Source organism: Pseudomonas sp. SORGH_AS_0199 (assembly GCF_031453735.1).
Taxonomy (GTDB): domain Bacteria; phylum Pseudomonadota; class Gammaproteobacteria; order Pseudomonadales; family Pseudomonadaceae; genus Chryseomonas; species Chryseomonas aestiva.
Map to the genome: position 1 here is coordinate 2834655 of NZ_JAVJAE010000001.1, position 113030 is coordinate 2947684.

Consider the following 113030-nt stretch of genomic DNA (forward strand, 5'->3'; position numbering starts at 1 on the left):
CCGATGTCACAGGCGGGCATGGCGGCACGGGCGGCGATGCGGCCGACCATCTGCACACGGTCCTTGATCGCGGCCATCACCTGACGGTAGCCGGGGATCAGCACCCGGACGTCATGGGAGGCGGCGAGGGCGCGCGGCAGGGCGCCCGAAACCTCGCCCAGGCCACCGGCCTTGACGAAGTCGGAAATTTCCGGGGTCACGAAGAGGATACGTTTGCGGCTTTCGACGACGGAGCTCAGCGTCAGCTGAGGCTCATCCGTGCGCTTGCGAGGAGAGCTGGATCTGGTGGAAAGAGTGGCAGTTTCAACGGGCTCCAGAGCCCCAAATTTCCCCACGACGGCATTTGCCATGGTGCGCTCCCAATGCAGCAAGTTCGAGACTGAGGTTTACCTGATTGCTTCTTCCTGAAGCTCGATGCTCCTGGTTCAAAAACGCCTACAGCCGAGCTGCTACAGCCTTTTTGCCGGTCATCTCTTCTGAGATGTCTGGATTTGGGCGAGAACTGCTTCGCGGAATTCCAGATTGCTCTCGCACTGACTCTCGGACAACGTCACAAGTTTCCTGCTCGAATGTTGCGGTCCTGCTTCGTATTGCCAAATACATGCCCGAAAGCTGGCGCTCACTCTTGGTGCGCTAAGAAATAAGCTGCAGGTGAACCGCTTAAAGGCTGCCTGATCGAGACAATTAGCCGATAAATCAGACTTCTGGCTGGCGTACGACCGGTTCGTGCCTTTCGTCGGATTGTGGTGTGGGAAGCACATCGCGACGTCCCAGTTCGGTTCGCAGCTTGGGCAGGCAGAGGGGGAACTCACGATTGATGTAGGTGATCAGCCGTTCCCGCACGAAGCAGCGCAGGTCCCAGTTCTTCGAGGAATCGCCGGAGCTCACCAGCACCCGGATCTGGATCGAATCATGGGACGCATCGGTCACCTGCAGCACACAGACACGCTCGTCCCATAAATGGGGCACCTCGGCACAGGCGCGTTCCAATTCGGTGCGGATCGGCGCCAGGGGCAGGGAATAGTCAACCCATATGAAGACTGATCCGATCAGGCTGGACGAGGAGCGCGTCCAGTTCTGGAAGGGGGTCTCGATGAAGTACTGCAGGGGAACCACCAGGCGACGGTCGTCCCAGATGCGGACCACCACATAGGTGCCGGTGATCTCTTCCACCCGGCCCCATTCCCCTTCGACGATGACCACGTCGTCGAGCCGGATCGGCTGCGTCACGGCGATCTGCAGACCGGCGATGAGATTGCCCAGTACCGGGCGCGCGGCGATACCCGCGACCAGGCCGGCGACACCAGCGGAGGCGAGCAGGCTCGCGCCCACCTGGCGAACCGCGGGAAAAGTCATCAGCATCAGGGCGATACCTACCAGCAGCACGACGAAGCTGAGGCTGCGTACCAGCACCCGATTCTGCGTCTGGATTCGCCGTGCTCGCAGGTTGTCCACCACATCCACGGGATTGCGCAGGGCGATGGTGGCTCCGACGGCCTTGACCGCCCTGAGACCCAGCCAGGTGAAGGCAGCGATGCTCAGCAGGCCGGTGAGATGCTGTACCGCACGCAACAGCGGCAGGGCATCGGGTGCGGAATTCCAGACACCTTGCAACACCACCAGAGGGACCGCCAGCCGCGCCGGCTTCTCGGCGTGCTTCACCAGGTTGCGCGCCAGCAAAAAGGGATTGGCCAGCCGGCGGATGGCCGCAAACGCCACTATCAGGAGGATGCTGCTGATCAGCAGGGCGACCCCCGCCGCGATCAGCGTGGTGATCCAGGGGGCGTTGAGCCAACCTGTCCAGTCGATGGCCGTCATACGCATTTCCTCAGGCAGACGGCTTCCCGGGATCCTGAAAAGCTGACGCGGCGGAATCGCGGGAAGCCTTTCGAGATACCTGTTTTCCGACTGAGGGGCTTCGCCACGGTTCCCCGAGGAAGCGGCAAAATACTCTGCCAATTAATACCACCCCTGCAGGAAAAAACCTGTTCGGCTCCCGGCAGGCTTTTCTGTCGATCAGTGGGGCAGGATGTCGCACCTCGCGTCTAAGCTTAGAGGAGAGTGCGCAGCGGACGCAGGATAGGAGTAGAATTCGCGCCCCAACGAGATACGTCCAGTCAGATGGCGGACCTGCGGAGATCGAGACGGATTTATGAAGCCAGTGGTAGTGGTTGTCGAAGACGAGAACATGTTGCTCGGGCTGATGGAAGAGGTGCTCGAAGGCGAAGGCTTTCAGGTGCACACCTTCGGTACCGCGGACCAAGCCTGGGAATACCTGTCGAGTGCGCGTCCGACGCCGGATCTGCTGATCACCGATGTCCGCATGCCGGGTGCCATCGACGGTCTGGAGCTGGCGCGTCGCGTCAAGCAGCAGCTGCCGGGTCTGCCCATCATCGTCTCCTCGGGTTATTTCGAAGAACTCCAGCCTGAACGCGCACCGGATATCTACTATCTGCCCAAGCCGTGGCGCTTCGATGATCTGCTGGCCGGCTGCTTCCGCTTCCTCAATCAGCGCAAAGGCTGATTGCTGTCCTCCGCGGCCTGGTTCCAGGCCGCTTTTCGCGCTTTTTGCAGTTCATACCTTCACCTGGCTTCCCGGCTCGCCAACCTGGCGCAAGGCCTCTGGCCTGGGAAAAGCATCCAGGTAATAGCCCCCACGGGCCGCGCCCTGCGCTGTGATGGCCCATCCCGTGGCAGGGATAGGCCAGCGTCTCAGCGTGGCGATCAGTTGCCCAGGACGTCGACCAGCCCCAGGACGAAGAACAGCACGATGCACACCGCCGCCACGGCAACGGGGATGAAGCGCGGATCCTTGATAGCCTTCCATACGGCCTGACGATTGCTGCGCGACCTTTCCATGACACCGCTCCAGGAGGAAAGCCGGCGAGCTTAAAGCATCGCCGGGGGCGGCGAACAGCGGGGCAGGGCGGCTCTCGTCGGCATTTCCGGCGGCTTCGGCCCCTAGGCGACGCCGATCTTCCACTGCGGTGGGGGCGGCGTGCCGTTGACCGCGAAGTCGCCGACGATGCGATCCTTGTAGATGCGCGGATTATGGGAGGCGAGGGTACGGGCATTGCGCCAGAAGCGATCCAGTCCCTGCGGTCTAAGCGTGGCCGAGGCGCCCAGAGCGTCGAAGAGGCGTCCGGAGGCATCGATGATCAGGTCCGTAACCACATTGAGCGACTGGCAGACCTCCAGTTCGGCCAGTTCCACCGCGCGATCCTCGGCCGCCTGGTCATCCGCCTGCCTGAGGTCATGCACGCGCTGCAGCGCTTCGGCATTCTTCAGGGCGATCACCCCGGCGCAGTAGGCGGCGCTGCGCACCTGGCCTACCACTGCCAATACCTGTGGATCCTGGCTGACCCGGTCGGCATTACCAATGGTGAAGGTGCGGGTGCGAGCGGCGACCGCAGCCGCCACCTCGCTGCTCATGGCCCGCCCCATGCCCGCCAGGTTGGCGAGGTGGAAGACTTGGAAGAAGCCCGGCGAATAGCGGAAGCGCTCGCCTACCGTGACCACGTCCCCAGGCGCTACCCGCACGTTGGTAAAGGTGGCCGTGCCGCTGGCGGTCAGCGTCTGGCCGAAGCCATTCCAGTCATCCACCACCGCTACGCCGGGAGCGTCGCGGCGGATGGTCGCCATGACGCGATTGCCGGCGTCATCGGTGGCGCCCACGTCGATCCAGTCCGCATAGAGCGAACCCGTGGTATAGAACTTGGTGCCCGAAAGCAGCAGGGCGTCACCCTCCCGACGCACGCGGGTACTGAATTCGGCCCGCCGGGCATCGCCGACCTCGCTGGAGGCCGGACCCAGGGTTTCACCCGCGGCGATACGGGCGAACCAGCGGCTGCGGCGTGCCTGGTCATCGCTGTTGAGCAAGCCCTCGACAAAGCCCATGTGACCGCGCAACGCCTGCACCAGATTGGAATCGGCCTCGCCCAGTTCGATGAGCAGGGCAAACAATTCCGGCAGGGTGACGCCTGCACCGCCATGCTCGACCGGCAACCGCAAGGCGGTGAAACCGGCCGCCTTCAGCCAGGCCAATTCTTCGACCGGCAGTCGCCGCTGCACCTCGCGTTCTATGGCGCCCGCGCGAATACGCTGGAACAGCGGCAGAAAGCGGGCCGAGAGTTCGGCGTGACGCGCGGAAGGGCCGGCGCCCCAGCCTGCGGAAATGATGCTCATGGAAAAGAAAATCCTTCTGGTCGTGTCAGCAGAGAGTGGGGAAGCGCGAGCCCAAGACGAGCCAGCTCGGTATGGGCGGCTCGGGTGCAGCCGATCAGCACCATCGCCGCTACCAGTCGACGGCCGAGGGTGCCGACGAGGGATACCCGCGCTGTCGCACGGTATCGGATGCGCGTTGCCGCTTCGGCTCGATTCAGGGTCGGCAGCCGAGGCAGCGGAGGGGGGCTGGACACGTCGCAGGCTGCCAGCTCGGCAACGAAATCCACCCTTGCAGTTCGCGCAGGCGCAGCAGGTAGAAGAGTTTTATCAGACAGCGGCATGGCAAACTTTGAAGTTCGTGAAAGTTGGCGGAAGTCTAGATGGGCGTTCAAGAGCGCCGCCAATCTTCAAAGCTGCTAAGGATATGTCTTTAACTGATTTTTAAATGCAGGTGTTGCTCACGCAACAGTTGAGCTGCCTGATCGGTTTTTGCTTATAAGCTTATGATTTTTTGAGCATTATGCTATGTAAGGTAAGACGTAAGAGATTGCTTAAACAAGGCGTTCAATCAAGCGAAGTTACAAGCAGCGAGGTGGTCGAATAACGTCTTTTCATGAGGTAATGCCTTAACGATATTTGGCTTCCCTCTTGTTTTTCCTTAGGGTCAGCGTTGATTTCTCGTTATCAGGACCCTGCGGTGACTGTCTATCTCGATGCGCGGCACCGCCGCCTGATCAAGCTGCTCCTGCATACCGCCACCGGTCGAAGTGAATGGCCAACCTGGGGGCTGATCGTCGGTGTCTACGCCGGCTGGCTGACGCTGGTCTGGGCGTGGCCGCTACTGGGTTTCTGGATCCTGCCGCCGCTGACGATCCTGGTGGTGCTGCATCAGTCCCTGCAACACGAGTTGATTCATGGACATCCAACTCGCTGGCCTGGGGTGAATGCCTTGCTCGCCTATCCGCCCCTCGGCCTCTGGTTTCCCTTTCCGCTCTATCGTGACAGCCACCTGGCGCACCATCGGCGCGAGAACCTCACCGATCCGACCCTCGATCCCGAGAGCCGTTATGTCGATGGCGAACTCTGGGAGCGGCGAGGGCAGGTCGGGCGTGCGTTGCTCTGGATGGACAAGACCCTGATCGGTCGGCTCCTGGTTGGCCCGATCCTGGCGCTGCACGGCATGCTCGATCTCGAAGTACGCCGCGGGTGGCGCGGGGAGCGGGGCGTGCTGCGCGTCTGGCTGATTCATCTGGCGCTGTGTGCAGGCTTGCTCCTGGCGATTCACTTGCTATCTGGCATTCCCCTGGAGGTCTATGTGCTGGGGGTAGCCTGGCCGGCGCTGGCCGTAACGCTGATCCGATCTTTCTACGAGCATCGTCCGGCGCTGGACCCTGCGCAAAGATGCGTACTCAACGAAAGCGTTGGGGCGCTGCGCTGGCTATTTCTCAACAACACCCTGCACCTGGTTCACCACGATCTGCCGGGCTTGCCCTGGTATTTCATTCCGCGGGTCTATCGAGCCAGGCGCCGTGCCTACCAGGTTCGCAGTGGTGGTTTCCTGTTTTCCGGCTATCGCGACTTGGGCTGGCGTTTCGCCTGGCGACCCGTGGATGCGCCACTGCATCCTCAAGCGCAAGCAGCGGGTACGCCGGCTGGCAGACGGCCATTTGCCATAGTTCTTATCACTAAATAATACCACCCCTGTAAAGAGCTGATCAGTCTCCTTCGACTCCTCTGCTGCAGCACTCAACGGCGAAGGGACCAGCCACGATCGAGACGCCATGGTCGTCATGATCGAACCGAATACCGGCGTTGGACTGCAGACGAAGTGATGCGCAAATTGGGAGCGCTCCGGTTTCACTAGACAGGGGTGTAGTCGAAAGGATGACTTCCGGGATCGCCTCGTCAGGCGTGTTCCCGGTTTACTTCGCCTTTGGCTGATTGCTGCAACAGCCTGACCAAGGCACGGACGCTTTCCGGCAGCGCCTCCAGATCCCTGACCAGGATATTTCGCTCGCGCAGGGCCCAGGGCTCTTCGAGCCGTACCGTCTTGATGGCCATGCTTTTGCCGTGATGCTGGGCGGCGGATTCGGGCAGGATTCCGATGCCCACCTTGGCTTCGACCATGCGGCACACGGCCTCGAAACTGGAAAGCTGGATACGCAGATTCAGGGTGGCACCGAGACGCTCCACCTGATCCCGCAGGAAATTCAGCAGGCTGGTGCCCTCGCGCAGACAGATGTGCTGGTAGTCCAGGGTTTCACGCAAGGTGACCTGGGGCTCGCTCGCCAAGGCATGATCGGTCGGTACTACCAGCGTCAGGCGGTCCATGCTGTAGGGCAGGATCTGCAGATTGCTGGCCTCGATCAGCCCGGCGGTGATGCCCAGATCCGCTGCCCCGTCGATGACCCCCCTGACAATGTCACGATTGAGGCGCTCCTGCAGATCCACCGTCACGCCGGGGCGATCGGCGAGATAGCCGGCCAGCAGCCCCGGGAGGAACTCTGTAACCGCTGTGGTGTTGGCGAAGATACGGATATGCCCGCTGGCATCGCTGCGGTACTCGGTGAATTCACCTTTGAGAAAGTCGACTTGGCGCATAACCAGGCGGGCATGTTGCAGTAGACGCTGACCCGCTGGCGTGAGCTCTACGCCGCGGCTGTCACGGTATAGCAAGCGGATGCCGAATTGGCTTTCGAGGGCCTTTATCCGGGCGCTGGCAGCTGCCGGAGAGAGTGCGGCCCGGCGTGCGCCCTGGGTCAGGCTGGGCGATTCGGCGATATGGATGAAAAGCCGCAGGTCAGGCAGGTCGAAATGCATGCTCTTGTACTCGGTACGTCTTTCGGCGTTCAGCCTAGCCGAATGCCGGCTTACGCAAATGTAAATTCACAGAACGAAACAACTCCCCTCAAGCTGGTTGAGAGCCTAATGACGGGAGCCAGACATGAACACTACGCCGGCCGAAGCCTGGGTGGGGCGAACGCTCGAAACCCACGAGTTCCTGGGTCAACGCCAAGTCGCGCGTATCGCCCATACCTTCGACGAATCGCCGTTGGCTGCAGGCGAGGCGCTGCCGCCGCTCTGGCACTGGGCCTTCTTCGATAATCCCGTGGCAGGTGCCCAGCTCGGGCCCGATGGTCACGCGGCGCGGGGCACCTTCCTGCCGCCGGCGGAAGGGCGTAATCGCATGTGGGCAGGCGGACGCCTGGAGTTTCTCGGCGAACTGCGCGTTGACGAGCAGGCTCGTTGCCTTTCGACCCTGCTACGCGTCGAGGAGAAGGCGGGCCGCAGCGGCAGCCTGCTGTTCGTGACCGTCGAGCATCGCTATTTCCAGCGCGACGAACTGGTACTGCGCGAAGAGCAGGACCTGGTCTATCGCGAGCCCGGAGCGCCCAAGGCCGGCAGCGGCGAAGCCATCGCTCTCGGTGGCTGGGCGGAGTCGGTGGTGCCCGAGCCTACGTTGCTGTTTCGCTATTCGGCGGTGACCTTCAACGGTCATCGCATCCACTACGACTGGCCCTACGCGACCCAACAGGAAGGCTATGCCGGTCTGGTCGTCCATGGCCCGCTCATCGCGACCCTGTTGCTGCGCAGCTTTCGTCGCGCCCATCCCACCGCGCGGATACGGCAATTCAGTTATCGCGGCGTTCGTCCGCTGATCGCACCCGCTCCCTTCACGCTCAGTGGTCAGGTCATCGCGCCCGGCGAGGCGGAGCTGTGGGCCGGAAATGGCGACGGTGTCGCCCAGATGGCTCAGTTGCATTTCGAGTGACAGCGGTGCCCCTATAACGACAAGAGAGAACCCCCCATGCTGGACGAACGACAAGAAGAATTCGCCGCCATTCGCGATGGCGTCCGTGGCCTCTGCGCGGGCTTTCCGGCCGAATACTGGCGCCGAATCGATGAGCAGAAGGGTTTTCCCCAGGACTTCGTCCAGGCGATGACCGAGGCAGGCTGGCTGTCCGCGATGATTCCGGAAGCCTATGGTGGCTCGGGGCTGGGCCTGGCCGAGGCGTCCATCATCCTGGAGGAGGTGAACCGCTGCGGGGGCAACTCCGGCACCATCCATGGGCAGATGTACAACATGTTCACCCTGCTGCGGAATGGCAGCGAAGAGCAGAAGAACAGCTATCTGCCACGGCTGGCCAGCGGCGAGCTGCGGCTGCAGTCCATGGGCGTCACCGAGCCTACCACCGGCACCGACACCACCAAGATCAAGACCACGGCGGTGCGCAAGGGCGATCGCTATGTGATCAATGGGCAGAAGGTGTGGATCTCCCGGGTGCAGCATTCCGATCTGATGATCCTGCTGGCGCGGACCACACCCCTGGAGGCCGTCCAGCGCAAATCCGAAGGTATGTCGATCTTTCTGGTGGATCTGCGTGAGGCCATTGGCAAGGGGCTCACGGTTCGGCCCATCCCCAACATGGTCAATCACGAGACCAACGAGCTGTTCTTCGACGAGCTGGAAATTCCCGCCAGCAACCTCATCGGGGAGGAGGGCAAGGGTTTCCGCTACATCCTCGATGGGCTCAATGCCGAACGCACCCTGATCGCCGCGGAATGCATTGGCGACGGCCGCTGGTTCGTCGAGAAGGCCAGTCACTATGCCCGCGACCGGGTGGTATTCGGTCGCCCCATCGGGCAGAACCAGGGCGTGCAGTTTCCCATCGCCGAGGCCCATATCGAGATCGAGGCCGCCGATCTGATGCGCTGGCACGCCTGCGATCTGTACGACCGCGGCGAAAACGCCGGCGCGGCGGCCAACATGGCCAAGTACCTGGCGGCCAAGGCCAGCTGGGAGGCGGCCAACGCCTGTCTGCAGACGCACGGTGGCTTTGGCTTTGCCACCGAGTACGACGTCGAGCGCAAGTTTCGCGAGACGCGCCTGTACCAGGTGGCGCCCATCTCCACCAACCTCATTCTTTCCTACGTGGCCGAGCACCTGCTCGAATTGCCGCGCTCGTTCTAGGGTGACTGCCATGACCCATACCGAACGTCTGGCGGCCTATCTTGGCGAGCTGGCCTATGCGGACCTGCCAGCCAGCGTCGTCTCTCGGACCGAAGAGCTGTTTCTCGACTGGCTGGGCTCCGCACTGGCCAGCGATGGCAGCCATCCCACACCGCTGTTCCATGCCTATGCGCAGACCATGGGCCCGCGCGAGGGGCGGGCCCGGGTACTCGTCGCGCCCTACGGCACCTCGCCCTACTTTGCCGCGCTGGTCAATGGCGCCGCCTCTCATCTGGTGGAGCAGGATGATCTGCACAACAGCTCGGTGCTGCATCCGGCGACGGTGGTCTTTTCCGCCGCACTGGCCGCCGCCCAGGACCTGGGAAAGAGCGGACAGGAGCTGATCGTCGCCGCGGTCGCCGGCTATGAGGCAGGCATCCGCATCGGTGAATTTCTCGGGCGCTCGCACTATCGGATCTTCCACACCACGGCCACCGCTGGCACCCTGGCCGCGGCGGTGGCGGTGGGCAAGTTGCTGGGCTTCGACCGGGAGCAGTTCATCCAGGTGCTTGGCAACGCGGGCACCCAGGCGGCGGGGCTCTGGGAGTTCCTGCGTGACGCGGCGGATTCCAAGCAGCTGCATACCGCCAAGGCAGCGGGGGATGGACTGCTCGCAGCCTATCTCACGGCGCAAGGGCTGACCGGTGCGCGCAACATCCTGGAAGGCGAGCAGGGGATGGCTGCCGGCCTTTCCAGTGACGCCGACGCCCGCCGCCTGAGCGATCGCCTGGGGCAGCGCTGGGCCTTGCTGGAAACCTCCTTCAAGTTCCATGCGTCCTGTCGGCATACCCATCCTGCTGCCGATGCCCTGTTGGACCTGATGCAGCGCGAGTGCCTGGCGCCCGACGACATTGCCCGGGTAACAGCACGAGTTCACCAGGGCGCCCTGGACGTGCTCGGGCGCGTGGACGTGCCGCGGACCGTGCATCAGGCGAAGTTTTCCATGGGCACGGTGCTGGGTCTGATCGCCGTCCATGGCAAGGCGCAACTGGGCGAATTTGCGAATTCCGCGCTGAACGATCCCGCGGTCGCGGCCTTCCGCGCGCGCGTCGGCATGCGGCTGGACCCCGAGGTCGATGCCGCCTATCCCCAGCGTTGGCTGGGAAGGGTCGAGGTGACAACCCGCCAGGGCGCCGTTCTGCAGGGACGTATCGACGAGCCCAAGGGTGATCCCGGCAATACCCTCGACAGGGCCGAATTGGAAGACAAGTTCCGCCGGCTGGTCGCCTTCGCCGGCAAACGCCCACCCGCCGAGGCCGAGGCCCTGATCGCCCAGGCCTGGCGGCTGCACGAGTGCGTGGATCTCTATTGCTTCACCTGACCCGGAGTGAACCAAGATGGCTGTCGAAAAACCTCGTCCTCTGGATGGCATCACGGTCGTGAGTCTCGAACACGCGATCGCGGCCCCGTTCTGCTCCCGGCAGCTGGCCGACCTGGGCGCCCGGGTGATCAAGATCGAGCGGCCAGGCAGTGGCGATTTCGCTCGGGGCTACGACGAACGTGTCGCCGGACTCGCCTCCCACTTCGTCTGGACCAATCGTTCCAAGGAGAGCGTGGCTCTGGATCTCAAGCAGGATGATGCCCTGGCCGTGCTGGACAAGCTGCTCGCCGGGGCGGACGTCCTGTTGCAGAACCTGGCGCCGGGCGCGGCGAGTCGTCTGGGGCTGGGCTTCGAGGCGCTGCACGAGCGCTTTCCCCGGCTGATCGTCTGCGATGTGTCCGGCTATGGCGCAGGAGGTAGCTACGAGCGCAAGAAGGCCTATGATCTGCTGATTCAGAGCGAGGCGGGTTTTCTCTCGGTGACGGGTGGACCAGACGATGACCAGCTGGCCAAGGCGGGCTGCTCGATCGCTGATATCGCCGCGGGGATGTATGCCTACAGTGGCATCCTGTCGGCGCTGCTGTTGCGGGAGCGGACCGGGGAGGGCAGTCGCGTTGAGGTCAGCATGCTGGAGAGCCTTGTGGAGTGGATGGGCTATCCGCTGTATTACGCCTACGCCGGCATGCCGGCCCCCGCGCGTGCCGGCGCCGCCCACTCCACCATCTACCCCTACGGACCCTTTCCCGCAGGCGATGGCGGCACGGTGATGCTGGGCCTGCAGAATGAGCGGGAGTGGCAGCTCTTCTGTGAGCAGGTGCTGTTGCAGCCGGAACTGGTTACCGATCCGCGATTTTCCGCCAACTTCAAACGTTCGGCGAATCGCGGCGTGCTGCGCGACCTGATCGTCGAGGCGTTCGCCGAGCTCAAGACCGAAGAGGTCATCGCCCGCTTGGAGCGGGCGCAGATCGCCAATGCCCAGGTGAATGACATGGCGGCCGTCTGGGCGCATCCCCAGTTACGCGAGCGTGATCGCTGGCGTGAGGTCGGCAGTCCGGCCGGTCCCTTGCCCGCCTTGTTGCCACCGGCGAGCAACAGTGCCTTCGAGCCGCGGATGGATCCGGTCCCGGCGCTGGGCGAGCACACCGAAGCGGTATTGCAGGAGTTGGGCTATGACCACGCCGCGCTGGAGGCGCTGCGCCAGCGAGGTGCGCTATGACCCCTACCGCCAGCAGGATGGCTGCTGATCCTCGCTCGGCCCTGTTCGTCCCGGCGACTCGTCTGGAGCGAATCGCCAAGGCCGTGGCCAGCGGTGCCGATGTGGTGATCGTGGACCTGGAGGATGCGGTCGCTGAAGCCGCCAAGACCGCAGCACGCGGCGCCCTCGAACAGGCGTTGCTCGCCGCGCCTGCCTTACGGGTCTGGATACGGATCAACGCCGCCGCTCACTCGGCGCACGGCGACGACCTGGCGCTGTGCCAACGCCTGGGGCAGGTGCTCGGGGTCGTCCTGCCCAAGGCGGAAAGCGCCGCCCAGGTCGAGCGCGTCCATGCCGAGACGGGCAAGCCCGTCTGGCCGATCATCGAGAGCGCCCGGGGGCTGGATCGACTCAAGGAGGTCGCCGGGGCTGCCGGGGTGGAGCGCCTGGTGCTCGGTGGTCTGGATCTGGGCCTGGATCTCGGTCTGGAAAGCGGTACGGCGGCAGCCGAACGGCTGCTGGATCAGGCTCGCTTTCTACTCCTGCTGGAAGGCCGACTGGCCGGGCTGCCCGCACCGCTGGACAGCGTCTTTCCAGCCATCGATGACCTGGCCGGTCTGGCGACAGCCACCGCCAGTGCGCGTGACCAGGGCTTCGGCGGCCTGTTGTGCATCCATCCCCGCCAGGTCGCCGTGGTGCACGACAGCCTGCGGCCGACGCCAGCGGAAATCGATTGGGCACGGCAGGTGATCGCGGCGAGTCAGGGCGACGTGGGGGTCTTCGTCGTCGACGGGAAAATGATCGATGCACCGGTCATCGGGCGGGCCCAACGACTGCTGAGGCGTCTGCAAACAGGTGCTCCAGTGTTAGGCAGAGCTGAAGGCCCTGTTGGGCAATGATGAATTCCACCCCACGGAGGGGGCGCGTTTAATAAACCCGACCTGATTACAAAAACAAGATGAGGTGTCGCCATGCCCACGTTGACTATCAAGACGCTGTTCTGTGCCGCCGTGTTTTCCTTCGTCGGTTCGCTTTACGCGGCAGATGAAGCTCCCATCACCATCAAGTTTGCCCATGTGGTCGCCGAGCACACGCCCAAAGGGCAGGGCGCGGTGCTGTTCAAGAAGCTGGCGGAAGAGCGCCTGCCCGGCCGGGTGAAGGTCGAGGTCTATCCCAACTCGTCGTTGTTTGGCGATGGCAAGGAGATGGAGGCTCTCTTGTTGGGCGATGTCCAGATGCTGGCGCCCTCGCTGGCCAAGTTCGAGCACTACGCCAAGGCGGTGCAGGTCTTCGATCTGCCCTTCCTGTTCGACAACATGGCCGCGGTCGATCGCTTCCAGGCCGGCCCCCAGGGCAAGGCGTTGCTGGCCAGCATGGAAGGCAAGGGCATCACCGGGCTGGCCTACTGGCACAACGGGCTCAAGGTGCTGTCGGCGAACAAGCCGCTGCGTGAACCCAAGGATGCCCGCGGCCTGAAATTCCGCGTCCAGGCCTCGGCGGTCCTCGATGAGCAATTCAAGGCACTGCGTGCCGTGCCGCGCAAGATGAGCTTCGCCGAGGTGTATCAGGGCTTGCAGACCGGGGTCGTCAACGGTACCGAGAACACCTGGTCCAACTACTACAGCCAGAAGGTCTATGAGGTTCAGCCTTACTTCACCGAGACCAACCACGGCCTGATCGACTACATGGTGATCACCAATACCAAGTTCTGGCAGGGGCTGCCGGAGGATGTTCGCAGCGAGCTGAGCAAGGTGATGGCCGAGGTCTCTGTCGAGGTGAACCGCCAGGCTCAGGCCCTCAACGACGAGGCGCGTAGCGCCATCGCCAAGGCCGGTACCAGCGAAATCATCGAGCTGACTCCCGCGCAACGCGAAGACTGGCGCAAGGCCATGCAGCCGGTATGGAAGCAGTTCGAGGGAGAGATTGGCAGCGAGGTGATCAAAGCGGCCGTCGACGCCAACAGGGCTAGCTAAAAAAGCCACGAGCGCTTCTTTCCTTCGCCCCCTGTCAGCTGTTGTCGGAGGTTCTTATGCCCGCCGTGACTCGTCTCTGGTGCTGGCTGGAGGAGGCGCTCGTCGCCTTCCTGCTGGCGGTCATGACCCTGATCACCTTCTTCTACGTGGTGGTCAACAACGTTTACGCCGTTTTCTATTATTTCGCCGATCTCCTTCCCTTTCTGGAAAAACCCCTCTTCGCCATCGGCGATGGCATTCTCTTCGTCTCCCAGGAAATGACCTGGAGCGTTGCCCTGGCCAAGGCCGTATTCGGCTGGCTGATCTTCATCGGTCTGGCCTGGGGCGTGCGCCTCGGCGCTCACCTGGGGGTCGATCTGCTGGTCAAGACCTTTCCGCCCGCGCTGCGCAGGTCGGTTGCCTTGCTGGCGGTCGGTATCTGTATTTTCTATTGCGGACTGATGACCTATTCCAGTCAGCAATGGGTAGCGGCGCTTATGAACGCTAACATCGGTGCCGAGGATCTCGACCGCTTCGGTCTGCGTCAGTGGCATATCGTCATGATCGTGCCAATCGGCTTCGGTCTCATGCTTATCCGCTTCGTCGAGGTGTTCCTGCGCATCCTGCGCAACGAGCAGAGCGGGTTCGGTGGACACAGTGAAGCCAAGGATGCTCTCAAGCTCGTCGATGGACACCAGGGCACGGAGCGCCAGCCATGACTATCACCTTTCTGTTCCTGGCGCTTTTCGTCCTGATGTTCATCGGCGTTCCGGTTGCCATTTCCCTGGGGCTTTCCGGCGCGCTCACCATCCTGCTGTTCAGCAACGACTCGGTGCGCTCGCTGGCCATCAAGCTGTTCGAGACCAGCGAGCACTACACCCTGATGGCCATTCCGTTCTTTCTGCTGGCCGGAGCCTTCATGACCACGGGTGGGGTGGCTCATCGGCTGATCGAGTTCGCCAACGCCTGCGTCGGCCATATCAGGGGTGGATTGGCCATCGCGGCGATCCTGGCCTGCATGCTGTTCGCCGCCCTCTGCGGATCGTCGCCAGCCACCGTTGCCGCGGTAGGCTCCATCGTCATCGCCGGCATGGTCCGCTCGGGCTACAAGCGCGAATTCGCGGCCGGCATCGTCTGCAATGCCGGCACCCTGGGCATCCTGATTCCGCCCTCCATCGTCATGGTGGTCTATGCGACGGCCACCGAATCCTCGGTGGGCAAGCTGTTCATGGCGGGGGTGGTACCGGGGTTGCTGCTGGGGCTGGTGCTGATGGTGACCATCTACGTCATCGCCCGGATCAAGAATATCCCGGCACTGCCACGCGCGTCCTTCAAGGAGGTGTTGCGCACCGGTCGCCGTGCCATCTGGGGCCTCATGCTCATCGTGATCATCCTCGGCGGCATCTACTCGGGCATGTTCACCCCCACGGAAGCGGCGGCAGTATCGGCGATCTATGCAGCCATCGTCGCGGTCTTCGTGCACAAGGACATGAAGCTGAGAGAGTGCCACCGCGTGCTGATCGATGCGGGCAAGTTGACCGTGGTGCTGATGTTCATCATCGCCAACGCCATGCTGTTCGCTCATGTACTGACCACCGAGCAGATTCCCCAGTCGATCACGGGTTGGGTCGTGGCCCAGGGGTTCTCGCCGGTGGAGTTCCTGATCGTGGTGAACATCGTGTTGCTGATCGCGGGCACCTTCATGGAGCCTTCGGCGATCATCCTGATTCTTGCACCTATCCTCTTCCCAATCGCCGTGCAGCTCGGGATAGATCCGATTCATCTGGGGATCATCATGGTGGTCAACATGGAGATCGGACTGATCACACCGCCGACAGGACTCAATCTGTTCGTCACTTCAGCAGTCACCGGGATGCCGCTGACCACCACCATCAAGGCCGTTTCCCCCTGGCTGCTGGTGATGCTCGCCTTCCTCATCCTGGTGACCTACGTGCCTTATCTGTCCCTGGCCTTGCCGAATTGGTTGGGCATGACCTGAGGCAGAGGAGGGTGACTGGGTGAAGCGTCCAACGACTTGCGATCGGACTCTTCACCCAGTGGTTGAGGCGGCGCCATGTACGGAGCGATCGGCCAAGACCGTCGTTGTCGCTATGTGGCCCCTGAATTGAACCCCGTTTAATACCACCCCTGTAAAAACCGAGCTGCCACCCTTCGATTCCTCTTGCACGAACATGTCATGGAGACGAAAACCGCCCATCTCTGACTCCGCGCTTGGTCCTGGGCCGCTCGTTTTGCTAGCGTTCGCTGCTCAATAGGCGAAGAAGGCAGGGAGGTAAGATGACCAACGCAACTCATGACGTCATTGTCCTGGGCCTGGGCGCCATGGGCGCGGCCACGCTTTACCAACTGGCCAGGCGTGGCGTGAAGGTCGCAGGCATCGATCGCTATGCACCGCCCCATGAGCTGGGCTCCAGCCACGGCGCGACGCGCATTACTCGCCAGGCGGTGGGCGAGGGCGCAGCCTACGTGCCCTTGGCGATCCGCTCGCAGCAACTCTGGCGCGAGCTGGAGGCGGAGCAGGGTGTCAGCCTGTTCGAACAGTGCGGCGTGCTGATCATGACGGCCACCGCGACGGCAACCTCTCATCACGGTCGCCCGGATTTCACCCAGGCCACCCTGGAGCTGGCGCGCCAGTACGGGATCCCTCATGAGGCCTGGGATGGCGCCGCCATTCGCCAGCGGTTTCCGCAATTTCAGGTAGCGGAAGACGCGCTGGGCTATTTCGAACCAGGTGGGGGTTACCTCTATCCGGAAGCCTGTATCCAGGCGCAACTGGACGGGGCCCGCGAGCGGGGTGCCCAGATCCATACCGATACCGTCATCGAACGCCTGGAGACGGACGAGCAGGGCGTACTGCTGCATTCGGCACAGGGCCGCTGGCGGGCAAAGCGGGTGATCGTCGCCGCCGGCATGTGGAGCGCTGGACTGCTGGGCGCACCGTTCGACCGGCTGCTGCGCGTCTGCCGTCAGAGCCTGCACTGGTTCGAAGTCGCCAGGCCCGAATTGTTTCCGGCGGATTCACCGAGCTTCATCCTCGCCCATGGCCGTGGCGACAGCGATCTCTTCTACGGCTTTCCACCTCTGCCTGGGGAAAATGCGATAAAGGTCGCCACGGAGCAATACCAGGATAATACCACCCCTATAGGAATTGAGAGATCCATTCTCCCTGAAGAATCAAGCAGACTGTTCAGTCATCAAGTGGGGAGGTGGATTGACGGTCTTTCAGGCCGGGCGGTGCATAGCGCGGTCTGCGCTTACACCGTGACACCGGACTTCGGCTTTATCGTTGACGAGCATCCGACGCTGCCGGGTGTGACCGTGGTGAGTGCCTGTTCGGGACATGGCTTCAAGCATTCGGCCGCGCTGGGCGAGGCGCTCGCCCAGCGCGTGACCACCGGGCGCAGCGACATCGATCTCGGCAGCTTCAGCCTGGCGCGATTCGGCTAGCGGCTGCGCACCGTCAGGGTGACCAGCCGGGTCACCACCAGGGCGATGTACATGACACCGGAGAACTGGCCGAGCATGACCAGCGAGCGCGCCATCGGCTTGATCGGGTAGATATCGCTCAGGCCGACGCCGGAGAGGATGGCGAAGCTGACATAGAGCAGCTCGGTCCAGGTGCGTGCGGCCAGGGGATCGTTGGCGGCGGTGAAGCTGTTGGGCTGCAGGATCTGACAGGCCGAGTAGGCATGGGCGAAGGCCCAGGCCAGCAGGGTGAAGGTCGCGCCGACGGCGAAGAGTTCATCGGTGGTCGCCCGCTGGTCTTCCATCATGTAGGCGATGAGACTGCCCGCGGCATAGAAGTAGAAGACCGCATCGAGGATGGCCAGGGATACCACCAGCTGGCGATTGCCCTGCCACTCCACCAGTACCGTGAGCACCAGGATGCAGCCGGCGAGAATGAACCCCAGCCACTGGATGGTCGGGCTCCGGCGCACCATGCGCAGGGCGGTGGCGAGGACGATGATGCCGAAGGCCCCGATGATGGCGCGCCCATGTTCTTCCTGCTCCACGAAGGGGTAGAGCAGCAGCCCGAGCAACTGGATGAACAGCAGGTTGGCGGAGGGGTAACGGACCAGGTAGTGCAGCGGACTCTTCATCGCGACTCGGCGAAAGGCTCAGGGGCGGCCAGCGTAGCGGGTGGCGAGGCGCTTCGCCACGGGAGCCTTGTGCTCCCGTGGCGCGGACCTCAGGCCGCCTTGCGGCGAGTGGAGGGCAGCAGGATGGTCAGGACGCCCAGCAGCGGCATGTAGGAGCACAGCTGGTAGACGTATTCGATGCCGCGATGATCAGCGAGATTGCCCAGTCCCGCGGCGGCGATGGCACTGACGCCGAACATCAGGCCGAAGAAGATCCCGGCGATCATGCCCACGTTGCCTGGTACCAGCTCCTGGGCATAGACCACGATGGCCGAGAAGGCCGAGGCCAGGATGAAGCCGATGATGACGCTGAGCACACTGGTCCAGAACAGGTCGACATAGGGCAGGGCGAGGGTGAAGGGCGCCGCGCCAAGGATCGAGAACCAGATGACCGCCTTGCGGCCGATGCGATCGCCGATGGGGCCACCGAAGAAGGTGCCGGCCGCGACCGCACCCAGGAAGAGAAAGAGGTGCAGCTGGGAGCTGGCCACCGAGAGGCCGAAACGCTCGATGAGATAGAAGGTGAAGTAGCTGGTGATGCTGGCCATGTAGATGTACTTGGAGAACACCAGCAGCGCCAGCACGATCAACGCGAAGGTCACCTGGCCGCGCGACAGGCCGTGGCTGACCGCGGCGGCCTTGCGCCCCTTGGCGCTACGCAGGTGATTGCGATACCAGCGCGACAGCCCGTATTGCACGCCGATGGCGAACAGCGCGAAGAGCGCGAACCAGGCGACATGAGTCTGACCATAGGGAATGACGATGGCTGCCGCCAGCAGGGGGCCGATGGCGGTGCCGGCATTGCCGCCGACCTGGAAGGTGGATTGCGCCAGGCCGAAGCGTCCCCCCGACGCCAGGCGGGCCACCCGCGAGGTTTCCGGGTGAAAGGTCGAGGAACCGACGCCGATCAGCGCCGAAGCGGCCAGGATCGCGGGAAAACTGCCGACAAAGGCGAGCAGCAGTACGCCAATCAGGGTACAGACCATGCCGGCGGGCAGCAGATAGGGTTTAGGATGGCGGTCGGTATGGAAGCCGATCCAGGGTTGCAAGAGCGAGGCGGTGATCTGGAAGGCCAGGGTGATCAGGCCGATCTGGGTAAAAGTCAGACCATAGCTGTCCTTGAGCATCGGATAGATCGAGGGCAGGACGGACTGGATCAGGTCGTTGATGAGGTGGGCCAGCGCACAGGAGGCCAGGATTCCCGCCACCATCGGCGAGGCGCCGGCCAGGGCGGCGGGGGGATTTTCGCCAGGAACGGCTGGCGTGGCAGAGGAAACGGCCATGCAGGTATTACCCTTATTATTTATGTCCAGCCGCTCACTGTGGCATCCTGTGGTATCGGAATCCAGTGCCAGTTACCGGATGTTTCCGGCAACCGACCCCACGTCACCCGGGTGCTTGACCTGGCTGGGGATAGCTCGCACCTTCCACTCTTTTCACGCTTTTTGTAATGGCAGATCCCATGACAGCCAAAGATCCACTGCTCCTCGACCAGCAACTCTGCTTTTCCCTGTACTCGGCTTCGCTGGCGATGACGCAACTCTACAAGCCCCTGCTGGAGAGCATGGGCCTGACCTTCCCGCAGTACCTGATCATGCTGGTGCTCTGGGAGCATGACGGCCTCACGCTCAAGGAATTGTCCAATCGGCTGCGGCAGGATTCCGGTGCCCTGACCCCCGTGGTCAAGCGCCTCGAGGCCGCCGGGCTGGTCACGCGCCGTCGCAGTGCCGAAGACGAGCGCAACCTGTCGATAGAACTGACGACCGCGGGTCGCGCGCTGCGCGATCAGGCCAATGGGGTCAACAGCCGGGTGCGGCAGGTCTGCGCCCTGGGCGATGCGGGCCTGGATGATCTGCGCGAGACCCTGGTCATGCTGCGCACCCGTCTGGACGAGGAAGGCAACCCGACGTCCTGAACCAACCGGGTACGAGCGGTTCCCATGGCTACAGTCGCCGGGGAATTCGCATGACCTTCAAGTACCAGCCTGACCAGGATTATCTGCTCGTGGATCTCACCAGCGGGCGCACTGCGGGCAAGCTGCTGCAGGGCGAATTGCATATCGCCGAAAGCTGCCAGGGGGAAGATCCCCGGACCTATGCCCAGTTGCTCGACGAAAAAACGCTGCGCAGCACCCTGGGCGACGAGGTCGGGCAGCGTGAGGGCGATATCCTTACCCTGCGTCGCACCGGCATCAGGTTGCGCCTGGTACCCCTGGAAATTGCCTGCGACTAGGCGTCGCGACGGCTGAGGATCGCCCTGAACAACCAGGCGACCAGTGCCACGTTGATAAGCGCCAGCAGGCAGAGCAGACCCAGCACCGCCTGGGGGCCATGGTGTTCCAGGACATAGCCACAGAGCAGGGGCGTGGCGGCCTGGCCGAGCAATGCCGGGCGCGCCATGCGGCCGAGGATGGTGGCGTATTCCGCCGGACTCCAGAGCGCCAGCGGCAGGGCGCCACGAATGATGGCCCTCAGGCCATTGCCCGCGCCGAAGATCACCAGACCCACGACCGTCACCCAGACCAGGCCGGGCCCCAGGGTGACCAGCAGCAGGCCGGCGGCCGTGCAGACCACCGAGGCCAGGGCCGTCCACAGCGGATGGCCGTTGCGGTTGAGCAGGTCGATGATCCGCGAGGCGACCTGACTTGGCCCCAGGCAGGCGCTCAGCGCCACGGCGCTGGCCAGGCTGTAGCCGATCCCCTGCAGCAGGGTGATCAGCTGGATGGAGATGGCTGTCATCAGCACCGCGCCCAGGGTGAAGAGGGCCATGAGTACGATGTACAGGGCGCGATCAACCGGTACTGCCGGTGCCGTCTGGTTGGGCCGCGGCGCCCGGGTGGCGAGGACCGGCGCGGGCAGGGCGCGTCGATACAGGGGCCAGATCGTCAGCAACAGGACGGCCGCATAGACCAGGCAGGCACCGCGCCAGCCCAGATGACTCACCATGAAGGCGGCGACGGGCCAGGTAATGGCGGTGCAGAAGCCGGAGACCAGGGTGATGCCGCTGATCGCCGAGCGGGCCTGGGTGCCGTAGCAGGTGCCCAGGGTCGCGAACAATGCATCGTACAGACCCGCGGCCATGCCGATTCCCATCACCACCCAGGCGAGCAGGAACAGCGGCAGATGCTGGGCGCTGGCCATCAGGGTCAGCCCGGCGGCCACCCCCAGACCGCTCAGCGACAGCAGCGTGCGGCCGCCCTGGCGGGCGATCAGGCGGCCACACGCCGGTGCGAGCAGGCCGGAGACCAGGACGCCGAGCGAAAGACCGCCATAGACCCATTGCCGGGGCCAGCCGGTCTCCTGTACCACCGGATCGGCCAGCACCGCGAGAATGAAAAAGGAGCCGCCCCAGACGAGGATCTGGGCGATGCCGAGCAGCAGGATCTGTAAAGGCGAAGCCTTGGCGACAGGGGTAGTCATGACAGCGTCGAGCAGGATGGCAAACGGAGGGGACGGACCTTAGCCCCAGTTTCCTTTCGCCGCAATCGTCTGATTTTTTCGGGCAATGGCATTTTGTAATCAGCTCGACATCTGGCTTGCCTAGGCTGCTGTGCTTGACCGTCTTCCTGCAGTGACGCCTCCATGCTTCGGATCCTCGCGCCCCTTCGCCGCCTTTCCCGCCGTTCCTGGTTGAGAGCTCTCAAGACCGGCCCGCGGATGCTGTTCTCCTTTACCTTCGCCGCCGTGCTGCTCGCCGGATTGGGCAGTTTTTCGCTATGGGAGATGCAGCAGCTGCGCCGTCAGGCCCTGAGCATGGAGCAGGACTGGTTACCCAGTATCGCCATCGCCGATTCCCTGGCGATCAACCTCGGCAAGTTGCGCAACCAGGCCTCGGTGGTGCTGCTCAATGCCGAGGATCCAGGCGCCGTGGCCATGAGCCGGGTCACCCTGGAGCAACTGGTCAACGAAACCGATCAGCTGTTCCGGGACTATGCGCCGGTCGTCACCGATGCGACCGAAGGGGATTCGATCAAGGCCCTGCACGAAGCCTATCTGCCTTTCGTGGAAGGCCTGCGCGAAGAGGTGCGCCTGATCGAGCAGCAGCAGATCCCGGCCGCGCGGATGCAACTGGATACCGTGGTGGGCCTCAAGGGCGATCTGATGGACATGCAAGTGCAACTGCTGCGCGAATTGAACAAGCAGGGCGCGGCCCAGGCCAAGGAGGTGGCGAACGTCCAGTTCCTGCAGGCCCGCGCCATCGTCTGGTCGGTCATTGGCGGCGCCATTCTGCTGCTGCTGCTCCTGGCCTGGCGACTGACCCGTAGCGTGGTGCAGCCGCTGCGCCAGGCGCTGGACATCTCCGGCGGCATCGCCGCGGGTGATCTGCGGCAGAACATCCAGCCCCAGGGGCGCGACGAGGCAGCCATGCTGCTGCTGGCGCTGGAGCGTATGCAGGGCAATCTGCGCGAGGTGCTGGCCCATACCGGCAATGCCTCGGAGCAACTGGCCTCGGCCTCGACCCAGGTGAGTGCCGTGATGGATGAAAGCTGCCGCAATCTGGAGCAGCAGACGACCGATATCCAGCATGCGGCCAATGCCGTCACCCAGCTCAATCAGGCGGTCCAGGCGGTATGCGAGCACGCGACTTCCACCTCCGCCGAATCGCAGCGCTGCGTCGATCAGGCCAAGCAGGGGCAGACGCAGGTCCGCCAGACGCTGGCCGCCATCACCCAGCTGGTGGGCAACGTGGACGAGGCGGCCAACCAGGCTGGCCAGCTGGCCGAGCAATCCAAGGGCATCGGCAAGATGCTCGATGTCATCCGCAACGTCGCCGAGCAGACCAACCTGCTGGCGCTCAACGCCGCCATCGAGGCAGCCCGTGCCGGGGATGCCGGACGCGGCTTCGCCGTGGTGGCCGACGAGGTGCGGGGCCTGGCCCGCCGCACGGGCGACTCCACCCGTGAGATCGAAGGCCTGATCGATGGCATGCAGCAGGTCAGCGAGAAGACGGTGACTGCCCTGGATCAGAGTCGACTCCAGGCCAGCCATACCCGCGACCAAGCCCAGGCGACCTGGCAGGTGCTGGAAGGCATCACCCAGGCCATCACCGCCATCGGCCAGCGCAACGACGCCATCGCCGCGGCCACCGAAGAGCAGACGGCCACCACGGCGGCGGTCGATCGCAACCTGACGCTGATCCGCGACGCGGCGACCCAGACCGCCGCCGGCGCCCAGCAGACCAGTGCCAGCAGCCAGCAGCTTTCCGCCCTGGCCGCCGATCTGCACGGCGCCCTGCAGCGCTTCGTGGTCTAGGACGGGCGGGATCTCAGGCCGCCAGCATCACCCGATCGCGACCTTCCTGCTTGCCACGGTAGAGCGCCTGGTCGGCGCGCTCCAAGGCGCTGGCGAAGGCTTCGCAATCGCGAATCTCGCACACCGCCAGGGTCGCCGTGACCCGCGCGGGACCACGTTCGAGGGACTGGGTGACATCGGTCAGGCGCTGGCGGATGCGTTCCGCCACGCCCCAGGCCACTTCGGTCCGCGCCTGGGGCAGCAGCACCAGGAATTCCTCGCCGCCCCAGCGCGCCGCCAGATCCGAATGGCGCACCTCGCGGCGGATGACGTCGGCGATGCCCTGCAGCACCAGATCGCCGCAATCGTGGCCGAAGCGATCGTTGATATGCTTGAAGTGATCCACGTCGAAGAGGATGAGGCTGCCGGTCACGCCACTGTGCTGGTCGGCCTGGTCGAGAATCCGCCGGCGGTTGTAGAGGTTGGTGAGGCTGTCGTGGCTGGCGGAATGCAGCAGGTCCAGCTGCATCTTGGTGCTGTGGTGGAAGGAGGCGCCGGTGCCGTAGAGCAGCAACCCCAGGGCGCTGATGATATTGATCGTGCCGAACAGCTTCATCGCCAGGGGCGCGAGGGTAGCGGGTGGGTGCAACAGATAGCCGCCCGCCAGGGTCACCAGGATGCCGGTGACCAGCACCAGATGACGGATCGGCGCGGTGCGGTAGTTGTAGATGACGATCGGCAGGATGCACAGCACGTAGTAGTGGAAGTTGCTGTCCCAACCGAGTTGCCAGGTGGCGATCCAGGCGTGGGCGACGATCTCGCAACTCATGGTCAGGCTGGCGATGCGATAACGGCGCTGGCGCAGGGCGGCCAGGCAGCCCACGTAGGCCGCGATGCTGAGCACGTTGGCCCAGGCCATCAGGATCTGGTCGAGCAGGACGAAAATGACCAGCAGCGCCACATGAATGGCCATGGCCGCCTGAACCACGGGTTTGGCGACTTGCCAGAATTTGCCCAGGGAGTCGTTGAGAGCCTGGTTGCGATCACGATAGGAAAGAGCAGTCATGAAGAGGTCACCAGAAAGCAGTGCGCCAATGATAAACGCGCTAACAGTAAGCTTAATGGCAAACGGCCAGTCCGGGTGATCCTTTAGCCGAATGGAGGCTGGAACGGATCGAGTGGAGCGCTGCCGCGACCATCGGCGCTCCCGACTGCGGTGCTGTGCCCGGATTCGTCCGCGCTATCCGCCCAGCCGCCTGCTGATGGCCTGGGCGGCGGCGTGCAGACGGCTCGCCGCGGCGCCTCCGACCTCGGCCTGGAAGCCTGGCGCGGCGCCGACCAGGGTCAGCACCCCGGCCAGCCGACCACCGGCTCCAAACAGCGGTGCGGACAGCGCATTGACGCCGGCCATCAACAAGCCATGCACCGGTTGGATATGGGTCTCCCGCAGCTGGCGTGCACCTTCCGCCAGCTCCGCCACGCTGGGCGCGTCCGGCCGGTGCAATTCTTCCGCGCGCAATGCCGCCGTCTCGACCTCCGGCAGGAAGGTATTGAACACCAGGCCCGTGGACGAGCCCAGCAGCGGCAGCACCGAGCCGACCTGGGTCACCAGGGTGACAGCGCGCAGCGCCTGTTCCACCAGCACCACCGTCGGCCCCTTGTTGCCCCAGACCGCCAGGAAGCTGGTTTCGCCGACCTCGTCGCGCAGATCGGCCAGCACCGGCGCCGCCAGCTTCACCACGTCCAGCCGACCCAGGGCCGCCAGGCCAACGAAGAGGGCGGCCTGACCGAGTCCGTAGTGATTGGTCCGCGGATCCTGCTCGGCGAATCCGCTGGCGATCAGTGCCTGCAGGTAGCGGTGCACCTTGCTGGCGGGCATGTCCAGGTGGCTGGCCAGGCGCGACAAGGACGTCGACGGCGCCAGCTCGGCGAGGGCCTTGAGAATGTCGGTGCCGACCTCGGCCGCCTGCACCTTCTGGCGTCGTGGGGGTGCTGCTTCGGGGGTGTTCGTCATCGCTTCGATCGCGTGGGTAAAGGCAGCGTTATAGCTTGACGCTCTCCTGGGTTCAATTTACTTTTTGCGTAAACCTATTACGCATAATGGGTGGCCCAGGTGGACAGACAAGAACAAGCAACAACGCCAGTGACCTACCAATCCGGCTTTGGCAATCACTTCAGCGCCGAGGCCCTGCCGGGTGCCCTGCCGATCGGGCAGAACTCGCCGCAACGCGCGCCCTTCGGCCTCTATGCCGAGCAACTCTCCGGGACGGCCTTTACCGTCCCGCGCCACGAGACTCGGCGCTCCTGGCTGTATCGGCTCAGGCCTTCGGCCGCCCATGGCCGCTTTCAGCGCTGCGCGCTGCAGTTGACCGGCGCGGAGCTGGGCGCGCCCACACCCAATCGCCTGCGCTGGAATCCCTTGCCGCTGCCGGCCGCCGCCACCGATTTCCTCGCCGGGCTGGAACGGCTCGTCGCCACCGACCCGGGTGACCAGGCCGAGGGCGTCAGCCTCTATCGCTATGCCGCCAATGCCAGCATGACCGGCGTCTTCTACGACGCCGACGGAGAATTGCTGATCGTGCCGGAGCGGGGGCGGTTGGACCTGGTTACTGAGCTAGGTCTGTTGCGCATCGAGCCGCTGGAGATCGCGGTGATTCCACGCGGCATGAAATTCCGGGTAGAGGTGGTGGAGGGCGAGGCGGTACGGGGTTACGTCTGCGAAAACCACGGGCGCTCCCTGCGGCTGCCCGAGCTGGGCCCGATCGGCAGCAACGGCCTGGCCAATCCGCGGGATTTCCAGGCGCCCGTGGCCCGCTTCGAGGATCGGGAGGCGCCCACCCGGCTGGTGCAGAAATTCCTCGGCGAACTCTGGGAGACCGAGCTGGATCACTCGCCGCTGGATGTGGTCGCCTGGCATGGCAACAACGTGCCCTACAAATACGACCTGCGTCGCTTCAATACCCTGGGCACCGTGAGTTTCGATCATCCGGATCCATCGATCTTCACCGTGCTGACCGCACCCGGAACCAGCGAAGGGGTGCCCAACATCGACTTCGTGATCTTTCCGCCCCGCTGGATGGTCGCGGAAAACACCTTCAGACCACCCTGGTTCCACCGCAATCTGATGAACGAATTCATGGGTCTGATCCAGGGCGCCTACGACGCCAAGGCCGATGGCTTCGCGCCGGGTGGGGCCTCCCTGCACGGCTGCATGAGCGCCCACGGCCCGGATCAGGTTTCCACCCAGAATGCCATCGCCGCCGACCTGCGGCCGCACCGGATCGAGAACACCATGGCCTTCATGTTCGAAACCGGGCGCGTCCTGCGGCCGACCCGTCACGCCCTGGCGTCGCCGCTGCTGCAGCCCGACTACGATGCCTGCTGGGCGGGCCTCACCAAGACCTTTGTCGCGCCTGGCGCAGGAGCATCGGCATGACCGACGAATTGCCCAGCTGGGTCGCCTCGGCCAATGGCCATGCGGATTTTTCCCTGCACAACCTGCCCCTGGGCGTGTTCAGCCGCGGCGAGGAGAGGCCCCGCGGGGGCGTGGCGGTGGGTGACTTCATCCTCGATCTGGGCTTCGCTCTCGAAGCAGGTCTGTTCCGCGGCGCGGCCCAGCGCGCCGCCGAACTGGCCGCTCAGGAAACGCTCAATGCCTTCTTCGCCGCCGGCGGGCCGGCGCGGGTCGCCTTGCGCCAGGCCCTGCAGGCGCTGCTGCGTGCCGATCATCCGCAGCGCGAGCAACTCGAGGAGCTGGCCGAGTATCTGCTGGTACCCCAGAGCGCCTGCCGGATGCACCTGCCGGCGCGGGTCGGCGACTACACCGACTTCTATGTCGGCATCCACCATGCCACCCAGATCGGTCGGCTATTCCGCCCGGACAATCCGCTGCTGCCCAACTACAAGCACGTGCCCATCGCCTATCACGGCCGCGCCTCGACCCTCGGGGTCTCTGGCGAGGCGTTCAAGCGACCCAAGGGTCAGACGCTCCCGCCCGGGCAGGAGGCGCCCGTATTCGAGCCTTGCCGCCGGCTGGACTACGAGCTGGAGCTGGGGATCTGGATCGGCCCGGGCAATGCCCAGGGCGAGTCCATCGCCATCGGCAACGCGGCGGAGCACATCGCCGGTTTCTGCCTGCTCAACGACTGGTCGGCGCGGGACATCCAGGCCTGGGAATACCAGCCGCTGGGCCCCTTCCTGTCGAAGAGTTTCGCCAGCACCCTGTCGCCCTGGGTAGTGACCGCGGAAGCCCTAGCACCCTATCGCCAGGCGCAGCCAGCGCGGCCTGCCGGGGATCCCCAGCCCCTCGCCTATCTGTACGACGAGCGGGACCAGGCCCAGGGCGCGCTGGACATCGAACTGGAAGTGCTGCTGTGCACGCCGCACATGCTGGAGCAGGGGTTGCCCGCCCAGCGGATCGCCCTGAGCAATACCCTGAACATGTACTGGACGGTGGCGCAGATGGTGACCCATCACACCGTCAATGGCTGTGCCCTCCAACCCGGCGACTTCTTTGGTTCGGGCACCCTGTCCGGGCCGGATGCCGGCAGTTGCGGCAGTCTGCTGGAGCTCACCCAGGGCGGCAAGCAGCCGCTGCAACTGCCAGGCGGCGAGACCCGTACCTTTCTGGAAGACGGTGACGAGGTCATCCTCAGGGCGCGCTGTCAGCGGCCTGGACTGCCCACGATCGGCTTCGGCGAATGTCGCGGCCAGGTGCTGGCCGCGGGGTAGGGCAGCGCGGATTGGCCAACGACCCGAGTGCCGTTGACAAGGCCTCCGGGCAGGCGCAGATTCCTTTTAACGTAATGAACTTACGCATAATAAGAAGCCGGCAGGCAATCGCGGGGCAGTGTCGATGGACCTCTTCACCTATTACCGTTCGACCTCGGCCTATCGGGTCCGTCTGGCCCTGGCGCTGAAGGGATTGGACTACCAGGCCGTGCCGGTCAATCTGCTGGCCGGCGAGCAGCGCCAGCCGGTCTATCGCACGCTCAATGCCCAGGGCCGACTGCCCAGCCTGCGCCTCGACAGCGGCGAGGTGCTGATCCAGTCGCCCGCCATCCTCGAATACCTGGAAGAGCGCTATCCAGCGGTGCCCTTACTGCCGGCCGAGCCGCTGCTGCGCGCCCGGCATCGGGGGGTCGCCGCCCTGATCGCCTGCGATGTCCATCCGCTGCACAACGTCTCGGTGCTCAACCGCCTGCGCGGTCTGGGCCTGGAAGAACCGGCCATCCTCAACTGGATTTCGCACTGGATCGGCGAGGGCCTGGCGGCGGTGGAGGCGCAGATCGGGTCCAGTGGTTTCTGTTTCGGCGACGTGGGGCTGGCGGACGTCTATCTGCTGCCCCAGCTCTATGCAGCGCGGCGTTTCCAGGTGGACCTGTCGCCCTATCCGCGCCTCCTGCGGGTGGAGGCCCTGGCCGCCGCGCATCCGGCTTTCCAGCAGGCGCGCCCCGAGGCTCAGCCGGATACCCCGGCACAGGTGGCCTCGTGAAACGCCTGGGCTGTCAGCTCCTCCTGGGCGATTTCCTCGCCCGCAGCGTGCGCGGCATTTCCTGCGCGCCGCCCCTGACGGGGTGCTAGCCCGCGTTACCGACAACGTCCGTCACGTTACCCGTCAAGGAGCCAGTCATGGCCGATCTGTTTGAAAATCCCATGGGCCTCATGGGTTTCGAGTTCATCGAATTCGCTTCGCCTACGCCCAACGTCATCGAACCCGTACTGGAAAGCCTTGGCTTCAGCCACGTCGCCAACCACCGATCCAAGGACGTGGTGCTGTTCCGCCAGGGCGACATCAACGCCATCGTCAATCGCGAGAAGACCGGCCATGCGGCCTATTTCGCCGCCGAGCACGGACCTTCGGTCTGCGGCATGGCCTTTCGTTGCCGCGACTCCCACCACGCCTACGCCAAGGCGCTGGAGCTGGGCGCCCAGGCGGTGGACATGCCTACCGGCCCGATGGAACTGCGGCTGCCGGCGATCAGGGGCATCGGCGGTGCGCCGCTGTACCTCATCGATCGCTACGAGGAGGGCAGCTCGATCTACGACATCGATTTCGTGTTTCTTGAGGGAGTCGAGCGCAAGCCGGTGGGCGCCGGCCTCAAGGTCATCGACCACCTGACCCACAACGTCTATCGCGGGCGCATGGCCTACTGGGCCGACTTCTACGAGCGGCTGTTCAACTTCCGCGAGCTGCGCTACTTCGACATCAAGGGCGAGTACACCGGTCTGACTTCCAAGGCCATGGCGGCGCCGGACGGCCTGGTGCGCATCCCGCTCAACGAGGAGTCCTCCAAGGGGGCTGGGCAGATCGAGGAATTCCTCATGCAGTTCAACGGCGAGGGCATCCAGCACGTGGCCTTTCTCACCGACGATCTGATCGCCACCTGGGATCGGCTCAAGGCCTACGGCACGCGTTTCATGACCGCGCCGCCGGAGACCTACTACGAGATGCTCGAAGGGCGGGTGCCCAACCATGGCGAACCGGTGGAGCAGCTGAAAGCCCGCGGCATCCTCCTCGACGGTACTTCCGAAGGTGGCGAGCGGCGCCTGCTGCTGCAGATCTTCTCCCAGACCCTGCTGGGACCGGTGTTCTTCGAATTCATCCAGCGCAAGGGCGACACCGGTTTCGGCGAGGGCAACTTCAAGGCGCTATTCGAATCCATCGAGCGCGACCAGGTGCGGCGTGGAGTGCTGAGCACCTCGGCGTAACGGCCTCCGGCCTCCTGGAGGCTTGCCCGGCGGCAGGCGACGCCTCTAAGGTGACGGCGCGTCGCAAGGACGCGCGCCAACCTTGGAGGTGGCCATGGAGCTGAGCCAGACCCTGGCGCAGGAAATTGTCGAACGCGCCATGCGCATCCTGCCGGGCAACGTCAATGTCATGGATGCCTCCGGGCTGATTATCGGCTCGGGCGATCCGGCGCGACTGTTCACCCGCCATGCCGGCGCGCGCCAGGTCATCGCCGAAGGCCGTGCGGTGGCGCTGGATGCCGTCGCCGCCGCACGGCTGGCTGGCGCCCAGGCAGGTATCAACCTGCCGTTGTATCGCGCGGGCGAGCTGGTCGGGGTCCTTGGCGTGTCCGGCGCGGACGCCGAGCACTCGCGCCTGCCCGCCGAGCTCCTGCGCCTTACCGCGGAAATGCTCATCGAGCAGGCCGCCGGGCAGCCGCCCGTGACCAGCCGCATGACCGCCCCCCTGCTGCGGCAGCTGCTCGCACCGGGCGCCGCGCCCGAAGTGGGTCGCCATGCCAGTCTGCTCGGCTTGCGGCCAGAGCTGCCGCGGGACGTGCTGCTGCTCGAATTTGCCGTGCCTGCACCGGGCTTCGGCGACTGGGCTCAGCAGCGGCTGACCCACAGCTGGTGCCTGCCGCGCGAAGAGGGGCAGTGGCTCTGGTACCGACCCGGCGCGCAAGCGCCTGAGGCGCTGCTGGGGGAGCTGCCGGGGCAGGGCTGGGCGTTGCAGCGCAGTGCCTGGATCCCGGAAGCCCGACCCTGGTCGGGGTTGGCCGAGACGACTCAGCGGGTCCTGGATCTGCTGACGGTGGCCAGGCGCCTGCGACCTGACCTCGTCCGGGTGACGCATGACGACCTGGCCCTGCCCACCTGGCTCCAGGGTCAGGCCGAGCGCTCGCACGGCGCCTGGTTGCTGGAGCCGTTGCTGCGCTTGCGCCAGGCCGACCGGGACGGCCAGCTGCTGGCGACGCTGCGCAGCTGGTTCGCCCAGGACGCCAGCCCCCAGGCCTGCGCCGAGGCACTGGGGCTGCATCGCAATGGCCTGCGGCATCGGCTGGAGCGGATCCAGGCGCTGACCGGACGGGATCCGCGGCGTTTCGCCGAGGCCGCCGACTTGTACTGCGCGCTGCTGCTGCTGGATCAGGACTGGGCGAATTCACAGTCCTGACTTCACTATGTTGGGCTTTTGTCCTGTTGTAGCGCCGGCCGAACCGGGAAACACTCGGTGCATAACAACGGAGAATCGCCCATGAAAATCGTCGTCGCCCCTGACTCCTTCAAGGAAAGCCTGTCCGCTGCCGGTGTCGCCCGCGCCCTGGCCCGTGGCCTGCATCAGGCCCTGCCCGCGGCCGAGATCATCGAGTGCCCCCTGGGCGATGGCGGCGAGGGCACCCTGGATGCCGTACTGGCCGCAACCGGCGGCGAGGTGCGCGAGGCGCGGGTGACCGGTCCGCTGGGCGAGCCGGTGACCGCCCGCTGGGGCTGGCTGGCCGAGCAGCGCACCGCCTTCGTCGAGATGGCCAGCGCCAGCGGTCTGGAGCTGGTCCCCAGGAGCCGGCGCGACGTGCTGGTCGCCACCTCCCGCGGTACGGGCGAGCTCCTGCACGCCGCGCTGGACGCCGGCGCCGAGCGCCTGGTGCTGGCCATCGGCGGCAGTGCCACCAATGACGGCGGCGCAGGGCTGCTGCAAGCGCTGGGTGTGCGCCTTTTGGACAGGCAGGGTCAGGCGCTGGGGCCGGGCGGGGCAGCCCTGGCGATGTTGGCCAGCCTGGACGTGACCGCGCTGCACCCACGGCTGGCGGAGGTGGAGGTGGTCATTGCCGCCGACGTCGATAATCCGCTCTGTGGTCCCCAGGGCGCCAGCCAGATCTTCGGTCCGCAAAAGGGCGCTTCGCCCGAGCAGGTTCGCCAGCTCGACGCGGCCCTCGCGCATTTCGCCACCGTTACCGCCGCGACCCTGGGTCGTGATGTCCGGGAGCAACCGGGTGCCGGCGCCGCCGGTGGCGTCGGCTTTGCGGCCCTGGCCTTTCTCCAGGCGACCTTCCGCCCCGGCATCGAGGTGGTGGCGGAACTGGTCGGTCTGGACGACGCCCTGATCGACGCCGATCTGGCAGTGACCGGCGAAGGGCGGCTGGACGGCCAGACCCTGAGGGGCAAGACCCCGGCGGGTGTATTGCGCCTGGCCCGGCGCCACGGCGTGCCGGTGGTGGCCGTGGCCGGTTCGCTGGGCGAGGGCTATGACGCCCTCTATGAGCAGGGTCTCGCCGCCGCCTTCAGCCTGGTGCCGGGTCCGCTGAGTCTGGAAGAAGCCCTGGCTCAGGCCGAGGTATTGCTGGAGCGGACCGCTCGCGATATCGGGCGGCTGTGGCGGACGGCGAAAGGCTGACGCCAGAGCCTGCCTGGCTGGCGAGCCGCGGGGATTTGCCTCATGCTGGGCGTCCCGCTGCCAACCGACTGCCGCGATGACCTCGTCTGTGATCCTGCGTACCGGCCTGCTTACCGCGGCCCTGCTGCTGACTGTGCCCGCCGTCCAGGCGGCCATTCCCAGTCTCAAACCGGCCGACACCTGCGTGCGCAGCGCCTTCGTGCTGCGCTGTCAGGACGGGCAGGGCGGTTGGTACGGGGTGGCGGTGCAGGGCAACGACACCCTGATGCGTGGCTATGATCCGGTATCGGGCCGCTCCTGGGCCCAGACCAGTACGCGGCTGGGACGGCTGCAGTTCTTCAGCGGCCTGACCAGCGACGGCACCCTCTGGCTGGGCCGCACCCGCCAGTTGGGCTGGAACGTCATCAGTCGCTTCTCCACGTCCCAGGGCGACCGCGCCCGCACCAGCTGCAACCGCGTGGCGGGGTGCGAGTGGCGTTAGGTGAACCGGCTGATCGGCTCACTACATGAGCTGATCGGCCGGTTTATTCGGCTCAGCCGTGACGCCCAATTCGAGTTGATATCCGATTGCCTGTTCAACCCAGCGCCTGGGTCAGCAGCGCGAACTGATCCACCCCTTCGCGGGACCGCGGCGCCGCGCCCCTGGCCATCTGCTCGACCTCATCGACCTGGGGGACGCCGATTTCAATCAGCCAGGGATTGAGACCGCTGCGGGCCGTCACGTCGAATCTCAGGTAGCGCCCTTCGGCGTGGCGCAGCAGGGCGAGGATCAGGGCCTTGGCCTGCTCGGTGGATTCGGCGATTACCGGGCCGACCGACAGGCCGCGGCCGTAAGGGCGCAGCAGGGCGAAGCCTCGTAGCTGGCCCTCCTGCTCCAATCCGACGATGCGCTCGGCCTGGGGCAGCAATTCCTGCAGCAGGGCGCTGCGATCCAGGCCGGTAGCCGCCTGGGCGAGGGGCTCCAACCGGGGCGCCGCTGCCGGAGTCACCTCACGGACCTGGCCTTCCAGCGGATGGTGCTCACCCATGGCCGGCAGACGCGCCACCTGGTGCTGATAGATGCGCTCATAGGATTCGAAGCCCTGGCTGCGGTAGAGCGGGGCGCCGCGCAGGGTGGCGACCAGCAGCGGCGTGCGGTTGCCGGCCAGTTGCAGCAGGCCGTCCATGAGCCGGCGGCCATGGCCCTGGCCCTGGTGGCTGTCGGCGACGATCACCAGGCCGATGGTGGCGTAGTCGCCTTGGGGCACGCAGAAGCCGGTGCCGAACACGCCCTGGTCGTCTTCCAGCACCAGGCCTTCGCCGGTGTGGAACAGGCACTGCCAGTCTTCCAGGCGATGGGGCCAGTGCAGCGCCTGGGACAGCTGGTGGGCGGTGGCGAGGTCGGTTTCGCGCAGGGGTCTCAAGGTGGCGTGGGACACGGCAGGGCTCCGGTTCGGGTCTGGCTGATTCAGGCGTCAGCCTAGCAAGCCGCGACGGCAGATTCGGTTGCCGGTGGGTGGATGCGCCACTGCGAGGCACCGAAGGCCCCTTCCAGTTCGGCAAAAGATGGCGGCCCGGCGGCCTAGCATTGGGGCCAAGCCCACAGCCCTAGCGGAGCGCGCCATGGCCTCGTTCGACCCCAGAGCAATAGCGGTTCGTTGTGCCCACTTCATCAGCGGTCGCACCTGCGATGCCCGCGCCGAACTGGAGGTGTTCCGGCCGTCCGATGGTGGCTTCCAGAGCGGCCTGCCGTGCGCCTCGGCGGATCTGGTGGACGAGGTGGTGGAGGGCACCTGGCGCGCCTGGAAGGCCAGCGACTGGGCCAGTCGGCCGCCGCGCGAACGCGCGCGGGTGATGCGCCGCTGGGCCGATCTGGTGGAGGCCGATGGCGAGATCCTCGGTCCGTTGGAGGCGGTGGGTTCGACCCGTCCGCTGCGCGAGGTGCTGGCCTGGGACATTCCCTATGTCGCCGAGGGCATTCGCTTCTTCGCCGAATTCGCCGACAAGCACGGCGGCGAGGTGGCGGCCACCGCCACCAGCCACCTGGGCCTGCAGATCACCGAGCCCTATGGCGTGGTGGGCGCCATCGCTCCCTGGAATTTCCCCCTGAGCATGGCCGGCTGGAAGATGGCGCCGGCGCTCGCCGCCGGCAATGCGGTGGTCATCAAGCCTTCGGAGCTGACGCCCTTTTCCATCCTGCGCCTGGCGGAACTGGCCGTGCTGGCGGGACTGCCGGCCGGCATCCTCAGCGTGGTCCAGGGCGATGGTCGGACCACCGGCGACGCCCTGTGTCGCCATCCGCGCATCGGCAAGGTCACCTTTACCGGCTCCACCGGGACCGGCACCGCCATCATGGTCGCCTGCGCCGAGAGCGGGCCCAAGCCGGTGACCCTGGAGCTGGGCGGCAAGAGTCCGCAACTGGTGTTCGCCGACGCTCCGGATCTGGCCCGTACCGCCCGCAGCGTGGCGGCCGCCATCACCGGCAACGCCGGCCAGGTGTGCGTCTCGGGTTCGCGACTGCTGGTCCAGCGCGCCGCTCTGGAGCCGATGCTGGAAGGCATCCGCGCGGCCTTCGCCGCCTTGCGCCCGGGGCCGACCTGGGCGGCGGAGGCTACCCTGGCGCCGATCATTTCCCACCGCCAGGGGCAGCGCATCCAGGACATCGTCTCCCGCAGCCGGGCAGCCGGCGCGGAGATCCTGGTCGGTGGCGCCCTGGAGGAGGGCATGGGTGGTGCCTACTATCAGCCGACGCTGATTACCGGGGTCGACGCGGCCAACCCCGCGGTGCACGAAGAGATCTTTGGCCCGGTGTTGACCGTGCAGGTGTTCGACGACGAAGCCGAGGCCCTGGCCCTGGCCGACCACTCCACCTATGGCCTGGCCGCCGGGGTGCACACCGCCGACCTTGGCCGGGCGTTGCGGCTGACCCGGGCGCTGGAAGCCGGTACCGTCTGGGTCAATCGCTATGGCCGCAGCCACGACTGGATCATTCCCACCGGCGGCTACAAGAGGTCCGGCATCGGCAAGGACCTGGGCCGCGCCGCCTATGAGGCGACCCTGCGCAGCAAGAGCGTGCTGATCGACCTGGAACACTCCTGAGGCTTGGCTGAAAAGTCGCTGAGCGATGGTCAGGCAAGGCAAAAATCAGCGAGGAAGCGGATCGGACTCGCGCTCGAGTTTACGAATGGTAAATGAGCATTCCGAGATGATTTTTAACGCAGCATGGCCGAGCGCAGGCACTTTTCAGCCAAAGCCTGAGGTCGCCGCAAACAATGCTGGGCCCTACCGCTAAAACGGTTTTTTCTGTCTCCCGCGGTGCCTGAAAGCGGACAACTGTCAGGCCCGCCGGTGCTGTAATGCTTGCCAGGGACGCCACCGGCGTCCCGGCCTCTCACTCATGACCCCTGTCAAAGGACCCTTGCCATGACCGCCTTTCGGCCCAAGTACATCACCTTCGACTGCTACGGCACCCTGACCCGTTTCCGCATGTCCGACATGGCCCGCGAGATGTTCGCCGACCGCATTCCCGCCGAGGCGATGGACCAGTTCTGCAAGGACTTCAACGGCTATCGCTTCGACGAGGTGCTCGGCGCCTGGAAGCCCTATTCGGAGGTGCTGTATTCGGCGGTGGAGCGCACCTGCAAGCGCTGGGGCATCTCCTTCACCGACGCCGAGGCCAACGCCTACTACGAGGCGGTGCCGAGCTGGGGACCGCATCCGGACGTGACCGCGGGCCTGGCCAAGATCGCCGACAAGATCCCGCTGGTGATCTATTCCAACGCCGCCGACGAGCAGATCATGTCCAACGTCGACAAGCTGGGCGTGCCCTTCCACCGGGTCTTCACCGCCGAGCAGGGCCAGGCCTACAAGCCGCGCCTGCAGGCCTTCGAATACATGCTGGACACCCTCGGCTGCGGTCCGGAAGACGTGCTGCATGTGTCGTCGAGCTTCCGCTACGACCTCATCCCGGCCGACTACATGAACATCAAGAACAAGGTGTTCGTGAATCGCGGCCATGAGCCGAGTACGCCGTTCTACACCAACACCGAGATCAAGGACATCGGCGGCCTAGCCGCGGTGGTCGGTCTCGAATAACCCCCCTGAGCTGCCGGAGCGCCCGCCCATGAGTCTTGGCCCAGCATCGTCCGATTCCTACTGGCTCGCGACCGCGCCGGGCTTTACCGGGGCTACCCTCGGGCCGGTGGCGGGCGAGGTGGATGTCGCCGTCATCGGCGGCGGCTTCACCGGGCTCTCCGCGGCCGTGGCGCTACGCCAGCGCGGTGCCAGCGTGGCGGTGCTGGAGGCTGGCCGGGTGATCGGCGAAGCCTCCGGACGCAACGGCGGCCACTGCAACACCGGGGTCGCCCAGGATTACGCGGCCCTGCACGCCAGCCTGGGCGCGGAAAAGGCCCGGGCGTTCTACCAGGCCTATGCCGATGCGGTCGCCAGCGTCGAGGCGGTGATCGCCGAGGAGGGCATCGCCTGCGACTTCCACAAGGCCGGCAAGCTCAAGCTGGCGGCCAAGCCGCAGCACTATGACAACCTCGCGCGCACCTGCGAACTGATCCGCCAGGAGGTGGACCCGCAGGTCGAACTGCTCGACGCCGCCCAGGTGTGCGCTGAGGTAGCGTCCGACGATTTCCATGGCGGTCTGCTGCAGCACAACGGCGCCCAGATGCACATGGGGCGCTTCGGCGTCGGGCTGGCGGAGGCGGCCGTGCGGCGGGGCGCCCAGGTATTCGAAGGCGCGGCGGTCAGCGATCTGCAGCGACTGCCCGATGGCAGTTTTCGCGTGATCAGCGCCAGGGGCGAGTTGCGCGCCCGCCAGGTGCTGGTGGCCACGGGCAACGCCAGCGTCGGCCCCTTCCAGTGGTTTCGCCGGCGCATCGCCTCGGTGGGCAGTTTCATCATCGCCACCGCGCCCCTGCCCAAGGCGCAGCTGGACGGATTGCTGCCCAATCGGCGCACCTATGTCACCAGCCGCATCATCGGCAACTATTTCCGCACCACCCCGGATCACCGGCTGATCTTCGGCGGACGGGCGCGTTTCGCCCTGTCCGATCCCCGCCAGGACGCCAAGAGCGGCGCCGTGCTGCGCGCCGCGCTGGGTCAACTCTTTCCCAGCCTGGTCCAGACGCCCATCGACTATTGCTGGGGCGGCCTGGTGGACATGACCGCCGATCGCCTGCCCCGCGCCGGCGAGCAGGACGGCCTGTTCTACGCCATGGGCTACAGCGGCCATGGCGTGCAGATGTCGGTGCACATGGGCCGGGTGATGGCCGAGGTGCTGGAAGGTCGCGGCCAGGCCAATCCCTGGCGGGTGCTGGACTGGCCGGCGATTCCCGGGCATTTCGGCAAGCCCTGGTTCCTGCCACTGGTAGGACTCTACTACCGCGTTCAGGATCGCCTGCACTAGCCCCGATCCCGCCACCGCCACCGCCACCGCCACCGCCAGTCCAGGCCCTGCCACGCAGCGCCCGGCTTGGCGGTTTTTTCGTTTCCGCAGCCTGTCGCAGCGCTGACCGGCACCGCTGCGCAGAACCTGCTGTCGCTGCGGGCTTTTTGCGATCGTCCAGCCTCCCGTCGCGGTCCGCACCGCGCTCCGTCAAGCCAAGCGAAACGCCGCACCAGCGCGCCAAAGGCGGGCATGACGGGCCCCGACGCGCCGTCGCGACGCACACCGCAAACAATGCTGAGCGGCTCGGTCAAAACGGTCTTTTCTGTCTCGCCGCGGGGGCAATTCGACGGTAATCGACGAGGGGCGGGTGCTGTAATGAACCTGGCCGCACGACAAGGCGGCCAAGAGGACAGCTTCGTGCGCCCGGGGAGGGGTGCGCGGACTGGCGACCGAGTCCCCAACGAGCGAGCCGACATGACCGAGAAAAAGACTGGAAGTCCCCTGATAGGAGCTGCTGAAAGCGTTCGGGCCTTCGAGGCCCTGCATCGGGGGGTGTCGCGGCGCGATGCGCTGCGCCTGCTGGGCGCCGCCGGATTGCTGGCGACCGGGGTGGGCAGTCTGCTCGGTCGGGATGGCCAGGCCTTCGCCGCAGAAGATGCGGTCACTGGCACCCCGCGTCGCGGCGGTCGGGTGCGTGCCGCAGCGGCGGGTTCCTCCACCGCCGATACCCTCGATCCGGCCAAGGGCTCTTTCTCGGGCGACTATGCCCGCCAGTACTTCTTCTACAACGGCCTGACCGTCTTCGACAGCCATCTGGAACCCCAGATGGCCCTGGCCACCAGCGTGGAGACCCAGGATGCCCTGACCTGGACGATCAAGCTGCGCCAGGGCGTGCAATTCCACAATGGCAAGACCTTGGACAGCGCCGATGTCGTCTACTCGCTGCTGCGCCACAAGGACCCGGCGGTGGGTTCCAAGGTCAAGGCCCTGGCCGATCAGTTCGCCGAAGTCACCGCGGTGGCGCCCGACGAGGTGCGCATCCGCCTGGTGTCGCCGAACTCCGAGCTGCCCGCGGTGCTGGCCATCTCACCGTTCCTGATCATCGCCGACGGCACCAAGGATTTCTCCACCGCCAACGGTACCGGGCCCTTCAAGGTCAAGGAATTCAAGCCGGGCGTGCGCACCGTGGGCGTGCGCAACGAAAACTACTGGAAGTCCGGCAAGCCCTATCTGGACGAGATCGAGCTGATCGGCATCGGCGACGAGCCTTCGCGGGTCAATGCCCTGCTGGCCGGGGACGTCCAGCTCACCGTGTCGGTGGATCCCCGTTCGGCGGATCGGCTCAAGCAGGGCGGCAAGCTCAAGATCGTCGCCAACAATTCCGGTAGCTACACCGATCTCATCATGAGAATCCCCAATCGTCCCTTCAACGATCCCAACGTGGTGGAGGGCATGAAGCTGCTGTTCGACCGCGAGCAGATTCTCAAGTCGGTATTCCTTGGCTACGGCGTCATCGGCAACGACCAGCCGATCATGCCCGGGACACCCTATTATGCCGCGGACCTGCCCCAGCGGCCCTATGATCCGGACAAGGCCAAGTTCCTGTTCCAGAAGGCTGGCATCGCCGGGGCGAAGCTGCCCCTGGTGACCTCAACCGCCGCCGACAACGCCAACGAGATGGCCCTGGTGCTGCAGCAGTCGGCGCGCCAGGCGGGGCTCAACCTGATGGTCAACCGGGTCAGTGCCGATGGCTACTGGAACAGCCACTGGATGAAGGACCCGCTGGGTTTCGGCAACATCAACGCCCGGCCCACGGCCAATATCCTGCTGTCGCAATTCTTCAAGTCCGATGCGCCCTTCAACGAGTCGGGCTGGAAGAACGAGCAGTTCGACCAGTTGCTGGTGACCTCCCGTGGCGAGACGGACATCGCCAAGCGCAAGCAGATGTACGCCGACATGCAGCTGCTGATCCACCAGCATTGCGGCATCGGCCTGCCGATCTTCACCAGCTCCATCGATGCCCATTCGCCCAAGCTCGGTGGCTACGGGATCATCCCCATCGGTGGCTTCATGGGCTACATGTTCGCCGAGCACGTCTGGCTGGAGGCCTGACGCCCGGTGCCTGCCGGCGAGTCTGTCCGCAGGGGCCCGGCTCGCCGCTCCACGCTCAAGCAGGAGGTGGCTTTGGACCTTTCCGTTTTCACGCTCATCGCCAGACGCCTCGGGGGCGGGTTGCTGACCCTGCTCATCGTCTCGTTGCTGGTGTTCTTCGTCTCCGCGCTGTTGCCGGGCGATGCCGCCCAGCAGGCGCTGGGCCAGTTCGCGCTGCCCGAGCAGGTCGCGGCCCTGCGTGCCCAGATGGGTCTCGACCAGCCCGCGTTGCTGCGCTACGTCCACTGGCTGAGCGGTCTCCTGCACGGCGATCTCGGCCAGTCGCTGGCGAGCCAGATGCCCATCACCAGCATGATCGGCGATCGGCTCGGCAGCTCGCTGATGCTGGCCGGGGTCACCGCCCTGGTGTCGGTGCCCCTGGCGCTGGGCCTGGGCATCGTCTCGGCGATGAATGCCGGCGGCCGCCTGGACCGGGCCCTCAACGTCTTTACCCTGGGCATCGTCGCGGTACCGGAATTCCTGGTGGCGACCCTGGCGGTGCTGGTCTTCGCCGTGCACCTGCAGTGGACCTCGGCGCTGACCTTCGCCCATGACATCGGCGGCCCCCTGGATTTCCTGCGCGCCTATGCGCTGCCGGTGGGCACCCTGTGCTGCGTGATCGTGGCGCAGATGGCGCGGATGACCCGCGCAGCCCTGGTGGAGCAGTTGCAGAGTTCCTATGTGGAGATGGCGCGGCTCAAGGGCGTCGGTCCGGTCCGCGCCGTGCTGCGCCATGCCTTGCCCAATGCCGTGGGCCCCATCGCCAACTCCATTGCCCTGAGTCTTTCCTACCTGATGGGCGGGGTGGTGATCGTCGAGACCATCTTCAACTACCCGGGCATCGCCCAGCTGATGGTGGACGGCGTCGCCAGTCGCGACCTGCCGCTGATCCAGGCCTGCGCCATGCTGTTCTGCTGCGCCTATCTGGTCCTCATGACCCTGGCGGATCTCTGCGCCATCCTGTCCAATCCGAGGCTGAGAACGCTATGACCCGACCCGTGACTCCCGTACGTGCCGCGTCCGTCCTGCCGGTGGATGGCAAGACCCTCGACGCCCAGTTGTCACCCCCCCGTACCCGGCGGCGGGCCCGCTGGTCGCTGACCGGCATTTGCGGCGGCGTGCTGGTGGCCTTCTGGCTGTTCATCGCCATGTTCGGCGCCTGGCTGACCCCCTATGACCCGGGCGCCCTGGGCGATAGCGCGGTGCTGGCCGGTTACAGTCAGGCGCACCTGCTGGGCACCGACTACCTGGGACGCGATGTCCTCAGTCGCATCCTCGACGGCGCCCGATTCACCGTCGGCCTTGCGCTGGTCGCCGCCGTGCTCTCCTGCGTGCTGGGCACCGGGCTCGGTCTACTGGCGGCGCTGTCCGGCCGCTGGGTGGACGAGCCGCTGTCACGGCTGATCGATGCGCTGATCTCGCTGCCGAGCAAGATGCTGGCGCTGGTCATGGTCTCGGCCTTCGGCTCCTCGGTGCCGCTGCTGATCGTCATGGCGGTGGTGGGCTATGCCCCCGGCTGCTATCGCATCGCCCGCAGCCTGGCGATGAACCTCACCGAGCTGGAGTACGTCCAGGTCGCCCGCACCCGCGGCGAGGGCCGGTTCTACATCGCCCTGCGGGAGATGCTGCCCAACATGCGCCTGCCGCTGCTCACCGATCTGGGGCTTAGATTCGTCTATATCGTGCTGCTGCTCAGCGGCATGAGCTTTCTCGGTCTCGGCGTGCAACCGCCGAATGCCGACCTGGGCTCCCTGGTCCGGGAAAACATCGGCGGTCTGGCCGACGGGGCCCCGGCGGTGCTGATGCCGGCGCTGGCCATCGGCACCCTGACCGTGGGTGTCAACCTGCTCATCGACCGGTTCGGCGCGCGACGCCGGGGAGGGCGCTGAGATGGAATTGCTGGTAGAGGTCAAGGACCTGCGGGTGGTCGCCCAGGGCGACGACGGCAGTGAAACCACCATCGTCAAGGACGTCGGCTTCAGCCTGGCCAAGGGCGAGGTGCTGGCGCTGATCGGCGAGTCGGGCTCGGGCAAGACCACCATCGCCCTGTCGTTGCTCGGCTATGCCCGGGCGGGCTGTCGGTTGGCCGGTGGCTCGATCCGCGTCGGCGACACCCAGGTGCTGGAGCTGGACGCCGCTGGCCTGCGGCGCCTGCGCGGTCGCACCGTCGCCTACATTGCCCAGAGCGCGGCGGCGGCCTTCAATCCGGCGCGGCGGCTCATGGAGCAGATCATCGAGAGCGCGCTGATCCATGGCGTGTTGAACCGCCGGGAAGCCGAGGCGCGGGCGCTGCAACTGTTCAAGGAGCTGGCGCTGCCGGACCCCGAGCACATCGGCCAGCGCTATCCGCACCAGGTCTCGGGCGGTCAGTTGCAGCGGTTGATGGCCGCCATGGCGCTGATCACCGATCCGACCCTGGTGATCCTCGATGAACCCACCACGGCCTTGGACGTCACCACCCAGATCGAGGTGCTGCGGGTGTTCAAGCAGGTGGTGCGCGAGCGTGGCGTGACCGCCATCTACGTCTCCCACGACCTGGCGGTGGTGGCCCAGATGGCTGATCGCATCCTGGTGCTCAATGGTGGCGAAGTCTATGAGAATCGCCGCACCGAGCGGCTGCTGGCGAGTGCCCGGCATCCCTATACCCGCAGCCTGTTGGCCGCGGCCCGGCCGGAACCCCTGGCGGAGCGTGGCCTGCCCACCGTGGAGACCACGGCACCGATCCTGGAGGTCAGGGATCTGGTGGCGGGCTATGGTTCCCTCGGCGCCGATGGCCTGCCGCACTACCGGGTGCTGGAAGGCATCGACCTGAGCATCGCCAAGGGCCAAGCCCTGGGTGTGATCGGCGAATCCGGTTCGGGCAAGTCGACCCTGGCGCGGGTGATCGCCGGCCTGCTGCCGCCGGCCCAGGGCAGCGTGCGCCTGGGCGGCGAACTGTTGCCGCCAGGCCTGGAAGGTCGCACCCGTGAGCAGTTCCGCCGGGTGCAACTGGTCTATCAGAACGCCGACACGGCGCTCAACCCGTCCCACAGCGTGGAACGCATCCTCATGCGCCCGCTGGAGACCTATCACGCCTTTGACAAGGCGACCCGCCAGCGCAAGGTCCGCGAATTGCTCGACCGCGTGCAGCTGCCGGCCAGCCTCGCCAGTCGGCGTCCGGGCGAACTGTCCGGTGGTCAGAAGCAGCGGGTCAACCTGGCCCGGGCACTGGCGGCCGAACCCGAGCTGATCCTCTGCGACGAGGTCACCTCGGCGCTGGATACCGTGGTCGGCGCCGCCATCCTCGACCTGCTCGCCGAACTGCGCCGCGAACTGGGGCTGGCCTATCTGTTCATCAGCCATGACATCTCCACGGTGCGCAGCCTGTGCGACGAGGTGCTGGTGCTCTATGCCGGACAGCCGGTGGAAGTGGGCACGCCGGCCACCTTGCAGCATCCGCCGCTGCATCCCTACACCGACCTGCTCACCGCCTCGGTGCCCGAGCTGCGTCAGGGCTGGCTGGAAGAACAGCCGATCCGTACGCCGCTGCCCTGGGTCCCGTCAGCAGCCGCCAGTGGCCGACTCTGCAGCTTCCTGCAACGTTGCCCGGTACGCATTGACGGGCGCTGCGACCGGGTACCGCCGCAGCCTCGGATGCTGGCCGGTGGCAATCGCATCCTCTGTCATCACGACGGTGACGCCCTGCAACGACTGCAGGGCGGTACCGTGCTGCACACCCAAGGAGTTCGCGCATGACTACCCGCTTCCAGCGTCTCGGCGAAACCGGCCGACCGCAGGTCAGCCTCAGTGTCGATGGCCTGCCGGTCACCGCCCTGGCCGGCGACACCCTGATGGTCGCCTTGCTCACCAACGGCCCGGCGCTGCGCCGCTCCGAATTCGGCGACGAACGTCGCGCCGGCTTCTGCCTGATGGGCGCCTGCCAGGATTGCTGGGTCTGGACGGCCGAGGGCGAACGCCTGCGCGCCTGCGGCACCGAGGTACGCGAAGGCCTGCAGATCCTGACCACGCAACCGGAGGCCGTATGGAATCTGGCCTAGTTCAACAGGGCGCGAACCCGCCGCGGGTGGTCATCGTCGGCGCGGGTCCGGCTGGCGTGCGCTGTGCGGAAACCCTGCTTTCCGCGGGTATCGCCCCGGTGGTGATCGACGAGAATCGCCGCGATGGCGGCCAGATCTATCGACGTCAGCCCGAGGGTTTCCAGCGGCCCTACGCCACCCTCTATGGCAGCGAGGCAGGCAAGGCCGAGGCCTTGCACCGCACCTTCGACAGCCTGCGTGGGCGCCTCGACTACCGCCCGGATACCCTGGCCTGGCACCTGCACGAGCGCACTCTCTATACGGCGCAGGGCAATCGCCAGCGCACCCTGGATTTCGACGCCCTGGTGCTCTGTACCGGTGCCGGCGATCGGCTGCTGCCGGTGCCGGGCTGGAATCTGGCCGGCACCTATACCCTGGGTGGCGCCCAGATCGCCCTCAAGGCCCAGGCGGTGTCCATCGGCCGCCGGGTTATCTTCATGGGCAGCGGGCCCTTGCTCTATCTCGTTGCCGCCCAGTACCAGCAGGCCGGCGCCACGGTGGCGGCGGTACTCGACACCGCGCCGCTGCGCCTGCGTGCACTGGCGACGCCCAAGCTGCTGGCCCGCCCGGGTGTGGCCTGGAAGGGCGTACAGCTCATGGCCGCGCTCAGGCGCGCCGGTGTGCCGCTGCATTTCGGCGTCACGCCACTGGAGATTCTCGGCGATGCCGAGCAGGGGGTTGCCGGCGTGGCCTTCGCCGATGCCCGTGGCTTGCGCCAGGAGGTAGCAGGTGACGCCGTGGGCCTGGGGTATCACCTGCGTCCGGAAACCCAGCTGGGCGACCTGGCCCGCTGCGCCTTCGAATTCGAGCAGGCGACCGGCCAGTGGGTGCTACAACTGGACGGCGACGGCCGCACCTCGACGCCCGGCGTCTATGCCGCCGGGGATGGGGCGCGGGTACGGGGCGCCGACGGCGCCGAGTTGGCCGGGCAACTGGCCGCCTGCGCGGTCCTGACCGATCTCGGCCGCACGGCGCCCGGCGGCCTCGCCGAGCGCTGCCGCGAGGCGCTGGCGGTGCAGGAGCGCTTTCGCCTGGGCCTGGCCGAGGCCTTTCCCTGGCCGGCCAGGCAGATGGCCAGTCTGCCGGACACCGCGGTGGTCTGCCGTTGCGAAGGCATCACCGCCGGTGAACTGCGCGCCGTGGTGCGTGAAAAGGGCGCCCGTGAAGCCAACCGCGCCAAGGCCTTCAGCCGGGTCGGCATGGGCCGGTGCCAGGGTCGCTATTGCGCCCAGGCCGGGGCCGAGATCATCGCCGCCGAATCGGGGGTGCCGGTGGAAACCGTCGGCCGCCTGCGTGGCCAGGCGCCGATCCGGCCATTGCCGCTGGGCATCGTGACCAGCGAAGAGGAGGTTTCATCATGAGTCAGCAGGCCGCCAACCGGGCCGATGTCATCATCGTCGGCGCCGGCATCATGGGCAGCGCCAGCGCGTTTTTCCTGCGTCGCCGGGGCTTGTCGGTGCTCCTGCTGGAGCGTGACCAGGTCGGGCGCTTCGCCAGTGGCACCAATTTCGGCAATGTCCGCCGTCAGGGCCGCTACCTGAGTCAGGTCGCGCTGGCCACGCGGTCGCGGGGGATCTGGGGTCGCCTGCCGGAGCTTATCGGTGACGATCTGGAATTCATTCCAGGCGGTCATCTGCGGGTGGTCTACGATCCGGCGCGCATCGCCATGCTGCACGAGTATGCCCGGGCGCCGGAGACCGCCGCCCTGGAACTTCAGGTACTTGAAGGCGCGGCGCTGCACGAGAAGTTTCCCTATCTGGGCCCCGAGGTGGTGGCCGGCTCCTATGCGCCCCACGATGGCCACGCCAATCCGCGCCTGGCCGCCCCGGCGTTCGCCCGCGCCGCGGTGCGCGAAGGCGTCGATCTCCAGGAACGGGTCGAGATCACCCAGGTCACCAAGCCGGGCGGTGACTTCCTGGTGCAGGCCGCCGATGGCCGGCGCTATCAGGCGCCACGGCTGCTGATCACCGCCGGTGCCTGGGGCAGCCGGTTGTCGAGCCAGTTCGGCGAGCCGGTGCCCATCGAGACCCACGGCCCGCAGATGGGGGTCACCGAGCCCTTGCCCTATGTCTTCCGCGAGACCGTGGGCGTGTCTTCGCCGCTGGTGAGCGAGACCATCTATTTCCGCCAGATCCCCCGGGGTAACGTCATCTTTGGCGGCTGCTTCCGCACCCGACCGGACCTGGATACCCGCCTGGCCCGGGCCGAGCCCCATGGCATGCTCAACCAACTGGCCCAGCTGCGCCGCCTGGCGCCGGCGCTGGGGCGGATCAACGTGATCCGTACCTGGAGCGGGGTCGAGGGCTATATCGTCGATGACCTGCCGATCATGGGGCCCAGCAGTCAGGTGGACGGCCTCTACTACGCCTTCGGCTTCTGTGGCGCCGGCTTCCAGCTCGGCCCGGGCGTGGGCGATACCATGGCCGAGCTGATCGCCACCGGGCGTACCGAGACGCCCCTGGCGGCCTTCGACATCGGCCGCTTCGCGCAACCGCGCAGCGAGAGCCTCGCCGGATGAACAGCCAGGACCTGCTGCGCACCCTGATCGGCTTTCCCACCGTCTCCGCCGACTCCAACCTGGCGCTGATACAGTATGTGCAGGGTCTGCTGGAAGGCGCCGGTATCGCCTGCCGCCTGGTGCTCGACGAGAGCGGGCGCAAGGCCAATCTCTTCGCCAGCGTCGGCCCAGGCGACGTGCCCGGCGTGCTGCTCTCCGGGCATACGGACGTGGTGCCCGTGGCCGGCCAGGCCTGGACGCTGCCGCCATTCGAGGGGACCCTCAAGGATGGTCGGATCCATGGCCGCGGCGCCTGCGACATGAAGGGCTTCGTCGCCTGTGCGGTGGTGGCGCTGCTGGACGCCGCTCGCGGTGAACCGCTGAAACGACCCTTGCAGCTCGCGCTCTCCCACGACGAGGAGATCGGCTGCGTCGGTGTACGGCGACTGCTGGATGTGCTGGAAATGGCACCCGTGCGACCTTTCCTCTGCATCGTCGGCGAACCCACGAACATGCAGGTCGCCCTCGGCCACAAGGGCAAGGCCGCGTTGCGCGCCCACTGCCATGGCCAGGAAGGTCATTCCTCCCTGGCGCCGCGGCACGTCAACGCCATCCACCTGGCCAGCGACCTGGTCGGCGCCCTGCGCGCCAGCCAGCGGCGGCTGGCGGAAGAGGGCGCGCACGACGCGGCCTACGATATTCCCTATACCACCCTGCATGTCGGGCGGATCGACGGCGGCAAGGCGCTGAACATCGTGCCCAACCTCTGCACCCTGGACTTCGAGATTCGCCATCTGCCGGCGGACGATCCCGCCAGCCTGGTCGCCGCGCTGCAGGAAACGGCGGACAGCCTGGTCAGGGAGGCACAACAGACCTCAGCCAAGGCCGCCATCGAAATCGAGACGGTCAACGCCTATCCCGGACTGGATACCCATCCCAGCGTCGAGGCCGTGCGCTTCCTGCAGACCCTGGTCGAGCCGGGGACGGCGCAGCTCAAGGTGGCCTTCGGCACCGAGGGCGGCCTCTTCGCCAATCGGCTGGACACCCCGGTGGTGGTCTGCGGGCCCGGCAGCATCGAACAGGCGCACAAGCCCGATGAATACGTCGAGATCAGCCAGCTGGAAGCCTGCGATGCCTTGCTCGGACGGTTGCGAGTGGCCTTGGGCTAAGGCCACCCGGAGCCTCGGCTAATACCCCCGCTGCCGATCCACCAAACCCTGCATCGGCTCACCGCGCTGGTGGCGGCGGATGTTCTCCAGCAAGACCGTGAAGGCTGTTTCCGGCACCGTCATGGCGCCCACGTGGGGTGTCAGCCAGATACGCGGGTGCTGCCAGAAGGGATGGTCGGCCGTGGGCGGTTCTGGTTCCACCACATCCAGTATCGCCTGGCTCAGCTGACCGCTGTCCAGGGCCGCCAGCAGATCGGCCTCCACCAGCTGGGCGCCACGTCCCAGGTTGATCAGGCTGGCGCCACGAGGCAGGGCGGCGAACAGTTCGGCATCGAGAATTCCACGCGTCTCCCGGGTCAGCGGCAGCAAACAGATGAGAATCTCGCAGTCGGCGAGAAAGGCGGGCAGCTGATCGGGGCCGGCATGACAGCGTACCCCTGGCAGCTCATGGGGCGATCGTGACCAGCCCGAGAGCTGGAAACCAAAGGTGGCGAGCCGCTCCAGCACTGCCTGGCCGATCTGGCCGAGACCCAGCACCCCCACGCGTCGGTGCTCCGCCGTCACCAGGGCATGCTCCTGCCAGCGTCCTGCGGCCTGCTGGTCGAGGTAGCGCGGCAACTGGCGATGCAGGGCCAGGACCATGAGGGTGGCGTACTCGACCATGCCGGCGACGATGCCGGGGTCCAGCATGCGCACCACCGGCAGGTCGGCAGGCAGCAGGCTCAGGTCGAACTGATCGACCCCGGCCGAGGTGGCGAACAACACCTCCAGGTTGGGAAAGCGGCTGGCGAGGTCTTCTGGTGGTTGCCAGCAGGCCAGGTAGCGGACCTCGTCGGCGTTGCCCACCTCTGGCCACTGGCGAAATTCGATATCGGGCGCGCGTTCCTGGAACAGGCGGCGCCAGGCCTGGCCGCGTTCAGGATCGGCCTTGTAGAGCAGCGTCATGGAAAGGTCTCCGGCAAAGCTCAAGGATGGCGCAAGGGGGCGGTAGTTTGTCCTGAAATCCCAGGCGTCGCCGTCATGATCGGTGGTGCGGCGGAAACTGCGCCGCATCTGGGAAAAACGGCAGCTTCTGTGCTGCGTCGCGACGGAAACGCCATATCCCGGCCGTCGTGGCGGTCGATACTGACCCTGTCCGCGGCATGCCCGCCGCGCCTCTGGTCGTGAGGATTCGCCATGCCCCTGTTGCACTACTGCCAACCGCCCAATGACCGCCAGTTGCCGCGCGCGCTGCAACCCCTGCACGATGATCCCCTGGCCGCTGGCCGGGAACTGCACCTGCACGATAGCCGCCTGGGCTATGTGATGGGCAGCGCCGTCGCTCACTCCGCCGACTGCCAGCTGGACGACTACCCCTGGGTGGAAGTCAGCCTCATCGAGGCCGGAGCGCTGCAGCTGGAATGGGACGGAAAGGTCCTGCAGCTGGAGGCCGGCGATGCCTTCATCCTGCCGCGAGGCCTCACATGCCGCTGGCGTCACGGCGGCGAGTTGCGGCGCCTGTTCATGGCCTTTCCCGGCCGGGCCAGCGAGGGGCCCATGCCCCAGGGACCCGTGCTGCTGGATCCCGCGGCCCCGCGCGAGCCCTCGCCGCCGCCGGCGGCCAGCGTCCTGCTCAGCCCCGAGCCCACGGCCACTGGCTGCGATCTGTTCGAAAGCGGTGGCGGCGCCCTGCGGATCGGGATGTGGGAATGCACGGCCTATACGCGCAAGGCGGTGAGCAATCCCCACTGCGAGCTGATGCTGCTTTATGCCGGCGCCGTGACCCTTGAGGTCGAAGGAGAAGCGGCCTGCACCGTCAAGGCGGGCGAGGCGGTGCTGATACCGGCGAATACACCGATGGCCTGGGACAGCCGGGAGAGCGTGCGCAAGCTGTATTGCATCCTGCGCTGAGAAGAGGACGCTCCGGCAGCGGGATGCTGGTGGAGCGTCGCGGCGAGGGTGGTCAGCCGGCCTTGATCAGGCTGCGTAGCGGCAGGGCGTTCTTGACCACCGGCGACTTGATGACGATGTAGCTGAAGTACTTCTCGATGCCGACGTTGCGGTCGAGGATGGATTCCATCAGCTCCTGGTAGTGGCCGATGCTGCTGCACATGAACCGCAGCAGGTAGTCGTACCCGCCGCTGATGAGGTGACATTCGAGGATCTCGTCGACCCCGCGGATGAAGGATTCGAACTTCACGAAGTCGGCGCGCTTGTGGTCGGAAAGGGTGACCTCGGTGAAGACCGTCACCGAGTTGGCGATCTTGGCGAGGTTGACGTGGGCTTCGTAGCCGCTGATGTAGCCGGCCGCCTCCAGGCGCTTGACGCGCTGCAGGCAGGGGCTGGGCGAGAGGCCCACGGCTTCGGCGAGACTGACATTGGTCATCCGGCCATCCTTCTGCAGTTGCACCAGGATGTTGATGTCGATGCGGTCCAGTTTTGTTGCGGCGTCCATCGTCGTTCCTCGCAGTCGTGAACGTCAGGCTAGGCACGCAGGGCGGTCTGATGCGCATGCACCAGGTCGGCGAGACTCGCGTACTCGCACCGCGTGCCATCCAGGGCCTGCCGTGAAAGGTTCCAGGGCCGCGAGCGATCACGGCGCAAGGTACACAGCGGAAAATCCACCAGGGGGTTCCAGGGGTCGTCCGGTTCGCTGCCCCTTACCGGCAGCAGATCCCCGCGCGCCAGGCCAAGCTCTTCCAGGGTGTTGTCCAGCGCCAGGCGCAGATCGCCGCCGCGGTTGGGGATCACGGCGGCGAACACCTCGGGCAAGCGTGCCGTGACCGCCGCGGCCTCGCCGTCATCGGGCGAGGCCAGCAACACCAATCGATAGAACTTGCTCAGGTACTGCAGCGCGCCCGGCGCATCCTCGAACACCGGCCAGCACGTCGTGGCGTTTCCAAAGGCCACGCTGGCATCCAGATCGTCTTCCTGCTGCAACTCTTGCGCCAGACGCTGGTGGATACGCAGGTGCAGGCTGGTCTGGCTGGCGTTGGGCGTGGCCTGGCGCAGCTCGCGGGCCAGGCGGTGATAGCTGCCGAGCAGCCAGTCGGGATGGGTGCTGAGGCCCGCCTGCGCCACAAGGGGGCGCAGGGCTTCGAGGATGCCCCCTTCGCGGTCGACGAGGGTGCCGTAGCAGGAAAAGCCTATGGCCTGGTAACGCGTGATTCTCATGGTCGGTTTCCCCTTGGCGCCGCTCTGCCGATGTCAGGCGGCGTTACGTTCGACCTCAGGCACCGGCCTGGGCGAGGGCTTGGCCGAACATGTGCAAGGCTTCGGCCAGTTGTGCCTCGGTGGTCACCAGCGGTGCCAGGAAGCGGATGACGTTGCGTTCGACACCGCACTTGATCACCAGCAGGCCCGCCTGGCGGGCGCCGTCGATGACCTGCTGGGCGAGGGCGGCGTCCGGGCTTTGGCCATCGGCGCCGACCATTTCCACCGCCAGCATGAAGCCGCGGCCGCGCACCTCGCCGATGCGTGGATGCCGCCGCTGCAGCTCGAGCAGACCGTTGCGCAGCTGCTCGCCGAGGGCGACGCCACGGGCCACCAGATCCTCTTCCGCGAACACGTCCAGCACCGCCAGGGCCGCGGCGCAGGCCAGGGCGTTGCCGCCGTAGGTACCGCCGAGGCCGCCGGGCAGGGGCGCATCCATGATGGCGGCGCGACCGACCACCCCGGAGAGCGGCAGGCCACCGGCCAGGCTCTTGGCCACCGTCACCAGGTCGGGCTGGACGCCGGTCTGCTGGAAGGCGAAGAGGCTGCCGGTCCGGCCGAAACCGGTCTGGATCTCGTCGGCGATCAGCACGATGCCGTACTGGTCGCAGAGGGCGCGTAGCGCCTGGAGGAATTCCACCGGCGCCGGGCGGAAGCCGCCGTCGCCCTGCACCGGTTCGATCAGGAGGGCAGCCACCTGGTCGGGCGCGACCTGGGTGGCGAAAACTTCGCGCAAGCCGGCCAGGGCCTGCTGGCTATCCACCCCGCGGAAGGGATCGGGGTAGGGCGCGTGGTAGATGTCGCCGGGGAAGGGGCCGAAGTTCTGCTTGTAGGGCTGGGCGAAGCCGGTGAGGGTCACGCCGAGCAGGGTGCGGCCATGGAAGCCGCCGCGAAAGGCGATCACCCCGGGGCGCCGGGTGTGGGCGCGGGCGATCTTGATGGCGTTCTCCACGGCTTCGGCGCCGGAGGTCAGCAGCAGCGTCTTGTAGGCTTCGCCGTCGCCGATGAGGGTATTGAGACGGCTGGCCAGCTCCAGGTAGGGCTCGTAGGCCATCACCTGGAAGCTGGCGTGGGAGATCTCTCCGACCTGGCGGCGTACGGCCTCCACCACCCGTGGATGGTTGTGACCAACGTTGAGCACGCCGATGCCGCCGACGAAATCGAGGTAGCGACGCCCGTCCACGTCCCAGACTTCGCTGCCCCGGGCGCGGGCCACCACGACGGGATGGGCGGTGATGATGCCGCGGGGCACGCCTTGTTCGCGAAGACCCAGCAGGCGGTCGGTGGCTTTGGCAGCGGAATTCATGCAGCGATACTCCAGGCAGGGGCGAGAGTTCCAGCCTACGCAGGCCGCAGGGTCGGTAACGCTGAAGTTGCCAGCCCCGGCATCGTGATCGGCTGTTTTGCTTGGGGGCGGCGGCATTTTCGGTTGCCTGCCGCCAAAAGCGTTCATAGGCTTTTCTGAAAAGTTGCCGAGGGAAGGTCAGGCAAGGCGAAAATCAGTGAGGAAGCGGAGTTTACGAGTGGTAAATGAGCATCCCGATCGGACTGGCGACCCAGCTGATTTTCAACGCAGCATGGCCGAGCGCAGGCAGTTTTCAGCTAAGCCTAGGCGAGGCCGCCGAGGTGCCAGGCCTTGACCTCCAGGTACTCGTCCAGCCCCAGGTGCGAGCCCTCGCGGCCCAGGCCGGATTGCTTCACGCCGCCAAAGGGGGCGACCTCCATCGACAGGGTGCCGGTGTTGAGGGCCACCATGCCGAATTCCAGCTGTTCGCCGACGCGCCAGGCGCGGCGCAGGTCCTGGGTGTAGTAGTAGGCGCCCAGGCCGTAGGGCGTGGCATTGGCCAGCGCCAGGGCCTCGGCTTCGTCGCGGAAGCGGAACAGCGGTGCCACCGGGCCGAAGGTCTCCTCGCGGGCCAGCAGCATGTCCGCCGTGGCGCCGGTCAGGACCGTGGGGGCGACGAACTGGTCGCGGCCGCTGGGCGGTCCGCCGAACAGTGCCTTGGCGCCCTGCGTCAGGGCGTCGTCGACATGGCGCGCCACCTTGTCCACCGCCAGGCGATTGATCAGCGGACCCAAGGTCACGCCGGCCTCCAGGCCGTTGCCCACCTTGAATTTGGCCACCTCGGCGGCCAGCCGCTCGGCAAAGCGGTCGTGGATGCCGTCCTGCACCAGAATGCGGTTGGCGCAGACGCAGGTCTGGCCGGCGTTGCGGAATTTGCTCTGCAGCACCCCGGCGATGGCCAGGTCCAGATCGGCGTCGTCGAAGACGATGAAGGGCGCATTGCCGCCCAGTTCCATGCTGGTGCGCTTCACCGTGGCCGCGCACTGGGCCAGCAGCAGCTGACCGATGCGCGTGGAGCCGGTAAAGGACAGCTTGCGCACCGCGGGGTTGCCGGTCAGTTCGCCGCCGATGCCGGCGGGCATCCCGGTGAGCACGTTGAATACGCCGGGCGGAAAGCCGGCGCGCTCGGCCAGTTCGGCCAGCGCCAGGGCCGACAGCGGGGTGAGGTCCGAGGGCTTGATCACCACCGGGCAACCGGCGGCCAGCGCCGGCGCGGCCTTGCGGGTGATCATGGCGTTGGGGAAATTCCAGGGGGTGATGGCGGCGGCGACCCCCACCGGTTGCCGCAGCACCAGCACCCGGCGATCCCGGGCGGGGGCGGGCAGGATGTCGCCAAAGCTGCGCCGGGCTTCCTCGGCGAACCATTTGACGAAGCTGGCGCCATAGGCGATCTCGCCGCGCGCCTCGGCCAGGGGCTTGCCCTGTTCCAGGGTCATCAGCAGGGCCAGGTCTTCCTGATGCTCCAGCATCAGCGCGTGCCAGCGCTCCAGCAGGACCGCGCGCTCGGCTGCCGGACGCTCGCGCCAGGCCGGCCAGGCCGCTTCCGCGGCGGCGATGGCGCGGGCGGTTTCCGTCGCCTCCAGTGCCGCCACCTGGGCGATGACGGCGCCGGTGGCAGGATTTTCCACGGCGAAGGTGGCGCCGTTGTCGGCGGCTATCCAGCGACCGTCGACATAGGCGGATTCCTTGAACAGGCGTGGGTCTCGCAGATCGGGGTGCAGTGGCATGGTGGCGCTCCCAGTGGCAGGTCAGTCCCTGAGTCTAGGGAGCGGCCACGGTGGCGAATGCCGAAATGCAGGGTGCCTGAGCGCTGCCCGCGGTGTTCCTCACCGCCTCGCCGCAGTTTCTGCGGCGGCCCTCGGGCGCTGCCTTTATTGCGCGTCGGTGTCCGCCTCCAACCCCTTCACCGCCCGGTCGAGAAAGCGCGCCAGCGCCTGGAGCCGGGCGCTGCGCTGCTTTCGCGCGGGGACCAGCAGGGTGATGGGCGCACGATCGAAACGCCAGTCCGGCAGCAACCGGACCAGCGCGCCGCGGGCGATGGCGTCGGCCACGTCCCATTCGGAGCGCAGCACGATGCCCTGGCCCTGTTCCGCCCAGCGTCGGGCCACGCTGCCGTCGTTGGTCAGCAGCGCAGGTTCGATGCGCAGTGTCCGGCGCTCCTCAGCGTGGCGGAGCTGCCAGAGCGTCACGTCCTCGTCGTTCTCGCGGATGCAGATGCAACGGTGCCGCAGCAGGTCCTGCGGCTCCCGGGGCACGCCGTGCTCGGCCAGGTAGGCGGGGCTGGCGCATAGCCAGCGCTCGTTGTGCGCCAGGGGCTTGGCGATCCAGGAGCTGTCCTCGATAGCGCCGATATGGATGACCGCGTCGCTGTCGTGTCGATCGGGCCAGGGCGTCTCGCGCAGGTCCAGTTGCAGGCGCACGCCTGGATGCAGGCTGGCGAAGCGGGCCAGCAGCGGAGCGATGCGCTGGCGACCATAGCCGAAGGGTGCCGCCAGGCGCAGGGTACCCACCAATGGCTGGTCGTGGCGGGCGAACGCCTCGGGCAGGGCGTCCAGGCGTTCGAGCAGCTCGGCGCATTCCTGGGCCAGGCGTTCGCCATCGGGGGTGAGGCTCAGCCGCCGAGCATCGCGATTGGCCAGGGCCACGCCGAGCCGCGCCTCCAGCCTGCGCAGCCGAGTGGAGAGGGCGGGCGGCGAGACGTTCAGGGCGCGCGCCGCCGCGCTCAAGGAATCGGAACGGGCCAGCAGCACCATCAGGCGCAGGTCTTCGATGGCGATCATTAATCTGAGCTGAAGGAATGAGTCAATTGAATTGAAGCACAGGTTCAGGCTGGCTGGGTACAGTCGAGCCAACGCCCATTGGTCGAGTCCCTGCCATGACCCCGTCCCTGCTCACCCTCGACACCCCCGCCGCGCTCATCGACGAGACGCGGATGACCCGCAACATCCAGCTCATGCAAGCACGCATGGACGCCCTCGGCGTACGCCTGCGGCCCCACGTGAAGACCAGCAAGAGCGAGGCGGTGATGCGCCGGCAACTGGACGCGGGCGCCGAGGGCGTGACCGTTTCCACGCTGCAGGAGGCCGAGGCCTGCTTCGCCCTGGGCATCACTGACGTGCTCTATGCCGTGGCCATCGCCCCGGCGCGGCTGGAGCAGGTGCGGGCGCTGCGGCGGCGGGGCTGCCGGCTCGGCATTCTCACCGACAGCCTGGCGGGGGCGCGCGCCATCGTCGAAGCCGGACAGCGCCATGCCGAAGCCTTCGACGTCTGGCTGGAGATCGACTGCGACGGTCATCGCGCCGGCCTGCAGCCGGACGATCCCAAACTACTGCAGGTCGCCGAGGTGCTGCGGGCCGGCGGCATGACTCTCGTGGGCGTGCTCACCCACGCCGGCTCCGGCTACGAGTTGCACGAGACCGCGGCCTTGCAGGCGCTGGCCGAGCAGGAGCGCGCTCTCTGCGTGGCGGCCGCCGAGCGGCTGCGGGCCCAGGGCTTCGCCTGTCCGCAGGTGAGTATCGGCTCGACACCCACGGCGCTGTCGGCCCTGGACCTGACCGGCGTCACCGAGGTGCGCGCCGGGGTCTATGTCTTCCAGGACCTGGTGATGCTCAACGTCGGCATCTGTCGCGCCGACGACCTGGCGCTGAGTGTCCTCACCACGGTGATCGGCCACCAGCCGGAAAAGGGCTGGGTGCTAGTGGACGCCGGCTGGATGGCGCTGAGTCGCGACCGCGGCACCCAGCGGCAGCAACGCGATTTCGGTTACGGCCAGGTCTGTGACCTGGACGGGACCTGGCTCGAAGGCGCGCTCCTGTCCGGCGCCAATCAGGAGCACGGCATGATCAGCTTCGCGGGAGGGGCGCCCGTCGATCTGGAGCAGCGCTTCCCCGTGGGCAGTCGCCTGCGGGTCCTGCCCAATCATGCCTGCGCCACCGGTGGCCAGTTCGATCACTATCACGCCGTGGACGCCACCGGCGCCCTCACTGCCTGGAGTCGCCTGCATGGCCGTTGATCCCGAATTCATCCAGACCGCCACCGCCGCGCCACCTGGTGGGCATTACAGCCAGGCGGTGGCCTACCAGGGGCTGCTGTATGTCTCCGGGCAACTGCCGGTGCGGCCCGATGGCAGTCACAGCATGGCGGCGAGCTTCGCCGATCAGGCGTGCATCGCCCTGGACAACCTCTGCGCCATCCTGACCGCCGCCGGGCGTGGGCCGCAGGATCTGCTCAAGGTGACCGTCTATGTGGTGGGTGTCGAGCATTGGCCCACCTTCGACCGCCTCTATGTCGGGTACCTGGGCGACCATCGCCCGGCGCGGGCGGTGCTGCCCGTGCCGCACCTGCACCATGGTTATCTCGTCGAGATCGAGGCGCTGGCCCGCGCCTGCTGATCCCGGACATCCCACCAGGAGAGCTCATGAACGCCTCGACCTACAGCTATCGCCCCGCCACCGCCCGGGACCTGCCGGCCGCCCATGCGCTGTCGCAACGGCTGCGCTGGCCGCATCGGGAAGCCGATTGGGCCCTGGTCCAGCGCACCGCCGACGGGTTCGTCGCCGAACACGAGGGGCAACTGGTGGGCATCGCCTTCGCCTGCCACCAGGGCGACTTTTCGTCCATCGGCCTGGTGATCGTCAGCGATGAGCAGCAGGGCAAGGGGATCGGCCGGCGCTTGATGCAGCTGTGCCTGGACGCCACGGCGCCGCGCACGCCCATCCTCAATGCCACCGAGGCGGGCGCCCCGCTGTACGCCAGCCTGGGTTTCGCGACCTTCGACCATATCCAGCAGCACCAGGGCTGCCTGGCCAGTGCGCCCGCCGCGCCGGTGCTCGCCGAGTCGCGCTGCCGCCGCCTGGCGCCGGCCGACTATCCGCAGGCAATCGCCCTGGCCAACGCCGCCAGCGGTCTGCAGCGTACTCGGCTGCTGGATGAGCTGCTGCCCGAGGCGTTGCAGGTGCTGGGGCTGGAGCGGGCGGGTGAATTGCAGGGGCTGGCCCTGCTCAGACACTTCGGCCGGGGCCTGGTGATAGGCCCTGTGGTAGCGCCGGATGCCGAGGCGGCCAAGGCCCTGATCGCACCGCTGCTGGAGGCGACCCAGGGTGAATTCGTGCGCATCGACATCCTCGCCGCTTGCGGCCTGGCCGACTGGCTGGTAGCCGCCGGCCTGGCCTGCGTGGATCGCGCCCCGCGCATGGCCAGAGGCACGCCGCCACGAGCGTCGGGGAGTGTCCGATCCTTCGCCCTGGTGACCCAGGCGCTGGGCTGAGTCGCGTTCAATCTTCAGGAGACACCGCCATGCTGGACGCCACGCTGCACGACCTGCTCGATTCCCGGACCACCAGCCACTTCTATCTCGACGGTCGCTGGGTGCCCGCCGCTGGCCCGGAACGGGTCAGGGTGATCAACCCGGCGAATGAACGTCCCCTGGCCGACGTGGCCCTGGGCAGCGCCGCCGAGGTGGATCGGGCCGTACAGGCCGCCCGCGCGGCCTTCAGCGACTGGTCCGGTCGTACCCCGGCCGCCCGGGCCCGGCTGCTGGAGCGACTCCATGGCCTGCTGACGCAGCGCAGCGAAAGCTTCGCCCAGGTCATCTCCCGGGAGATGGGCGCGCCCCTGGCCGCGGCGCGCGCCCTGCAGGTGCGCCTGGCCCTGGAACATCTGCGCGTCGCGCGCGAGGTCGCGCTCGACTACGCCTTCGAGCGCAGCGAGGGTACGCTGCGCATCCGCCGCGAGGCCATCGGCGTCTGCGCCCTCATCACCCCCTGGAACTGGCCGCTGTACCAGATCACCGCCAAGGTCGCGCCGGCGCTGGCCGCTGGCTGCACGGTAGTGCTCAAGCCCAGCGAACTGGCGCCATTGAGCGCCTTGCTGTTCGCCCAGGCGGTCCATGACGCGGGGATACCGGCCGGGGTGTTCAACCTGATCAACGGTGACGGCCCCACCGTCGGCGCCGCGCTGGCCGAGCATCCCGAGGTCGACATGATTTCCATCACTGGCTCCAATCGCGCCGGGGTGCAGGTGGCCCGGGCCGCCGCCGCCACCGTGAAGCGAGTGACCCAGGAGCTGGGTGGCAAGTCGCCGAACCTGCTGCTACCCGACGCCGACCTCGAGACGGCCGTGGCCAAGGGCGTGCTGGCGGCCTTCCGCAACAGCGGCCAGTCCTGCAGCGCGCCGACGCGGATGCTGGTGCCCCAGGCCCAGTTGGCGGAGGTGGAGCGCCTGGCGGCGGCCACCGTGGCCAGCCTCGTGGTCGGTGATCCCCTGGCGCCCGCGACGACCCATGGTCCCCTGGCCAATGGCGCCCAGTTCGCCCGGGTGCAGGAACTGATCGAGAGCGGCCTGGCCGAGGGCGCCAGGCTGGTCTGCGGCGGACCGGGCCGCCCGGAGGATCAGCCCGTAGGCTTCTATGCGCGGCCCACGGTCTTCTCGGCGGTCACCACCGGCATGCGCATCGCCCAGGAAGAGATCTTCGGGCCGGTGCTCTGCCTGCTTCCCTACGGTTCCGTGGAGGAAGCCATCGCCATCGCCAACGACAGCCGCTATGGCCTCAGTGCCCACGTCCAGGGCCGGGATCCCGACCAGGTCGCCGCGGTGGCGGCCCGTCTTCGTGCCGGGCAGGTCCATCTCAACTATCCGGCCTGGAACCCCTGCGCACCCTTCGGCGGCTACAAGGGCTCCGGCAACGGGCGCGAATATGGCGTCCACGGCCTGGAGGAATACCTGGAGACCAAGGCGATCCTCGGTCACTGACGCGGGTTGAACAGCGGATTGCTCCGCAATCCCGCTACCGCCAGGTCGATGAACGCCCGGACCTTGGCCGGTGCCTGGCGGCCCTCGGGATAGATCAGATTGACCGGCAGCGGCGCCTCTTCGTGGTCTTCGAGTACCAGTTGCAGCACGCCGTCCGCCAGGGCCTGGGCGATCTGATAGTGGGGCACGCGGGTGAGGCCCAGACCGCTCTCGGCCGCGCTGATCGCGGCGGCATTGGTGTTGCTGTGCAGCAAAGGCTCGACCACCACCCGTTGTCCCCCGGCGAAACGCCATTCCAGCGACGACCAGGCGCTGTGGGACACCAGGACGCGGTGATCGCGCAGCGCGGCGGGCGTCCGCGGGATGCCACGGGTCGCCAGGTAGCTGGGCGCGGCGCAGACCACCCGCCGCATGCAGCCGACCTGAATGGCGGTGAGGCCGGAGTCGGCCAACTGGCCGATGCGCAGGGCGATGTCCATGCCCTCGTCGACGATGTTCACCGGCCTGTCGACGAAGAAGGTCCGGGCGCGCACGTCCGGATAACGCCCGAGGTAGTCCAGCACCAGCGGCAATACGTGCAGTTGGCCGAGGAGCAGCGGCGCGGTGATCGCCAGGGTGCCGACCGGCTTGGCGTAGTGCCCGGCCGCGGCCAGTTCCGCCTCGGCGATCTCGCCGAGGATGCGCCGGCAATCCTGCAGATAGCGAACGCCGGCCTCGGTGGGTTTCACCGAACGGGTAGTGCGCACCAGCAAGCGGGCGCCGACCAGCGCTTCCAGGCCCGCCACCAGGCGGGTCACCGCCGGGGCGCTCAGGTGCAGATCCCGGGCCGCGCGGGCGAAACTCTCGGTCTCGGCCACCTTCACGAATACGCGCATCGCCTGCCAACGATCCATCTGCGGGGTCTTCCTCAGGGCGCCGGAGCGGCCCGGCAAGACGCCCATGGTAGTCGACCCGGCCAGGCAGGCCAGCCTAGAGATCGAGCTCCAGTGGCGCGGACCCGGAGGCGGGCCGCGCGCAACAGAGCAGGGCCTGGTCGGCGGCGACCGCCGCGGCGGGTTCCTCGGCATAGGTGACCGCGCCCTGGAGCAGCCCCGTGCGACAGCTGCCACAGTGCCCCTCGCGACAGCTGAAGGCGGGCTCCAGGCCCTGGGCCTCGGCCAGCTCCAGCAGACTGCCGGAGGCGGGCGTCCACTGCGCTTGCTGGCCGGACGCCGCGAAGCGCACCCGGACGGCCTCGGTGGCCGCGGCAGGCCGCACGGTCGCCGCCGTCGCCGCACCGCTGCGCACCAGGCCGGCCGGACCGAAGGCTTCGGCATGGATACGGGCATCCTCGATACCAAAACCGCGCAAGCCGTCATAGAGGCCCTGGGTAAAGGCCGCGGGACCGCAGAGGTAGAAGTCATAGTCACCGAAGGGCAGCTGGCGGCCCAGCAGTGCCATGTCGATGCGCCCGGCGACGTCATAGTCCACCCCGGGGAGGGCAGCCGCGGGATCGCTCAGCACCCTGATCACCCGTAGCGCTTCCGGAGCCCTGGCCATCAGCTCGCTCAGCTCCCGGTCGAAGGCCCGTTCCGCCTGGGTCCGCGCGCCATAGAACAGCGTGACTGGCCGCCGACCCTGATGGACCGCCTGGCGCAGCATGGCCAGCAACGGAGTGATACCGATCCCGGCGGCGAGGAACACCAGGGGGCGCTCCGCCGAGACCGCCAGGGTGAAGTCGCCGGCGGGTGCCCGGGCCTCGATCAGGTCGCCTTCGCGCAGCTGGTCGTGCAGCAGCCGCGAGACCAGGCCGTCGCGCTTGACGCTGATGCGGTAATGGCCGTCGGCGGGGAGGGAGGTCAGGGTGTAGGTTCGCACCAGGGAAGATTGCCCCGTCTCGGGTGTCACCCGGATCGGCAGGAATTGACCGGCCTGGTAGGGGGGCAGGGCTGCGCCGTCCACCGATTCGAGGTGGAAGGAGCGGATGGTGGCGCTCTCCTGGACGATCCGGGTGATGCGCAGCGGACGCCAGGTGCGGTCCTGGGCCCTGGCCTGCAGGCGCCGCTTGGCTTCCGCCCAGCTGCCGGTCAGCCGACTGCTGTCCGACTCGCCGCCGGGCTGCGCCTGCCAGCGCAACGCCAGGGCACCACGGCGACGGACGATACGTTGGGGGCGAAAGGTCCAGAGGCGTTCGGCGCCTTCGAAGGCGGCGATCTCGGGCGAGTCGAACAGCACCTCGGCGGTCCCGCTCAGCTGCAGCAGATCGCCGCGCTCCAAGTCCGCGAACAGCAGTCCGGCGCGGCCATTGGCGACGACATTGCCCAGGGTATTGAAGAACAGATTGCCGTTGAAGTCGGGAATGGTCAGCAAGCCCTCGGCGTCTACCCGGACAAAGCCCGGCTTGCCGCCGCGGTGGGAGACATCGACCCGTCGCTGGCCCTGCTGGTCGGCGTAGGAGGCGACGAAAAAGGCATCGGCGCCGGCAATGAGCGCCCGGGCCGACGCATCCAGGCTGGCGAGCTGCTCCCCGGGCGTGACCGGGACGGCGCCCGGTTGGTGAGCGAAGCTCAGGTCACGCAGTTGGATATAGCGCGGGCAGTTGCCAAAGCTCTGGTCCACCGTCACGCGCAGTCCCTGGGCTGTGGGGCTGAGGATGCCGTTCATGCGATTGCGGCGGCGGGTATGCCACTCGATGCCCAGGAGGCCCACGGCCGCGTCTGCGCCCAGTCCGGGCGCTGCTGGATCCTCGCTGGCAGGGCGGGCGGCGATATCCAGGGTGGTGGACGTGGGCGAGGCGATAAAGCCCGGCTGGCCTTCCAGGATCGTCGCCCAGGCGTCGCCCGCGGCATCCACGCTGCCCAGTACCACGAAGGGCAGCTGAGCGAAGAACTGCCGATGCTGCTCGGGCATGAACGGCCGGATCACCCGCGGCCCCAGCGCTTCCAGGCGTTCACGAACGCCCAGCCGTTCCTGGATGAAGGTTTCCCCGGCGTGCCAGATGGGTAGGGGCTCGCGCATGGCCTTGGCCTCCAGTAGCGTGACGACGCGATCAGGCCCGGAGGCCGGCCGCGGTCTCGGGAAAGGGCACGAAGCCGGGCAGGGCCTCCACCCGCTGCAGGAAGGCGCGCACCGCCGTATAGGGCGCCAGCTGCACATTGCCTTCCGGCGCTCCGGCCAGGTAGCTGTAGAGGGCAATGTCGGCGATGGTCGGGTGATCGGCAGCCAACCACTCGCGCGTGGTCAGGTGCGCCTCCAGGCGTTCGAGCAGGACATGGGCGCGGGCGATGACTTCTTCCGGATTCAGGCGGGCGCCGAATACCGTGATCAGTCGCGCCGCTGCCGGGCCATAGGCCAGTTCTCCGGCGGCCACCGACAGCCAGCGCTGCACCGCGGCCGCGCCAGCGGGATCTTCCGGTAGCCAATCGGTACGGCCCAGTTTTTTCGCCAGGTAGACGAGGATGGCGTTGGAGTCGGCGACGACCACGCCAGCGTCCTCCAGCACCGGCACCTGGCCGAAGGGATTGAGGGCGAGGAATTCCGGCGTGCGATTGGCGCCGGCCGGAATATCGATGTCGATCAGCTCGACCTCGATCCCCAGCAGCGAGGCGAAGAGCACGGCGCGATGGGCATGACCGGACAGCGGGGTGTGATAGAGCTTCATGATCCGACTCCTGGCAGGCAGCGGGCCGAGGGGCCCGATAGGTGCTACCAGCTTGGGATCAGGGCGCTTTCGAGGGAATGGGCTTTCTGGTCAGTTCAGCATTCCGCAAAATGGAATGATCGGGCTAGCGACAAGCGAAGGCCAACACCCGACCCAACATGGCATCGCAGCCGTCCAGTTGCGCCTGGGTGACGAATTCGTCGGGCTTGTGCCCCTGGGCCATGCTGCCGGGGCCGCAGACCACGGTGGGAATGCCGGCCGCCGCGAACAGACCCCCTTCGGTGCCGAAGGCCACCGTGCCGAAGTCGCGGGAGCCGCAGAACTGCGCGATCCAGTCGGCCGCCTCGCTTTCGACGGCGGTATCCAGGCCGGGATAGCTCGACAGCTCGGTGAAGCGGATGGCGCTCTGGCCGCTGATGGCGCGCATGGCCGGCAGCAGGGTCGCCTCGGCATGGGCCTGCAGCTGATGGATCACCTGGTAGGGGTCCTGGGCGGGCAGGGCGCGGATCTCAAAATCGAAGGTGCAGTCCTGGGGCACGATGTTCAGTGCCTGACCGCCACCGATGAGGCCGGTCTGCACCGTGGAGAAGGGCGGATCGAAGCGGGGGTCCTGGCGTTCCGCTGTCTTGAGCGCCTCGCCGAGCCGGCCGAGTTCCACGACCAGGCGCGCGGCGTATTCGACGGCGTTGACGCCCTGGGGCGCATAGGCCGAATGACAGGCCGCGCCGTGCACCTGGCAGCGCATGGCTACCTTGCCCTTGTGGCCAAGCACGGGTTTCAGCTCCGTGGGCTCACCGATCAGGCACAGCAGCGGCTTGACCGGACGCTGGGCCAGCTGGTCGAGCAGGCTGCGCACGCCGAGGCAGCCGACTTCCTCGTCGTAGGACAGCGCCAGGTGCAGCGCGCGGCGCAGGGCCGCACGGCTGGCCGCGGGCACCAGTGCCAGCAGGCAGGCCAGAAAGCCCTTCATGTCGGCGGTGCCGCGACCGTAGAGCTTGCCGGCGCTTTCGCTGAGGACAAAGGGGGGACGGGTCCAGGCCTGGCCGTCCACCGGCACCACGTCGGTATGCCCCGAGAGCACGATACCGGGCACGTCCGCCGGCCCCAGGGTGGCGAACAGGTTGGCCTTGGTGCCTTCGCCGTTGTGGATCAGCTCGTAGGGTACGCCGAAGCCCTCCAGGTAGCCGGCGACAAAGTCGATCAGCGCGAGGTTAGTTTCGCGGCTGGTGGTGTCGAAGGCCACCAGCCGCGCCAGCAGTTCACCGCTGGCGCTCATCGGTCGTCTCCCGGGACGCCGTAGCCGGGGGCGAGATCCGGGCGCACCGCCCGGTCGAGATAGTCCTGCAACTGGGGTTCATAGGCGCGCCACAGCGCCGCCAGCTCGCCGATGGGGTCCGTCTCGGCCCAGTCGACCCGCAGATTGACGATGGGCCAGCTGGCGTCGCCCACCACCAGCAGCGCCGCCGAGTGCACCGGTCCGGCCTCGCCACCGGCGGCCATGGCCGCCTGCATGGCCCGCAGCAGGCGCTCGGCAAGAGCGCCCTGGCTGGCTTCGAAGCTCTCCACCAGCGCCTCCACCACCGCGGGGCTCGCCAGCATGTTGCCAGCGCCCACGCAGTCCCGGCCGCTGCGCGCCTGGTGCACGCCCAGGGTATGGGCACCGCTGTGATGGGCACTGCGGCCCTGGGCGTCGATGACGGTCACCTGGCGATACTCGGCGTAGCCGTCGCCGGCCAGGCTCTCGGCCAGGGCCGCGCTGGGAGCCTGTCCCGCAGCCAGTCGCTCCAGGGTGCGCGGCCCCAGGGCGGGCAGGGTGATGTTCTGCGAGCTGACCGCGCCGATCCCGGGTTGCAGCCAGGGACAGCGGGCGCCCACGGCGATGCTCGACGAACTGATGGCGATGCCGAATTGACCGGTCTCGGCGCAGCGGGCGGTGAGGGAAAAGGTCATAGGGCGGCCTCAGTCGGGGATCACGGCGATGACGTCGATCTCCATCAGCCACTGGGGCTGGCCCAGGGCCGCGACCACCAGGCCGGTGGAGATGGGAAAGACGCCCTTGAGCCACTTGCCGACCTCCTGGTACACCGGCTCGCGATAGCGCGGATCGATCAGGTAGGTGGTGGTCTTGACGATGTGGCTGAGGTCGCTGCCGGCTTCCTCCAGCAGTTGCTTGACGTTCTTCATCGCCTGTTCGGCCTGGGCACGGGGATCACCCAGCCCGACCAGCCTGCCGTCGAAATCGGTGCCGACCTGACCACGGACATAGACGGTGTTGCCGGCGCGCACGGCCTGGCAGAGGTCGTTGTCCAGGGTCTGGTTGGGGTAGGTGTCCTTGGTGTTGAACATGCGGATACGGGTGTGGGTCGGGGTGGCCATGCGGGATCTCCGGGTCTCGATAAGGGCGTCAGGCGCTACGCGACTGCTGGGGGTGGGCGGCCGACTGGATGCTGGGACGGTAGTCCTGGTAGCGGCGCTGGATGGCGATCTGGTCGGCCACGTGGCGGGCGTCGTGCCAGCAGCCCCAGATGAAGGCCGAGCCGCGGCGGCTGAGCCAGGGCAGCCCGACGAAATAGATGCCCGGCTCGGCACCGACCCCGCGCTGGTGCCTGGGCTTGCCGTTGTCGCCAAAGGTATCCACCTGCAGCCAGCTGAAGTCGGTGGCATAGCCGGTGGCCCAGATCACCGAGCTGACGCCCGCGGCCTTCAGGTCCAGTTCCTTGAGCGGTTCACGGATGCAGTCGGCGTCCGCCACCCGTTCGCGGGCTGAGGGCTCTTCGGGCAGGTCGAGGCTGTGGCGGGCGGCATAGGCGTCGGCGGCGTCGAGCAGGGCCAGGTAGTTGGCGTCGCCGGCGTCGAGGTTCTGGTTGAGGTCCGGACGGAAGCGCACCACCCCGTCGACGAAGCTGTCGGTAAGGCCCACCAGGGTCATGCCGGCCTGGGCCAGGCGGCGAAAGTCCACGGTATGGCCACCGCGGGCGCCGCTCACGGCGATGGTCACGTGCTCGCGGCCCGGCTGCATGGTCTCGGTGTCCCACAGGCCGAGCACGCCCAGCCACCAGCAGAAATCGCGGCTGCGATAGGCCCGCGGCGGCCGGTCATGGGGGCCGACGGAGAGATAGACGCGCTTGCCAGCGCGCAGCAATTCCTCGGCGATCTGCACGCCGGAGGAGCCAGCGCCCACCACCAGCACCGCGCCTTCGGGCAGTTGCTGCGGATTGAAATAATGGGCGGAATGGATCTGGTAGAGGCCCTCGTCCGTTGGTGCGATGGCCGGGATCACCGGCTTCTGGAAGGGACCGGTGGCCACCACCACGCGCTGGGCGTTCAGGCTGCCCGCCGAGGTTTCCACCAGAAAGCCCGCCTGGCCGGCCTGGCGGGTCACCCGGGTGACGGCGACGCCGGTGCGGATGGGTGCGCCGATCTGCCGGGCATAGGTCTCGAAGTAGGCGGCGATCTCGTCCTTGCCGGGAAAGCCGTCCGGCGCCGTCTGGAATTCCAGTCCGGGGAAGCGGTCGTGCCAGGCCGGGCCGTTGGCCACCAGGGAATCCCAGCGACCGGTGCGCCAGGCTTCCGCGATGCGGTTCTTTTCCAGCACCAGGTGCTCGATGCCGAGGCGTCCCAGGTGCTCGCTCATGGCGACGCCGGCTTGGCCAGCGCCTATCACCAGGGTGTCGATCGTGGTCGGTAATGTGGACATGAGGGTACCCTTAGGCCGCTCCGCAGGGGGCGGCCGTCATCATAAGAACCTGTTCAAAATCTGCTGCGCGTCGGCCAAACTGCGTTGAAAACGCCCTGGGTCGCCAGCCCGGTCGGAATGCTCATTTACCATTCGTAAACTCCGCTTCCTCAGGCGTTTCGCCTTGTTTGGCTCTAGCTCGCGAGATTTGGAACAGGCTCTAAGCAGTAGGAAGGCGGAGCGCGCAGGCTCCGCGGCGATCAATCCAGTACGGAAGGGTCCTGCTGGATCAGCAGTTCTTTCATCTCGGCGAAGTGCTGCTCGGAGAAGTTAGTGATGCCTTCCCAGGCGCGGGCGGTCTTCTCGGCGACCTCGGCGGAGAGCACCTTGAGCGGCTGGCCAGTGGACCAGGCGGTGACGAGGATCTGGCAGGCGCGCTCCAGGGTCCAGATATCGTCGAAGGCCTGGCCGACGGTGGGGGCTATCACCATGACGCCGTGGTTGCCCATCAGCAGCCGCTGCTTGCCATCCAGCAGCCCGGCCAGGCGCGCACCCTCGGCCTCGGTATCGGCCATGCCGCCATAGAGTTCGTCCACCGCCAGGCGATTGAAGTAGCGCGCGGTGTTCTGGTCGATGGGCGGCACCTCGGGCTTGGCCAGGCAGGCCACCGCCGTGGTGTAGACCGGGTGCAGGTGCAGCACCACCCGGGCTTCCGGCAGCCGGCGGTGGATCTGCCCGTGGATCGACCAGGCCGTGCTGTCCACGTCGGGCCGCTCGGCGCCTCGGGGATCGTCCGCGTCGAGCAGCAGCAGATCACTGGCGCGGATGCGCGAGAAGTGCTTCCACTTGGGGTTGATCAGGAACTGCTTGCCGTCGGCGGAGACGGCGGCGCTGAAGTGGTTGGCGACGGCTTCGTGCATGTCGAGGTGGGCGATGACGCGAAAGGTCGCCGCCAGATCGATGCGCAGCCGTTCCTCGGGAGAAAGTGCCATGGTCGTGACTCCGTAAGGCTCAGGGCTTGGGCATCAGGGCGGCGATGTCCGCCTCGGTGGGCGCCTGGAAGTTGTATTTCTTCAGCAGCGCGGCGTACTCCGGGGTGGCGCTGTATTGCTTGAGCGCCTCCACCAGGGCGGTCTTGACCGCGTCGTTGCCCTTCTTTACGCCAAAGCCGTTGAGCACCGGGTAGATCAGGGTGTCCGAGGAGATCACCACGCGATTGCCGAGCTTTTCCACCAGGCCGCGGGCCACGGCGGCGTCGGTGATCTGCGCCTCCACGGCCTTGGACAGCAGCGCCTGGGTGGTCTGGGGATCGGTGCCGTATTCGCTCACGGCGATCGGCTGCAGACCGTTCTTCACGCAATACTCGCCGGAGAGCTTGTGCAGTTGCTGCAGCCAGGAGGTGGCGCCCATGGAGCCGATCTTGTGGCCGCAGAAATCTTCCGGCTTCTTAGGCTGATAGCTGCTGCCCTTGAGCGCGATGATCGACTCGCCGCTCTTCAGGTAGGGGATCATGTCGATCACCTTGAGGCGGTCCGCGGTGATGTACATCGAGGAGTTGGTGATGTCGAAGCGCCCGCCCTGCAGCCCGGTGATGAGGTTGGGAAAACGGGTGTCCAGCGTTTCCACGGAGCGCCCCATGAGCTTGCCCAGCCCCTCGACGAATTCGATGTCGAAGCCTGCCGGCTTGTTGTCCTGCACGTATTCGTAGGGGAAGAAGGTCAGGTCGGAACCGGCGACGAGTTTGCCTGGCTGCAAGAAGTCGGCCGAGGCCAGGCTGGAGACCAGCGCCAGGCCGGCGCCCAGTACGGCGGTGGAGAGGATTCGAATCGAGGCGCTGCTGACTCTTTGCATGGCGGTGCTCCTTGGAGGGTAGGAAAGATCAAACGGCAGCCTGGTCGAGCCCGGCCTGCTGGACGAAGAAGGACGCGCCGCGCGGTTTCTGCGGCAGCCGCACGCTGTTGGCCACGCTGCGCACCAGCCCGCTTTCCTGGCCGGCCACCAGCACCCCGGCGTGCTCGCTGGGCAGCGGATTCTCGCCAAAGGGCAGGGCGTCCTCGGCGGCGTAGACGCTGATGAACAGGGTGCGCGGCAGCTCGGTCTGGTTGGGGCTGGAGGCGTGCAGCAGGCGGGTGTGCATGAAGCACACCGAACCGGCCGGGCCGAAGCAGGCCACGGGCTCGCCGCAGTGCTCGGCCACCACGCCGTCGTCGACCGCGCCGGTGAAACGGCCGTCCTGCCAGTGCGACCACAGCGGGCCCCTGTGGCTGCCGGGGATGACGGTGAGGGGGCCGTTCTCCGGGGTCACCTCGCTCACCATCAGCAGCGCGGTGACCACGTCATCGTTGCTGTGGGGCGTGAAGAGGAAGTCCTGGTGCCACTTCACCTGGGTGGCGGTGCGCGGCAGCTTTGAATTGATCTTGCTGTGGTGGAATCGCGTGCCGCTGCCACCGATGAGCTGAGCCGCGACCTGGGCCATCCGCGAGGTGAAGGCGACCTGGCGATAGGCCGCGGAGATCTCGGTCGGCGAACTGACCCGGCGCAGGGAGGGGTGGTCGGGCCGGTGATCCAGTTCGACATCGAAGCGGGCACGGCCATCCTGGGTCTCGCCCCAGGCCTCGGCGTGGCTGCGACTGTCTTCGACCCAATGATCGAAATCGGCCTGCAGGGCGGCGATTTCCTCGGCCGTCAGCAGGTTCTCGACCACCAGGTAGCCGTCGCGGTGAAACTGGTCCAGTTGCGCTTGCTCGATCATAGGGGTTCTCCAGAAGCCAAGGGGTCAAGCCAGGGACACGTCCTTGAGGAAAGCCTCGACGCGGGGATGCTGGCCGTTGCGCAGTACCTGGGGCGCGTCGTCGCAGACCACGCGCCCCTTTTCCATGAACACGATGCGGTCCGAGACCTTGAAGGCGAAGTTCATCTCGTGGGTGACGATCACCATGGTGATGCCCTCCTGGGCCAGGGCCTCGATCACCTGCAGCACCTCGTTGACCTTTTCCGGGTCGAGCGCCGAGGTGGGCTCGTCGAACAGCATGATCTGCGGTCGCATCATCAGCGCCCGGGCGATGGCCACCCGCTGCTGCTGGCCGCCGGACAGCTGGTGCGGATACTTCCAGGTGTGATCGAGCATCCCGACCTTGTGCAGCAGGACATAGGCCTGCTGCCTGAGCGCCGCGGGGGTATCCAGGCGGTGATAGCGCGGCGCGAGCAGCAGGTTGTCCAGCACCGTGAGGTGGGGGAAGAGATTGAAGCTCTGGAACACCATGCCGATGTCCAGGCGATGCTCGCTGTGCTCGATGAAGCGCGGCTTCTGGGCGCCGTCCTTGTGCAGGTGGATGAAGGGCTGGCCGTTGATGCGGATCTCGCCGTTGTCCAGTTGCTCCAGGCCGTTGAGCAGGCGGATCAGGGTGGTCTTGCCCGAGCCGGACGGGCCGATCACCGAGACCACCTCGCCGGGCTGGACGCGCAGGTTGACCGAGCCCAGCACCTCGACGTCGTTGTAGGCCTTGTGCAGGCGGGCGGCCTGTAGCGCCGGGGTGGCGGCGTCCCACTGCGGCTTGGCGCTGGCGGTGGAGGCCTGGGTGGCCAGGGCCAGCACCTGCTCATCGGGGGTCCGCACCACCTTGCGCTGGGTAACGTCGAGGAAGCGCTCCAGGCGTTTGAGCAGGAAGTCGAACAGGGTGACGATCAGCACGTAGTAGAAGGCCACCGCCACCATGGTCTCCATGACCAGGAAATTCTGCGAATAGAGACGCTGGCCGACCATCAGGATCTCGGTGAGGGAGATCACCGACACCAGGGAGCTGAGCTTGACGATGGAGATGTATTCGTTGGCCAGCGAGGGCAGGGCCACGCGCAGGGCCTGGGGAATGACGATGCGCCACTGGGTGCCGAGAAAGCGCAGCCCCAGCGCTCGCGCCGCCTCGCCCTGGCCCTTGGGAATCGACAGCAGGCCGCCGCGGTGGATCTCGGCGACATAGGCCGTCTCGCTGATGACCAGGCCGATCAGGCCGGCCCAGAAGGGATCCGCGAGCACCACCGAGGTGCCCGGCAGCGCCTGCGGCAGGTTGTAGATGAAGATCAGCAGCACCAGCAGCGGCACGCTGCGAAAGAACCAGATGTAGGCACGGGCCGGCAGGTTGAGCGCGGGATGCCGGGACTGCTTGGCCAGGGCGATGAAGAAGCCCAGAGCGATGCTGATGACCCAGGTGAGGGTGCTGAGTTTGATGACGGTCCAGGTTGCCAGCCAGAATTGAGTGTCGCCGATAAGGCCGAACATGTAGTTCCAGTCGAAAGTCATCGTTAAAACCTGTCGCCATTCATTGGAAGGACACGCCCGAAGAGGGCTGTCCGGTCGCTGCAATTACAGAATTGGCAATCGGCGGACTTATCGTCAATTAACAAATTACGGGCCTCTGTATAGGACTTTGCTATACAGAGAAAACGGCTGCTGGAGAACTTTTCCTCTATGCCCTCATAAGGAGCAAAGTGCCGCCATTAAAGGCTTCGATGCAGGGTTTTGGTGCACTGGGATGATAAGGACGCGGCGGAGATCCACTGGATTTTCAAAGGTTTGATGGGCGTTGAAGACAGACGCAGCCTGCCTGGCACAGCTTTCGCTTCGGGGGTAGAGGCTATGCAAAAACGAGCTCTGCACAGTTTTTTCCTATAGGTAATCCGTGACCCACTTTACGCTCAGGCAACTTCGTTATTTCGTCGCGGTGGTCGAGGAAGACAGCATCGTCGAGGCAGCGCGACAACTGCACATATCCCAGCCGTCGATTTCCGTCGCCATCAAGAATCTCGAAGAAAGTTTCGAGCAGAAGCTGTTTATCCGCCATCACGCCCAGGGCGTTTCCCTCACCGCCAGTGGGCGCCGACTCTACGACAAGGCCAAGGAACTGTTGCGGCTGTCCCACGAGCTGGAACAGAACGCCAAGGCGGAAAACGAGATGGTCTCGGGGACCGTGGCCATCGGTTGCTTCGAGTCCGCCGCGCCGCTCTACCTGCCCAAGCTGGTCGCCGGCTTCAAGCGGCTCTATCCGGAAATCACCATCCAGCTGCACGACGGCGAGCAGCACGAACTCATGCACGGCGTGCATCGGGGACGCTTCGACCTGGTGTTTCTCTACGATCTGGAGCTGGGTGATTCCATCACCAAGGAGAAGCTCAATGCGCCGCACAAGCCCTATGCCCTGTTGCCTATTGCCCACCCCCTGGCGGGCAAGAAGGCGGTGACGCTCAAGGAGCTGAGTCGCGAGCCCATGATCCTGCTGGACGTGGTGCCCAGCCGTAACTACTTCATCGACATCTTCAAGGAGAAGGGCTACCACCCCACGGTGGCCTACAGCTCCCCCTCCATCGAGATGGTGCGCTGCATGGTGGGGCAGGGGCTGGGCTTTTCCGTGCTGGTCACCCGGCCGACCACCAACCTGACCTACGACGGCAAGCGTCTGGCCCAGGTCAACATCCACGACGACATGCCGGCCTCGACCTTCATCATGGCCTACCTGCGCAACAACGAGCCGACCAAGGCGACGCGGCTGTTCATGGACTATTGCCGGAGTGTCGATCTGTCGCCGGTGCCGGCGGAAAACCCGGCAGGCTGAACACCGTGCTGGCAGTTACCCATCTTCCGGGCGAAAGGGCAGGGATAGACGGCTCCGGGCTGGTCGCCGATGCGTGATGTAAAGTAGAATCAATATCATCTAAGCATCATCGAGCAGGCAGCACCCGTTATGAGTGATATGGCTCTCGCATCCTCACGTCATCTTCATCGGCTCTATTGCGATCACAGCGGCTGGCTACAGGCCTGGTTGCGGCGGCGGCTGGGCAGCGAATGGGATGCGGCCGATCTCAGCCAGGAGGCCTTTCTGCGGCTGGTGCGCAACCCCGAGGTGCTGGACGAACTGCAGGAGCCGCGGGCGTACCTGGTGACCATCGGCAAGCGCCTGCTGATCAATTTCCAGCGCCGGCGTAGCCTGGAGCAGGCCTATCTCGACGCCCTGGCCGAGCTGCCCGAAGCCTGCGCGCCATCGCCCGAGCAACGCTGGGTCCTGCTGGAAACCCTGCAGGCCCTCGATGAGCTGCTCGACGGCCTGCCCGCCACGGTGCGCCATGCCTTCCTCCTCAGCCAGCTCGAAGACCTCACCTACCGCGAGATCGCCGAGCGCTTGCAGGTCTCCGAGCGCACCATCAAGAGATACATGGCGCAGGCCTATGAACATTGCCTGCTGGCGGAGCTGTGCTGAGCGGCGCCCAGGACCGGCGGCGGACCGCGATCCGCGAGGCCGCGGGCTGGCTGGCGTTACTGGAGTCCGGTGCGGCTGGCGAGCGCGAACACCAGCAGTTGCAGGCCTGGCGCCAGGCCCATGCCGAGCACGAGCGCGCCTGGCAGGCGGCCTTGGCGCTGCAGCAACGCTTCGCCGCGGTGCCGTCGCGCCTGGCCATGGCCAGTCTGCAACCGGCCGATCGCGGCCGACGTACCGCCCTGCGGCAGTTGCTGGGCCTGGCGGTGGTGGTACCGACGGGGTGGTGGCTGACCCAGGAAGTCCCGCTGGACGCCTGGACCGCCGATCTCAGCACCGCCACCGGCGAACGCCGCAGCCTGACCCTGGCGGATGGCAGCCTGCTGCAACTCAATACCGCGACCGCCGTGGACCTGGATCAGACCCGGCGACGCCTGACTCTGGTGCGCGGCGAGCTCTCGCTGCGCGTACCCGGTACCCAGGCGCTGAGGCTGGATACCCGCTTCGGGACCCTGATGGTGGAGCAGGCCGAGGTCTGCGTGCAGCAGGACGATGAAGGATGCGACGTGCGCGTGGTCAGCGGTAGCGTGGGGGTTCGCCCGCTGAGCGGGCCGGGGCTGGAACTGGGCAGGGGCCAGCAGTTGCGCCTGAGTACCCTGGGGATCGGTGCCATAGAGCCGTTTTCCGCGACGCTGCTGAGCTGGCGCCAGGGCGTGCTGATCGCCCAGGACCAGCCACTGGGCGAATTCCTGCAGCAATTCAGTCGCTATCGTCCTGGCCTGCTGCGCTGGGATCCCGCGGTGGCCGACCTCAGGGTCACCGGCAGCTTTCAGCTCGCCGATACCGACCGGGTACTGGCGCTACTGGCCGCGACGCTGCCAGTGGAGCTGCACTGGCGTACCCGCTTCTGGGTGACCCTGAAACCCCGCTCGGTCGCCGCCTGAAAAAAGCCTGTCCCCTTTTCCGTACTCGTCGGTCATTAACGGCATAGGACAATCAAAGGAGGGGGATTCAATGGTGGCGTTGGTACTGCGTCCGTTGCTGCGCACGGGCTTGCTGGTGGCGTTGAGTGGTACTCCCTGGTGGGCGGGTTCTGCCTGGGCCCAGGAGGCCGCCCGCCGGCACTACGAGATTCCCGCTGGCAGTCTCGCCCAGGCGCTGACGCGCTTCGCCGCGGAATCCGGCGTCAATCTGGCGGTGGATCCGGGGCTGGTGGGCAAGCGCGACAGCGCTGGCCTCAACGGCGACTACGGCGTGGAGGATGGTTTCAGCCGCCTGCTCGCCGGCTCGGGCCTGCGACTGCAACCGCTGGGGGAGCGCGACTTCACCCTGGCGCCAGCGCCGCAGGACAGCGGCGTCCAGGAGCTGGCCAGCACCTCCATCGTCGCCACCAGTCTGCAGGCGGATGACACGCCCTACGCCGGCGGCCAGGTCGCGCGGCAAGGCTCCCAGGGACTGCTGGGCAATCGCGACTTCATGGACACGCCCTTCAGCCAGACCTCCTACACCGCCCAGACCGTCCAGAATCTCCAGGCCCGCACCCTTACCGACCTGATCGCCAGCGATCCCTCGGTGCGCTCCACCAATCCGTCGGGTGGTCGCTTTGAGCAATTCACCATCCGCGGTTTCAGCCTGTTCAACAGCGACGTCGCCTACAACGGGCTCTATGGCGTGCTGCCGACCTATTCCATCGACATGGAGATGGCCGAGCGGGTCGACATCCTCAAGGGCCCGAGCCAGTTGCTCAACGGCATCTCGCCTCGCGGCAGCGTCGGCGGGGGCATCAACGTGGTGCCCAAGCGCGCCACCGATCAGCCCATCACCGAAATCACCGGCAGCTATGCCTCCGACAGCCAGGTGGGCGGCGCCGTGGACATCGGTCGTCGCTTCGGCGCGGACAATCGCTTCGGGATGCGCTTCAACGGCGTCAAGCAATCCGGCGATACCACCTGGGATCACCAGCACGTCGACCGGCAGATGGGCGTGCTCGGTCTGGACTATCGCGTGGAACGCCTGCGCCTGGGCCTCGATCTCGGCCACACCGAGCGCGACACCGATGCGCCCCAGGAGCGGGTGCTGGTCGGTGCCAATGCCCGGGTGCCCGATGCCGACGACGTGCGCCACAACTATGCCCAGCGCTGGACCCGCGCCCAGACCAAGGACACCTTTGGCGCCCTGCGTGGCGAATTCGACGTCGACGATTCGCTGATGGTCTACGGTGCCGTGGGCGCGCGCCGCAGCGATCACGATTTCCTGCGCCACAATGTTTCCCTCACCAACGACGCCGGCGATTTCACCGTCCAGCCGCGCGACTTCACCCGCGACGAAAACGTCCGTACCGCCAACGTGGGCGCGCGCAAATGGCTGCAGACCGGGCCGGTCAGCCACGAGCTCAATGTCAGTGCCGACTACTTCTACATGGACTTCGAGAACGGTGGCGGGCGCTACGCCAGCGGGGCCAGCAACCTCTATGCGCCCCGCGACCTGCCCGCGCCGGGCGTGCGCACCCGGTCCGATGCCAAGGACTACACCGAGAACCGCTTCAGTGGCGTGGCCCTGGCCGACACCCTGGGCTTCTTCGACGACCGCCTGCTGGTCACCCTCGGCGCCCGCTGGCAGCGGGTCAAGGTGGACGACTGGTCCGATGGGGTGAAGCAAACCACCGCCTACGACGAGGAAAAGGTCTCGCCCTCGGCGGGGGTGCTATTCAAGGCCACCGAGCGCCTGTCGCTCTATGCCAACTACATGGAAGGCCTCAGCCAGGGCAAGATCGCGCCGTCCACCGCGCTGAACGAGGACGAGATCTTCCCGCCCTTCATCAGCCGTCAGGCGGAGGTGGGCGCCAAGTACGACTTCGGCGCCGTGGCCGTGACCGCGAGTGCCTTCCGCATCAAGCAGCCAGCCTACGAGACCAACGCCACCAACCGTACCTTCGGTCCCAACGGCAAGCGGGTCAACGACGGGGCGGAGCTGAGCGTGTTCGGCGAGCCGCTGGCCGGCTTCCGCGTGCTGGGCGGCCTGATGTACATCGACAGCGAGCTCAGGGACACCGTGGGTGGCACCTTCGACGGCAATCGCGCCCCGGCCACGCCCAGGCTCAATGCCAACCTCGGCGCCGAACTGGACATCCCGGCGGTGCCCGGCCTGACCCTGACCGGACGGGGGATCTACACCAGCTCCCAGTATCTGGACCAGGCCAACAGCAAGGAAATCGACGCCTGGCATCGCTTCGACGTGGGCGCGCGCTACGCCTTCAAGGTCGACGCCACCCGCGTGACCCTGAGGGCCTCGGTGGAGAACGTGATGAACGAGCGCTACTGGGCCTCCGCCGGCGCGTCCGACGACAGCGAACCCGGCCTGACGATCTCCACGCCGCGGACCTTCGTCTTCTCCACCACCCTGGCGTTCTGACGCCGCCGGAGCCCGTTGCTGCGCAAGGCTCGTGCAGTCCTGCGCAGCGGCAGATTGTATGAGCCGTTAATTACCGGCAGAACCTTGCTGCGTTATTTGGCTGAAATTCGTTATTCATTGACAGGAGTGCCCTGCGGATATAGCTGAAACAAGATCCTTATCAGGCTTATTACCGAGCTATTTCAATAACGGACTGTAGTGAGTTCGGGTTTTTTATCGTCCGCAGATTGGCCAAAGTTGGGCGAGTTCAAAGACTGGGCTATTTACGGGAATAGCGGTTGAAGGATGAGAATGAAACTGATTATCGCTACCGAAGATAAACGTCCCGAGGTCTGACGCCATGCTTCAACCATCCCTCAGTCGCGATACCGCAGTAGCCGACAACGCCTTCTTTCTCGCTCGCCAGGCGCGCTTCGAATCAAATGTCCGCAGCTATCCGCGCAAGCTGCCGCTGGCCATCGCCAAGGCCGCCGGTGTCTGGGTGACCGACGTCGAAGGCAAGACCTACCTGGATTGCCTGGCCGGGGCCGGCACCCTGGCCCTGGGGCACAACCATCCGGCGGTTACCGCGGCCATCACCGACTTTCTCGGCAGCGGGCTGCCGATGCACAGCCTGGATCTCACCACGCCGCTCAAGGACGCCTTCAGCGAGCGCCTGCTGGGCCTGCTGCCGGGTCGGGCGGAAGACTACTGCCTGCAGTTCTGCGGGCCGTCCGGCGCCGATGCGGTGGAAGCGGCACTGAAGCTGGCCAAGAAGGTCACCGGACGCAGCAACGTGGTGGCCTTTTCCGGCGGCTACCACGGCATGACCCACGGCGCCCTGGCCGTGACCGGCAATCTCGCGCCCAAGCAGGGCGTGGCGGGGTTGATGCCCGGGGTGCAATTCCTGCCCTATCCTCATGAATACCGCTGCCCGCTGGGACTGGGCGGCGAGCAGGGCGCCGCGGCCCTGGCGGGCTATCTGGAGCGGTTCTTCGGCGATGTGGAAAGCGGCGTCTGCCGGCCGGCGGCGGTGATCGTCGAGGCGGTCCAGGGGGAGGGCGGCGTCAATCCGGCACCGGCGGCCTGGCTGCGGACCCTGCGCCAGGTCACCCGGGAGCACGGAATCCTGCTCATCGTCGACGAGGTCCAGACCGGTTTCGGTCGCACCGGCGCGCTGTTCGCCTGCCAGCATGCCGGCATCGAGCCGGACATCCTGGTGCTGTCCAAGGCCGTGGGCGGTGGCCTGCCGCTGGCCCTGCTGGCGATACGTCGGGAGTTCGACGCCTGGGAGCCCGGTGGCCATACCGGCACCTTCCGCGGCAATCAATTGGCGATGGCCACGGGGCTGGCCACCCTGGAGGTCATCGAGCGCGATGGCCTGGTCAGCCATGCCGCCCAGCTCGGGGGCTGGCTCAGGCGCCATCTGGAGCGGCTGCGCGAGCGCTTTCCCGCCATCGGTAATGTCCGCGGGCTGGGGCTGATGCTGGGCCTGGAAATTGTCGAGGCGGGCGGCGACGCGGATGCGCTCGGCAGCCTGCCGGCCGATCCCGCCCTGGCGGCGGCCATCCAGCGCCACTGTTTCGCCCAGGGGCTGCTGCTCGAACGCGGTGGCCGCGACGGCAACGTGGTGCGACTGCTGCCCCCGCTGATCCTCCAGGAAAGCCACTGCCTGGTGCTGCTCGAGCGCCTGGAGGCGGCCCTCGTGGCGGCCCTGGCCGAACCCCGTGGCTGAGCACGAGGCACCCCCGAGTGCCGTGACACCGGATCGCCCGCAGGGACGCGCAACCTCTTGGACACTGCCATGACTTCTCTAGAATCCACGCTGCTTTCCCGCATCGTCAGCGAGCTGGCGTCTTCCCACGCCCTGATGAATTGCCTCATCAAGGAATTCGCGCTGCCGGAAAAGTGCCTGACTTATAACTGGCCGGAAGATCGGCGCGGTATAGCGCCGGCCAATTATCTGAGTTGGTTACAAGACGGCGGCGTTCCCTTGCTGATCAACTTTCCTGGAGACCGCCAGTTCTTTCTGGTCGTCGATCGACAGGATGAACTCGGCAGCCAGCGTTATCTATCCGATATCTATGTAAGACGCGGCGACCAGCCCTGGTATTGCCCGGACTTTCCCGCCTTCATCGATTATCTGCTGGAGGCCTGCGAAGAACTCGCCGGCGCCCACAATGGCGAGTTGCTGCAGCAGGTCCTGCAGAGTCAGCGCCTGACCGCGGCCATCGTCGACCACGTGCAGGTCACTCGACATCCCGCGCCGCTCAGCGACTACCTGGCCAGCGAGCAGGGCCTGTGGTTCGGCCATCCCAATCACCCGGCGCCCAAGGCGCGGCGCTGGCCGGAGCCTCTGCCGGCCGAGGCCTATGCACCGGAGTTGCACACCAGCACCCCCATGCACGTGCTGGAGGTGCCGCGCGCCGGGTTGCAGGTGGCTGGCAACGGCCTGAGCGATGCCCAGGTGTTGCAGGGCTTCGTGGACCAGGCGCAGGCCGCTCCGGAGCGGGCGCGGATCGTGCTGCACCCGGTCCAGGCGCAGCTGTTCCTGGGCGATCCGCGGGTCCAGGCGCTGGTCAGCCAGGGGCTGATCCATGACCTCGGGCCCAGCGGCGCCCTGGCCAGTCCCACCGCCTCCATGCGCACCTGGTACCGCGCGGGCCATGCCTTCTTCGTCAAGGGCTCGCTGAATGTGCGCATCACCAATTGCGTGCGCAAGAACGCCTGGTACGAACTGCAGAGCAGCCTGATCGTCGATCGCCTCATGCAACGCCTGCAGGGGCGGGTGGCGGGCCTGGACATGGTGCGCGAGCCGGGGGCCCTGAGCTGGGCACCGCCGGCGGCGAGTGCCGAGGACGAGCGCTGGTTCCGGGAGCAGACCGGCGCCATCCTGCGCGAGAATTTCTGCCTGGAGCATGGCGCCGACTGCTGCCTGCTGGCCGGCACCCTGTTCGCCCGCGACACCCGCCTGCAGCCGCAGCTGCAGGACTTCCTCAGTCGCTGCGGCGGTAGGGAACCCAGCGATCAGGCGCGGCTGGCCTGGTTCCAGGATTACCAGCGGCTGTTGCTGGGGCCGGTGCTGCGACTGTTCTTCGAGCACGGCGTGGTGCTGGAGCCGCACCTGCAGAATTGCGTCCTGGTGCATGACAATGGCCGGCCCGTCCGGCTGCTGCTGCGCGACTTCGAAGGTATCAAGCTGACCGATACCCTCGGCGCCGAGGCCCTGGACGCCCACGTCCATCCCCGGGTGCGCCAGTCGTTGCTCTACAGCCGCGACCAGGGCTGGCGGCGCATCGCCTACTGCCTGTTCGTCAATAACCTCGCCGAGGCGGTGCTGGCGCTGAGCTGGGAGCGTCCGCACCTGGCGCCGCGCCTGTGGCGGCAGGTGGAAGCCGAGTTGATCGCCATCCGCGCGGATCTGCAACGCGCCGCGCCCGAGCTGGATGCGCTGATCGCCGGCCAGCCGATTCCCTGCAAGACCAATCTCAAGGTGCGCCTCGCCGCCCAGGCCGATCGCCAGGCCGGCTACGTGCAGTTGCCTTGCCCCTGGGGCGCGGAGGTGCGTCATGGGTGAGCTACCGACCGTGGTCCGCGCCGCCCTGGTGGAAGCCCAGGCGCAGTCCAGCGATCCCCTGGCGGCCTTCGTCTACGACCTCGATGCCCTGCGGCGGCACGTCGCCGCGCTGATGGCCGAATTGCCGCCGGGCGTGGAGCTGTACTACGCCATCAAGGCCAACAGCGAGGCGCCGATCCTGGCGGCCCTGGCGCCGCTGGTGCACGGCTTCGAGATCTCCTCCGGTGGCGAGATCGATCGCCTCGCCGCCTGCCCGCAGCGCAAGCCGTTCATCTTCTCCGGTCCGGGCAAGCTGGATTCCGACCTGCGCACCGCCCTGAGCGCCGGGGTCGAAGCCATCCACCTGGAGAGCCTCGGCGAGATCCAGCGCCTGCAACGCCTGGCCCGCTCCCTGGAACGGCTACAGCCGGTGTACATCCGCATCAATCCGCAATTGCCGGCCGGGCTGACCAGTACCCTGGCCATGGCCGGCACGGCGACGCCCTTCGGCTTCGACGAGGCCGACCTGCCCACCGCAGTGGCGGCGGTAGAAGCGGCCAGCCACCTGCAGCTGCAGGGCTTCCATGTGCATGCCCTGTCGCACCAGCACTCGGTCGAGCGCCATTTGCACCTGCTGGACTTCTACCTGGAACGCTGGCCGCACTGGCGCGGCCTGGCCCGGTGCCCGGAGAGCCTGGTGCGGCTCAACGTCGGTGGCGGCATCGGGGTGGATTACCGCGAAGGTCGGCGATTCGACTGGGCGCGGCTGTGCGCGCACCTGCGCGCCCGTCTGGCCGCCCAGGCGCAGCCGCCACTGATCCGCTTCGAACCGGGCCGTTTCCTCGCGGCCTTCTGCGGCTACTACGTCATGGAGGTGCTGGATACCAAGACCAGTCATGGCCAGCACTTCCTGGTCTGCCGCGGCGGAACCCACCAGTTCCGCCTGCCGGTGGCCCAGGGGCACGATCACCCGGTGTTGCACCTGCCCCGCGAGGCGCGGACGACGGCGACCGGGGGCAAGGCCTGGACGGTGGTGGGCCAGCTCTGTACCCCCAAGGATATCCTCAGCCGCGGCCAGCCGCTGGGTGAGGTACGGGTGGGCGACCTGCTGGTGCTGCCCCTGGCCGGCGCCTATGGCTACAACATCTCCCACGCGGATTTCCTCTGCCATCCGCGCCCGCGGCAGCTGTTCCTCGACGGGAACGGGAGGGCCTCGGCGTGAGCGTGGCGATCCCGCGGGTCTGGGTGGCGGTGAACGTGCTGCTGGGCACGGTCACCGTCAGCCTGGCCAATACCGCGCTCAATCCGGCGCTGCCGGCCTTCATCGCCGCCTTCGACCTGGGGCCGCTGCTGGCCAGCTGGATCGTCGCCGGCTTCATGGTGGCCATGGGCATCACCATGCCGCTGACCGGTTTCCTGGCCGGGCGCCTCGGGCGCCGGCGGCTCTATCGCCTCGGGCTGCTGGCCTTCATCGCCGGTTCGGCGCTGGGCGCCCTGGCCGAGTCCATCGCCGGCGTGCTGCTGGCGCGCATGGTTCAGGGGGTGGCCAGCGGCCTGATGATTCCCCTGGCGCTGGGCATCATCTTCTCCGTCTATCCCAAGGAGGAGCGCGGGCGGGTGACCGGCTGGTGGGGTGGGGCGGTGATGCTGGCGCCGGCGGTAGGGCCCTTGTGCGGCAGCCTGCTGCTGGAGGTGTTCGACTGGCGCGCCCTGTTCCTGCTCAACGTCCCGGTGGGCCTGCTGGCCCTGGCCATGGGGCAGGTGGTGCTGCCCGCGGATGGCCCTCGCGAACACCAGCCCTTCGACCTGGCCGGCTACCTGCTGATCGCCGGTGGCCTGGGGTTGCTGCTGGTGACCCTCGGCCGGCTGCGCGAGTTGGCGGCGCTGGGCGAACCCCTCAATCTGCTGGCCCTGGCGGCCGGCTTCCTGTGCCTGCTGGCCTTTGTCCGGCTGCAACTGCGGCGCAGCCATCCGCTGCTGCCGCTGCGACTGTTCGCCCTGCGCGGCTACCGGGCCAGCGTCATCATCGCCGTGGTCCAGGCGGTGGGCATGTTCGAATGCCTGGTGCTGCTGCCGCTGCTCATCCAGCTGGTACTGGGCCACAGCGCGCTCTGGACCGGTCTGGCACTGCTCTGCACGGCGCTGGCGGCGGCGCTGTTCGGTCAGGTCGGCGGGCGCCTGCTCGACCGCCGCGGACCCCGTGGCGTGATCGCCACCGGTCTGGCGCTCAGCGGCCTGGCCACCCTGGCCCTGGGTGTGGTTGGCAGCCATGCCGGACTCGCCTGGATCTGCGCGCTGATGGTGCTGCGCGGCGTCGGCCTGGGGCTGTCCTACATGCCGGCCACCACCGCCGGCCTCAATACCCTGCCGGATGCCCAGGTCACCCAGGGCGCGGCCATGAACAACATCGCCCGGCGCCTGGTGTCCTCGGTGGCCGTGGTGGCCGCCTCCCTGTGGCTGGAACTGCGCCTGGGCGGTGCGGCCGGCTGGGGCCCGCGCGAGGCTGCCACCGGCGTCGCCATCCAGGACGCCTTCATCGCCACCGGTCTGTTCATCCTGCTGGCACTGCCCTGGGCCTGGCGCTTTCCCGCCGGCCAATCCCTTTCCGTTCGGAGGTACTCATGACCGCTCAGCTTTCACTTCCTGCGCAGCCCTGGCCGTCGCCCGCCGACGCCGCCCTCTATCGCCAGGTGGAGCAGCGCGTGGTGGCGCAATTGCTGCAGACGCTGATCTACGAAGAGGTGCTCAGCGCCCAGGTACAGCCAGTGGCGGATGGCCTGGCGCAGTATCGCCTGGCCGGTCGCGCCGCCGATGGCCAACCGGTGCAGTACCTGGGCTATGCGCCCGCCGCTGCCAGCTTCGGCCTGATCCGCCTGGACCCCCAGCGCCTGGTGCGCCAGGACGCCCAGGGCAGCCGTGCGCCGACGCTGCACGAGACCCTGGCCGAATTGCTCGGCGAGCAGAGCGCCGCGCCGCTATGGCCGCGCTTCGTCCAGGAGCTGGAGCAGACCCTGCTCAAGGACCTGCAGTCGCGCCGCCAGGATTATCGTCCCGATCGCCCGGCCCACGAACTGGATGTGGACGCGCTGGAACGGCACTTCATGGATGCCCATGGCTACCACCCCTGCTACAAGTCGCGCATCGGCTCTCTCCCTGGCCGAGAATCGCCGCTACGGACCGGAATTCGGCGAGCCGATCCAGCTGGTCTGGCTGGCCCTGGCGCGCGAGCGGGCGTCGGTGGGGCACTCTCGCCACCTGGATTTTCCGGCTTTTATCGCCGAGGAATTCGGCGCCCAGCGCTGGGCGGCCCTGGCCGCCGAGTGGCGCGAACAGGGGCGGGCGCTGGACGACTACCAACTGATCCCGGCGCATCCCTGGCAGTGGGAGCAGCACCTCGCCGCGCTGTTCCAGCCCGAGCTGGTGAGCGGCGAGCTGCTCTACCTGGGCACCTCTCGCGACCAGTACGCCGCCCAGCAGTCCATCCGCACCCTGGCCAATCGCAGTGCGCCCCGGCGGCCCTACGTCAAGCTGGCGATGTGCCTGACCAATACCTCCAGCACCCGCATCCTGGCGCGTCATACGGTGCTTAACGGCCCAATCATCACCGACTGGCTGCAGCGCCTGATCGAAACCGATGCCACGGCCCGCGACCTGGACTTCGTGGTGCTCGGCGAGGTCGCCGGCGTCGCCTACGACAGTCGCACGCTGCCAGTCAGTCGCGCGGGGCAGGTCTACGGCACCCTCGGCGCCGTCTGGCGCGAGAGCATCCATGCCTATCTGCGCGCGGATGAGCAGGCGGTTCCCTTCAACGGCCTGACCCAGGTGGAGAATCGCTACGGTCAGGGTGCGCCGCGGCCCTTCGTCGCCGCCTGGATCGAGCGCCACGGCCTGGACGCCTGGCTGCGGCAACTGCTCAGGGTCACGGTGACGCCGCTGATGCACATGCTCCACGCCGAAGGCATCGGCATGGAGTCCCACGGCCAGAACATCGTGCTGATCCACCGCGACGGCTGGCCGCTGCGCATCGCCCTCAAGGACTTCCACGACGGCGTGCGCTATGCCGAGCGCCACCTGGCGCGCCCGGAACTGCGCCCGACCCTGGAGCCCTTGCCGGCGAGCCACGCGCGGATCAACCGCAATTCCTTCATCCTCACCGAGGACGTGGACGCGGTACGCGACTTCACCTGCGATGCCTTCTTCTTCATCGCCCTGGGCGAGCTGGCGGTGTTCCTGCGCCAGCACTTCGCCCTGGCCGAGGCCGACTTCTGGCAGGCGACCGCCACGGTCATCCTCGACTATCAGCGCGCCCATCCCCAGCACCGGGAGCGCTATGCGCTGTTCGACGTCTTCGCCCCCACCTTCGAGGTGGAGGAGCTGACCAAGCGACGCCTGCTGGGCGATGGCAAGCGGCGTTTCAAGGCGGTGGCCAACCCCCTGCATCCCTACCGGCCCGCCGCATGCTGAGGCGCAATCGACTTAAGGCCGCCCTGGCGGCCGGCACGCCCAGCCACGGCCTGTTCGCCTCGTTGCCCACGCCCGCCAGCATCGAGCTGATCGCCGAAGCCGGCTACGACTTCGTGATCATCGACCTGGAGCACGTGCTGATCAATCCGGAAACCCTCGAGAACATGATCCGCACCGCCGAGAGCTACGACCTCACGCCGCTGGTGCGGGTGCCGGACGCCGAGCCCAAGCGCCTGCTGCGCCTGCTCGATGCCGGGGCCCAGGGGATCGTGCTGCCCTGCGTGGAAGACCCGGCGGTGCTGGCCGCCGCGGTGCGCGCCTGCAAATACCACCCGGAGGGCGAGCGCAGCCTCAATGCCGGGCGGCCTGGCTCCTTCGGCAAAACCAGCCTGGCCGACTACGTGACCCGCGCCAATGCGCAGATCCTGGTGGTCGCCATGATCGAGAGCGCCACCGGCGTTGCCCGGGCAGCGGAGATCGCTGCGGTACCGGGAGTGGACCTGCTGCTCGAAGGGGCGGCGGACCTGTCGCAATCCCTCGGTCGCCCCTGGCGCATCGCCGATCCGGAGGTGCAGGAGGCCTTGTGCCAGACCTGGGACTCGGCAAGACGCCAGGGCACACCCTACTGCGCCATCCCCCGGCAGCCGGAGGACCTCGATCTCTGGCGCGCCCGGGGCGTCACCACCTTCGTGCTCGGCGACGAGCGCGGCATCGCCTTTCGGGCCCTGCAGGCCCGCCTGACCGCCCATTCCTGCGGAGAATCCCCATGAACGCCCAGACCCTCGCCACCGATCTGATCCTGCAGGACCTGTTCGACTGCCTGCTGGCCGAAGACGTCTTCGCCCCGCTGGCCGTGACCCTGGCGGCCGCGGCCCCGGAACATCCCGTCATCCTGCAGCCGGCCGCCCCGGAGGAGCGTCTCTGGGAGTGCTGCTGCGATCCCCGCGAGCAGCGCTTCATCGCCGCGCGGGTGCGCCCGGGTATCACCCAGGCCTGGGTAAAGGTGCCCGATACGCCGATCCTGGCGCGCCAGGGCGACGCCTGGAGCACCCTCACGCCGGAAGCCTTCGTCTCCCTGGTCTTCGCCGAGGCGGCGGCCGACCCTGAGCAGGCACGGGGCATCGCCCTGCTGCGCGAGACCCTGGCCACCAGCCTGCGGCAAACCCGGCTGTCGCTGGAACGACCCCTGGTCCCGGGTCCGCTGCTGGAGGGCGACGGCCAGACCGCCTTCCTGCAACTGGAGCGCTGGGCCGCTCTGCGGGATCGACCCTATCACCCCCTGGCCAAGGCCAAGCTGGGCCTGAACGACGCCGACTACCAGGCCTACCAGGCCGAATTCGGCCAACCCGTGCGCCTGGCCTGGGTCGCGGTGCGCCGCGATCAGCTGCTGTGCGGCGAGGGCGTGGCGGCGGAGGGCCAGGGGCCGGCGGCCGACCTGCTGACCCCAGCGGCGCTGGCCGAGTTGCAGGCTGAATTGCAGCAGCGCGGCCTGGCCGAGAGTCACCTGGCGCTGCCGGTACACCCCTGGCAACTCGCCGAGGGACTGCCGGGCCGGCTGGACGAGGCCTTCACCAGCGGCGTCTGCCAGCACCTGGACTTCGCCGGCGCACGTTGCCACGCAACCTCGTCGCTGCGCTCCATGCTCATGGAGGAGGGCGCGGGCGTGGCCCAGCTCAAGTTGCCCATGGCGGTGCATTCCCTGGGCGCCTCGCGCTACCTGCCGGCGGTGAAGATGATCAACGGCTCGCGCAGCGAGGCCCTGTTGCGCCAGGCCCGCACCCTGGACCCGGTGCTCGCGGAGAGCCTGCACCTGTGCGACGAGTCGCGCTGGTGGGCCTTCATGCCGCCGGCGGCGACCTTGTTCGACGAGGCGCCGCGGCATCTGTCAGCCATGGTGCGCGGCTATCCCGCGGCGCTGCTGGCCGATCCCGACTGCCGGCTGCTGCCCATGGCCGCGCTCGGCACGCCGTTGCCGGGCAGTCGCCGGCATTTCTTCGATGACTGGCTGGCGGCCCGGGCGCTGGCACCGACGCCGGCCAACGTCCAGCTGTTGCTGGGTGAGCTGTGCCACAGTTTCATCGATCTCAACCTGCGGATGTTCCGCCTCGGCCTGCTCGGCGAGGTGCACGGGCAGAATGCCGTGCTGGTCTGGCGCGCCGGGCGCATCCAGGGCCTGCTGCTACGCGACCACGACTCCCTGCGCCTGTACGTGCCCTGGCTGGAGCGCCAGGGGCTGGCCGATCCGCAGTACCGGATCAAGCCCGGCCATGCCCAGACGCTCTATCACGAGCATCCGCGCGATCTGCTGTTCTGGTTCCAGACGCTGGGCATCCAGGTCAACCTCAGGGCCATCTTCGAGACCGTCGCGAACTGCTACGCTGTCCCGCTGACCGCTGCCTGGACGCTGCTGCGCGAGGTACTGGAGGAGCGCATCGCGGCCCTGGACTTCGACGCCGAGGCCCGGGCGCTGCTCCGGGAGACCTTGTTCGAGGCACCGGACTGGCCGCAGAAGTGGCTGCTGCGCCCGATGATCGAGCGGGCCGGTGGGCCCGGCAGCATGCCGTTCGGCAAGGGCAGGGTGGTCAATCCCTTTCATCAGGTGAGCCATGCCCCCTAGTGTTTCCCTCTCTATGACCCGCCGCCGCCTGCTCGGGCTCGGCGGCGTGCTCGCCACCGGCCTGGCGCTGCCGCCAGGCGTCGCCCGGGCGCAGTCCACGCGCGTGGCCACGCTGTTCCAGGGTGCCACCGACAGTGCCGTGGCCCTAGGGCTCAGGCCTTGCGGGGTGGTCGAATCCTGGAGCGAGAAACCTGTCTATCGCTACCTGCGCCCGGCGCTGGCAGGGGTGCCCTCGCTGGGTCTGGAAACCCAGCCAAGTCTGGAGGACCTGGCGCTGCTGGCGCCCGACCTGATCGTCGCCTCGCGCTTTCGCCATGGCCGGATCGCACCCTTGCTGCAGCAGCTGTGCCCGGTGGTGATGCTGGAGGAGGTCTTCGAATTCAAGCAGACCCTGCTGGCTCTGGGCACCGCTGCGGGGCGTGAAGCGGACGCCATGGCCCTGCTGCAGGCCTGGCAGGCGCGCATCGCCCGTCTGCGCGAGGCGCTGCAACGCCATTACGGGACCCAGTGGCCGCCGACGGTGGCGGTACTGGATGTGCGCGCCGATCACCTGCGCAGCTACCTGGCCGACAGCTTCGCCGGGCGGGTACTCAGCGAACTGGGCTTCGCCTGGCCGGCGGCCAGCCAGGGCAGCGCTGCGCCCTCGATCAAGCTGACCTCCCGGGAAAGCCTCCCGGTGGTGGAGGCCGAGGTCTTCTTCGTCTTCCTGCGCGCCGACCAGGCCGCGGTGCAGCGCAACTACGCCAGTCTGCTCGAACACCCGCTCTGGCAACGCCTGAGCGCCCCCCGGCGCGGGCAGGTCTGGCGGGTCGACGGGGTGGCCTGGAGCCTGGGCGGCGGCATTCTCGCGGCGAATCGGCTGCTGGACGATATCGAGGGCGTTCTGGCCGCCCAGGGGGCCGCATGAGCGCACCCTTCAGATTGCTGCTGCTCGCCCTGGCCCTGGCGCTGACCGCCGTGCTGAGCCTCTCGGTCGGTGCGCGCTGGATCGCGCCTAGCAGCGTGGTGGCGGCGCTGGTGCAGGATCCTTCGCTGGCGCTGGATGCCACCCTGGTCAACACCACGCGCCTGACGCGGCTGCTGGTCGCTCTGGTGGTGGGTGCCAACCTGGCAGTGGCCGGTGCCCTGATGCAGGCCATGACGCGCAATCCCCTGGCTTCGCCGGGGCTGTTCGGCATCAACGCCGGGGCCACCTTCGCCCTGGTGCTGGGCATCACCCTGCTGGGGCTGTCCAGCACGGAAGGCTGGGTGCTCTGCGCGCTGCTGGGCGCGGCGGTGGCCGGCACCCTGGTCTGGATCCTGGGCAACCGGGGCCAGGCGCGCCTGACGCCGCTGCGCATCGTGCTGGCTGGCGCCGCCCTGGCGGCGCTGTTCACCGCCTTCAGCCAGGCGCTGCTGGTGATCAATCAGGAGGGCCTGGACAGCGTGCTGTTCTGGCTGGCCGGTTCGGTGGGTGAGCGCAACCTGGCCATGGCTGCGCCCCTGCTGGTGTTCAGCCTGCTGGCCCTGGCCGCCGCCATGGTCCTGGCCGGGCAGCTGGATGTACTGGTCGCCGGTGACGACCTGGCCCGTGGCCTCGGCCAGCCGATCGGACTGATCCGGTTGCTGGCCGGGGTGCTGGTGATCTGTCTGGCCGGCAGCGCCGTGGCCCTGGCCGGCAACATTGGCTTCATCGGCCTGATGGTGCCGCACCTGGTGCGCGGGCTGTTGGCCCGCGCGCGAAACGAGCATCGCTGGCTGATCCCCGGTTGCGCCCTGGGCGGGGCCCTGCTGCTGGTGCTGGCCGACAGCCTGGCGCGGGTGGTGATCCTGCCCCAGGAGGTGCCCGTGGGCATCATGACCGCCCTGTTCGGCGGGCCGATCTTCATCCATCTCGCGCGCCGGGGAGGCCGCCATGGCCGTTGAGATCGTCTGGCGGCTCGGCCGCTTTTCCCGGCGCCTGGCCCCGGCCACCCTGGGGCGGCTGGCCGTCGCCGCGCTGGTGGCCCTGGCGGCCCTGCTGCTGTGCCTCTGCCTGGGCAAGGTCTGGTTGACGCCCGCCCAGGTGCTGGCCGCCTTCGCCGACGACGCGCACGGCGGCCTGGGTTTCATCGTCACCCAGTTGCGCCTGCCGCGGGCGCTGCTGGCGGCCCTGGTCGGCAGCGCCCTGGCGGTGTCCGGCCTGCTGCTGCAGGGCCAGGTGCGCAATCCCCTGGCCTCGCCGGACCTGCTCGGCATCACCAGTGGCGCCAGTGCCGGGGCGGTCTGCTATCTGGCGTTTCTGGCCGGGAGTCTCGGGCCGCATGGCCTGCCGCTGGCCGCGATGCTCGGCGCGGGCCTGGCGGCGCTGCTGGTCTATGGCCTGGCCTGGAATCACGGAGCCTCGCCGTTGCGGCTGGTGCTGGTGGGGGTAGGGGTATCGGCCATGCTCGCCGCGGCCACTACCTTCCTACTGGTGTTCAGTCCGCTGACCACCACGCTGTCCGCCTACGTCTGGCTGACCGGCAGCGTCTATGGCGCCAGCTGGCCGGAGGTGCGCGCCCTGGGCCTCTGGTGGCTGGCCCTGTTGCTGCCACTGGCGGCTCTGGCGCGACACGCCGTGCTGGCACAACTCGACGACGACCTGGCCCGCGGCCTCGGCGTGCGTCTGCAGCGGCAACGCGCGGCCCTGCTGGCGCTGGCCGTGGCCCTGGCCGGGGTGGCCATCGCCTGGGGGGGTGCCATCGCCTTCGTCGGTCTCATCGCGCCCCATATCGCCCGCCGCCTGCTGCCCAGTGGGTTCGCCGGTCAGGCGCTGCTGGCGGCCCTGGTGGGAGCGCTGCTGGTGATGCTCGCCGACCTCCTGGGTCGTACCCTGTTCCTGCCCCTGGATCTGCCGGCCGGCATCTTCGTCGCCGCCCTGGGGGCGCCCTTTTTCCTCTACCTGCTGATCCGGCAACGCCCCTGAAGGAGGCTTCATGGCAACCCTGGCCAGCCGCGGCCTGACCCTCGGCTACGGCACCCAGACCATCATCGAGGCCCTCGACCTCGACCTACCACCGGGTCGCGTCTCGGTCCTCATTGGCAGCAACGGCTCCGGCAAGAGCACCCTGCTCAAGGCCTGCGCCCGGCTGCTGGAACCGCGCCAGGGCCAGGTGCTGCTCGACGGCCAGGACATCCACCGGCAGTCCACCGCCGCCCTGGCCCGGCGATTGGCGGTCCTGCCACAGACCCCGGTGGCACCCGAGGGCATCAGCGTGCGGCAGCTGGTCAGCCTGGGCCGCTATCCCTACCAGAACTGGATGCGTCAATGGTCGTCAGACGATGCCGCGGCGGTGGACAAGGCGCTGCGCCTCACCGACCTGCTGGCGCTGGCGGAGCGGCCGGTGGACGACCTCTCCGGCGGTCAGCGCCAGCGCGCCTGGATCGCCCTGACCCTGGCTCAGGATACCGACTGCCTGCTGCTGGACGAACCCACCACCTACCTGGACCTGGCGCACCAGATCGAGGTGCTGGACCTGCTGCGCCAGCTGAACCGGGAGGAGGGCAAGACCATCGTCATGGTGCTGCACGACCTCAATCTCGCCTGCCGCTATGCCGATCACCTGGTCGCCGTCCACCAGCGTCGCGCTTACGCCCAGGGCGCTCCCGCGGCGGTGTTGACGCAAGCCCTGGTACGGGAGGTGTTCGCCCTGGAATGCCGGATCATCGCCGATCCCTATTTCGGCACGCCGCTGTGCATTCCCTTCGGTCGCGAGGTACCGCCATGTGCCTGAGGCTCACCTTCGACAGTGCCCAACGGGACGAGCTGCGCGCTACCTTCGGCCTGCGCGAAGCCAGCGAGCGCGATGGGCAGCACAGCCAGCCGGTCGCCGCCTGGCTGGACGCCGCGCGCTGCGCCGAGTTGCTCGACGATCTGGCGGCGCGCATGCAAGCCCCCACGCGGCGGGTCGCGGCGTCGTTGCTGACCAAACGGCTGGGCTTCCTTACCACCGGGGTGGCCTTTCACGCCCTGTCGGCCTATGACCGGCGCCTGGACCTGACGCCTGGCAATGTCTGGATCGAGGATGGCCACGCCCAGGGGCGCTGGCGATCGGCCCTGCCGTTGAGCGATACCCGGCCGCTGCCTGCCGTGGAAGATCATGCCACTGCCCGGGCGTTGCTGGCCCGCACCCTGTTCGGCGAGTTGCTGCGGCCGCTCTGGGAGACCCTGGCGCAGGTTGGCCGCGTCTCGCCCCGCATCCTCTGGGAGAACGCGGCGGTGCGGCTCTATTCGCTGTACGACCGGCGCCTTGCCGAATTGGCCGATCCGGCCATTCGTGCCCGCTGCGCCGAGGACTTCGCCTGGCTGCTGGCGGCCACGCCGGCGGAGCTGGGACTGGAGACCAATCCGCTGGCGCAATTCCGCCGGCCTGCAACGGCCAGTACCGTGGGACGTCCCGTCCGCTTCCGGCGCACCTGCTGCTTCTACTACCAGGCCACGGCACCTGCCGAATACTGCTCCAACTGTCCGCTGATCCGCCCCCGGGAGGCCGTATGCCCAGCCACCTGAACGAGCTGCCGGCCGCGCTGATCGCCGGCTACGCCGAGATTTCCGCCTCGACCCTGGGTCATCTCGGACGTACGGGTTACCTGCCCGAGCTCAAGCCGGCGGTAGCCGGCGCGCGCCTGCTGGGCCGGGTGGTGACGGCGCGCATTCCCTTGCCCCACGGCGCCCTGTTGCGCGAGGCGCTGATCGCCAGTCGCCCGGGCGACGTCCTGGTGATCGAGGCCGTCGGCGATCCCCACTGCGCCTGCTGGGGCGAATTGCGCACCCTGGCGGCCCTGGTCAAGGGCCTGGCCGGCGTGGTGGTGAGCGGCGCCATCACCGACATCCAGGCGCTTCGCCAACTCGGTCTGCCGGTCTTCCATCGCGGCATCAGCGCCGTCACCACCCAAGGCGGCGAGGCGCTGGGCGAATTGGACGTCGAACTCCAGCTCGGCGAGACGCTCGTCTGCCCCGGTGACCTCGCCCTGGGAGACGACGACGGCCTGTTCATCCTGTCGCCCGCGCGGGCCACAGCCTTGCTGCCACTGGCCCAGGCCAAGGAAGCCGCGGACCAGGCGCGGCGTGTGCAACTGCTGCAGCGGCTCACCGAAGGGCGCTAAGGCTACTATTCAGGCTTGGTGCCGATCTGCTCCCGCAGGAGTTGCAAATAACGCCGCGCGCCCAAGCCCTGGGGGCGGTTCTTGATCCAGATGACGTCGATCCAGCGACGGATCTGGCTGGCCATGTTGTCGAATTGCACCTGTTCGAGCAGCCCGGTGGCGATCAGTGGGCGCACCAGTGGGTGAGGCAGATAGGCCCAGCCCAGCCCGGCCTGCACCAGGTCCAGCGTCGCCAGATAGCTGTCGGTGAGCCAGACCCGCTGCGACAGCACGATCTGCGGGTCCGAGGCGTTGCGGTCGCCGCCGGCCACCACGATCTGACGGGTATCGGCCATCAGCGTTTCGCCCAGAGGTCGACCGGTGCGGGTCGAGGGGTAGCCGGGCGCCGCCACCGCCGTGAGCAACTGGCTGCCGGCCTCGGCGAAACCTTCCTGCTCGTTGATCCCCGGTCGTTCGAAGATCAGCGCCAGGTCGACGCTGCCATCGTGCAGCAGGCGGATCGCCTCGGCGCGTGCCGCCGAGCGGATCTCGATTTCCAGCGCCGGAAATTCCTCGGCCAGGGTCACCAGCGGCCGACTCCAGGCACCCGTCTGCAACTCCGGCGCCATCACCAGCACGAAGCGCCGCTCCAGCCCGGCGTACAATTGCAGGGCATGGGCGTCGAGCAGGTTGAGCTGGCTGGCCACCTGCCGCGCCTGGGGTTCGAGGGCGCGCGCGGCGGGGGTAGGCAAGGCCTTGCGGGTGGCGCGATCGAACAGCACCAGGTCCAGCTCGGCCTCCAGCTGGGAGATCGCCATGTTCACCGCTGACGGCACCCGCCCCAGGACGCGGGCCGCCGCGGAAAAGGAGCCCTCGTCGATCACGGCGAGGAATACCCGAAGCGTTTCGCTGGTAAAGGCCATGGTTGTCAATTTCGCTGATAACGATCGTCTTTTTGTATCAGCCAGACAGGCTTAGAGTCCAGTCAGACCACAACGGAGACAGCGACATGAGCGAGTCGATGGCGGGCCAGGTGGCCCTGATCAGCGGTGCTGGCAGCGAAGCCGGCATCGGCATGGCGATAGCCCGCCGCCTGGGCGCGGCGGGGGCACGGTTGCTCGTCACCGCCAGCAGCACCCGGATCGCGGAGCGGGTGGCGGAATTGCGCGCCGCCGGCTTTACCGCTGAAGGTCAGGCCCTGGATCTCACCGAGGAGGCCGCCGTTGGCGACTTCTGCCAGTGGGCCGAGGCGCGTTGGGGCCGCATCGACATCCTGGTCAACAACGCCGGCATGACCATGCAGGGCAGTCCCGAGCCCCTGGTGGAGGTGGCGCGGATGACCCTGGCCGACTGGAATATGACCCTGGCGCGCAACCTGACCACGGCCTTCCTGCTGACCCGTGCCGTATTGCCCGGCATGCAGGCGCGCGGCTATGGCCGCATCGTCCACGTCAGTTCCGCCACCGGCACCCGGGCGGGCATTCCGCAGGCAGCGGCCTACAGCGCGGCCAAGGCGGCCATGGTCGGCATGAACATGAGCCTGGCGCTGGAGGTGGCCGGGCAGGGCATCACGGTCAACGCCGTGGCCCCCGGCTGGATCGAAACCGCTTCCAGCCTGCCGGAAGAATTGCAGGCGGCGACGCGGGTCCCCGTGGGTCGCGCCGGCCGCCCCGCCGAGGTCGCGGCGGCGGTGGCCTTCCTGGCCTCGCCCGAGGCGAGCTACATCACCGGGGAATACCTGGTGGTGGACGGCGGCAACAGCCGCATCGAAAACAAGGGGGCCTGACATGCAGCCGGTTGTACTGGTCAGTGGGGTTCTGGGTGGCATCGGGGGGGCGGTGCGCGAGCATTTCCTGCAGGCGGGCTGGCAGGTCTTCGGCACCGATCTCGACGGCGCAGCCCTGGCGGCGCTCCAGGCCGACGGCCACCTTGCCGGCCAGCACGCCGCCGACCTGCGCCAGGCCCGCGCGAGCCGGGAGGTGGTCGCCAGCGTCCTGGACCGCCTCGGTCGCCTCGACGCCCTGGTCAACTGCGCCGGCGTCTGGCGCGAAGGCCCGGCCGAGACCTTCAGCGAGGAAGACTTCGACCTGGTGCTGGACGTCAATCTCAAGGCCAGCTTCTTTCTCTGCGCCGCGGCCATTCCCGCGCTGCGCGACACCCGCGGCGCCATCGTCAACCTGAGCAGCGATGCCGGCCGCCAGGGCAATCGCAATGCCGCCGTCTACTGCGCCAGCAAGGGCGCGGTGACCCTGATGACCAAGGCCCTGGCGCTGGATCTGGCGCCCAGCGGGGTGCGCTGCAACAGCATCTCCCCCGGCGATGTGGCGACGCCCATGCTGAACTTTCAGGCAGAGCGCTACGGCAATGGCGATCCCGCCGCCTATCTGCAGGAATTGCTGGAGAAGTATCCGCAAGGCGAGCAGGCGCGCTTCATCCAACCCGAGGAAGTCGCCGAACTGGCCTTTTTCCTGTGCCAACCCGCCGCCCGCTCCATCACCGGCGCCGACCTGGCCATCGATTGCGGCGTCTCGGCCGGGCACTGAGCCCGGGCCGAGCCGCCCTCCACCCCAAGAGGAGTCCGACATGACCACCAGTGGTATCAGCGAAGCCGCCGTCCAGACCTTTGTCGCGGCCGAACGCGAGCGCTTCCTGGCGCGCAATCCCCAATCCCTCGCCCTGGCCGAGCGGGCCCGGCATTCGCTGTTCGGCGGCGTGCCCATGCACTGGATGAACGACTGGTCGATGCCCAGTGCGCTGTTCGTCAGCCATGCCCAGGGCTCGCGCTTCCACGATGTAGACGGCCACGAGTACATCGACTTCTGCCTGGGCGATACCGGCAGCATGTTCGGCCATTCGCCGGCGCCCATCGCCCGGGCCCTGGCAGAGCAGGGCGCGCGCGGGCTCACCACCATGCTGCCCGGCGAGGATGCCGTGGTCGCCGGGGAGTTGCTCGCCGAGCGCTTCGGCCTGCCGTTCTGGCAGGTGGCGACCACCGCCACCGACGCCAATCGCTATGTCATCCGCTGGGCGCGCGCCATCACCAATCGCAAGGTGCTGCTGGTGTTCGACGGCTGCTACCACGGTACCGTCGACGACGTCATGGTGCGCCATCAGGAGGGTCGCACCGTGCACCGCGGCGGCCTGATCGGCCAGGCGCACAACCTGGCCGAGACCAGCCGGGCCGTGCCCTTCAACGACCTGGCGGCGCTGGAGGAGGCGCTGGCGAAGGGCGACGTCGCCGCGCTGATCTGCGAACCGGCCATGACCAACATCGGCATGGTGCTGCCCGCCCCGGGCTTCATGGACCAGGTCCGCGCCCTGACCCGGCAATACGGCACCCTGCTGATCATCGACGAGACCCACACGCTGTCCACCGGCCCCGGCGGCTGTACCCGCGCCTGGAATCTGCAGCCGGACTTCATCACCTTTGGCAAACCCATCGCCGGGGGCGTGCCCTGTTCGGCCTATGGCTGCAGCCACGAGATGGCCCAGGCCATGCGCCTGGCACAGCAGCACGCCAGCGAGACCAGCCACGGCCATGGGCACAGCGGCATGGGCACCACGCTGTCGGCCAATGCCCTGGCCATGCGCTGCCTGAGAGTCAACCTGGAGGAAGTGGCGACGCCGGCCGCCTACGAACGGATGCTGCCGCTGGCAGCGCGACTGGCCGCCGGTCTGCGCGCGGTGATCGCCCGCCATGGCCTGGCCTGGTCGGTGACGGAGCTGGGCGCCCGCTGCGAATTCCAGTTCTGCGCCACGCCGCCCACCACCGGCGCCGAGGCGGAAGCCGCCTTCCATGACAGCCTGCAGCAGGCGTTGCACCTCTATCTGATCAACCGGGGCATCCTCATCACCCCCTTCCACAACATGACCCTGTGCTGCCCGGACCTCGCTGCGGCGGACGTCGATCTACTGCTCGCCACCCTCGACCAGGGCCTCGCCGAACTCCTGGCGCTGCCCGGCGCCCGGGAGTGTCAGTCATGAACTTCGCCGACGCCCAGGAAGCCCGCGACTTCCTCGCCGCCCACCCCGAGGTGCGCAGCATCGAACTCATGCTGATCGATGCCAATGGCGTGCCCCGCGGCAAGCTGCTGCACCGGGACGAATTGCTGGCCATCTACGAAGAGGGCCGGCCGCTGCCCAGCTCCATCCTGGCGCTGACCCTGCAGGGGGAGGACGTCGAAGCCACCGGTCTGGTCTGGGAGGTCGCCGATGTCGACTGCTGGACCTATCCACTGCCCGGCAGTCTGACCCTGCAACCCTGGCGCAGCACCCCGACCGGTCAGGTGCAGGTGAGCATGCACCCGACCCAGGGGCTGCCGGCCACGCCCGCCGATCCCCGGCACGCCCTGGTACGGGTGATCGAACGGCTGCAGGCCGACGGCGTCCAGCCGGTGATGGCGGTGGAACTGGAGTTCTATCTGCTCGACCGCACCCGCGACGCCCAGGGCCGGCCGCAACCCGCGCTGCAGATGAATGGCGTGCGACCCGGCTCGCCGCAGGTCTACGGGGTCTACGAACTGGAGCAGCTGCAGCCGTTTCTCGATGACCTCTACGCCGCCTGCGAGGTGCAGGGCCTGCCGGTGCGCACGGCCATCTCCGAATACGCCCCCGGCCAGCTCGAACTGACCCTGCTGCACCGCTTCGACGCCCTCCAGGCCATCGACGAAGGCATTCGCTACAAGCGCCTGGTCAAGGGCGTGGCCAACCGCCACGGCCTGCAGGCCTGCTTCATGGCCAAGCCGTTCGGCGACCAGGCGGGCAGTGGCCTGCACCTGCACGTCAGCCTGGCCGATGCCGAGGGCAATAACCTCTATGCCAGCGAGGACCCGCAGGGCACGCCGCTGCTGCGCCATTCCATCGGCGGCATGCAGCACCGGATGCTGGACGCCCTGGCGATCTTCTGTCCCAACGCCAACTCCTACCGCCGTTTCCAGGCCAACAGCTATGCGCCGCTGGCCAAGAGCTGGGGAGTCAACAACCGCAGCGTATCCCTGCGCTTACCTGGAGGTCCGGCCAGCAGTCGCCACATCGAGCACCGCATCTGCGGCGCCGATGCCAATCCCTATCTGGCCGCCGCGGCCATCCTCGCTGCCATCCACGAAGGCATCCGTGACCGACGCGACCCGGGGCCGGCCATCGTCGGCAATGGCTACGAGCAGGCCACCGACTTCCTGCCCACCGACTGGCTCACCGCGCTGCAGGCGCTGGAGCGCTCCAGCTGGATCCGGGAGGCGCTGGGTGAGGGTTTCATCGAGGTCTATCTGGCGATCAAGCGCGCGGAGTACCGGCAATTCATGGCCGAGGTGGGCGAGCAGGACTGGCGCTGGTATCTGACCCACGCCTGAGGGGTCGGTGTCAGATCAGTCCGACTCGCCCGGCACGGCGGTGAGGCGATTCACGCTGATGATGCCGCCATTCCAGATCATCTCAACCGGCGCCGCCTGGACCACGGCAGTGACCAGGCGCGGGGTTAGCAGCGCCCAGCAATGGCTGCCGGGGCGGCGTACCGAGCGATAGCGCAGACCTGGGCAGCCGGCGCGTTTGGCGGCGGCGCCCAGACTGCGCGCCGCGCTGTAGTCCAAGGGATCATGGATAGGGTCTGCTGCTTTTAGCACCAGAGCGTCGCGTACCCCCTTCTCGGAGAAGCTCACCGAAAGATTACGGAAGACGAAACGCTCGTACTTCAGTGCCGGCACCTTCGACCAGTAGGCCTTCTGATGATGGTGGACTTCGGCAAGGGCGGTATCGGGATGGTCGGCCAGATAGAGAAAGCCGAAGGTGCCATCGCTGAAGCGCGAACCCTCTGGATTGACATGAGTGAAGGGCGCTGTCGCATAGGAGCAACCCGAGATGCCGAAGGGAATCTGTTCTCGGGGAATCAGCTCCAGACGCCCCAGTTCGTTTTGTAGGCGCGGGTTGGTCAACACCTGTAACTGATGGAGCACGGCGAAATCTTCGGCATTGGCAACATCGTCGAACAGGTGGATGGGCGGGAATTTGGAGTTGACCAGGCGATGCCCTTGTAGACGCTCATCGGCCAGCAGGGGCAGGTCCTCCAGCTTCACCATCCGGCACCGCGCAGGACGTCGATACGCCGGAAGGTTTCATAGAGGGAGATCATGTCGCCTTGGGCCATTATCTCCAGCGGCGAACGGCCATTGAAGAATTCATTGTGATTGGCCATGGCGACGAAGCCATAGACGTTTTCCGGGTTGTCGAAAACCAGGCGCAACGCGGAATGCATGTTCAGCACCAGGCTGACACGCTGCAGTTGATCGGCATCCAGGCTCACCGCCCATTCGCTGTCCCGCTGCGACGCTCGGGTATAGGTGCTGCGTGAGATGCGCAGGATCCGGCAACTCTGCTCGCTGGAAGCTTGCCATCTTTCCAGGATTTTGAGCGCTGCCCTTAGACCAATCGTGCTCTCGCTTTTCGAAAATTGCTCGACGATGGCAACCTGGGACATAGTATTCTCCAATCTGTAGAGGCAAATATAATGAATTTGCATCTACAGAGATAGAGGCTTTACCGCTCCCTCGCTAGGGCGGCTAGATGGGCGTCCTAGCGAGGGAGCGCCAGGCTGGCCTGCCAGCGCCGATCCCGGGTCGTGGGCCGGCGGTGCAGCCGCTCGTCCAGCAGCGCCGCGGCCTTGCCCTGTTCGCCCCCGCGCAGCAGGGCGACCAGCAGGGTGTCTTCGATCACCTCGCGCTGGGCGCCGCTGCCACCGATGCGGGGGACGTCCGCGCGCAGCGGCTCCAGCAGCCGGGCACAAGCTAGATAATCTTCCTCGGCGAAAGCCAGCAGGGCGCTGCAGAGCAGCGGGACGACCGGCCCGGCGGGCAGGACGCCGTCGCGCAGACGACTTTCCAATACGGCGACGCGGGTTTCCACCGCCCGACGATCCCCGGTCGCCGCGGCGATCAGTGCCATATGGACATCGGCAAAGGCCAGCCCCGGTTGCTGGAACAGCCCATCCGCGCTGGCTGCGGTGGCCTGCCAGAGGCCGACGGGCACCTCATGGCCATAGAGGCCCAGGCGCCAGAGAAAGGAGGCGTTGTCGCTGACCCGATTGAGTGGGCCGGCGGTGGACGCGGCCGGCGCCACGAAGCGCTGATAGAGGGCCAGCGCGCCCTCGTTGTCACCCTGTTCCAGGGCCACCAGGGCGCCGTGCCAGGCGATATGGCCATGCAGGGTACCGTGCTGGGGGTACTCGGGCAGCCAGCCGGCGATCAGGGCCTGCGCGGCCTGGCTGTCGCCGGACTCGTGCAGGACATGGGTCAGGGCATGGGCCGCGTTGACGTTGTGGCGGCGCAGCTCGAGCGCCCGCTCGGCAAGCGCCCGACCGCGGACCACGTCGCCGTTCTCGCCGTGGGACCAGCCGCGGTAGGTCAGGAACCACCAGTCATCCGCGGCGAAATGGCGGGCATGGCGCTCGCAGAGGTCGACCCGCGCCTGGTCGTGATCGGCACGCCCGGAAAACGCCAGCAAGCCGAAGGCCCCCAGCGGCAGGCCGAGGATCAGGATGTCGCGCGGCCAGCGCCCGGCGTGTTCCAGCGCGCCCTGCAGGGCCTGGGCGGCTTCCCCGGCGATCAGCCGCCGCACGACCTCGACATGGCTGCGCTCGCGCTCCGTGCCATGTCGCTCAACCAGCCGCTGCGCCTGGGCGATGGTCTCCCGGGCAGCGCCGGCCTGGTTGTCGATCAGCTGCAGCCGTGCCCGCGCTGCATGGGCCAGGGCGAAGCCAGGATCGGCCGCGATGGCCTCGTCCAACGCTTCCGCCGCACCGGGCCAGAGCGACAGCAAGAGATCTATGCCGGCCTGATAGCGCTCGGCGGCGCGGGCGGAAGGGGTGGACAGGGGAAGGTCGTAGCGGTCGGTGCAGGAGAGAGGCATGAGGGTGTTTCGATCTTCAAGCAAGGAGGCGCCACTGCCCAGCAACGGTCAGCGGCTTCGAACACCCTTGATAGCAGGCGGCCACGGGTACGGCTAGCGCCCGCAGCTCATGGCGGCTTGAAAGAAGCTCATGAACAGCAGACGGGTGCTTGCGTCCACCGCTTGCACAGCGGCGGTTAGAAGCGGCGCTGCGCATCCTGGCTGATACGGTGGCTTCGCCGCCTAGCTCGTTTCCCGACCTAAACGGCGCTGCGACTCGCCAACCACGCCCGCCACCCACCATGCGCCGTGATGTCCTCGGCTCCCGCCAGGCCATAGGGCTCGCAGATGAAGCCGGTTTCCCAGTTGCCATCGGCCAGTTCCACCTTGCCCAGGCCGAGCGGAGCGGGGATGCCGGTGAGAAAGCTGCCCAGTTCGCTGCTGGGCAGCTCCCAGACCTCCACCTCGATGGCGGCGCCGTCTTCGGCGACCCGGACCATGCCCGGGCGTAGCGGCGGGCCGCCGGCCAGGGCGTGGAGGCGATAGTGCGGCGCGCTCCGGGTCAGGGCCAGGCGGCGGGCACCGCGGGCGAGCAACTGGCCATTGAGGGGCAGCCCCTGCAGATGGGCACCGCAGACCACCAGGCGGGCACGGTCATGGCGGGCGGGACGCGTCGGTAGGCTGGCGTGTGGCAGGGCGCCGCCGACCAGCGCCAGGCCTTGGGCTTCCTGCAGGGCCGCGGCCAGGCTCAGCAGGTACTGGTCGGTGAAGACCCGGCCGAACAGCGTCACGCCCCAGGGCAGGCCGTTCGCCATGACGCCGGCCGGCACGGCCACGGCGGCGTAGTCCAGCAGGTTCATGAAGTTGGTGTAGTAACCCAGGTCGGCGTTGCGGGTGACCGGTTCGGCGGCCAGTTCCGCCAGGGTCACCGGGCGCGGATAGGTGGGGGTAAGGACGCAATCCAGTTCGGCGAGCAGGGTGTCGCACCGGGCTTTCAGCGCCTGCAGGCGGTAGCCGGCGCGAAAGGCGTCCACTGCCGTGGTGCCGGGGGCCTTTTCCAGCACGGCGCGGATCACCGGCAGCACCGCGTCCGGTTCGGCCTCGATCCAGGGCGCCGGCCACGCTATAGCGCTCGGCGACCCAGGGGCCTTCATAGAGCAGGCGCGCAGCGTCCAGGAAGGGCGCAAGATCCAGCGGCACGGCTTCGCCTCCCAGCGCCTCCAGCTGGGCCTTGGCCGCCGCGAACAGCGCCGGGCTTTCCGGGCAGCCGAGGAATTCCAGCTGGGTCGGGACGCCGAAGCGGAAGGGCCGCGGGCGGCCGAAGGCGCTGGCGTCGTTCCACTGTGGATTGGCGCGGCTGTAGGGATCGCGCGGATCGGGGCGGGCGGTGAGCGCCAGCAGCGTGCTGGCTTCGGCGGCGGTAGCGGTAAAGAAGGTCACGCAGTCCAGGGTCTGGCAGGCAGGGACCACGCCGGCGGTGGACAGCAGTCCCTTGCTGCCCTTGAGGCCCACCAGGTTGTTCAGCCCCGCGGGCACGCGCCCGGAACCGGCGGTATCGGTGCCCAGGGCAAAGCTGGCGACACCCAGGGCCACGGCCAGGGCCGAACCGGCACTGGAGCCGCCGGAAGGATAGTCCGGGTGAACACTGTTGCGACAGGCGCCGTAGGGCGAACGAGTGCCGTTGAGGCCGGTGGCGAACTGGTCGAGATTGCACTTGCCCAGCGGCACGGCGCCCAGGGCGACCAGCTGTTCCACCAGGGTCGCCGAGCGTTCGGGCACATAGGCATAGGCCCGGCAGGCCGCCGTGGTGGGGATGCCGGCGAGGTCGATGTTGTCCTTGATGGCGAAGGGGATGCCATAGAGCGGCAGCTCGGCGGGATCGCGATCGTCCAGGGCGGCGAGATAGGGCTCCAGCTCGGCTGGGGTCAGCAGGTGGATGAACAGGTGGTACTCGGGGTTGAGGGCCGCGGCCTGTTCCCGGAGTTCGGCGATGAGCGTGCGTGGGGTCCGGGTCCCGGCGGCATAGGCGGCGCTCAGGGTGTCGAGGCGCAGATCGAATGTCATGGTGGCTTCCTTCAGATCTTGTCGATGACCAGCAGGCGCTGGCCGGCGCGGATCGGCGAGCCGGGCTGGACCTGCAGGTCGTGGATCCGGCCGCTGCAAGGCGCGAGCAACGGGATTTCCATCTTCATGGATTCCAGGATCAGCAACGGCTGGCCGGCTTCCACCTGGTCGCCCGGCTGTACCTGGGCCTGCCAAAGATTGCCGGCCACCGGGCTTTCCAGGGCCAGCTGGTGGCTGGCGAGGGGAGTATCCTCGGTGGCTTCGACGGCGGCTTCCTGGCTGTCGAAATGCGCCTGGCCAGAGTCGATCCAGCGCTGCCGCTCGGCGGCGAAGGCGCTCTGCTGGCGCGTGCGGAAGGTGGTAATGCCCTCGGCTTCGCGTGCCAGGAAGGCCTGGTAGTCGGCCAGGGACAATTCGCTCTCTTCGATGCGCAGCGGCACGCGCCCCAGGGGGAAGTCGGCGCGGATGCGCAGCAATTCCTCCGCCGAGACTTCATAAAAGCGGATCTGATCGAAGAAGCGCAGCAGATAGGGCTGGCCGTGGAAGGCTTCCACGTCACGGTAGCGATTCCACATCTGCAGGGTGCGACCGACGAACTGGTAGCCGCCGGGGCCTTCCATACCGTACACGCAGAGATAGGCGCCACCAATGCCCACCGAGTTTTCCGCGGTCCAGGTACGCGCCGGGTTGTACTTGGTGGTCACCAGCCGGTGACGCGGATCGAGGGGGGTGGCCACCGGCGCACCCAGATAAACGTCGCCGAGGCCCATCACCAGGTAGCTGGCGTCGAAGACGATGCGCTTGACCGCCTCCAGGGACTCCAGGTCATTCACCCGGCGGATGAACTCCAGGTTGCTCGGGCACCAGGGCGCGTCCTTGCGCACCGTGGTGGTGTATTTTTCGATGGCCAGGCGGCAGGCCGGATCGTCCCAGGACAGCGGCAGATGGACGATGCGCGAGGGCACCCGCAGGTCCTGGGCATCGCCCAGCGCCTGCCAGCAGCGACTGACCGCCGCCAGCAGCTCTGCCAGAGGCAGTGCCTCGGGCTGGTAGTGCACCTGTAGCGAACGGATGCCGGGGGTGAGTTCGTACAACCCGGGCAGCGCCAGCGCGGCCAGCGCCTGCATCAGCCCATGGCCGCGAAAGCGCAAGGCCAGGTCCAGCTCCGGTGGGCCGATCTCCAGCAGCAGATGGGTATCCCCGGAAAGCCGCGCCACCAGGCGCTCGGCGCCCTGGCCCAGATCCAGCACCACGGGATCGCCGCGCTCGGGCGTAATGGCGATCTCCGCCTGCGGCTGCAAGCTGCTTTCCTCGGCCAGGCGTGCCTGCTGCAGGCGTCGCGCGGTCGCCAGGTCCACCGGCAGGAAGCGCAGCCGGTCGCCGGCCTTGAGCTGGCCCAGTTGCCAGAGGTCGGCTTCGATCACTGTGACCGGACAGACGAAGCCGCCCAGGCTGGGGCCGTCCGGGCCGAGGATGACCGGCATGTCGCCGGTGAAGTCCACCGCGCCCACCGCATAGGGATTATCATGGATATTGGAGGGATGCAGACCAGCCTCGCCGCCGTCTTCGCGGGTCCATTCCGGCTTGGGGCCGATCAGGCGCACGCCGGTGCGACTGAAATTGAAGTGCACCTCCCAGTCGGTGGCGAGAAAGAGATCCAGATAGGCCGGGCTGAAATAGTCCGGCGCACCGTGCGGTCCATAGATGACGCGCAGGGTGCGGGTCTCGGGCAGCCGGGTGGTCAGGGCGAGGGGCAGCCGGGCCTCCGCACGTGCGTCGGTCAGCGAGTGCAGGTGCAGCACGTCGCCGGCGCGCAGGGCGCGGCCACCGTGACCGCCGAACTGGCCGAGGGTGAAGGTGCTGCGACTGCCCAGGTAGTCGGGCAGGTCCAGGCCGCCTCTCAGGCAGAGATAGCTGCGGGCGCCGGCGCCGGTGATGGCGCCCAGGTGCAGGATGGCACCCGCGGGGACGCGAAAGACGCTGTCCATGGCCTGGGGTTGGTCGTCCAGCAGGATCGGCAGCGCCGCGCCGGTGACCACCACCACGGCCTCGGTGTTGAATCTCAGGGTAGGGCCGGCCAGGGTGATTTCCAGGGCGGCCGCGCGGCCGTCGTTACCGAGCAGGCGATTGCCCAGGCGCAGGGCGCGGTCGTCCATGGGGCCGGAAGGGGGAATGCCCACCGACCAGTAGCCGAGGCGCCCGGGGGCGTCCTGCACCGTGGTCTGGGTGCCGGCGCTGAGCACCTCCAGGGTGGTGGCCTGGTAGGTCAGCCCTTCCAGGCAGCGCGTCCAGGGCTGGCCCGAGGCGAAGGGCGCGGCGGCGAGGATCTGCCGCAGGTAGTCGCCATTGGTTTCCACGCCATAGAGCCGGGTTGCCGCCAGGGCCTGATCGAGGCGTTGCCGGGCGGCGTCACGGTCGGGGGCCCAGGCGATGACCTTGGCCACCAGGGGATCGAAATAGGGCGGGATCTCGCAGCCGGCCTCGACCCAGGTGTCCAGGCGCAACGCCCGGCCATCCGCGGTTGGGAAGTCGACCTGGGTCAGCAGGCCCGGGCTGGGCTGGAAGTCGCGACCCGGGTCTTCGGCATAGAGCCGCGCCTGGATGGCATGGCCCTGGGGCTGCAGCCCCGCGGCGAGCACGGCCAGCGGCGGCAGTTCGCCAGCGGCCAGTTCGATCATCCAGCGCACCAGGTCCACGCCCCAGACCTGCTCGGTGACGCCGTGCTCGACCTGCAGCCGGGTGTTCACCTCCAGGAAGTAGAAGCGGTCGGCGGCGCTGTCGTAGACGAACTCCACGGTACCGGCGCTGCGATAGCGTACCGCGCGTGTCAGCTCCAGGGCGGCGGCGCAGAGCGCCTCGGCCATGCCGGCCGGCAGGTTGGGCGCCGGGGTTTCCTCCAGTACCTTCTGGTTGCGGCGCTGTACCGAGCAGTCGCGCACGCCCAGCGCCAGCACCTCGCCCTGGCCATCACCGAACACCTGCACCTCCAGGTGCCGGGCGCGTTCGATGTACTTCTCCAGGAAGACGCCCGCGTCGCTGAAGTTGTTCTGGCCCAGCCGGCGCACGGCGTCGAAGGCCTCGGCGAGTTCAGGGTCCGTGCGGCACACGCGCATGCCGATGCCGCCGCCACCGGCGGTGCTCTTGAGCATCACCGGATAACCGATCTGTTGCGCGGCCGCCAGTGCCCCTTCCAGGGTATCCAGCAGCTCGGTGCCCTCCAGCAGCGGCACGCCCTGGGCGCGCGCCAGGGCCCGCGCCGTGTGCTTGAGACCAAAGGTGCGCAGTTGCTCGGGGGTGGGCCCGACGAAGGCGATGCCGGCGGCTTCGCAGGCTTCGGCGAAGGCGGCGTTCTCGGAGAGGAAGCCATAACCCGGGTGAATGGCCTGGGCGCCGCTCTGGCGCGCCACCTCGAGCAGCTTGGCGGTGTCCAGGTAGGTGGCCGCGGCGGCGCCTTCGCCCAGGCTGAAGGCCTGGTCGGCCGCGCTGACATGGCGGCTGGCGCGATCGGCTTCGCTGTAGACGGCGACCGCGGCGACGCCCAGGTCGCGCAGGGTGCGCTGGATGCGGCAGCTGATGGCGCCACGGTTGGCGATGAGCAGGGTGGTGAACATTCGAGGCGTCCTCGAAGGCGGCGGGCCGTCCCGCCAGATAAAAGCTCCCGGGGTCGTCCCCAGGAGGCCGCGCGAGGGCGGTAGGTCAGTCGGCGTCTAGCGCTTGCCGCGGTAGCTGTAGCGCCCGGCGCGGACTTCGCAGAGGCGATGGAGACGCGGTCGCAGCCACTGCCAGAGCTGGCGTGCGTGGGTCAGTCCCATAGCAGCACCTCCGCCGGAGTAGGGTTCCAGCCGTTGCAGGGGTTGTTGAGTTGCGGGCAATTGGAAATAAGCAGGATGACGTTGGTCTCGGCGCGCAACTCCACATACTTGCCGGCGCCGGAGATGCCATCGGCGAAGGTCAGGCCGCCGTCCGCGGTCACCGGCACGTTCATGAAGAAGTTGATGTTGGCCCCGATGTCGCGCTTGCCCAGGCGCCCGTCATGGCCACCGGCGCAGAGGAAGTTGTCACGGCAGCTGTGCATCTGCCGGCGATCCAGGGCGTAGCGCACCGTGTTGCTCTCCTGGGAGCAGGCGCCGCCCAGGGTGTCATGGCGGCCACAGGTGTCGGCGACGATGGTCAGCAGGGGATTGCCCAGGTTGGAATAGAGCACGCTGCCGGTCGACAGATAGACCCGGCCCTGGCGTCTCAGGGTGCGCTGGGGATCGTAGCGTTCCTGGGGGTTGGCGGCGGCGTAGAAGAGGGTATCCACCGCCTGGTTGCCTTCCAGGTCATGGATGCGCAGGGTCTGGCCGGCTTTGACCTCCTTGAGGTAGGGCGCTCCGGCCGGCAGGAGGGCGCGGTAGCTGGCATCTTCCGGGCGTTTGGTGCTGGCGATCAGGGTCATGGCGGGGCCTCAGAGGAAGTAGCGGGCGGTGTTCTGGAAGGCGCGCTCGTTTTCCGGGCGCGAGGTGCGGCAGCGTTCGGCCACCTCGGGCGCCGCGCGCAACTGGGCGAGATCGACCGGGCGCGGCGCATAGACCGGGTCCGGGTCCAGCGGATGCTGCAGGGCGGTCAGCACCACCAGGGTGTTCATGGGCGCATGGAGCTCGACCAGATCGCCGGCGCGGGAGTTGCCGGGCACGAAGGCAAAGGCGCCCGCGGCATCCACGTCCACCCGGCTGAACAGGTTGAGGGTCATCAGCAGGTCTTCCAGGCCCAGGCCCCACTTGGCCAGTTCCACCAGCAGGTTGTCGGTGCCATTGCGGTGGAAGCCGTTGCGCAGCTCCTGGTAGCGACCCGCGCCGTATTTCTCCGCCACCTCGGCGGCATTGGCCACGCCGCCGAAGCTGTCGTGCCAGCCGCAGGTGTCGCGCACCACGGCCGCCAGCACCCGCCCCATGTCGGAATAGAGGCAGTGTCCGGCGGTGAGACGCGCGGTGTGCTGGCCCTTGAGGGTATCGGGCAGGTTCAGCCGCTCGCTGCGGTCATCGGCATTGAACAGCAGCAGGCTGACATTGGCGCCGCCTTCCACGTCGGTCAGCCGCAGGGTCTGGCCGCGGCGCAGGATGAAGGAGGCGGTGCCGCCGCCGGGGACGCGTTCCTGGTAGAGCAGTTCGTCAGTCATGGGCAACCTCGTCAGGTAAGGGCTGGCCGCGTCCCAGCCGCATGCACGGGCCGGGTCTTGGCGGTCAGGGGCAGGTCGTAGGTGATGCGGGCGCCATAGGCGCCGGGGGCTTGCGGGTCCTGGCGGACCTTGTCGAACACCAGCACCCGGGTGGCCAGGCTGAAGCCCTCGTGCAGGTCATGGGTGACCATGAACACGGTGAGCGGGCGCTCGTGCCAGAGCTCCAGCAGCAGGGCGTGCATGTCCTTGCGGATGCCGGGATCGAGGGCGCCGAAAGGCTCGTCCAGGAGCAGGATGCGCGGCCGGACGATCAGCGCCTGGGCGATGGCGAGGCGCTGCTGCATGCCGCCGGACAGCTGCCCCGGGTACTTGCCCAGCGCCTGGCTCAGGCCGACGCGTTCGAGCAGGGCGGCGGCCTGTTCCCGGGCCTGGCGCTTGGCCGTGCCCAGCAGCCGGCCGAGCAGCGGGGACCTGGGCAATTCCAGGCCCAGGGCGACGTTGTCCAGCACGCTCAGGTGGGGAAACACCGAATAGCGCTGAAAGACCACGCCCCGCTCGGGATCCGGTTCCGCCGAGAGCGGCTGACCATCGATGCTGATCTCGCCACGGCTGGGCCGCTCCTGGCCGAGCAGCAGACGCAGGAAGGTGGACTTGCCGCAGCCGGAGGCACCGACCAGGGCGCAGAATTCGCCTTCGCGCACCTGCAGATTGAGACCTTCGAGCACCACCTGCTCGCCATAGCGTTGCCAGAGATTGCGGACCTCGATCATCAGCGACCCTCCCCGTACCAGGGAAAGGCGCGCCGCGTCAGCAGGCGCAGGCCCGCGTCCAGCAGCCAGGCCAGCAGGGTGATCCAGGCGACATAGGGCAGGATCACGTCCATGGCCAGATAGCGCCGCACCAGGAAGATGCGATAGCCCAGGCCATCGGTGGCGGCGATGGCCTCGGCGGCGATGAGAAACAGCCAGGCGGCGCCCAGCTGCAGCCGCAGGGCGATGAGCAGGCGCGGCAGCAGCTGCGGCAGCACCAGGCGCAGGATCACCGTCCAGCTGTTGGCGCCCAGGGTCTGGGCCTTGATCAGCAGTTCGCGTGGCAGCTCCCGGGCGCGCTGGTCCAGCTCGCGGATCAGCACCGGGGTGACGCCCACCACGATCAGCATCACCTTGGCCAGTTCGCCCAGGCCGAAGACGATGAAGAGGATCGGCAGGATCGCCAGCGGCGGGATCATCGAGAGCACCGTCACCAGCGGCGACAGCGGCGCGCCGACCAGGGGCAGACTGCCCGCGGCGATGCCCACCACCAGGGCGATCAGCGCGGCGATCCCCAGGCCCAGGCCCAGGCGTTGCAGGCTGGCCAGGGTGTCCTGCCAGAACGGATAACCCCCGGTACGCACGTCGGCGGTAAAGGCCAGGCGCTGCACCGCATCGGCCATCTGCGCCACGCTGGGCAACAGCTTGTCGTTGGGGTTTTCCGCCAGCCGGGTGGCCGAGCCCACCAGATAGAGCAGGGCGAGCAGGGCGAAGGGCAGCAGGACCAGCAGGAGCCGGCCGCCCCGATCGGGATGCCGATTGATGAAGCGCATGGGCGTCGTCCTCGCGGCGGGGCTCAGAGCTTGCCGTCGGCGGCCAGCTTTACGAAGGTCGGATCGAAGCGCAGCTTGAGATTGCCCGCGTCCCCGCTGGTCTTGCCGCCCGGATAGGCGATGCCGATGGCCTCGGCGCTGGGTGCGCCCTGGCCCAGCAGGCCGTGTTCGAAGGAGAAGTGGGCGATGCGCTGCATGGTGGTCGGCAGCGCGGGATCCTTGACGAAGGCCAGGGCCTCGGCGGGCGTGGCGAACAGCCGGGTCTTGTCCAGTTGCGCCTGGAAGCCGGCGAGATCGGTACCCGAGGCCTTGGCCATGGCCTCCAGGGCCGCCTTGCCCTTGGCGTCGCCGGACTGCATCAGCGCCAGCATCTCGAACCAGGCACCGGTCAGGGCCTTGCCCAGGGCCGGGTTGTCCTTGAGCGTGGCGGTGTTCACCACCAGCATGTCGAGGATCTCGCCGGGAATCTTGCTGGAGTCGAACACCTCGGTGGTGTCTGGCTGAGCCTTGATCTCGGCCAGCAGCGGATTCCAGGTCACCACGTTGCGCACGTCGGCGGTCTGGAAGGCGGCCACCATGTCGGCGTCGGAGGTGTTGACGGTGGTCAGGTCCCTCTCGCTCAGTCCCACGCTCTGCAGCGCGCGCGCCAGCAAATAGTGGGAGACGGAGAACTGCACCAGGTTGACCTGCTGGCCCTTGAGGTCGGCCAGGGTCTTGCCCTTGCCCTTCATCACCACGCCGTCGTTGCCGTTGGAGTAGTCGCTGACGATCAGCGCCGTGCTGTCCACGCCGCCGGCGGCCGGAATGGTCAGGGCGTCCATGTTGGTCATGGCGCAGCCGTCGAACTGGCCGGTGGTGTATTGATTGATGGATTCGACGTAGTCGTTGAGCTGCACGACCTCGATGTGGATGCCGTATTTCTTGGCCCACTTGTCGATGATGCCCTGGGCCTGGGCTTCGCCCCAGGGCATCCAGCCGGCATAGATCGTCCAGCACACCTTGAAGTCGTCGCGCGGCGCCGCCTGAGCGGTGGCACCGAGGAGCAGGGAACAACCGAGAACGAGCGAGGCGAGCAGGGAATGGCGCATGGGACCTCCAATAGGATGGACGACGGGACAGGAGCACGCGACTGGCGCTGTGTCTCCCGGGCTTTTGTCCCGCCGTGTAACCCCATCAGAGGTCGACGACTCTCGGACCAGACACCCGCACGAGCGAGTCGGAACCCTAGTCATCCATTGCAGATTGTGGTGCATCAAACCGGCTGGCCGGTGCTCCTGCACGCTATGGCCTTTGCCAGATGCGTGCCAGTTGCCGCCAGGCCCCGTGCCATGCTGATTTCTCGCCATGACGTTGAGGCTGTATCCAGCGCGCCGCCCCGTTGCAGTGCGTTCGAGGCGGCACGATGCACTGCTTTGACTCAGCGCCCCAGCGCCGCGATCAGCGCCTGGCGAAAGGCATTCACCGCCGGGGGCAATTCGCGACCCGCCATGCTCTGCAATTCGATCCGCCGCGCGGCCAGGCCTTCGTCCAAGAGGGGCAGGGCCACCAGTTGGCCTTCGCGCAGTCGACTACGCAGGCTCAATTCGCTTGAGAGCGCAACGCCACCGCCCAAGGCGGCGAAACGATAGAGCGCCTGCATGTTGTTGCTCATCAGCACGGGTTCGAAGGAGAGTCCCTGGACGCCACAGCAGATGTCGAACAGCTGGCGCACCGTGGTATCGGGCATCGGTAGCGCCAGCGGAAAGGGCTGTAGGTCGGCCAGGGTCAGCCCGGTACGGCAGGCGAGGGGATGCTCGGGCGCCACCACCGCCTCGATGGCGCCACTCAAGGTGGCGTCGACGCTGATGTCCGGCTCTGGCCTGAGGCTGAAGGTGAGGCCCAGGTCGGCGTCACCTTCCTGGACCCGGCGCGTGACCGCCGCCGGCGCGCAGACCTCCAGGGAAAAGTGGATGCCGGCATAGCCCTGGCGAAAGGCCACGATGACCTCGGGCAGGAAGTCCAGCGAAAAGCCTTCGGTGGTGGCCAGGCGTACCTGGCCGCGGCGCAGGTCGGCGAGGCCCCGCAACTCGGCCGCGACCTGCTCGCTGGCCAGCTGCGCCTTGCGCGCATGCACGGCCAGACGCTCGCCGGCGGCACTGGGCACGACGCCACGGGCGCGGCGTTCGAGCAGCGGCGTCTGCAGTTCGCGCTCCAGTTTGGCGATCTGGCGACTCACCGCACTGGCCGCGACATTGAGCCGCTGGGAAGCTTCGCTGATGGAGCCGCACCGCACCACCTCGAGGAAATAGCGCAGGGCGGTGGACTGAATGCCGTAGGGCTGCATAGGGCCTCCTTTGCCGAAAAGGCATGGCTCGCATCTAAATATTCTGCTTGTGGCATGGGATGGCAAGACCTAGAGTCGGGTCAAGAGACCAACAACAGGCTTCAGCAAGAACTCCTTTCCCGCGTTTCGCGGACCTGCCTTTGACCAACCACCGCCCCGGAGACAGACGGCATGGGACTCAAAGGTTTCGCTTGTGGCATCGCGTTTTCCCTCTTCCTGGCCCAGGGCCAGGCCTTCGCCGGCAAAGCCAACGACACCCTGGTCTACGCCTCCGACACCGAGCCCGAAAACGTCAGCCCCTATCACAACGATGCCCGTGAAGGCGTCATCCTCGCCCACCTGGCCTGGGATACCCTGATCTACCGCGATCCTCAGACCGGTGAATACCGGCCGATGCTGGCCACCGGCTGGCAGCAGGTCGATCCGCTGACCCTCGACTTCGATCTGCGCCAGGGCGTGACCTTCCACAACGGCGATCCCTTCACCGCCGACGACGTGGTCTTCACCTTCAACTACGTGGCCTCGCCCGAAGGCAAGGTGGTCACCCAGCAGAACGTCAACTGGATCAAGAGCGCCGAGAAGCTGGGCGAATACAAGGTTCGCCTGCACCTCAAGCAGCCGTTTCCCGCCGCGCTGGAATACCTGGCCAATCCCTTGCCCATCTATCCCGGCAAGTACTTCCAGAAGGTCGGTCTGGCGGGCTTCGCGCAAAAGCCGGTGGGTACCGGGCCCTATCGCATCGTCGCGGTCACCAGCGGCCAGGGGGTCACGCTGGAGCGCAATCCGGACTATTTCAAGGACAGTCCCCAGGGTCAGCCACGCATCGGCCACATCCAGTTCCGCGTCATCCCCGACGCCGAGACCCGGCTCGCCGAGCTCATGACCGGCGGCATCGACTGGGCCTGGCGCGTGGCGCCGGACCAGGCCGAGCAACTCAAGGCCGCGCCCAACCTCACCGTGGAGAGCGGCGCCAGCATGAGGATCGGCTTCCTCAGCATGGACGCCCAAGGCGCCTCCAGCCCGGATTCACCCTTTGCCAAGGCCGAGGTGCGCCAGGCGGTCAACTACGCCATCAATCGCCAGGCCATCGCCAGCCAGCTCATGGGGGGCGGCAGCCAGCCGCTGCAGGTGGCCTGCTATCCGGAGCAATTCGGCTGCGACGCCAAAGCCGTACCGGGTTACGCCTACGACCCGGCCAAGGCCAAGGCGCTGCTCAAGGCCGCCGGCTATCCCAACGGCTTCAGCACCGAGATCTTCGCCTACCGCGATCGTGACGTGGTCGAGGCGCTGATCGGGGACCTGCGTGCGGTGGGCATCGATGCCAAGCTGCGGTATCTGAAATACGCTGCCCTGCGCGACCAGCAGCGCGCCGGCAAGGTGCCCATGGCCTTTCTCGCCTGGGGCTCGTTCTCCATCGCCGACGCCTCGGCGGCCACGGGCGTGTATTTCAAGGGCAATGCCGACGACGTGGCCAAGGATCCCCAGGTGATCGACTGGCTCAAGGTGGCCGACACCGCCATGGATCCGGCGGTGCGCAAGGACAACTACCGCAAGGCGCTGCAGCGGATCGCCGCGCAGGCCTACTGGGCGCCGGTGTTCAACTATTCCATCAACTACGCCTTCACCTCGGACCTGGCCTTCCAGCCCTATCCGGACGAATTGCCGCGCTTCGCCCTGGCCCACTGGAACTGATCCGTCCCGGCGCCCCGCACGGGGGCGTCTTCAGAACCTGTTCAAGTGCTCGCGAGCTAGAGCCAAACAAGGCGAAAAGGCCTGAGGAAGCGGAGTTTACGAATGGTAAATGAGCATTCCGAAGGCCTTTTCAACGCCGTTTGGCCGACGCGCAGCAGCGCTTGAACAGGTTCTCAGCCGAGGAGCCGAACATGTCCGCCTATCTCCTGCGCCGCCTGGGTATCGCCCTGGCCGTGGCCTTTACCGTTTCCCTCATCAGTTTCTTCCTGCTGCACCTGTCCGGCGACCTGGCCACCGCCATCGCCGGACCCGAGGCCACCGCCGAGCAGATCGAGGTGGTGCGTCATCAACACGGCCTCGATAAACCCCTGGCGACGCAGTACGTCGAGTGGATCGGGCAGTTGCTGCGCCTGGACCTGGGGCAATCGTTCTTCTTCCAGGAATCGGTACGGGATCTCATCGCCAGCCGCCTGCCCATCACCCTGACCCTGGGCGCCATCGCGCTGCTGGTGGCGCTGCTCATCGCCATCCCGCTCGGGGTGCTGGCCGCGGTCCGGCGCGACACCTGGATCGACCGCCTGGCGCTGACCCTGGCGACCTTCGGCCAGGCGATGCCCAGCTTCTGGTTCGCCCTAGTGCTGATCGTCGTCTTCGCCGTCACCCTGAAATGGCTGCCGGTGTCCGGCAATACCAGCTGGCAGCACTTCATCCTGCCGGCGATCGCCCTGGGCTACTACGCCACTCCCTCGCTGATGCGCCTGACCCGGGCCGGGATGCTCGATGTACTGGGCGCCGACTACATCCGCACCGCCCGGGCCAAGGGCCTGAGTCCGGCGCGGGTACTGTTCAAGCACGCCCTGCGCAATGCGCTGATCCCGGTGGTGGCCCTGGCCGCGGTGGAATTCGGCTTCATGCTGGGCGGCTCGGTGGTGATCGAGGCGGTGTTCTCGCTGC

Annotated in this window: 98 protein-coding genes, 3 pseudogenes and 1 riboswitch (2 of these 102 cut by a window edge); of the genes and pseudogenes, 61 read left to right on the forward strand and 40 right to left on the reverse strand. The window is 67.3% G+C overall.

The features are described 5' to 3' along the window. Both glgA and QE444_RS13355 read right to left on the reverse strand, forming a co-directional pair. Positions 1-350, reverse strand: partial view of a glycogen synthase GlgA gene (gene glgA / locus QE444_RS13350; protein ID WP_273861614.1) — the 5' end (the start) only. Its footprint begins 1234 nt before the window's first position; only the first 350 of its 1584 coding nucleotides appear in the window; it begins with the start codon at positions 348-350; its stop codon lies beyond the left edge, outside the window. A 346-nt stretch (positions 351-696) separates the two neighbouring features. Continuing rightward, positions 697-1818: a mechanosensitive ion channel family protein gene (locus QE444_RS13355; RefSeq protein WP_273861613.1), complete on the reverse strand. Its 1122-nt coding sequence runs from the start codon at positions 1816-1818 to the stop codon at positions 697-699. A gap of 334 nt (positions 1819-2152) precedes the next feature. On the opposite strand from QE444_RS13355, the gene QE444_RS13360 reads away from it, so the two are divergent. Continuing rightward, on the forward strand, positions 2153-2524 hold the full coding sequence (locus tag QE444_RS13360) for a response regulator (protein WP_027599241.1): 372 nt from the start codon (positions 2153-2155) through the stop codon (positions 2522-2524). 200 nt (positions 2525-2724) lie between these two features. Here the strand turns inward: QE444_RS13360 and QE444_RS13365 are convergent, their stop codons facing one another. Together QE444_RS13365 and QE444_RS13370 are read right to left on the reverse strand one after the other, a co-directional pair. Further along, the gene (locus QE444_RS13365) at positions 2725-2859 is read right to left on the reverse strand and encodes a hypothetical protein (RefSeq protein WP_256664572.1); all 135 of its coding nucleotides are present in this window, start codon (positions 2857-2859) and stop codon (positions 2725-2727) included. Between the two features lie 102 nt (positions 2860-2961). Continuing rightward, complete coding sequence (locus QE444_RS13370; RefSeq protein WP_187979192.1) at positions 2962-4185, reverse strand: acyl-CoA dehydrogenase family protein; 1224 nt, start codon at positions 4183-4185, stop codon at positions 2962-2964. A gap of 676 nt (positions 4186-4861) precedes the next feature. Between QE444_RS13370 and QE444_RS13375 the strand changes: the two genes are divergently transcribed. After that, positions 4862-5857, forward strand: a complete 996-nt coding sequence (locus tag QE444_RS13375) for a fatty acid desaturase (protein ID WP_309739038.1) — start codon at positions 4862-4864, stop codon at positions 5855-5857. 212 nt (positions 5858-6069) lie between these two features. On the opposite strand, the gene QE444_RS13380 is transcribed toward QE444_RS13375, so the two are convergent. Then, on the reverse strand, positions 6070-6984 hold the full coding sequence (locus QE444_RS13380; RefSeq protein WP_187979194.1) for a LysR substrate-binding domain-containing protein: 915 nt from the start codon (positions 6982-6984) through the stop codon (positions 6070-6072). A 124-nt stretch (positions 6985-7108) separates the two neighbouring features. Here QE444_RS13380 and QE444_RS13385 point away from each other — a divergent pair, with 124 nt between their 5' ends. The 9 genes from QE444_RS13385 (at position 7109) to solA (ending at position 17111) form a co-directional block, all read left to right on the forward strand. Beyond that, positions 7109-7936 carry a MaoC family dehydratase N-terminal domain-containing protein gene (locus tag QE444_RS13385; protein WP_273861610.1) on the forward strand — a complete coding sequence of 276 codons (828 nt, stop codon included), beginning with the start codon at positions 7109-7111 and terminating at the stop codon, positions 7934-7936. Between the two features lie 36 nt (positions 7937-7972). Further along, positions 7973-9136 carry an acyl-CoA dehydrogenase family protein gene (locus tag QE444_RS13390; protein WP_405046425.1) on the forward strand — a complete coding sequence of 388 codons (1164 nt, stop codon included), beginning with the start codon at positions 7973-7975 and terminating at the stop codon, positions 9134-9136. Between the two features lie 10 nt (positions 9137-9146). Then, on the forward strand, positions 9147-10496 hold the full coding sequence (locus QE444_RS13395; protein ID WP_273861609.1) for an MmgE/PrpD family protein: 1350 nt from the start codon (positions 9147-9149) through the stop codon (positions 10494-10496). Between the two features lie 16 nt (positions 10497-10512). Next, positions 10513-11712, forward strand: coding sequence for a CaiB/BaiF CoA-transferase family protein (locus QE444_RS13400; protein WP_187979197.1), 1200 nt, complete (start codon positions 10513-10515; stop codon positions 11710-11712). 17 nt (positions 11713-11729) lie between these two features. Further along, positions 11730-12590 (forward strand): CoA ester lyase, encoded by an 861-nt coding sequence (locus QE444_RS13405; RefSeq protein WP_309739042.1) that lies wholly within the window; start codon positions 11730-11732, stop codon positions 12588-12590. 72 nt (positions 12591-12662) lie between these two features. Beyond that, entirely contained in the window at positions 12663-13664 is a 1002-nt protein-coding gene (locus QE444_RS13410) for a TRAP transporter substrate-binding protein (protein WP_273861607.1), read from the forward strand. Positions 13665-13720: 56 nt separating this feature from the next. Next, a complete protein-coding gene (locus QE444_RS13415) occupies positions 13721-14362 on the forward strand; it encodes a TRAP transporter small permease (RefSeq protein WP_309739044.1) in 642 nt (213 codons plus the stop codon). After that, on the forward strand, positions 14359-15642 hold the full coding sequence (gene dctM, locus QE444_RS13420) for a C4-dicarboxylate TRAP transporter large permease protein DctM (protein WP_309739046.1): 1284 nt from the start codon (positions 14359-14361) through the stop codon (positions 15640-15642). The genes QE444_RS13415 and dctM overlap by 4 nt, the downstream gene beginning before the upstream one ends. Positions 15643-15941: 299 nt before the next feature. After that, positions 15942-17111: an N-methyl-L-tryptophan oxidase gene (gene solA, locus QE444_RS13425; protein WP_208691136.1), complete on the forward strand. Its 1170-nt coding sequence runs from the start codon at positions 15942-15944 to the stop codon at positions 17109-17111. Here the strand turns inward: solA and QE444_RS13430 are convergent. After that, positions 17108-17764: an ion channel gene (locus tag QE444_RS13430; RefSeq protein WP_309739049.1), complete on the reverse strand. Its 657-nt coding sequence runs from the start codon at positions 17762-17764 to the stop codon at positions 17108-17110. The genes solA and QE444_RS13430 overlap by 4 nt on opposite strands. An 89-nt stretch (positions 17765-17853) precedes the next feature. Next, complete coding sequence (locus QE444_RS13435; protein ID WP_178083922.1) at positions 17854-19014, reverse strand: MFS transporter; 1161 nt, start codon at positions 19012-19014, stop codon at positions 17854-17856. Positions 19015-19265: 251 nt separating this feature from the next. On the opposite strand from QE444_RS13435, the gene QE444_RS13440 reads away from it, so the two are divergent. Both QE444_RS13440 and QE444_RS13445 read left to right on the forward strand, forming a co-directional pair. After that, positions 19266-19718: a MarR family transcriptional regulator gene (locus QE444_RS13440; protein ID WP_309739051.1), complete on the forward strand. Its 453-nt coding sequence runs from the start codon at positions 19266-19268 to the stop codon at positions 19716-19718. Between the two features lie 50 nt (positions 19719-19768). After that, the gene (locus tag QE444_RS13445; protein WP_187979203.1) at positions 19769-20035 is read left to right on the forward strand and encodes a hypothetical protein; all 267 of its coding nucleotides are present in this window, start codon (positions 19769-19771) and stop codon (positions 20033-20035) included. Here the strand turns inward: QE444_RS13445 and QE444_RS13450 are convergent. Continuing rightward, complete coding sequence (locus QE444_RS13450; RefSeq protein ID WP_309739054.1) at positions 20032-21222, reverse strand: MFS transporter; 1191 nt, start codon at positions 21220-21222, stop codon at positions 20032-20034. The genes QE444_RS13445 and QE444_RS13450 overlap by 4 nt on opposite strands. A 162-nt stretch (positions 21223-21384) precedes the next feature. On the opposite strand from QE444_RS13450, the pseudogene QE444_RS23620 reads away from it, so the two are divergent. Further along, a pseudogene (locus tag QE444_RS23620) lies at positions 21385-22200 on the forward strand (MCP four helix bundle domain-containing protein); the annotation flags it as partial. 78 nt (positions 22201-22278) lie between these two features. After that, positions 22279-23055: a methyl-accepting chemotaxis protein gene (locus QE444_RS23625; RefSeq protein ID WP_405046471.1), complete on the forward strand. Its 777-nt coding sequence runs from the start codon at positions 22279-22281 to the stop codon at positions 23053-23055. A 13-nt stretch (positions 23056-23068) separates the two neighbouring features. On the opposite strand, the gene QE444_RS13460 is transcribed toward QE444_RS23625, so the two are convergent. Together QE444_RS13460 and QE444_RS13465 are read right to left on the reverse strand one after the other, a co-directional pair. Beyond that, the gene (locus tag QE444_RS13460; RefSeq protein WP_309739057.1) at positions 23069-24100 is read right to left on the reverse strand and encodes a GGDEF domain-containing protein; all 1032 of its coding nucleotides are present in this window, start codon (positions 24098-24100) and stop codon (positions 23069-23071) included. 174 nt (positions 24101-24274) lie between these two features. Further along, on the reverse strand, positions 24275-25048 hold the full coding sequence (locus QE444_RS13465) for an IclR family transcriptional regulator (protein ID WP_309739059.1): 774 nt from the start codon (positions 25046-25048) through the stop codon (positions 24275-24277). 99 nt (positions 25049-25147) lie between these two features. Between QE444_RS13465 and hmgA the strand changes: the two genes are divergently transcribed. The 7 genes from hmgA to QE444_RS13500 all read left to right on the forward strand — a co-directional run bounded on the left by hmgA (position 25148) and on the right by QE444_RS13500 (position 32633). After that, a complete protein-coding gene (gene hmgA / locus QE444_RS13470; protein WP_309739061.1) occupies positions 25148-26470 on the forward strand; it encodes a homogentisate 1,2-dioxygenase in 1323 nt (440 codons plus the stop codon). Continuing rightward, positions 26467-27765 (forward strand): fumarylacetoacetase, encoded by a 1299-nt coding sequence (gene fahA / locus QE444_RS13475; RefSeq protein ID WP_309739063.1) that lies wholly within the window; start codon positions 26467-26469, stop codon positions 27763-27765. Before hmgA ends, fahA begins: the two co-directional genes overlap by 4 nt. Positions 27766-27889: 124 nt before the next feature. Continuing rightward, positions 27890-28528, forward strand: a complete 639-nt coding sequence (maiA, locus tag QE444_RS13480) for a maleylacetoacetate isomerase (protein ID WP_187979210.1) — start codon at positions 27890-27892, stop codon at positions 28526-28528. 137 nt (positions 28529-28665) lie between these two features. Then, entirely contained in the window at positions 28666-29745 is a 1080-nt protein-coding gene (gene hppD / locus QE444_RS13485) for a 4-hydroxyphenylpyruvate dioxygenase (RefSeq protein WP_187979211.1), read from the forward strand. Between the two features lie 94 nt (positions 29746-29839). Further along, positions 29840-30934 carry a sugar diacid recognition domain-containing protein gene (locus QE444_RS13490; protein WP_309739070.1) on the forward strand — a complete coding sequence of 365 codons (1095 nt, stop codon included), beginning with the start codon at positions 29840-29842 and terminating at the stop codon, positions 30932-30934. 81 nt (positions 30935-31015) lie between these two features. Beyond that, positions 31016-32152 carry a glycerate kinase gene (locus QE444_RS13495; RefSeq protein ID WP_273861596.1) on the forward strand — a complete coding sequence of 379 codons (1137 nt, stop codon included), beginning with the start codon at positions 31016-31018 and terminating at the stop codon, positions 32150-32152. A gap of 76 nt (positions 32153-32228) precedes the next feature. Continuing rightward, on the forward strand, positions 32229-32633 hold the full coding sequence (locus tag QE444_RS13500) for a hypothetical protein (protein WP_309739072.1): 405 nt from the start codon (positions 32229-32231) through the stop codon (positions 32631-32633). Between the two features lie 94 nt (positions 32634-32727). On the opposite strand, the gene QE444_RS13505 is transcribed toward QE444_RS13500, so the two are convergent. Next, positions 32728-33570 (reverse strand): GNAT family N-acetyltransferase, encoded by an 843-nt coding sequence (locus QE444_RS13505; RefSeq protein ID WP_309739074.1) that lies wholly within the window; start codon positions 33568-33570, stop codon positions 32728-32730. A 184-nt stretch (positions 33571-33754) separates the two neighbouring features. Here QE444_RS13505 and QE444_RS13510 point away from each other — a divergent pair, with 184 nt between their 5' ends. The 11 genes from QE444_RS13510 to argE (QE444_RS13560) all read left to right on the forward strand — a co-directional run bounded on the left by QE444_RS13510 (position 33755) and on the right by argE (QE444_RS13560) (position 47422). Next, positions 33755-35230 carry an aldehyde dehydrogenase family protein gene (locus QE444_RS13510; protein ID WP_309739075.1) on the forward strand — a complete coding sequence of 492 codons (1476 nt, stop codon included), beginning with the start codon at positions 33755-33757 and terminating at the stop codon, positions 35228-35230. 324 nt (positions 35231-35554) lie between these two features. After that, positions 35555-36226 (forward strand): haloacid dehalogenase type II, encoded by a 672-nt coding sequence (locus QE444_RS13515; RefSeq protein ID WP_187979217.1) that lies wholly within the window; start codon positions 35555-35557, stop codon positions 36224-36226. A gap of 28 nt (positions 36227-36254) precedes the next feature. Next, on the forward strand, positions 36255-37547 hold the full coding sequence (locus tag QE444_RS13520; protein WP_187979218.1) for an FAD-binding oxidoreductase: 1293 nt from the start codon (positions 36255-36257) through the stop codon (positions 37545-37547). Between the two features lie 456 nt (positions 37548-38003). Further along, the gene (locus QE444_RS13525) at positions 38004-39641 is read left to right on the forward strand and encodes an ABC transporter substrate-binding protein (protein WP_133861772.1); all 1638 of its coding nucleotides are present in this window, start codon (positions 38004-38006) and stop codon (positions 39639-39641) included. 72 nt (positions 39642-39713) lie between these two features. Next, complete coding sequence (locus QE444_RS13530; protein ID WP_187979219.1) at positions 39714-40670, forward strand: ABC transporter permease; 957 nt, start codon at positions 39714-39716, stop codon at positions 40668-40670. Further along, the gene (locus tag QE444_RS13535; protein ID WP_187979220.1) at positions 40667-41569 is read left to right on the forward strand and encodes an ABC transporter permease; all 903 of its coding nucleotides are present in this window, start codon (positions 40667-40669) and stop codon (positions 41567-41569) included. The genes QE444_RS13530 and QE444_RS13535 overlap by 4 nt, the downstream gene beginning before the upstream one ends. 1 nt (position 41570) lies before the next feature. Continuing rightward, entirely contained in the window at positions 41571-43415 is a 1845-nt protein-coding gene (locus QE444_RS13540; protein WP_187979221.1) for an ABC transporter ATP-binding protein, read from the forward strand. Continuing rightward, positions 43412-43717, forward strand: a complete 306-nt coding sequence (locus QE444_RS13545; protein ID WP_133861768.1) for a (2Fe-2S)-binding protein — start codon at positions 43412-43414, stop codon at positions 43715-43717. Before QE444_RS13540 ends, QE444_RS13545 begins: the two co-directional genes overlap by 4 nt. Further along, the gene (locus QE444_RS13550; protein ID WP_309739080.1) at positions 43702-45117 is read left to right on the forward strand and encodes an FAD/NAD(P)-binding oxidoreductase; all 1416 of its coding nucleotides are present in this window, start codon (positions 43702-43704) and stop codon (positions 45115-45117) included. The genes QE444_RS13545 and QE444_RS13550 overlap by 16 nt, the downstream gene beginning before the upstream one ends. Beyond that, positions 45114-46274: an FAD-binding oxidoreductase gene (locus tag QE444_RS13555; RefSeq protein WP_309739082.1), complete on the forward strand. Its 1161-nt coding sequence runs from the start codon at positions 45114-45116 to the stop codon at positions 46272-46274. The genes QE444_RS13550 and QE444_RS13555 overlap by 4 nt, the downstream gene beginning before the upstream one ends. Next, a complete protein-coding gene (argE, locus tag QE444_RS13560) occupies positions 46271-47422 on the forward strand; it encodes an acetylornithine deacetylase (protein ID WP_309739084.1) in 1152 nt (383 codons plus the stop codon). The genes QE444_RS13555 and argE (QE444_RS13560) overlap by 4 nt, the downstream gene beginning before the upstream one ends. An 18-nt stretch (positions 47423-47440) precedes the next feature. Here the strand turns inward: argE (QE444_RS13560) and QE444_RS13565 are convergent, their stop codons facing one another. Beyond that, the gene (locus tag QE444_RS13565) at positions 47441-48367 is read right to left on the reverse strand and encodes a glyoxylate/hydroxypyruvate reductase A (protein WP_309739086.1); all 927 of its coding nucleotides are present in this window, start codon (positions 48365-48367) and stop codon (positions 47441-47443) included. A gap of 231 nt (positions 48368-48598) precedes the next feature. Here QE444_RS13565 and QE444_RS13570 point away from each other — a divergent pair, with 231 nt between their 5' ends. Further along, complete coding sequence (locus QE444_RS13570) at positions 48599-49312, forward strand: cupin domain-containing protein (protein WP_309739089.1); 714 nt, start codon at positions 48599-48601, stop codon at positions 49310-49312. A 52-nt stretch (positions 49313-49364) separates the two neighbouring features. Here QE444_RS13570 and QE444_RS13575 read toward each other — a convergent pair whose 3' ends face one another. From QE444_RS13575 to QE444_RS13595, 5 genes are all read right to left on the reverse strand, one after another. After that, complete coding sequence (locus QE444_RS13575; protein WP_007161776.1) at positions 49365-49856, reverse strand: Lrp/AsnC family transcriptional regulator; 492 nt, start codon at positions 49854-49856, stop codon at positions 49365-49367. A gap of 29 nt (positions 49857-49885) precedes the next feature. Continuing rightward, positions 49886-50575, reverse strand: coding sequence for a hypothetical protein (locus QE444_RS13580; protein ID WP_187979226.1), 690 nt, complete (start codon positions 50573-50575; stop codon positions 49886-49888). Positions 50576-50630: 55 nt separating this feature from the next. Further along, the gene (gene gabT, locus QE444_RS13585) at positions 50631-51920 is read right to left on the reverse strand and encodes a 4-aminobutyrate--2-oxoglutarate transaminase (RefSeq protein WP_309739100.1); all 1290 of its coding nucleotides are present in this window, start codon (positions 51918-51920) and stop codon (positions 50631-50633) included. A 302-nt stretch (positions 51921-52222) separates the two neighbouring features. Continuing rightward, complete coding sequence (locus QE444_RS13590; protein ID WP_309739102.1) at positions 52223-53686, reverse strand: NAD-dependent succinate-semialdehyde dehydrogenase; 1464 nt, start codon at positions 53684-53686, stop codon at positions 52223-52225. 144 nt (positions 53687-53830) lie between these two features. Continuing rightward, positions 53831-54739, reverse strand: coding sequence for a LysR family transcriptional regulator (locus QE444_RS13595; RefSeq protein WP_309739104.1), 909 nt, complete (start codon positions 54737-54739; stop codon positions 53831-53833). 95 nt (positions 54740-54834) lie between these two features. Between QE444_RS13595 and QE444_RS13600 the strand changes: the two genes are divergently transcribed. The 4 genes from QE444_RS13600 to QE444_RS13615 are packed head-to-tail and all read left to right on the forward strand — an operon-like array spanning position 54835 to position 58709. After that, positions 54835-55971 carry an alanine racemase gene (locus QE444_RS13600; RefSeq protein ID WP_309739106.1) on the forward strand — a complete coding sequence of 379 codons (1137 nt, stop codon included), beginning with the start codon at positions 54835-54837 and terminating at the stop codon, positions 55969-55971. After that, positions 55961-56350, forward strand: coding sequence for a RidA family protein (locus QE444_RS13605; protein WP_309739108.1), 390 nt, complete (start codon positions 55961-55963; stop codon positions 56348-56350). Before QE444_RS13600 ends, QE444_RS13605 begins: the two co-directional genes overlap by 11 nt. 26 nt (positions 56351-56376) lie before the next feature. After that, positions 56377-57225, forward strand: a complete 849-nt coding sequence (locus QE444_RS13610; protein WP_187979231.1) for a GNAT family N-acetyltransferase — start codon at positions 56377-56379, stop codon at positions 57223-57225. 29 nt (positions 57226-57254) lie between these two features. Then, entirely contained in the window at positions 57255-58709 is a 1455-nt protein-coding gene (locus QE444_RS13615; RefSeq protein WP_309739111.1) for an aldehyde dehydrogenase family protein, read from the forward strand. Here the strand turns inward: QE444_RS13615 and QE444_RS13620 are convergent. From QE444_RS13620 to QE444_RS13670, 11 genes are all read right to left on the reverse strand, one after another. Continuing rightward, complete coding sequence (locus tag QE444_RS13620) at positions 58703-59602, reverse strand: LysR family transcriptional regulator (protein WP_309739112.1); 900 nt, start codon at positions 59600-59602, stop codon at positions 58703-58705. The two genes, QE444_RS13615 and QE444_RS13620, sit on opposite strands and share 7 nt — an antisense overlap. Before the next feature lie 76 nt (positions 59603-59678). Beyond that, positions 59679-61706: a pyridoxamine 5'-phosphate oxidase family protein gene (locus QE444_RS13625; protein ID WP_309739113.1), complete on the reverse strand. Its 2028-nt coding sequence runs from the start codon at positions 61704-61706 to the stop codon at positions 59679-59681. Positions 61707-61737: 31 nt separating this feature from the next. Further along, the gene (locus QE444_RS13630) at positions 61738-62349 is read right to left on the reverse strand and encodes a glutathione S-transferase (protein ID WP_309739116.1); all 612 of its coding nucleotides are present in this window, start codon (positions 62347-62349) and stop codon (positions 61738-61740) included. Positions 62350-62473: 124 nt separating this feature from the next. Continuing rightward, complete coding sequence (argE, locus tag QE444_RS13635) at positions 62474-63625, reverse strand: acetylornithine deacetylase (RefSeq protein ID WP_309739118.1); 1152 nt, start codon at positions 63623-63625, stop codon at positions 62474-62476. Further along, positions 63622-64299 carry a DUF1028 domain-containing protein gene (locus QE444_RS13640; RefSeq protein WP_187979236.1) on the reverse strand — a complete coding sequence of 226 codons (678 nt, stop codon included), beginning with the start codon at positions 64297-64299 and terminating at the stop codon, positions 63622-63624. The genes argE (QE444_RS13635) and QE444_RS13640 overlap by 4 nt, the downstream gene beginning before the upstream one ends. A 9-nt stretch (positions 64300-64308) precedes the next feature. After that, a complete protein-coding gene (locus QE444_RS13645; RefSeq protein ID WP_133861749.1) occupies positions 64309-64725 on the reverse strand; it encodes a RidA family protein in 417 nt (138 codons plus the stop codon). A gap of 28 nt (positions 64726-64753) precedes the next feature. Continuing rightward, positions 64754-66046, reverse strand: coding sequence for an NAD(P)/FAD-dependent oxidoreductase (locus QE444_RS13650; RefSeq protein WP_187979238.1), 1293 nt, complete (start codon positions 66044-66046; stop codon positions 64754-64756). Between the two features lie 239 nt (positions 66047-66285). Continuing rightward, positions 66286-67017, reverse strand: coding sequence for a class II aldolase and adducin N-terminal domain-containing protein (locus tag QE444_RS13655; RefSeq protein ID WP_309739122.1), 732 nt, complete (start codon positions 67015-67017; stop codon positions 66286-66288). A gap of 19 nt (positions 67018-67036) precedes the next feature. Next, positions 67037-67876 (reverse strand): ABC transporter substrate-binding protein, encoded by an 840-nt coding sequence (locus QE444_RS13660; RefSeq protein WP_309739124.1) that lies wholly within the window; start codon positions 67874-67876, stop codon positions 67037-67039. A 28-nt stretch (positions 67877-67904) separates the two neighbouring features. Beyond that, positions 67905-68777, reverse strand: coding sequence for a phytanoyl-CoA dioxygenase family protein (locus QE444_RS13665; RefSeq protein WP_309739125.1), 873 nt, complete (start codon positions 68775-68777; stop codon positions 67905-67907). 24 nt (positions 68778-68801) lie between these two features. Continuing rightward, positions 68802-70322, reverse strand: a complete 1521-nt coding sequence (locus tag QE444_RS13670) for an amino acid ABC transporter permease/ATP-binding protein (protein WP_309739127.1) — start codon at positions 70320-70322, stop codon at positions 68802-68804. Between the two features lie 379 nt (positions 70323-70701). Between QE444_RS13670 and QE444_RS13675 the strand changes: the two genes are divergently transcribed. From QE444_RS13675 to QE444_RS13755, 17 genes and pseudogenes are all read left to right on the forward strand, one after another. Then, entirely contained in the window at positions 70702-71631 is a 930-nt protein-coding gene (locus tag QE444_RS13675; RefSeq protein ID WP_187979243.1) for a LysR family transcriptional regulator, read from the forward strand. A 129-nt stretch (positions 71632-71760) separates the two neighbouring features. After that, on the forward strand, positions 71761-72273 hold the full coding sequence (locus tag QE444_RS13680; RefSeq protein WP_309739130.1) for a sigma-70 family RNA polymerase sigma factor: 513 nt from the start codon (positions 71761-71763) through the stop codon (positions 72271-72273). Beyond that, positions 72267-73214 carry a FecR domain-containing protein gene (locus tag QE444_RS13685; RefSeq protein ID WP_309739133.1) on the forward strand — a complete coding sequence of 316 codons (948 nt, stop codon included), beginning with the start codon at positions 72267-72269 and terminating at the stop codon, positions 73212-73214. The genes QE444_RS13680 and QE444_RS13685 overlap by 7 nt, the downstream gene beginning before the upstream one ends. 70 nt (positions 73215-73284) lie before the next feature. After that, entirely contained in the window at positions 73285-75681 is a 2397-nt protein-coding gene (locus QE444_RS13690) for a TonB-dependent receptor (protein WP_309739135.1), read from the forward strand. 340 nt (positions 75682-76021) lie between these two features. Further along, the gene (locus QE444_RS13695) at positions 76022-77395 is read left to right on the forward strand and encodes a diaminobutyrate--2-oxoglutarate transaminase (RefSeq protein WP_309739137.1); all 1374 of its coding nucleotides are present in this window, start codon (positions 76022-76024) and stop codon (positions 77393-77395) included. A gap of 69 nt (positions 77396-77464) precedes the next feature. Next, positions 77465-79237, forward strand: coding sequence for an IucA/IucC family protein (locus QE444_RS13700; protein ID WP_309739139.1), 1773 nt, complete (start codon positions 77465-77467; stop codon positions 79235-79237). Then, complete coding sequence (locus QE444_RS13705) at positions 79230-80438, forward strand: type III PLP-dependent enzyme (RefSeq protein ID WP_309739141.1); 1209 nt, start codon at positions 79230-79232, stop codon at positions 80436-80438. Before QE444_RS13700 ends, QE444_RS13705 begins: the two co-directional genes overlap by 8 nt. Beyond that, the gene (locus QE444_RS13710) at positions 80435-81841 is read left to right on the forward strand and encodes a DHA2 family efflux MFS transporter permease subunit (RefSeq protein WP_309739143.1); all 1407 of its coding nucleotides are present in this window, start codon (positions 80435-80437) and stop codon (positions 81839-81841) included. Before QE444_RS13705 ends, QE444_RS13710 begins: the two co-directional genes overlap by 4 nt. Next, positions 81838-83680: pseudogene (locus QE444_RS13715) on the forward strand (IucA/IucC family protein). The gene QE444_RS13710 and the pseudogene QE444_RS13715 overlap by 4 nt, the downstream one beginning before the upstream one ends. Continuing rightward, positions 83674-84450, forward strand: a complete 777-nt coding sequence (locus QE444_RS13720; RefSeq protein WP_309739144.1) for an aldolase/citrate lyase family protein — start codon at positions 83674-83676, stop codon at positions 84448-84450. Before QE444_RS13715 ends, QE444_RS13720 begins: the two are co-directional and overlap by 7 nt. Continuing rightward, positions 84447-86297, forward strand: coding sequence for an IucA/IucC family protein (locus tag QE444_RS13725; protein WP_309739147.1), 1851 nt, complete (start codon positions 84447-84449; stop codon positions 86295-86297). The genes QE444_RS13720 and QE444_RS13725 overlap by 4 nt, the downstream gene beginning before the upstream one ends. Further along, on the forward strand, positions 86287-87204 hold the full coding sequence (locus tag QE444_RS13730) for an iron-siderophore ABC transporter substrate-binding protein (protein WP_309739150.1): 918 nt from the start codon (positions 86287-86289) through the stop codon (positions 87202-87204). Before QE444_RS13725 ends, QE444_RS13730 begins: the two co-directional genes overlap by 11 nt. Next, positions 87201-88202: an iron ABC transporter permease gene (locus QE444_RS13735; protein WP_309739152.1), complete on the forward strand. Its 1002-nt coding sequence runs from the start codon at positions 87201-87203 to the stop codon at positions 88200-88202. Before QE444_RS13730 ends, QE444_RS13735 begins: the two co-directional genes overlap by 4 nt. Then, the gene (locus QE444_RS13740) at positions 88192-89223 is read left to right on the forward strand and encodes an iron ABC transporter permease (RefSeq protein WP_309739153.1); all 1032 of its coding nucleotides are present in this window, start codon (positions 88192-88194) and stop codon (positions 89221-89223) included. The genes QE444_RS13735 and QE444_RS13740 overlap by 11 nt, the downstream gene beginning before the upstream one ends. A 10-nt stretch (positions 89224-89233) precedes the next feature. Continuing rightward, entirely contained in the window at positions 89234-90031 is a 798-nt protein-coding gene (locus QE444_RS13745; protein WP_285386690.1) for an ABC transporter ATP-binding protein, read from the forward strand. Then, a complete protein-coding gene (locus QE444_RS13750; RefSeq protein ID WP_187979254.1) occupies positions 90022-90807 on the forward strand; it encodes an IucA/IucC family C-terminal-domain containing protein in 786 nt (261 codons plus the stop codon). Before QE444_RS13745 ends, QE444_RS13750 begins: the two co-directional genes overlap by 10 nt. Next, positions 90792-91403: an RraA family protein gene (locus QE444_RS13755; RefSeq protein ID WP_187979255.1), complete on the forward strand. Its 612-nt coding sequence runs from the start codon at positions 90792-90794 to the stop codon at positions 91401-91403. The genes QE444_RS13750 and QE444_RS13755 overlap by 16 nt, the downstream gene beginning before the upstream one ends. A 5-nt stretch (positions 91404-91408) precedes the next feature. Here the strand turns inward: QE444_RS13755 and QE444_RS13760 are convergent, their stop codons facing one another. Further along, positions 91409-92305, reverse strand: a complete 897-nt coding sequence (locus QE444_RS13760; protein ID WP_309739158.1) for a LysR family transcriptional regulator — start codon at positions 92303-92305, stop codon at positions 91409-91411. A gap of 86 nt (positions 92306-92391) precedes the next feature. Here QE444_RS13760 and QE444_RS13765 point away from each other — a divergent pair, with 86 nt between their 5' ends. Genes QE444_RS13765 through QE444_RS13780 form a run of 4 tightly spaced genes read left to right on the forward strand, consistent with a single transcriptional unit; the run spans position 92392 to position 96730 of the window. Continuing rightward, positions 92392-93168 carry an SDR family NAD(P)-dependent oxidoreductase gene (locus QE444_RS13765; RefSeq protein ID WP_309739160.1) on the forward strand — a complete coding sequence of 259 codons (777 nt, stop codon included), beginning with the start codon at positions 92392-92394 and terminating at the stop codon, positions 93166-93168. 1 nt (position 93169) lies between these two features. Beyond that, positions 93170-93925, forward strand: a complete 756-nt coding sequence (locus tag QE444_RS13770) for an SDR family oxidoreductase (RefSeq protein WP_309739162.1) — start codon at positions 93170-93172, stop codon at positions 93923-93925. 40 nt (positions 93926-93965) lie between these two features. After that, the gene (locus tag QE444_RS13775; RefSeq protein ID WP_309739164.1) at positions 93966-95366 is read left to right on the forward strand and encodes an aspartate aminotransferase family protein; all 1401 of its coding nucleotides are present in this window, start codon (positions 93966-93968) and stop codon (positions 95364-95366) included. Next, a complete protein-coding gene (locus QE444_RS13780; RefSeq protein ID WP_309739166.1) occupies positions 95363-96730 on the forward strand; it encodes a glutamine synthetase family protein in 1368 nt (455 codons plus the stop codon). Before QE444_RS13775 ends, QE444_RS13780 begins: the two co-directional genes overlap by 4 nt. Positions 96731-96745: 15 nt before the next feature. Here QE444_RS13780 and QE444_RS13785 read toward each other — a convergent pair whose 3' ends face one another. The 11 genes and pseudogenes from QE444_RS13785 to QE444_RS13835 all read right to left on the reverse strand — a co-directional run bounded on the left by QE444_RS13785 (position 96746) and on the right by QE444_RS13835 (position 110384). Further along, positions 96746-97453: an RES family NAD+ phosphorylase gene (locus tag QE444_RS13785; protein ID WP_309739169.1), complete on the reverse strand. Its 708-nt coding sequence runs from the start codon at positions 97451-97453 to the stop codon at positions 96746-96748. Next, a complete protein-coding gene (locus tag QE444_RS13790; protein ID WP_309739172.1) occupies positions 97447-97851 on the reverse strand; it encodes an antitoxin Xre-like helix-turn-helix domain-containing protein in 405 nt (134 codons plus the stop codon). The genes QE444_RS13785 and QE444_RS13790 overlap by 7 nt, the downstream gene beginning before the upstream one ends. Before the next feature lie 95 nt (positions 97852-97946). After that, positions 97947-99278, reverse strand: coding sequence for a tetratricopeptide repeat protein (locus QE444_RS13795; protein WP_309739174.1), 1332 nt, complete (start codon positions 99276-99278; stop codon positions 97947-97949). A gap of 239 nt (positions 99279-99517) precedes the next feature. Next, positions 99518-101321 (reverse strand): annotated as a pseudogene (gene atzF / locus QE444_RS13800) (allophanate hydrolase). 11 nt (positions 101322-101332) lie between these two features. Next, positions 101333-104932: an urea carboxylase gene (uca, locus tag QE444_RS13805; RefSeq protein WP_309739176.1), complete on the reverse strand. Its 3600-nt coding sequence runs from the start codon at positions 104930-104932 to the stop codon at positions 101333-101335. A 191-nt stretch (positions 104933-105123) separates the two neighbouring features. Then, positions 105124-105759, reverse strand: coding sequence for an urea amidolyase associated protein UAAP2 (locus QE444_RS13810; RefSeq protein ID WP_017640185.1), 636 nt, complete (start codon positions 105757-105759; stop codon positions 105124-105126). Between the two features lie 9 nt (positions 105760-105768). Further along, positions 105769-106479, reverse strand: coding sequence for an urea amidolyase associated protein UAAP1 (locus QE444_RS13815; RefSeq protein WP_158895542.1), 711 nt, complete (start codon positions 106477-106479; stop codon positions 105769-105771). A gap of 11 nt (positions 106480-106490) precedes the next feature. Beyond that, a complete protein-coding gene (locus QE444_RS13820) occupies positions 106491-107249 on the reverse strand; it encodes an ABC transporter ATP-binding protein (RefSeq protein WP_187979265.1) in 759 nt (252 codons plus the stop codon). Then, entirely contained in the window at positions 107249-108061 is an 813-nt protein-coding gene (locus tag QE444_RS13825) for an ABC transporter permease (protein ID WP_027599335.1), read from the reverse strand. The genes QE444_RS13820 and QE444_RS13825 overlap by 1 nt, the downstream gene beginning before the upstream one ends. Before the next feature lie 23 nt (positions 108062-108084). Further along, complete coding sequence (locus QE444_RS13830; RefSeq protein WP_309739184.1) at positions 108085-109149, reverse strand: putative urea ABC transporter substrate-binding protein; 1065 nt, start codon at positions 109147-109149, stop codon at positions 108085-108087. A 51-nt stretch (positions 109150-109200) separates the two neighbouring features. Further along, positions 109201-109300: riboswitch (guanidine-I (ykkC/yxkD leader) on the reverse strand. 178 nt (positions 109301-109478) lie between these two features. Then, complete coding sequence (locus QE444_RS13835; protein ID WP_285386701.1) at positions 109479-110384, reverse strand: LysR family transcriptional regulator; 906 nt, start codon at positions 110382-110384, stop codon at positions 109479-109481. A 171-nt stretch (positions 110385-110555) separates the two neighbouring features. Between QE444_RS13835 and QE444_RS13840 the strand changes: the two genes are divergently transcribed. Both QE444_RS13840 and QE444_RS13845 read left to right on the forward strand, forming a co-directional pair. Next, positions 110556-112076 (forward strand): ABC transporter substrate-binding protein, encoded by a 1521-nt coding sequence (locus QE444_RS13840; RefSeq protein WP_133861711.1) that lies wholly within the window; start codon positions 110556-110558, stop codon positions 112074-112076. Between the two features lie 191 nt (positions 112077-112267). Then, positions 112268-113030, forward strand: the 5' portion of a protein-coding gene (locus QE444_RS13845) for an ABC transporter permease (RefSeq protein ID WP_133861710.1). It continues 155 nt past the right edge of the window; the window shows 763 of its 918 coding nt (coding positions 1-763); its start codon is at positions 112268-112270; its stop codon lies beyond the right edge, outside the window.

What these genes read in the sequence shown, in the direction of transcription:
- QE444_RS13820 (WP_187979265.1), bottom strand. Translation starts at nt 107,249, where the DNA reads ATGATCGAGGTCCGCAATCTCTGGCAACGCTATGGCGAGCAGGTGGTG.
- QE444_RS13670 (WP_309739127.1), bottom strand. Translation starts at nt 70,322, where the DNA reads ATGACTTTCGACTGGAACTACATGTTCGGCCTTATCGGCGACACTCAA.
- QE444_RS13730 (WP_309739150.1), top strand. Translation starts at nt 86,287, where the DNA reads ATGCCCCCTAGTGTTTCCCTCTCTATGACCCGCCGCCGCCTGCTCGGG.
- QE444_RS13360 (WP_027599241.1), top strand. Translation starts at nt 2,153, where the DNA reads ATGAAGCCAGTGGTAGTGGTTGTCGAAGACGAGAACATGTTGCTCGGG.
- fahA (WP_309739063.1), top strand. Translation starts at nt 26,467, where the DNA reads ATGACCGACGAATTGCCCAGCTGGGTCGCCTCGGCCAATGGCCATGCG.
- QE444_RS13840 (WP_133861711.1), top strand. Translation starts at nt 110,556, where the DNA reads ATGGGACTCAAAGGTTTCGCTTGTGGCATCGCGTTTTCCCTCTTCCTG.
- QE444_RS13615 (WP_309739111.1), top strand. Translation starts at nt 57,255, where the DNA reads ATGCTGGACGCCACGCTGCACGACCTGCTCGATTCCCGGACCACCAGC.
- QE444_RS13625 (WP_309739113.1), bottom strand. Translation starts at nt 61,706, where the DNA reads ATGCGCGAGCCCCTACCCATCTGGCACGCCGGGGAAACCTTCATCCAG.
- QE444_RS13705 (WP_309739141.1), top strand. Translation starts at nt 79,230, where the DNA reads ATGGGTGAGCTACCGACCGTGGTCCGCGCCGCCCTGGTGGAAGCCCAG.
- QE444_RS13355 (WP_273861613.1), bottom strand. Translation starts at nt 1,818, where the DNA reads ATGACGGCCATCGACTGGACAGGTTGGCTCAACGCCCCCTGGATCACC.
- QE444_RS13665 (WP_309739125.1), bottom strand. Translation starts at nt 68,777, where the DNA reads ATGATCGAGCAAGCGCAACTGGACCAGTTTCACCGCGACGGCTACCTG.
- argE (WP_309739084.1), top strand. Translation starts at nt 46,271, where the DNA reads ATGAACAGCCAGGACCTGCTGCGCACCCTGATCGGCTTTCCCACCGTC.
- dctM (WP_309739046.1), top strand. Translation starts at nt 14,359, where the DNA reads ATGACTATCACCTTTCTGTTCCTGGCGCTTTTCGTCCTGATGTTCATC.
- QE444_RS13780 (WP_309739166.1), top strand. Translation starts at nt 95,363, where the DNA reads ATGAACTTCGCCGACGCCCAGGAAGCCCGCGACTTCCTCGCCGCCCAC.
- QE444_RS13770 (WP_309739162.1), top strand. Translation starts at nt 93,170, where the DNA reads ATGCAGCCGGTTGTACTGGTCAGTGGGGTTCTGGGTGGCATCGGGGGG.
- solA (WP_208691136.1), top strand. Translation starts at nt 15,942, where the DNA reads ATGACCAACGCAACTCATGACGTCATTGTCCTGGGCCTGGGCGCCATG.
- QE444_RS13570 (WP_309739089.1), top strand. Translation starts at nt 48,599, where the DNA reads ATGCCCCTGTTGCACTACTGCCAACCGCCCAATGACCGCCAGTTGCCG.
- QE444_RS13495 (WP_273861596.1), top strand. Translation starts at nt 31,016, where the DNA reads ATGAAAATCGTCGTCGCCCCTGACTCCTTCAAGGAAAGCCTGTCCGCT.
- QE444_RS13575 (WP_007161776.1), bottom strand. Translation starts at nt 49,856, where the DNA reads ATGGACGCCGCAACAAAACTGGACCGCATCGACATCAACATCCTGGTG.
- QE444_RS13370 (WP_187979192.1), bottom strand. Translation starts at nt 4,185, where the DNA reads ATGAGCATCATTTCCGCAGGCTGGGGCGCCGGCCCTTCCGCGCGTCAC.
- QE444_RS13810 (WP_017640185.1), bottom strand. Translation starts at nt 105,759, where the DNA reads ATGACCCTGATCGCCAGCACCAAACGCCCGGAAGATGCCAGCTACCGC.
- QE444_RS23625 (WP_405046471.1), top strand. Translation starts at nt 22,279, where the DNA reads ATGGATGAAAGCTGCCGCAATCTGGAGCAGCAGACGACCGATATCCAG.
- QE444_RS13680 (WP_309739130.1), top strand. Translation starts at nt 71,761, where the DNA reads ATGAGTGATATGGCTCTCGCATCCTCACGTCATCTTCATCGGCTCTAT.
- QE444_RS13440 (WP_309739051.1), top strand. Translation starts at nt 19,266, where the DNA reads ATGACAGCCAAAGATCCACTGCTCCTCGACCAGCAACTCTGCTTTTCC.
- QE444_RS13405 (WP_309739042.1), top strand. Translation starts at nt 11,730, where the DNA reads ATGGCTGCTGATCCTCGCTCGGCCCTGTTCGTCCCGGCGACTCGTCTG.
- QE444_RS13655 (WP_309739122.1), bottom strand. Translation starts at nt 67,017, where the DNA reads ATGGCACTTTCTCCCGAGGAACGGCTGCGCATCGATCTGGCGGCGACC.
- QE444_RS13645 (WP_133861749.1), bottom strand. Translation starts at nt 64,725, where the DNA reads ATGGCCACCCCGACCCACACCCGTATCCGCATGTTCAACACCAAGGAC.
- QE444_RS13460 (WP_309739057.1), bottom strand. Translation starts at nt 24,100, where the DNA reads ATGACTGCTCTTTCCTATCGTGATCGCAACCAGGCTCTCAACGACTCC.
- QE444_RS13610 (WP_187979231.1), top strand. Translation starts at nt 56,377, where the DNA reads ATGAACGCCTCGACCTACAGCTATCGCCCCGCCACCGCCCGGGACCTG.
- QE444_RS13515 (WP_187979217.1), top strand. Translation starts at nt 35,555, where the DNA reads ATGACCGCCTTTCGGCCCAAGTACATCACCTTCGACTGCTACGGCACC.
- QE444_RS13790 (WP_309739172.1), bottom strand. Translation starts at nt 97,851, where the DNA reads ATGTCCCAGGTTGCCATCGTCGAGCAATTTTCGAAAAGCGAGAGCACG.
- QE444_RS13825 (WP_027599335.1), bottom strand. Translation starts at nt 108,061, where the DNA reads ATGCGCTTCATCAATCGGCATCCCGATCGGGGCGGCCGGCTCCTGCTG.
- QE444_RS13630 (WP_309739116.1), bottom strand. Translation starts at nt 62,349, where the DNA reads ATGAAGCTCTATCACACCCCGCTGTCCGGTCATGCCCATCGCGCCGTG.
- QE444_RS13620 (WP_309739112.1), bottom strand. Translation starts at nt 59,602, where the DNA reads ATGGATCGTTGGCAGGCGATGCGCGTATTCGTGAAGGTGGCCGAGACC.
- QE444_RS13580 (WP_187979226.1), bottom strand. Translation starts at nt 50,575, where the DNA reads ATGAGAATCACGCGTTACCAGGCCATAGGCTTTTCCTGCTACGGCACC.
- QE444_RS13395 (WP_273861609.1), top strand. Translation starts at nt 9,147, where the DNA reads ATGACCCATACCGAACGTCTGGCGGCCTATCTTGGCGAGCTGGCCTAT.
- QE444_RS13590 (WP_309739102.1), bottom strand. Translation starts at nt 53,686, where the DNA reads ATGCCACTGCACCCCGATCTGCGAGACCCACGCCTGTTCAAGGAATCC.
- QE444_RS13430 (WP_309739049.1), bottom strand. Translation starts at nt 17,764, where the DNA reads ATGAAGAGTCCGCTGCACTACCTGGTCCGTTACCCCTCCGCCAACCTG.
- QE444_RS13400 (WP_187979197.1), top strand. Translation starts at nt 10,513, where the DNA reads ATGGCTGTCGAAAAACCTCGTCCTCTGGATGGCATCACGGTCGTGAGT.
- QE444_RS13510 (WP_309739075.1), top strand. Translation starts at nt 33,755, where the DNA reads ATGGCCTCGTTCGACCCCAGAGCAATAGCGGTTCGTTGTGCCCACTTC.
- QE444_RS13735 (WP_309739152.1), top strand. Translation starts at nt 87,201, where the DNA reads ATGAGCGCACCCTTCAGATTGCTGCTGCTCGCCCTGGCCCTGGCGCTG.
- maiA (WP_187979210.1), top strand. Translation starts at nt 27,890, where the DNA reads ATGGACCTCTTCACCTATTACCGTTCGACCTCGGCCTATCGGGTCCGT.
- QE444_RS13565 (WP_309739086.1), bottom strand. Translation starts at nt 48,367, where the DNA reads ATGACGCTGCTCTACAAGGCCGATCCTGAACGCGGCCAGGCCTGGCGC.
- QE444_RS13755 (WP_187979255.1), top strand. Translation starts at nt 90,792, where the DNA reads ATGCCCAGCCACCTGAACGAGCTGCCGGCCGCGCTGATCGCCGGCTAC.
- QE444_RS13535 (WP_187979220.1), top strand. Translation starts at nt 40,667, where the DNA reads ATGACCCGACCCGTGACTCCCGTACGTGCCGCGTCCGTCCTGCCGGTG.
- QE444_RS13690 (WP_309739135.1), top strand. Translation starts at nt 73,285, where the DNA reads ATGGTGGCGTTGGTACTGCGTCCGTTGCTGCGCACGGGCTTGCTGGTG.
- hppD (WP_187979211.1), top strand. Translation starts at nt 28,666, where the DNA reads ATGGCCGATCTGTTTGAAAATCCCATGGGCCTCATGGGTTTCGAGTTC.
- QE444_RS13435 (WP_178083922.1), bottom strand. Translation starts at nt 19,014, where the DNA reads ATGGTGGCGGGAATCCTGGCCTCCTGTGCGCTGGCCCACCTCATCAAC.
- QE444_RS13745 (WP_285386690.1), top strand. Translation starts at nt 89,234, where the DNA reads ATGGCAACCCTGGCCAGCCGCGGCCTGACCCTCGGCTACGGCACCCAG.
- QE444_RS13720 (WP_309739144.1), top strand. Translation starts at nt 83,674, where the DNA reads ATGCTGAGGCGCAATCGACTTAAGGCCGCCCTGGCGGCCGGCACGCCC.
- QE444_RS13765 (WP_309739160.1), top strand. Translation starts at nt 92,392, where the DNA reads ATGAGCGAGTCGATGGCGGGCCAGGTGGCCCTGATCAGCGGTGCTGGC.
- QE444_RS13365 (WP_256664572.1), bottom strand. Translation starts at nt 2,859, where the DNA reads ATGGAAAGGTCGCGCAGCAATCGTCAGGCCGTATGGAAGGCTATCAAG.
- QE444_RS13445 (WP_187979203.1), top strand. Translation starts at nt 19,769, where the DNA reads ATGACCTTCAAGTACCAGCCTGACCAGGATTATCTGCTCGTGGATCTC.
- QE444_RS13540 (WP_187979221.1), top strand. Translation starts at nt 41,571, where the DNA reads ATGGAATTGCTGGTAGAGGTCAAGGACCTGCGGGTGGTCGCCCAGGGC.
- QE444_RS13555 (WP_309739082.1), top strand. Translation starts at nt 45,114, where the DNA reads ATGAGTCAGCAGGCCGCCAACCGGGCCGATGTCATCATCGTCGGCGCC.
- gabT (WP_309739100.1), bottom strand. Translation starts at nt 51,920, where the DNA reads ATGAATTCCGCTGCCAAAGCCACCGACCGCCTGCTGGGTCTTCGCGAA.
- QE444_RS13390 (WP_405046425.1), top strand. Translation starts at nt 7,973, where the DNA reads ATGCTGGACGAACGACAAGAAGAATTCGCCGCCATTCGCGATGGCGTC.
- QE444_RS13725 (WP_309739147.1), top strand. Translation starts at nt 84,447, where the DNA reads ATGAACGCCCAGACCCTCGCCACCGATCTGATCCTGCAGGACCTGTTC.
- QE444_RS13525 (WP_133861772.1), top strand. Translation starts at nt 38,004, where the DNA reads ATGACCGAGAAAAAGACTGGAAGTCCCCTGATAGGAGCTGCTGAAAGC.
- QE444_RS13640 (WP_187979236.1), bottom strand. Translation starts at nt 64,299, where the DNA reads ATGACCTTTTCCCTCACCGCCCGCTGCGCCGAGACCGGTCAATTCGGC.
- QE444_RS13385 (WP_273861610.1), top strand. Translation starts at nt 7,109, where the DNA reads ATGAACACTACGCCGGCCGAAGCCTGGGTGGGGCGAACGCTCGAAACC.
- QE444_RS13815 (WP_158895542.1), bottom strand. Translation starts at nt 106,479, where the DNA reads ATGACTGACGAACTGCTCTACCAGGAACGCGTCCCCGGCGGCGGCACC.
- QE444_RS13605 (WP_309739108.1), top strand. Translation starts at nt 55,961, where the DNA reads ATGGCCGTTGATCCCGAATTCATCCAGACCGCCACCGCCGCGCCACCT.
- QE444_RS13835 (WP_285386701.1), bottom strand. Translation starts at nt 110,384, where the DNA reads ATGCAGCCCTACGGCATTCAGTCCACCGCCCTGCGCTATTTCCTCGAG.
- QE444_RS13830 (WP_309739184.1), bottom strand. Translation starts at nt 109,149, where the DNA reads ATGCGCCATTCCCTGCTCGCCTCGCTCGTTCTCGGTTGTTCCCTGCTC.
- QE444_RS13415 (WP_309739044.1), top strand. Translation starts at nt 13,721, where the DNA reads ATGCCCGCCGTGACTCGTCTCTGGTGCTGGCTGGAGGAGGCGCTCGTC.
- uca (WP_309739176.1), bottom strand. Translation starts at nt 104,932, where the DNA reads ATGTTCACCACCCTGCTCATCGCCAACCGTGGCGCCATCAGCTGCCGC.
- QE444_RS13785 (WP_309739169.1), bottom strand. Translation starts at nt 97,453, where the DNA reads ATGGTGAAGCTGGAGGACCTGCCCCTGCTGGCCGATGAGCGTCTACAA.
- QE444_RS13775 (WP_309739164.1), top strand. Translation starts at nt 93,966, where the DNA reads ATGACCACCAGTGGTATCAGCGAAGCCGCCGTCCAGACCTTTGTCGCG.
- QE444_RS13660 (WP_309739124.1), bottom strand. Translation starts at nt 67,876, where the DNA reads ATGCAAAGAGTCAGCAGCGCCTCGATTCGAATCCTCTCCACCGCCGTA.
- QE444_RS13700 (WP_309739139.1), top strand. Translation starts at nt 77,465, where the DNA reads ATGACTTCTCTAGAATCCACGCTGCTTTCCCGCATCGTCAGCGAGCTG.
- QE444_RS13465 (WP_309739059.1), bottom strand. Translation starts at nt 25,048, where the DNA reads ATGACGAACACCCCCGAAGCAGCACCCCCACGACGCCAGAAGGTGCAG.
- QE444_RS13795 (WP_309739174.1), bottom strand. Translation starts at nt 99,278, where the DNA reads ATGCCTCTCTCCTGCACCGACCGCTACGACCTTCCCCTGTCCACCCCT.
- QE444_RS13410 (WP_273861607.1), top strand. Translation starts at nt 12,663, where the DNA reads ATGCCCACGTTGACTATCAAGACGCTGTTCTGTGCCGCCGTGTTTTCC.
- QE444_RS13450 (WP_309739054.1), bottom strand. Translation starts at nt 21,222, where the DNA reads ATGACTACCCCTGTCGCCAAGGCTTCGCCTTTACAGATCCTGCTGCTC.
- QE444_RS13500 (WP_309739072.1), top strand. Translation starts at nt 32,229, where the DNA reads ATGACCTCGTCTGTGATCCTGCGTACCGGCCTGCTTACCGCGGCCCTG.
- QE444_RS13760 (WP_309739158.1), bottom strand. Translation starts at nt 92,305, where the DNA reads ATGGCCTTTACCAGCGAAACGCTTCGGGTATTCCTCGCCGTGATCGAC.
- QE444_RS13550 (WP_309739080.1), top strand. Translation starts at nt 43,702, where the DNA reads ATGGAATCTGGCCTAGTTCAACAGGGCGCGAACCCGCCGCGGGTGGTC.
- QE444_RS13650 (WP_187979238.1), bottom strand. Translation starts at nt 66,046, where the DNA reads ATGTCCACATTACCGACCACGATCGACACCCTGGTGATAGGCGCTGGC.
- QE444_RS13595 (WP_309739104.1), bottom strand. Translation starts at nt 54,739, where the DNA reads ATGATCGCCATCGAAGACCTGCGCCTGATGGTGCTGCTGGCCCGTTCC.
- QE444_RS13545 (WP_133861768.1), top strand. Translation starts at nt 43,412, where the DNA reads ATGACTACCCGCTTCCAGCGTCTCGGCGAAACCGGCCGACCGCAGGTC.
- QE444_RS13490 (WP_309739070.1), top strand. Translation starts at nt 29,840, where the DNA reads ATGGAGCTGAGCCAGACCCTGGCGCAGGAAATTGTCGAACGCGCCATG.
- QE444_RS13600 (WP_309739106.1), top strand. Translation starts at nt 54,835, where the DNA reads ATGACCCCGTCCCTGCTCACCCTCGACACCCCCGCCGCGCTCATCGAC.
- QE444_RS13695 (WP_309739137.1), top strand. Translation starts at nt 76,022, where the DNA reads ATGCTTCAACCATCCCTCAGTCGCGATACCGCAGTAGCCGACAACGCC.
- argE (WP_309739118.1), bottom strand. Translation starts at nt 63,625, where the DNA reads ATGAGCGCCAGCGGTGAACTGCTGGCGCGGCTGGTGGCCTTCGACACC.
- QE444_RS13740 (WP_309739153.1), top strand. Translation starts at nt 88,192, where the DNA reads ATGGCCGTTGAGATCGTCTGGCGGCTCGGCCGCTTTTCCCGGCGCCTG.
- QE444_RS13750 (WP_187979254.1), top strand. Translation starts at nt 90,022, where the DNA reads ATGTGCCTGAGGCTCACCTTCGACAGTGCCCAACGGGACGAGCTGCGC.
- QE444_RS13380 (WP_187979194.1), bottom strand. Translation starts at nt 6,984, where the DNA reads ATGCATTTCGACCTGCCTGACCTGCGGCTTTTCATCCATATCGCCGAA.
- QE444_RS13520 (WP_187979218.1), top strand. Translation starts at nt 36,255, where the DNA reads ATGAGTCTTGGCCCAGCATCGTCCGATTCCTACTGGCTCGCGACCGCG.